Source organism: Ruegeria sp. L11 (assembly GCF_056531755.1).
In genome coordinates this window covers 1-108,732 of record NZ_JBQFMI010000009.1, presented here as the reverse complement: position 1 = coordinate 108,732, position 108,732 = coordinate 1, and the positions used below count along the sequence as shown (strand labels likewise).

120 protein-coding genes, 1 tRNA gene and 1 pseudogene (1 of these 122 only partly in view) are annotated in these 108,732 nt (G+C 60.2%); 69 read left to right on the top strand and 53 right to left on the bottom strand.

The features are described from left to right. From ACR0CE_RS14780 to ACR0CE_RS14760, 5 genes are all read right to left on the bottom strand, one after another. Nucleotides 1–178: the beginning of an OmpA family protein gene (locus ACR0CE_RS14780; RefSeq protein WP_480484368.1), read on the bottom strand. The gene continues 446 nt to the left of window position 1, outside the view; 178 of the gene's 624 nt are visible here — the first part of the coding sequence; its start codon is at nucleotides 176–178; its stop codon lies beyond the left edge, outside the window. Between the two features lie 17 nt (nucleotides 179–195). Continuing rightward, nucleotides 196–1,569 carry a type II and III secretion system protein family protein gene (locus ACR0CE_RS14775; protein ID WP_480484369.1) on the bottom strand — a complete coding sequence of 458 codons (1,374 nt, stop codon included), beginning with the start codon at nucleotides 1,567–1,569 and terminating at the stop codon, nucleotides 196–198. Nucleotides 1,570–1,762: 193 nt separating this feature from the next. Then, nucleotides 1,763–2,641, bottom strand: a complete 879-nt coding sequence (gene cpaB / locus ACR0CE_RS14770) for a Flp pilus assembly protein CpaB (RefSeq protein ID WP_480488502.1) — start codon at nucleotides 2,639–2,641, stop codon at nucleotides 1,763–1,765. Nucleotides 2,642–2,933: 292 nt separating this feature from the next. Further along, a complete protein-coding gene (locus ACR0CE_RS14765; RefSeq protein WP_480484371.1) occupies nucleotides 2,934–3,161 on the bottom strand; it encodes a hypothetical protein in 228 nt (75 codons plus the stop codon). A 301-nt stretch (nucleotides 3,162–3,462) separates the two neighbouring features. Further along, nucleotides 3,463–3,699 carry a Flp family type IVb pilin gene (locus ACR0CE_RS14760; RefSeq protein WP_480484372.1) on the bottom strand — a complete coding sequence of 79 codons (237 nt, stop codon included), beginning with the start codon at nucleotides 3,697–3,699 and terminating at the stop codon, nucleotides 3,463–3,465. Nucleotides 3,700–4,052: 353 nt separating this feature from the next. On the opposite strand from ACR0CE_RS14760, the gene ACR0CE_RS14755 reads away from it, so the two are divergent. Beyond that, nucleotides 4,053–4,919 carry a lytic transglycosylase domain-containing protein gene (locus ACR0CE_RS14755; RefSeq protein ID WP_480488501.1) on the top strand — a complete coding sequence of 289 codons (867 nt, stop codon included), beginning with the start codon at nucleotides 4,053–4,055 and terminating at the stop codon, nucleotides 4,917–4,919. Between the two features lie 38 nt (nucleotides 4,920–4,957). Here the strand turns inward: ACR0CE_RS14755 and ACR0CE_RS14750 are convergent, their stop codons facing one another. The 6 genes from ACR0CE_RS14750 to tldD form a co-directional block, all read right to left on the bottom strand. Further along, nucleotides 4,958–5,584: a CoA transferase subunit B gene (locus ACR0CE_RS14750; RefSeq protein WP_480495174.1), complete on the bottom strand. Its 627-nt coding sequence runs from the start codon at nucleotides 5,582–5,584 to the stop codon at nucleotides 4,958–4,960. Beyond that, a complete protein-coding gene (locus ACR0CE_RS14745; protein WP_209505579.1) occupies nucleotides 5,584–6,288 on the bottom strand; it encodes a CoA transferase subunit A in 705 nt (234 codons plus the stop codon). The genes ACR0CE_RS14750 and ACR0CE_RS14745 overlap by 1 nt, the downstream gene beginning before the upstream one ends. A 112-nt stretch (nucleotides 6,289–6,400) precedes the next feature. After that, nucleotides 6,401–6,928: a superoxide dismutase family protein gene (locus tag ACR0CE_RS14740; protein WP_480833059.1), complete on the bottom strand. Its 528-nt coding sequence runs from the start codon at nucleotides 6,926–6,928 to the stop codon at nucleotides 6,401–6,403. A gap of 123 nt (nucleotides 6,929–7,051) precedes the next feature. Further along, nucleotides 7,052–9,679 (bottom strand): type I DNA topoisomerase, encoded by a 2,628-nt coding sequence (topA, locus tag ACR0CE_RS14735; RefSeq protein WP_480833058.1) that lies wholly within the window; start codon nucleotides 9,677–9,679, stop codon nucleotides 7,052–7,054. Nucleotides 9,680–9,859: 180 nt separating this feature from the next. Beyond that, nucleotides 9,860–10,987, bottom strand: a complete 1,128-nt coding sequence (dprA, locus tag ACR0CE_RS14730; RefSeq protein WP_480833057.1) for a DNA-processing protein DprA — start codon at nucleotides 10,985–10,987, stop codon at nucleotides 9,860–9,862. Between the two features lie 239 nt (nucleotides 10,988–11,226). Beyond that, entirely contained in the window at nucleotides 11,227–12,648 is a 1,422-nt protein-coding gene (gene tldD / locus ACR0CE_RS14725) for a metalloprotease TldD (RefSeq protein WP_267363048.1), read from the bottom strand. Nucleotides 12,649–12,824: 176 nt separating this feature from the next. Here tldD and coxB point away from each other — a divergent pair, with 176 nt between their 5' ends. From coxB to ACR0CE_RS14670, 11 genes are all read left to right on the top strand, one after another. Then, nucleotides 12,825–13,736: a cytochrome c oxidase subunit II gene (gene coxB, locus ACR0CE_RS14720; protein WP_209505589.1), complete on the top strand. Its 912-nt coding sequence runs from the start codon at nucleotides 12,825–12,827 to the stop codon at nucleotides 13,734–13,736. A gap of 88 nt (nucleotides 13,737–13,824) precedes the next feature. Beyond that, the gene (cyoE, locus tag ACR0CE_RS14715; RefSeq protein ID WP_209505591.1) at nucleotides 13,825–14,775 is read left to right on the top strand and encodes a heme o synthase; all 951 of its coding nucleotides are present in this window, start codon (nucleotides 13,825–13,827) and stop codon (nucleotides 14,773–14,775) included. Beyond that, the gene (locus tag ACR0CE_RS14710; RefSeq protein ID WP_267363054.1) at nucleotides 14,772–14,933 is read left to right on the top strand and encodes a hypothetical protein; all 162 of its coding nucleotides are present in this window, start codon (nucleotides 14,772–14,774) and stop codon (nucleotides 14,931–14,933) included. Before cyoE ends, ACR0CE_RS14710 begins: the two co-directional genes overlap by 4 nt. Further along, the gene (locus ACR0CE_RS14705; RefSeq protein ID WP_480773927.1) at nucleotides 14,933–15,508 is read left to right on the top strand and encodes a cytochrome c oxidase assembly protein; all 576 of its coding nucleotides are present in this window, start codon (nucleotides 14,933–14,935) and stop codon (nucleotides 15,506–15,508) included. The genes ACR0CE_RS14710 and ACR0CE_RS14705 overlap by 1 nt, the downstream gene beginning before the upstream one ends. Nucleotides 15,509–15,530: 22 nt before the next feature. Next, complete coding sequence (locus tag ACR0CE_RS14700) at nucleotides 15,531–16,346, top strand: cytochrome c oxidase subunit 3 (RefSeq protein ID WP_209505605.1); 816 nt, start codon at nucleotides 15,531–15,533, stop codon at nucleotides 16,344–16,346. A gap of 156 nt (nucleotides 16,347–16,502) precedes the next feature. Beyond that, on the top strand, nucleotides 16,503–17,180 hold the full coding sequence (locus ACR0CE_RS14695) for an SURF1 family protein (protein ID WP_480833056.1): 678 nt from the start codon (nucleotides 16,503–16,505) through the stop codon (nucleotides 17,178–17,180). Next, nucleotides 17,177–18,565 (top strand): threonine synthase, encoded by a 1,389-nt coding sequence (gene thrC / locus ACR0CE_RS14690; protein ID WP_480833055.1) that lies wholly within the window; start codon nucleotides 17,177–17,179, stop codon nucleotides 18,563–18,565. The genes ACR0CE_RS14695 and thrC overlap by 4 nt, the downstream gene beginning before the upstream one ends. Next, nucleotides 18,562–19,824 carry a M16 family metallopeptidase gene (locus ACR0CE_RS14685; RefSeq protein WP_480833054.1) on the top strand — a complete coding sequence of 421 codons (1,263 nt, stop codon included), beginning with the start codon at nucleotides 18,562–18,564 and terminating at the stop codon, nucleotides 19,822–19,824. Before thrC ends, ACR0CE_RS14685 begins: the two co-directional genes overlap by 4 nt. Continuing rightward, entirely contained in the window at nucleotides 19,824–20,408 is a 585-nt protein-coding gene (locus tag ACR0CE_RS14680; protein WP_209505614.1) for a GNAT family N-acetyltransferase, read from the top strand. Before ACR0CE_RS14685 ends, ACR0CE_RS14680 begins: the two co-directional genes overlap by 1 nt. A gap of 103 nt (nucleotides 20,409–20,511) precedes the next feature. Beyond that, on the top strand, nucleotides 20,512–21,330 hold the full coding sequence (locus ACR0CE_RS14675; protein WP_480560381.1) for an MBL fold metallo-hydrolase: 819 nt from the start codon (nucleotides 20,512–20,514) through the stop codon (nucleotides 21,328–21,330). Between the two features lie 38 nt (nucleotides 21,331–21,368). Beyond that, entirely contained in the window at nucleotides 21,369–22,784 is a 1,416-nt protein-coding gene (locus ACR0CE_RS14670) for an FAD-binding oxidoreductase (RefSeq protein WP_480833053.1), read from the top strand. Between the two features lie 42 nt (nucleotides 22,785–22,826). Here ACR0CE_RS14670 and ACR0CE_RS14665 read toward each other — a convergent pair whose 3' ends face one another. Beyond that, nucleotides 22,827–23,366, bottom strand: a complete 540-nt coding sequence (locus tag ACR0CE_RS14665; protein WP_209505620.1) for an adenine phosphoribosyltransferase — start codon at nucleotides 23,364–23,366, stop codon at nucleotides 22,827–22,829. Between the two features lie 325 nt (nucleotides 23,367–23,691). On the opposite strand from ACR0CE_RS14665, the gene ACR0CE_RS14660 reads away from it, so the two are divergent. Next, nucleotides 23,692–23,865: a hypothetical protein gene (locus ACR0CE_RS14660; protein WP_209505622.1), complete on the top strand. Its 174-nt coding sequence runs from the start codon at nucleotides 23,692–23,694 to the stop codon at nucleotides 23,863–23,865. 8 nt (nucleotides 23,866–23,873) lie between these two features. Here ACR0CE_RS14660 and ACR0CE_RS14655 read toward each other — a convergent pair whose 3' ends face one another. After that, nucleotides 23,874–24,503: a LysE family translocator gene (locus ACR0CE_RS14655; protein ID WP_480488482.1), complete on the bottom strand. Its 630-nt coding sequence runs from the start codon at nucleotides 24,501–24,503 to the stop codon at nucleotides 23,874–23,876. Between the two features lie 163 nt (nucleotides 24,504–24,666). Between ACR0CE_RS14655 and ACR0CE_RS14650 the strand changes: the two genes are divergently transcribed. Beyond that, entirely contained in the window at nucleotides 24,667–24,819 is a 153-nt protein-coding gene (locus ACR0CE_RS14650) for a hypothetical protein (protein WP_480492712.1), read from the top strand. Here the strand turns inward: ACR0CE_RS14650 and ACR0CE_RS14645 are convergent. Then, nucleotides 24,816–25,688 (bottom strand): S-methyl-5'-thioadenosine phosphorylase, encoded by an 873-nt coding sequence (locus ACR0CE_RS14645; protein WP_480484387.1) that lies wholly within the window; start codon nucleotides 25,686–25,688, stop codon nucleotides 24,816–24,818. The two genes, ACR0CE_RS14650 and ACR0CE_RS14645, sit on opposite strands and share 4 nt — an antisense overlap. A gap of 66 nt (nucleotides 25,689–25,754) precedes the next feature. Continuing rightward, nucleotides 25,755–26,315: an invasion associated locus B family protein gene (locus ACR0CE_RS14640; RefSeq protein WP_480833052.1), complete on the bottom strand. Its 561-nt coding sequence runs from the start codon at nucleotides 26,313–26,315 to the stop codon at nucleotides 25,755–25,757. Between the two features lie 165 nt (nucleotides 26,316–26,480). Here ACR0CE_RS14640 and ACR0CE_RS14635 point away from each other — a divergent pair, with 165 nt between their 5' ends. Continuing rightward, nucleotides 26,481–28,115, top strand: a complete 1,635-nt coding sequence (locus tag ACR0CE_RS14635) for a SulP family inorganic anion transporter (RefSeq protein WP_480488476.1) — start codon at nucleotides 26,481–26,483, stop codon at nucleotides 28,113–28,115. A gap of 135 nt (nucleotides 28,116–28,250) precedes the next feature. Here ACR0CE_RS14635 and ACR0CE_RS14630 read toward each other — a convergent pair whose 3' ends face one another. Continuing rightward, nucleotides 28,251–28,856, bottom strand: coding sequence for a flavin reductase family protein (locus tag ACR0CE_RS14630; protein WP_480833051.1), 606 nt, complete (start codon nucleotides 28,854–28,856; stop codon nucleotides 28,251–28,253). Between the two features lie 72 nt (nucleotides 28,857–28,928). Here ACR0CE_RS14630 and ACR0CE_RS14625 point away from each other — a divergent pair, with 72 nt between their 5' ends. The 5 genes from ACR0CE_RS14625 to ACR0CE_RS14605 all read left to right on the top strand — a co-directional run bounded on the left by ACR0CE_RS14625 (nucleotide 28,929) and on the right by ACR0CE_RS14605 (nucleotide 31,991). Continuing rightward, nucleotides 28,929–29,423 (top strand): GNAT family N-acetyltransferase, encoded by a 495-nt coding sequence (locus ACR0CE_RS14625; protein ID WP_480833050.1) that lies wholly within the window; start codon nucleotides 28,929–28,931, stop codon nucleotides 29,421–29,423. A gap of 52 nt (nucleotides 29,424–29,475) precedes the next feature. Continuing rightward, nucleotides 29,476–30,219 (top strand): EcsC family protein, encoded by a 744-nt coding sequence (locus ACR0CE_RS14620; RefSeq protein ID WP_480484390.1) that lies wholly within the window; start codon nucleotides 29,476–29,478, stop codon nucleotides 30,217–30,219. Between the two features lie 140 nt (nucleotides 30,220–30,359). Further along, nucleotides 30,360–30,821: an NUDIX hydrolase gene (locus ACR0CE_RS14615; protein WP_480833049.1), complete on the top strand. Its 462-nt coding sequence runs from the start codon at nucleotides 30,360–30,362 to the stop codon at nucleotides 30,819–30,821. Between the two features lie 72 nt (nucleotides 30,822–30,893). Then, nucleotides 30,894–31,349 (top strand): DUF1178 family protein, encoded by a 456-nt coding sequence (locus tag ACR0CE_RS14610; protein ID WP_480488472.1) that lies wholly within the window; start codon nucleotides 30,894–30,896, stop codon nucleotides 31,347–31,349. A 3-nt stretch (nucleotides 31,350–31,352) separates the two neighbouring features. After that, on the top strand, nucleotides 31,353–31,991 hold the full coding sequence (locus ACR0CE_RS14605; protein ID WP_480833048.1) for an SDR family oxidoreductase: 639 nt from the start codon (nucleotides 31,353–31,355) through the stop codon (nucleotides 31,989–31,991). Here the strand turns inward: ACR0CE_RS14605 and ACR0CE_RS14600 are convergent. Next, on the bottom strand, nucleotides 31,985–32,341 hold the full coding sequence (locus ACR0CE_RS14600) for a hypothetical protein (protein WP_480488468.1): 357 nt from the start codon (nucleotides 32,339–32,341) through the stop codon (nucleotides 31,985–31,987). The genes ACR0CE_RS14605 and ACR0CE_RS14600 overlap by 7 nt on opposite strands. 165 nt (nucleotides 32,342–32,506) lie before the next feature. Between ACR0CE_RS14600 and ACR0CE_RS14595 the strand changes: the two genes are divergently transcribed. The 6 genes from ACR0CE_RS14595 to ACR0CE_RS14570 all read left to right on the top strand — a co-directional run bounded on the left by ACR0CE_RS14595 (nucleotide 32,507) and on the right by ACR0CE_RS14570 (nucleotide 41,317). Continuing rightward, entirely contained in the window at nucleotides 32,507–33,745 is a 1,239-nt protein-coding gene (locus ACR0CE_RS14595; protein ID WP_480488466.1) for an aspartate kinase, read from the top strand. 46 nt (nucleotides 33,746–33,791) lie between these two features. Then, on the top strand, nucleotides 33,792–36,035 hold the full coding sequence (ptsP, locus tag ACR0CE_RS14590; RefSeq protein ID WP_480507789.1) for a phosphoenolpyruvate--protein phosphotransferase: 2,244 nt from the start codon (nucleotides 33,792–33,794) through the stop codon (nucleotides 36,033–36,035). A gap of 149 nt (nucleotides 36,036–36,184) precedes the next feature. After that, a complete protein-coding gene (gene zwf, locus ACR0CE_RS14585; RefSeq protein WP_480507791.1) occupies nucleotides 36,185–37,630 on the top strand; it encodes a glucose-6-phosphate dehydrogenase in 1,446 nt (481 codons plus the stop codon). Between the two features lie 2 nt (nucleotides 37,631–37,632). Next, entirely contained in the window at nucleotides 37,633–39,438 is a 1,806-nt protein-coding gene (gene edd, locus ACR0CE_RS14580) for a phosphogluconate dehydratase (RefSeq protein ID WP_480833047.1), read from the top strand. A gap of 4 nt (nucleotides 39,439–39,442) precedes the next feature. Further along, nucleotides 39,443–40,075, top strand: coding sequence for a bifunctional 4-hydroxy-2-oxoglutarate aldolase/2-dehydro-3-deoxy-phosphogluconate aldolase (locus ACR0CE_RS14575; RefSeq protein WP_209505652.1), 633 nt, complete (start codon nucleotides 39,443–39,445; stop codon nucleotides 40,073–40,075). A 51-nt stretch (nucleotides 40,076–40,126) separates the two neighbouring features. Then, nucleotides 40,127–41,317 (top strand): pyridoxal-phosphate-dependent aminotransferase family protein, encoded by a 1,191-nt coding sequence (locus ACR0CE_RS14570; protein ID WP_480833046.1) that lies wholly within the window; start codon nucleotides 40,127–40,129, stop codon nucleotides 41,315–41,317. A gap of 125 nt (nucleotides 41,318–41,442) precedes the next feature. Here the strand turns inward: ACR0CE_RS14570 and ACR0CE_RS14565 are convergent, their stop codons facing one another. Next, on the bottom strand, nucleotides 41,443–42,558 hold the full coding sequence (locus ACR0CE_RS14565; protein WP_480833045.1) for a pyridoxal phosphate-dependent aminotransferase: 1,116 nt from the start codon (nucleotides 42,556–42,558) through the stop codon (nucleotides 41,443–41,445). Nucleotides 42,559–42,648: 90 nt separating this feature from the next. Here ACR0CE_RS14565 and ACR0CE_RS14560 point away from each other — a divergent pair, with 90 nt between their 5' ends. Continuing rightward, nucleotides 42,649–43,719, top strand: a complete 1,071-nt coding sequence (locus ACR0CE_RS14560; RefSeq protein ID WP_480833044.1) for an SMP-30/gluconolactonase/LRE family protein — start codon at nucleotides 42,649–42,651, stop codon at nucleotides 43,717–43,719. 66 nt (nucleotides 43,720–43,785) lie between these two features. Continuing rightward, nucleotides 43,786–44,568, top strand: coding sequence for a crotonase/enoyl-CoA hydratase family protein (locus tag ACR0CE_RS14555; RefSeq protein ID WP_209505660.1), 783 nt, complete (start codon nucleotides 43,786–43,788; stop codon nucleotides 44,566–44,568). Here ACR0CE_RS14555 and ACR0CE_RS14550 read toward each other — a convergent pair whose 3' ends face one another. From ACR0CE_RS14550 to ACR0CE_RS14535, 4 genes are all read right to left on the bottom strand, one after another. Then, nucleotides 44,569–44,901 carry a DnaJ family domain-containing protein gene (locus ACR0CE_RS14550; protein WP_480507803.1) on the bottom strand — a complete coding sequence of 111 codons (333 nt, stop codon included), beginning with the start codon at nucleotides 44,899–44,901 and terminating at the stop codon, nucleotides 44,569–44,571. A 39-nt stretch (nucleotides 44,902–44,940) separates the two neighbouring features. Then, complete coding sequence (locus tag ACR0CE_RS14545) at nucleotides 44,941–46,104, bottom strand: benzoate/H(+) symporter BenE family transporter (RefSeq protein ID WP_480833043.1); 1,164 nt, start codon at nucleotides 46,102–46,104, stop codon at nucleotides 44,941–44,943. Nucleotides 46,105–46,239: 135 nt separating this feature from the next. Then, nucleotides 46,240–49,332, bottom strand: coding sequence for a valine--tRNA ligase (locus tag ACR0CE_RS14540; RefSeq protein ID WP_480833042.1), 3,093 nt, complete (start codon nucleotides 49,330–49,332; stop codon nucleotides 46,240–46,242). A 94-nt stretch (nucleotides 49,333–49,426) separates the two neighbouring features. Next, the gene (locus tag ACR0CE_RS14535) at nucleotides 49,427–50,326 is read right to left on the bottom strand and encodes a phytanoyl-CoA dioxygenase family protein (RefSeq protein ID WP_480833041.1); all 900 of its coding nucleotides are present in this window, start codon (nucleotides 50,324–50,326) and stop codon (nucleotides 49,427–49,429) included. A gap of 164 nt (nucleotides 50,327–50,490) precedes the next feature. Here ACR0CE_RS14535 and ACR0CE_RS14530 point away from each other — a divergent pair, with 164 nt between their 5' ends. Continuing rightward, nucleotides 50,491–52,782 carry a xanthine dehydrogenase family protein molybdopterin-binding subunit gene (locus ACR0CE_RS14530; RefSeq protein ID WP_480833040.1) on the top strand — a complete coding sequence of 764 codons (2,292 nt, stop codon included), beginning with the start codon at nucleotides 50,491–50,493 and terminating at the stop codon, nucleotides 52,780–52,782. Continuing rightward, nucleotides 52,760–53,836, top strand: a complete 1,077-nt coding sequence (locus ACR0CE_RS14525; RefSeq protein ID WP_480495125.1) for a DUF2235 domain-containing protein — start codon at nucleotides 52,760–52,762, stop codon at nucleotides 53,834–53,836. Before ACR0CE_RS14530 ends, ACR0CE_RS14525 begins: the two co-directional genes overlap by 23 nt. Nucleotides 53,837–53,915: 79 nt before the next feature. Here ACR0CE_RS14525 and ACR0CE_RS14520 read toward each other — a convergent pair whose 3' ends face one another. Together ACR0CE_RS14520 and ACR0CE_RS14515 are read right to left on the bottom strand one after the other, a co-directional pair. Beyond that, nucleotides 53,916–54,431 (bottom strand): GNAT family N-acetyltransferase, encoded by a 516-nt coding sequence (locus ACR0CE_RS14520; RefSeq protein ID WP_480473656.1) that lies wholly within the window; start codon nucleotides 54,429–54,431, stop codon nucleotides 53,916–53,918. Between the two features lie 383 nt (nucleotides 54,432–54,814). Further along, a complete protein-coding gene (locus ACR0CE_RS14515) occupies nucleotides 54,815–55,384 on the bottom strand; it encodes a GcrA family cell cycle regulator (protein ID WP_267363457.1) in 570 nt (189 codons plus the stop codon). A 126-nt stretch (nucleotides 55,385–55,510) separates the two neighbouring features. On the opposite strand from ACR0CE_RS14515, the gene ACR0CE_RS14510 reads away from it, so the two are divergent. Then, a complete protein-coding gene (locus ACR0CE_RS14510; protein WP_480833039.1) occupies nucleotides 55,511–56,314 on the top strand; it encodes an ABC transporter permease in 804 nt (267 codons plus the stop codon). Here the strand turns inward: ACR0CE_RS14510 and ACR0CE_RS14505 are convergent. From ACR0CE_RS14505 to ACR0CE_RS14495, 3 genes are all read right to left on the bottom strand, one after another. Beyond that, complete coding sequence (locus ACR0CE_RS14505; protein ID WP_480833064.1) at nucleotides 56,311–57,546, bottom strand: MFS transporter; 1,236 nt, start codon at nucleotides 57,544–57,546, stop codon at nucleotides 56,311–56,313. The genes ACR0CE_RS14510 and ACR0CE_RS14505 overlap by 4 nt on opposite strands. Before the next feature lie 106 nt (nucleotides 57,547–57,652). Further along, nucleotides 57,653–58,537, bottom strand: coding sequence for a DMT family transporter (locus ACR0CE_RS14500; RefSeq protein ID WP_480560343.1), 885 nt, complete (start codon nucleotides 58,535–58,537; stop codon nucleotides 57,653–57,655). 52 nt (nucleotides 58,538–58,589) lie between these two features. Continuing rightward, on the bottom strand, nucleotides 58,590–58,955 hold the full coding sequence (locus tag ACR0CE_RS14495) for a MerR family transcriptional regulator (protein WP_480586237.1): 366 nt from the start codon (nucleotides 58,953–58,955) through the stop codon (nucleotides 58,590–58,592). Nucleotides 58,956–59,029: 74 nt separating this feature from the next. Between ACR0CE_RS14495 and ACR0CE_RS14490 the strand changes: the two genes are divergently transcribed. The 4 genes from ACR0CE_RS14490 to ACR0CE_RS14475 all read left to right on the top strand — a co-directional run bounded on the left by ACR0CE_RS14490 (nucleotide 59,030) and on the right by ACR0CE_RS14475 (nucleotide 62,125). Continuing rightward, the gene (locus tag ACR0CE_RS14490) at nucleotides 59,030–59,290 is read left to right on the top strand and encodes a zinc ribbon domain-containing protein (RefSeq protein ID WP_480773905.1); all 261 of its coding nucleotides are present in this window, start codon (nucleotides 59,030–59,032) and stop codon (nucleotides 59,288–59,290) included. A 242-nt stretch (nucleotides 59,291–59,532) separates the two neighbouring features. Then, a complete protein-coding gene (locus ACR0CE_RS14485) occupies nucleotides 59,533–60,720 on the top strand; it encodes an acetylornithine transaminase (RefSeq protein WP_480833038.1) in 1,188 nt (395 codons plus the stop codon). Between the two features lie 75 nt (nucleotides 60,721–60,795). Then, nucleotides 60,796–61,722: an ornithine carbamoyltransferase gene (gene argF / locus ACR0CE_RS14480; protein ID WP_480473650.1), complete on the top strand. Its 927-nt coding sequence runs from the start codon at nucleotides 60,796–60,798 to the stop codon at nucleotides 61,720–61,722. A gap of 58 nt (nucleotides 61,723–61,780) precedes the next feature. Next, complete coding sequence (locus ACR0CE_RS14475) at nucleotides 61,781–62,125, top strand: 5-carboxymethyl-2-hydroxymuconate Delta-isomerase (protein ID WP_480488441.1); 345 nt, start codon at nucleotides 61,781–61,783, stop codon at nucleotides 62,123–62,125. A gap of 24 nt (nucleotides 62,126–62,149) precedes the next feature. Here ACR0CE_RS14475 and ACR0CE_RS14470 read toward each other — a convergent pair whose 3' ends face one another. From ACR0CE_RS14470 to ACR0CE_RS14460, 3 genes are read right to left on the bottom strand one after another with little or no spacing between them, the layout of a single operon-like run. Next, nucleotides 62,150–62,464, bottom strand: coding sequence for a monooxygenase (locus ACR0CE_RS14470; protein ID WP_480473648.1), 315 nt, complete (start codon nucleotides 62,462–62,464; stop codon nucleotides 62,150–62,152). A gap of 38 nt (nucleotides 62,465–62,502) precedes the next feature. Then, nucleotides 62,503–62,880, bottom strand: coding sequence for a hypothetical protein (locus ACR0CE_RS14465; protein WP_480488439.1), 378 nt, complete (start codon nucleotides 62,878–62,880; stop codon nucleotides 62,503–62,505). Then, nucleotides 62,877–63,335 carry a MarR family winged helix-turn-helix transcriptional regulator gene (locus tag ACR0CE_RS14460; RefSeq protein ID WP_480473645.1) on the bottom strand — a complete coding sequence of 153 codons (459 nt, stop codon included), beginning with the start codon at nucleotides 63,333–63,335 and terminating at the stop codon, nucleotides 62,877–62,879. Before ACR0CE_RS14460 ends, ACR0CE_RS14465 begins: the two co-directional genes overlap by 4 nt. A gap of 176 nt (nucleotides 63,336–63,511) precedes the next feature. Here ACR0CE_RS14460 and ACR0CE_RS14455 point away from each other — a divergent pair, with 176 nt between their 5' ends. Both ACR0CE_RS14455 and ACR0CE_RS14450 read left to right on the top strand, forming a co-directional pair. Further along, on the top strand, nucleotides 63,512–64,504 hold the full coding sequence (locus tag ACR0CE_RS14455) for a pirin family protein (RefSeq protein WP_480833063.1): 993 nt from the start codon (nucleotides 63,512–63,514) through the stop codon (nucleotides 64,502–64,504). Nucleotides 64,505–64,549: 45 nt separating this feature from the next. After that, complete coding sequence (locus ACR0CE_RS14450) at nucleotides 64,550–65,524, top strand: 2-dehydropantoate 2-reductase (protein ID WP_480833037.1); 975 nt, start codon at nucleotides 64,550–64,552, stop codon at nucleotides 65,522–65,524. 9 nt (nucleotides 65,525–65,533) lie between these two features. On the opposite strand, the gene ACR0CE_RS14445 is transcribed toward ACR0CE_RS14450, so the two are convergent. The 3 genes from ACR0CE_RS14445 to hrpB form a co-directional block, all read right to left on the bottom strand. Then, on the bottom strand, nucleotides 65,534–67,012 hold the full coding sequence (locus ACR0CE_RS14445; RefSeq protein ID WP_480833036.1) for an inorganic phosphate transporter: 1,479 nt from the start codon (nucleotides 67,010–67,012) through the stop codon (nucleotides 65,534–65,536). An 89-nt stretch (nucleotides 67,013–67,101) separates the two neighbouring features. Continuing rightward, on the bottom strand, nucleotides 67,102–67,560 hold the full coding sequence (locus ACR0CE_RS14440; RefSeq protein WP_480833035.1) for an NUDIX hydrolase: 459 nt from the start codon (nucleotides 67,558–67,560) through the stop codon (nucleotides 67,102–67,104). Between the two features lie 192 nt (nucleotides 67,561–67,752). Then, the gene (gene hrpB, locus ACR0CE_RS14435; RefSeq protein WP_480833034.1) at nucleotides 67,753–70,206 is read right to left on the bottom strand and encodes an ATP-dependent helicase HrpB; all 2,454 of its coding nucleotides are present in this window, start codon (nucleotides 70,204–70,206) and stop codon (nucleotides 67,753–67,755) included. 173 nt (nucleotides 70,207–70,379) lie between these two features. Between hrpB and meaB the strand changes: the two genes are divergently transcribed. The 5 genes from meaB to ACR0CE_RS14410 all read left to right on the top strand — a co-directional run bounded on the left by meaB (nucleotide 70,380) and on the right by ACR0CE_RS14410 (nucleotide 73,142). Beyond that, complete coding sequence (gene meaB / locus ACR0CE_RS14430) at nucleotides 70,380–71,351, top strand: methylmalonyl Co-A mutase-associated GTPase MeaB (protein WP_480833033.1); 972 nt, start codon at nucleotides 70,380–70,382, stop codon at nucleotides 71,349–71,351. Nucleotides 71,352–71,583: 232 nt separating this feature from the next. Continuing rightward, entirely contained in the window at nucleotides 71,584–71,871 is a 288-nt protein-coding gene (rpmB, locus tag ACR0CE_RS14425; protein ID WP_008756960.1) for a 50S ribosomal protein L28, read from the top strand. A 189-nt stretch (nucleotides 71,872–72,060) separates the two neighbouring features. Further along, nucleotides 72,061–72,210 carry a hypothetical protein gene (locus ACR0CE_RS14420; protein WP_209505706.1) on the top strand — a complete coding sequence of 50 codons (150 nt, stop codon included), beginning with the start codon at nucleotides 72,061–72,063 and terminating at the stop codon, nucleotides 72,208–72,210. Between the two features lie 30 nt (nucleotides 72,211–72,240). Beyond that, the gene (locus tag ACR0CE_RS14415; RefSeq protein WP_480616874.1) at nucleotides 72,241–72,630 is read left to right on the top strand and encodes a hypothetical protein; all 390 of its coding nucleotides are present in this window, start codon (nucleotides 72,241–72,243) and stop codon (nucleotides 72,628–72,630) included. A gap of 38 nt (nucleotides 72,631–72,668) precedes the next feature. Continuing rightward, the gene (locus ACR0CE_RS14410; protein WP_209505710.1) at nucleotides 72,669–73,142 is read left to right on the top strand and encodes a copper chaperone PCu(A)C; all 474 of its coding nucleotides are present in this window, start codon (nucleotides 72,669–72,671) and stop codon (nucleotides 73,140–73,142) included. A gap of 92 nt (nucleotides 73,143–73,234) precedes the next feature. Here ACR0CE_RS14410 and ACR0CE_RS14405 read toward each other — a convergent pair whose 3' ends face one another. Next, entirely contained in the window at nucleotides 73,235–73,843 is a 609-nt protein-coding gene (locus ACR0CE_RS14405) for an HdeD family acid-resistance protein (protein ID WP_480833032.1), read from the bottom strand. 62 nt (nucleotides 73,844–73,905) lie between these two features. Further along, nucleotides 73,906–74,604 carry an NAD-dependent deacylase gene (locus ACR0CE_RS14400; RefSeq protein WP_480833031.1) on the bottom strand — a complete coding sequence of 233 codons (699 nt, stop codon included), beginning with the start codon at nucleotides 74,602–74,604 and terminating at the stop codon, nucleotides 73,906–73,908. Between the two features lie 27 nt (nucleotides 74,605–74,631). On the opposite strand from ACR0CE_RS14400, the gene ACR0CE_RS14395 reads away from it, so the two are divergent. Then, the gene (locus tag ACR0CE_RS14395) at nucleotides 74,632–75,075 is read left to right on the top strand and encodes a low molecular weight protein-tyrosine-phosphatase (RefSeq protein ID WP_480833030.1); all 444 of its coding nucleotides are present in this window, start codon (nucleotides 74,632–74,634) and stop codon (nucleotides 75,073–75,075) included. Here the strand turns inward: ACR0CE_RS14395 and ACR0CE_RS14390 are convergent. Beyond that, a complete protein-coding gene (locus ACR0CE_RS14390) occupies nucleotides 75,072–76,025 on the bottom strand; it encodes a LysR family transcriptional regulator (RefSeq protein WP_480473633.1) in 954 nt (317 codons plus the stop codon). The two genes, ACR0CE_RS14395 and ACR0CE_RS14390, sit on opposite strands and share 4 nt — an antisense overlap. A gap of 65 nt (nucleotides 76,026–76,090) precedes the next feature. Then, the gene (locus ACR0CE_RS14385) at nucleotides 76,091–76,399 is read right to left on the bottom strand and encodes a hypothetical protein (RefSeq protein WP_480773897.1); all 309 of its coding nucleotides are present in this window, start codon (nucleotides 76,397–76,399) and stop codon (nucleotides 76,091–76,093) included. 193 nt (nucleotides 76,400–76,592) lie between these two features. Here ACR0CE_RS14385 and ACR0CE_RS14380 point away from each other — a divergent pair, with 193 nt between their 5' ends. From ACR0CE_RS14380 to ACR0CE_RS14370, 3 genes are all read left to right on the top strand, one after another. After that, on the top strand, nucleotides 76,593–77,606 hold the full coding sequence (locus ACR0CE_RS14380; protein WP_480484519.1) for a hypothetical protein: 1,014 nt from the start codon (nucleotides 76,593–76,595) through the stop codon (nucleotides 77,604–77,606). Nucleotides 77,607–77,769: 163 nt separating this feature from the next. Continuing rightward, nucleotides 77,770–79,569: a translation elongation factor 4 gene (lepA, locus tag ACR0CE_RS14375; RefSeq protein ID WP_480833029.1), complete on the top strand. Its 1,800-nt coding sequence runs from the start codon at nucleotides 77,770–77,772 to the stop codon at nucleotides 79,567–79,569. Nucleotides 79,570–79,692: 123 nt separating this feature from the next. Continuing rightward, entirely contained in the window at nucleotides 79,693–80,550 is an 858-nt protein-coding gene (locus tag ACR0CE_RS14370) for a DUF2971 domain-containing protein (protein ID WP_480555986.1), read from the top strand. Between the two features lie 371 nt (nucleotides 80,551–80,921). Here ACR0CE_RS14370 and ACR0CE_RS14365 read toward each other — a convergent pair whose 3' ends face one another. The 4 genes from ACR0CE_RS14365 to ACR0CE_RS14350 all read right to left on the bottom strand — a co-directional run bounded on the left by ACR0CE_RS14365 (nucleotide 80,922) and on the right by ACR0CE_RS14350 (nucleotide 83,911). Further along, nucleotides 80,922–81,644: a hypothetical protein gene (locus ACR0CE_RS14365; protein ID WP_480833028.1), complete on the bottom strand. Its 723-nt coding sequence runs from the start codon at nucleotides 81,642–81,644 to the stop codon at nucleotides 80,922–80,924. A 480-nt stretch (nucleotides 81,645–82,124) separates the two neighbouring features. Beyond that, the gene (locus ACR0CE_RS14360; RefSeq protein WP_480518955.1) at nucleotides 82,125–82,541 is read right to left on the bottom strand and encodes a type II toxin-antitoxin system Phd/YefM family antitoxin; all 417 of its coding nucleotides are present in this window, start codon (nucleotides 82,539–82,541) and stop codon (nucleotides 82,125–82,127) included. An 830-nt stretch (nucleotides 82,542–83,371) separates the two neighbouring features. Further along, nucleotides 83,372–83,509 (bottom strand): entericidin A/B family lipoprotein, encoded by a 138-nt coding sequence (locus tag ACR0CE_RS14355; RefSeq protein ID WP_209505735.1) that lies wholly within the window; start codon nucleotides 83,507–83,509, stop codon nucleotides 83,372–83,374. A gap of 60 nt (nucleotides 83,510–83,569) precedes the next feature. Then, nucleotides 83,570–83,911: an ArsR/SmtB family transcription factor gene (locus ACR0CE_RS14350; protein ID WP_480473625.1), complete on the bottom strand. Its 342-nt coding sequence runs from the start codon at nucleotides 83,909–83,911 to the stop codon at nucleotides 83,570–83,572. 359 nt (nucleotides 83,912–84,270) lie between these two features. On the opposite strand from ACR0CE_RS14350, the gene ACR0CE_RS14345 reads away from it, so the two are divergent. From ACR0CE_RS14345 to ACR0CE_RS14320, 6 genes are all read left to right on the top strand, one after another. Next, nucleotides 84,271–84,903 (top strand): ATP-dependent Clp protease proteolytic subunit, encoded by a 633-nt coding sequence (locus ACR0CE_RS14345; protein WP_209505739.1) that lies wholly within the window; start codon nucleotides 84,271–84,273, stop codon nucleotides 84,901–84,903. A gap of 132 nt (nucleotides 84,904–85,035) precedes the next feature. Beyond that, complete coding sequence (clpX, locus tag ACR0CE_RS14340; RefSeq protein WP_209505741.1) at nucleotides 85,036–86,304, top strand: ATP-dependent Clp protease ATP-binding subunit ClpX; 1,269 nt, start codon at nucleotides 85,036–85,038, stop codon at nucleotides 86,302–86,304. A gap of 195 nt (nucleotides 86,305–86,499) precedes the next feature. Beyond that, the gene (locus ACR0CE_RS14335) at nucleotides 86,500–86,862 is read left to right on the top strand and encodes a RidA family protein (RefSeq protein WP_480560320.1); all 363 of its coding nucleotides are present in this window, start codon (nucleotides 86,500–86,502) and stop codon (nucleotides 86,860–86,862) included. An 80-nt stretch (nucleotides 86,863–86,942) separates the two neighbouring features. After that, nucleotides 86,943–87,326: an NADH:ubiquinone oxidoreductase subunit NDUFA12 gene (locus ACR0CE_RS14330; RefSeq protein WP_209505745.1), complete on the top strand. Its 384-nt coding sequence runs from the start codon at nucleotides 86,943–86,945 to the stop codon at nucleotides 87,324–87,326. Nucleotides 87,327–87,337: 11 nt separating this feature from the next. Beyond that, on the top strand, nucleotides 87,338–87,790 hold the full coding sequence (mlaD, locus tag ACR0CE_RS14325) for an outer membrane lipid asymmetry maintenance protein MlaD (protein ID WP_209505747.1): 453 nt from the start codon (nucleotides 87,338–87,340) through the stop codon (nucleotides 87,788–87,790). After that, nucleotides 87,787–88,158 carry a DUF2155 domain-containing protein gene (locus ACR0CE_RS14320; protein WP_480833027.1) on the top strand — a complete coding sequence of 124 codons (372 nt, stop codon included), beginning with the start codon at nucleotides 87,787–87,789 and terminating at the stop codon, nucleotides 88,156–88,158. The genes mlaD and ACR0CE_RS14320 overlap by 4 nt, the downstream gene beginning before the upstream one ends. Here ACR0CE_RS14320 and aat read toward each other — a convergent pair. From aat to ACR0CE_RS14300, 4 genes are all read right to left on the bottom strand, one after another. Continuing rightward, entirely contained in the window at nucleotides 88,104–88,745 is a 642-nt protein-coding gene (aat, locus tag ACR0CE_RS14315; protein WP_480518959.1) for a leucyl/phenylalanyl-tRNA--protein transferase, read from the bottom strand. The genes ACR0CE_RS14320 and aat overlap by 55 nt on opposite strands. 48 nt (nucleotides 88,746–88,793) lie before the next feature. Continuing rightward, nucleotides 88,794–90,143: an acetyl-CoA carboxylase biotin carboxylase subunit gene (accC, locus tag ACR0CE_RS14310; protein ID WP_480488403.1), complete on the bottom strand. Its 1,350-nt coding sequence runs from the start codon at nucleotides 90,141–90,143 to the stop codon at nucleotides 88,794–88,796. 9 nt (nucleotides 90,144–90,152) lie between these two features. After that, the gene (gene accB, locus ACR0CE_RS14305; protein WP_267364694.1) at nucleotides 90,153–90,647 is read right to left on the bottom strand and encodes an acetyl-CoA carboxylase biotin carboxyl carrier protein; all 495 of its coding nucleotides are present in this window, start codon (nucleotides 90,645–90,647) and stop codon (nucleotides 90,153–90,155) included. 151 nt (nucleotides 90,648–90,798) lie between these two features. Beyond that, nucleotides 90,799–91,335 carry a LuxR C-terminal-related transcriptional regulator gene (locus ACR0CE_RS14300; protein WP_209505755.1) on the bottom strand — a complete coding sequence of 179 codons (537 nt, stop codon included), beginning with the start codon at nucleotides 91,333–91,335 and terminating at the stop codon, nucleotides 90,799–90,801. Between the two features lie 209 nt (nucleotides 91,336–91,544). Here ACR0CE_RS14300 and ACR0CE_RS14295 point away from each other — a divergent pair, with 209 nt between their 5' ends. The 5 genes from ACR0CE_RS14295 (at nucleotide 91,545) to ACR0CE_RS14275 (ending at nucleotide 97,454) form a co-directional block, all read left to right on the top strand. Further along, nucleotides 91,545–92,837, top strand: a complete 1,293-nt coding sequence (locus tag ACR0CE_RS14295; RefSeq protein WP_480833026.1) for a helix-turn-helix domain-containing protein — start codon at nucleotides 91,545–91,547, stop codon at nucleotides 92,835–92,837. A 77-nt stretch (nucleotides 92,838–92,914) separates the two neighbouring features. Then, nucleotides 92,915–93,295, top strand: coding sequence for a response regulator transcription factor (locus ACR0CE_RS14290; RefSeq protein WP_480484506.1), 381 nt, complete (start codon nucleotides 92,915–92,917; stop codon nucleotides 93,293–93,295). Then, entirely contained in the window at nucleotides 93,292–93,600 is a 309-nt protein-coding gene (locus ACR0CE_RS14285) for a hypothetical protein (protein ID WP_209505761.1), read from the top strand. The genes ACR0CE_RS14290 and ACR0CE_RS14285 overlap by 4 nt, the downstream gene beginning before the upstream one ends. Beyond that, a complete protein-coding gene (locus ACR0CE_RS14280) occupies nucleotides 93,600–96,278 on the top strand; it encodes an ATP-binding protein (RefSeq protein WP_480833025.1) in 2,679 nt (892 codons plus the stop codon). Before ACR0CE_RS14285 ends, ACR0CE_RS14280 begins: the two co-directional genes overlap by 1 nt. A gap of 78 nt (nucleotides 96,279–96,356) precedes the next feature. Continuing rightward, nucleotides 96,357–97,454 carry a FliM/FliN family flagellar motor C-terminal domain-containing protein gene (locus ACR0CE_RS14275; RefSeq protein ID WP_480833024.1) on the top strand — a complete coding sequence of 366 codons (1,098 nt, stop codon included), beginning with the start codon at nucleotides 96,357–96,359 and terminating at the stop codon, nucleotides 97,452–97,454. A 3-nt stretch (nucleotides 97,455–97,457) separates the two neighbouring features. Here the strand turns inward: ACR0CE_RS14275 and ACR0CE_RS14270 are convergent, their stop codons facing one another. Genes ACR0CE_RS14270 through ACR0CE_RS14255 form a run of 4 tightly spaced genes read right to left on the bottom strand, consistent with a single transcriptional unit; the run spans nucleotide 97,458 to nucleotide 99,659 of the window. Further along, nucleotides 97,458–97,889, bottom strand: a complete 432-nt coding sequence (locus tag ACR0CE_RS14270) for a protein tyrosine phosphatase family protein (protein ID WP_209505768.1) — start codon at nucleotides 97,887–97,889, stop codon at nucleotides 97,458–97,460. A gap of 9 nt (nucleotides 97,890–97,898) precedes the next feature. Then, complete coding sequence (locus tag ACR0CE_RS14265) at nucleotides 97,899–98,333, bottom strand: DUF6691 family protein (RefSeq protein ID WP_480518974.1); 435 nt, start codon at nucleotides 98,331–98,333, stop codon at nucleotides 97,899–97,901. After that, nucleotides 98,333–98,761, bottom strand: coding sequence for a YeeE/YedE family protein (locus tag ACR0CE_RS14260; protein ID WP_480833023.1), 429 nt, complete (start codon nucleotides 98,759–98,761; stop codon nucleotides 98,333–98,335). The genes ACR0CE_RS14265 and ACR0CE_RS14260 overlap by 1 nt, the downstream gene beginning before the upstream one ends. A 34-nt stretch (nucleotides 98,762–98,795) precedes the next feature. Next, a complete protein-coding gene (locus tag ACR0CE_RS14255; RefSeq protein WP_480495066.1) occupies nucleotides 98,796–99,659 on the bottom strand; it encodes an MBL fold metallo-hydrolase in 864 nt (287 codons plus the stop codon). Nucleotides 99,660–99,903: 244 nt separating this feature from the next. Here ACR0CE_RS14255 and ACR0CE_RS14250 point away from each other — a divergent pair, with 244 nt between their 5' ends. Continuing rightward, nucleotides 99,904–100,119 carry a hypothetical protein gene (locus tag ACR0CE_RS14250; RefSeq protein ID WP_209505776.1) on the top strand — a complete coding sequence of 72 codons (216 nt, stop codon included), beginning with the start codon at nucleotides 99,904–99,906 and terminating at the stop codon, nucleotides 100,117–100,119. Between the two features lie 9 nt (nucleotides 100,120–100,128). Here ACR0CE_RS14250 and ACR0CE_RS14245 read toward each other — a convergent pair whose 3' ends face one another. Next, entirely contained in the window at nucleotides 100,129–100,347 is a 219-nt protein-coding gene (locus ACR0CE_RS14245; protein WP_209505778.1) for a hypothetical protein, read from the bottom strand. Next, complete coding sequence (locus ACR0CE_RS14240) at nucleotides 100,340–100,576, bottom strand: hypothetical protein (protein WP_480560306.1); 237 nt, start codon at nucleotides 100,574–100,576, stop codon at nucleotides 100,340–100,342. Before ACR0CE_RS14240 ends, ACR0CE_RS14245 begins: the two co-directional genes overlap by 8 nt. Nucleotides 100,577–100,593: 17 nt before the next feature. Here ACR0CE_RS14240 and ACR0CE_RS14235 point away from each other — a divergent pair, with 17 nt between their 5' ends. Continuing rightward, entirely contained in the window at nucleotides 100,594–100,857 is a 264-nt protein-coding gene (locus ACR0CE_RS14235; protein WP_267366625.1) for a DUF2312 domain-containing protein, read from the top strand. A gap of 270 nt (nucleotides 100,858–101,127) precedes the next feature. Here ACR0CE_RS14235 and ACR0CE_RS14230 read toward each other — a convergent pair. Further along, a tRNA-Thr gene (locus ACR0CE_RS14230) sits at nucleotides 101,128–101,202 on the bottom strand. A gap of 83 nt (nucleotides 101,203–101,285) precedes the next feature. Between ACR0CE_RS14230 and ACR0CE_RS14225 the strand changes: the two genes are divergently transcribed. The 9 genes from ACR0CE_RS14225 to ACR0CE_RS14185 all read left to right on the top strand — a co-directional run bounded on the left by ACR0CE_RS14225 (nucleotide 101,286) and on the right by ACR0CE_RS14185 (nucleotide 107,095). Beyond that, the gene (locus ACR0CE_RS14225; protein WP_209505784.1) at nucleotides 101,286–101,441 is read left to right on the top strand and encodes a hypothetical protein; all 156 of its coding nucleotides are present in this window, start codon (nucleotides 101,286–101,288) and stop codon (nucleotides 101,439–101,441) included. Nucleotides 101,442–101,447: 6 nt separating this feature from the next. After that, a complete protein-coding gene (gene murA / locus ACR0CE_RS14220) occupies nucleotides 101,448–102,716 on the top strand; it encodes a UDP-N-acetylglucosamine 1-carboxyvinyltransferase (protein WP_480773887.1) in 1,269 nt (422 codons plus the stop codon). After that, entirely contained in the window at nucleotides 102,713–103,189 is a 477-nt protein-coding gene (locus tag ACR0CE_RS14215) for a DUF2948 family protein (RefSeq protein ID WP_480560300.1), read from the top strand. The genes murA and ACR0CE_RS14215 overlap by 4 nt, the downstream gene beginning before the upstream one ends. Continuing rightward, on the top strand, nucleotides 103,190–103,711 hold the full coding sequence (locus tag ACR0CE_RS14210) for a GNAT family N-acetyltransferase (RefSeq protein WP_480833022.1): 522 nt from the start codon (nucleotides 103,190–103,192) through the stop codon (nucleotides 103,709–103,711). It abuts the gene before it with no gap. Between the two features lie 61 nt (nucleotides 103,712–103,772). Continuing rightward, nucleotides 103,773–105,074, top strand: coding sequence for a histidinol dehydrogenase (hisD, locus tag ACR0CE_RS14205; protein ID WP_480833021.1), 1,302 nt, complete (start codon nucleotides 103,773–103,775; stop codon nucleotides 105,072–105,074). A gap of 98 nt (nucleotides 105,075–105,172) precedes the next feature. Further along, complete coding sequence (locus ACR0CE_RS14200) at nucleotides 105,173–105,652, top strand: UPF0262 family protein (RefSeq protein ID WP_171722821.1); 480 nt, start codon at nucleotides 105,173–105,175, stop codon at nucleotides 105,650–105,652. A gap of 3 nt (nucleotides 105,653–105,655) precedes the next feature. Next, on the top strand, nucleotides 105,656–106,114 hold the full coding sequence (locus tag ACR0CE_RS14195; protein ID WP_209505795.1) for an arsenate-mycothiol transferase ArsC: 459 nt from the start codon (nucleotides 105,656–105,658) through the stop codon (nucleotides 106,112–106,114). Beyond that, on the top strand, nucleotides 106,111–106,509 hold the full coding sequence (locus tag ACR0CE_RS14190; RefSeq protein WP_480833020.1) for a ketosteroid isomerase-related protein: 399 nt from the start codon (nucleotides 106,111–106,113) through the stop codon (nucleotides 106,507–106,509). Before ACR0CE_RS14195 ends, ACR0CE_RS14190 begins: the two co-directional genes overlap by 4 nt. After that, nucleotides 106,502–107,095, top strand: a complete 594-nt coding sequence (locus tag ACR0CE_RS14185; RefSeq protein ID WP_480833019.1) for a GNAT family N-acetyltransferase — start codon at nucleotides 106,502–106,504, stop codon at nucleotides 107,093–107,095. Before ACR0CE_RS14190 ends, ACR0CE_RS14185 begins: the two co-directional genes overlap by 8 nt. Nucleotides 107,096–107,166: 71 nt before the next feature. On the opposite strand, the gene ACR0CE_RS14180 is transcribed toward ACR0CE_RS14185, so the two are convergent. Then, complete coding sequence (locus ACR0CE_RS14180) at nucleotides 107,167–108,285, bottom strand: class I SAM-dependent methyltransferase (RefSeq protein ID WP_480833018.1); 1,119 nt, start codon at nucleotides 108,283–108,285, stop codon at nucleotides 107,167–107,169. Nucleotides 108,286–108,373: 88 nt separating this feature from the next. Here ACR0CE_RS14180 and ACR0CE_RS14175 point away from each other — a divergent pair. After that, a pseudogene (locus tag ACR0CE_RS14175) lies at nucleotides 108,374–108,667 on the top strand (transposase); the annotation flags it as partial. Between the last annotated feature and the right edge of the window lie 65 nt (nucleotides 108,668–108,732).

The window sequence follows — 108,732 nt, the reverse complement described above, 5'->3', positions numbered from 1 at the left end:
GCACATCCGCGGCAAATCTGCGCCCAAGAATCTGAGCGTAGGTCAACTCGCCGTTTTGAACCTGGATATTGTTCAATGTCGCGTTTCCAAAGGTTCCGGCATCGATCTCATATCCGACCTCGCGCGTACATGCGGCAACGGCGACCGTAAGACCCAGTGTGATGATCCACTTCTGCATTGGTCCTATCCTCCTGATCAATCTAGGACGTAGCCGTACGAGCTGCCAAAATTCTGTTTGGCAACTTCGGATGCTCCGCCGGCTCCGGGACGCTGTGTACGAGCAACCCGACCATTCGCGAACAGGTCAAATTCGCTGGGTGGTTTGACACGATCGGTGGGAAGGGCTAGCGCCTCGCCACGCGTCGGCGTCACCAGATGCGCCGTTATGATGACGACAAGTTCACTTTGTTCGCGCTGATAGTCAGCGCTGCGGAACAAGGCCCCCAGAACCGGCACATCTCCCAGCCACGGCACTTGGTTGACCTGGTCAACAAAGTTGTCCTGAAGCAGCCCTGCGATGGCAAAGCTTTCCCCGTCGCGCAACTCTACAGTGGTCTTGGCTTCCCGCACGATAAAGCTGGGAACGGTGTCTCCATTGATCGTGAAGTTCGTGCTGGTGTCGATGCTCGAAACCGAGGTGCCCATTTCCAGATTGATCAGGTCGCCGTCCACAACCCGCGGGATGAAGTTCATATTCACACCGAAGGCTTTGTACTCGATTGCCACGACACCGTCGTCTTGCGGCACTGGAATCGGAACCTCACCGCCAGCCAGGAACGTTGCTTCCTGTCCGGACAGGGCCGAAAGGTTTGGTTCGGCAAGGTTGCGAACAAGGCCCTTCGACTCGAGGGCTTGCAGCAGCAAGTTGACCTGAGCTGATCCGACCCCGAAGCCAAACAACAACGTACCATTTTCCACGGTGATAGGGGGAACAAGGTTCTGCGGATTGAAGCCACCGAGAAAATCAGTGCCCGCAACTGAAAGTGTTGAAGAAAGCTCTTTTGCGACTGAGCGATTCATCTCGGCAAAGCGTACTTTCAGCATCACTTGCTGCACGCCACCTACAGACATCAGGTTCGATACACGTTCGGGCGCGTAGCGTTCAGCCAATTCAAGTGCGCGGGCCAGTTTGGCGGCGCTTGAAACCGTGCCGGAGAGTACGATGCCATCATTGGCGGTGCGCACTTCAATCTGCTCACTTGGCAGGATCTGACGCAGACGCTCTTTAAATTCGGTTACATCGGGCGAGACCCGGACACGTACGTTGGCAAGCAGATTTCCTGCGCCATCAAACAGTGTTAGCGTGGTCAGGCCAGGGGCCTTGCCCAAAACATAGATTGTGCGATCCGAAAGCGAAGAGATATCTGCAATGCCTGCGTTGGCAATGCTGAGCTCTGCAAACGGTTGTTCGCTTTCCACAACAATCGCGCGATTCATCGGAACTTCCAGCGTTTCCACTGTGCCCTTTTTCACCACGCGAAGGGTTTCAGCCCAGGCGGCATCGCCGACCGGGCTCATAACAAGCGACAACCCCAGCAGGGTTGCGCTGATCCAGGAACGTATTGTCATGTGACCTGCCTCTCCGATCACGCCTCGTTTTTTGGGTCTTATGCCCTATGTGCAAAGAGACTGCGCGAAATCCGAATTTATTGCAATAATCAATGGTTTCTGGAATTTTCCTTATGTGGAGAATTGGCAACAACAACAAGAAAAGAGCCGCATCTGAGATGCGGCTCCGATCTTGTAACACTCTGAATTGGCGTCAATTTGTACAGGGGATAGGCACGTTGACAATCTCTCCACCGCGTCGGATGCGCGTCGTGCAGACCTGTTCAACCTCTTCCTTCGGTTCCGGAGCGGCTGCCGTTATTCCAAGCAGTTTGCGCTGATCCACCTCGATTGCCGACGCAACAGAGTCATCCTGTACCCCAACAAGGGCCAGTGACAGCCGCCCGGTGTTCTGGGCCTGCGCGAGTGCTGCGACCTGTTCCGGCGTGGCTGCGACCGTGACTGTGCGTGCAATCGTTGCGCTTGCGACGTCCGAACCAGCGGTCTGGTCGACGGCGATCAGCTGAACGTTGGTTTCGATCAGTTTGGTGATGCCGCCAGAATTCCCTTCTACCGTCCCGCTTGACCCGGTCCAGTAGATGTCGACATTGTCGCCGGGGCGCAGGAAGCCTGAAACACCAGAGGCCACGTCCACGCTGATCGCAAAGGCGCGCATACCTTTTTCAAGACGAGAGGTCAGCCCGGCCGATTCGCCTGGCCGTGTGATCTTGACCTCCATAATCGCCTCGTCTTTTTCCATGGTCCTCAGAATATAACGCTCATTGGCGCCACTTTCGGGAAACAAGGCAGTGAGATCAGAGAACGTACCTTCGGGAATCGCGTTTTCCGGCCAGTCTACAGCGCGAATGTCTTCTTGCGTCAGGCGTTCACCGTATTTCAGAGGACGATTTGAAACGTAAACAGTTACCGTCGGGATGACATCGACTTTGGCATTGGCCAGCGCTTCTTCTGCCGCTTGTTTCTGCCGTGCCAGTTCGCTTTGATAAGCCGCAATATAGTTGCGCGCCATGTAAACGGCGCCCCCAGCCAGAGCAACGCCGACAATCAGGACAAGTCCGAATACCGCTCGCATACATGCACCTCTTTCTTATTTAGTCGGATACTAAGCGGCCAAAGGGCCACTTTGAAACAGCCCAAGTGTTAAATGTAAATTGTGTCGAAATGTGGGACAAAAATGTCTGCTTGTTAGATTCTGCGTCAGCTTTCGCACAATTCCGCAAAACAACTGCTGTCATCTCCCTGCGGCAGGCCAGACGAAGAACAACGAAACAAACGCCGCGCCCAAAAAGGTCGCCGCGATTATTTGCCCGACACGTTCACCAACAAGCTCAGGAAAGCTGGTGAATGTGAAAACTCGCTGTGGGTCAGTTGGTTCCCGCTGTTACAAGGCCACCGGGAGCGGTGTTCGAGCCGGTACTGACAACAGAGGAACTCATGGCTTGGTTGATGTTACCGCCGATACCATCAACACTTGATCTGATGACAAGGTAGGTCGCGCTTGACAGACCGATGAGCACTGCGGTCAAAACCACCCAGTCAACGGTCACCGCTCCTGCTTCGTCCGATTTGAACCGATTAAGGAACTTTAGCATCTACTTATCTCCAATACGACAATTCAGTGTTTCCTGTAACGTCGCCTAACAGTGGTTCGTTCGGATGGCGGAAATCAGGCCAAAAGTTGATTTCGGTGGAAATATCCAAGATTCCAAACTTTTTAACGGGCTCTTTTGTGCGCAAAGACCTGCAAATTGGGCGTGATCAATTCGGTGACGCTCGCGGCGTGGCGTGCGGGGTAGGACCGTCAAACTCTATTCTTAAAGATATTGAAAGACCTCTGAACGAAAAAAGCCGCGCCTGAATGGCGCGGCTTTAAAATCTTGCTCAAGCAGAAGCTTAGCTGCCGCTGTTGCTGCCTGCAGTTGTGATACCGCCGGTTGCGGTGTTGCTGCCGGTGCTCAGCGATGCGCCGTTCAGGGCCTGGTTCACGTCTGTTGCCAGGCCGGTCGCGCCAGCCGAGATCTGCTGGTATGCAACGGCTGCCAGGCCGATGACTGCTGCGGTCAGAACAACCCAGTCAACTGTTACTGCGCCGTCTTCGTCTTTGCGGAAGTTCTTGATGAACTTGATCATGTTACGTCCCTCCTAAAGGATCAAAAAGAGTTTAACAAACCTCGGCGTTCTTCAGAGCTTTCTCTCTCAGTCCGCTCATGTCCGTCTCGGTATGGATTAATGTTTGCCTGTTGTGCGTGGCAGGAATTGGGCCAAACACAGATTTTTTTTCGCGCGGCTTAACTTTTTAGTCACTAAATGCGTAAACCTTTGCAAATAAAAGGAAAAAAATTTCTTCGATTGGTGCGAAGTGCTCCGCAGCGGTGCAAATATACGCCAAATGAGGCGAAATTGCCCCAATTCGCTTTGTTTTTCTGGCCTTGGGCGAAGATTCGCGGTTCAAATCGCGTAAAAAGAATACATGAGGCAGGCACATGACTCTCCGGAACGCACTTCAATGCGCCGGTGTACTGGCGTTTTTACTATCTGGTGTCGCACCCGGGTCTGCGACCGAGGTTGAGCCGCGCGGAGTTTACAAGCGGATCAAGGCCCCCAAGCCGGGTGAGCGTCCTCGCGTGACCATTCAGATCACGCCCGAGGAACACGCGGCCAAGCCCTCAGCCCCCAGCACAGGGGTGGAGCTGGTGGTTCCAGAAATCATAGCAAGAACCAAAGTGGTTCAGCCCACAGTGCCGGGAATCGGTGCCGCGCCTGACCCGAAAGGGTCGTACAAGGCATTCTGGGACCGCATTTCACCGCATATCGATGAAGGTGGGGCCGGGCGGCTTGATGCTGCGATTAACGCGCTGGCGGCGACGAATGTAAGATCACCCCGGCTGCAATCGCTGCAAAACATAGCAAAAGAACGCGGGATCGAGATTTTGCGGTCAACCGTGGGAACCAATGTGTCGCCAGCGCTGGTGCTGGCCGTCATTTCGGTTGAATCAGCCGGTCGCGCAGATGCCGTCAGTTCGGCCGGCGCGCAGGGGCTTATGCAGTTGATGCCCGCCACAGCTGCCCGCTTTGGTGTTAAGGACAGTCTGCAACCCTCGCAGAACATCGCCGGGGGCGTGAAATACCTCAACTGGCTGATGGAAGAGTTCGGGAATGATCCGATTCTGGTTCTGGCCGGTTACAACGCGGGTGAGGGGGCTGTACGTAAACACAGCGGCGTGCCGCCTTATGCCGAAACCCGGGATTATGTCCCCAAGGTTCTGGCCGCTTTCCAGATCGCGCGGGCTTTGTGCGCGACACCGCCGGATCTGATTTCAGATGGTTGCGTGTTCCAGACCTCAAATTGAAAAAGGCCCGCCTCGATCCGGCGGGCCTTTTCTTTTTTTCAGCCGACGATTGTCGCTTCGGTCGCAGCGCGCATTTCGTCTTCACTGACACCATCTGCCAGTTCGACGATTCTCAATCCGCCCTCGACCACGTCCAGAACGCCCAGATTGGTGATGATGCGATCCACGACACCCTTGCCTGTCAGTGGCAGAGTGCATTCCTTCAGGACCTTGCTTTCACCGTGCTTGTTGGTGTGGTCCATAACCACGATCACGCGCCCAACGCCTGCAACCAGGTCCATGGCGCCGCCCATGCCTTTCACCAGCTTGCCGGGAATCATCCAGTTTGCCAGGTCGCCTTTCTCATCCACTTCCATGGCACCCAGGATCGCAGCAGCGATTTTGCCGCCCCGGATCATCGCAAAGGACGTGGCGCTGTCGAAATAGGCAGTGCGGGACAGCTCGGTGATCGTCTGTTTGCCCGCGTTGATCAGGTCCGGGTCTTCTTCGCCTTCATACGGGAAAGGGCCCATGCCCAGCATACCGTTTTCCGATTGCAGTGTGATGTCCTTGTCGCCGACATAGTTCGCCACCAGCGTCGGAATCCCGATGCCGAGGTTCACATACATGCCGTCGTCCAGTTCCTCTGCCGCGCGTGCGGCCATCTGATTGCGGTCCCAGGGCATTATGCGTCCTCCTTCTTGCGGGTGGTGCGCTGTTCGATGCGCTTTTCGTGATCGCCCTGAATGATGCGATGCACATAGATGCCGGGCAGGTGGATCTTGTCTGGATCCAGTGAGCCGCGCGGAACAATCTCTTCCACTTCGGCCACGCAGATCTTGCCGCAGGTTGCAGCGGGCACATTAAAGTTGCGGGCGGTCTTGCGGAATACCAGATTGCCGGTGTCGTCAGCTTTCCAAGCCTTGACGATGGCCAGATCGGCAAAAATGCCTTCCTCAAGGATATAGGTCTCGCCGTTGAAATCCTTGTGCTCCTTGCCTTCCGCAATCACGGTACCGACGCCCGTCTTGGTGTAGAAACCGGGAATACCGGCACCACCGGCGCGCATTCGTTCGGCCAGTGTTCCTTGAGGGTTGAATTCCAATTCCAGCTCACCGCTCAGATACTGACGCATGAATTCGGCGTTTTCGCCGACATATGAGCTGATCATCTTTTTGACCTGCTTGGTTTGCAACAGGATGCCGATACCGAAATCGTCCACACCGGCATTGTTCGACGCAAAGCTCAGGTCCTTGACGCCCGAATCCCTGATGGCAGCAAGCAACAGTTCGGGAATGCCGCACAGGCCAAACCCGCCTGCGGCAATCAGCATGCCATCCGTCAGCACCCCATCGAGTGCCTCGGCGGCATTGGCATAGACTTTCTTCATGGAAAACTCCCCCAATGACATGGTGATGGGCAGTTTTTGCCGCCACGTCATGGGGAAGTCAATGAAACCAGAAGGTTCAGGTATTTCTACGGTAGTTCAGCTGACAATAGTGTCAGTCTGCGATCAGGATCCCGCAGGCGATGCGCCCACCTGCACCGCCAATGGGCTGGCTAATGTGATCGTCGCCAGCTTCGTGGATGATGAAAGTTGATCCGTCCCCATCCAGCAATACATCTCCATCACCTTCAAGCGAAACAAGGTTTGTAAAGGCCTCCATCTCGCCCACGCCATCCTGTCCCACATATAGATTGGGCAGATCGCCGGGCTCGGGGCCTTCAGGGTTCAGCAGCCCATGTGCGCCTTCAACTTTGCCAACATGGCCTTGGGCCGTCTTGAACCCTTCGCCGGCCTCGCAGACACCATGGCTGTGCAGGTGCAACCCATGTTTTCCCGGCGGCAGGTCTGTGACGCGCACGTGCAGCAGAACACCATTGGGCCCTTGCGTCGCCTTCGCCTGACCAATGACGTCGCCTTGCGCGTTGATGATTTCGGCTGTGGCGGACTTGACGTGATGCGCGGCATGGCCCTGCGTGGCAGCCGCAACGCTTATCGCCGCAACAAGAATGGCGGTTCTGAACATGTCTCAACTCCTTTACTGAACAACGCAATCCTGTATCGCGTCAGTCCATAAACACGCGGGCCGGTTCCTTTATTCAGAAACCGGCCCGCGTGTTTGGTGACATGTCCCGGTCAAAAGTCCGGTTTATTCAGCCGCTTTCTTTGCTGTCTTCTTGGCGGCAGCCTTCTTTTTGGGTGCAGCCTTTTTCTTGGTGCCCTTCTTGGATGCGCGCTCATTGACCAGTTCGATGGCCATTTCCTGCGTCACGTCTTCGGGCTTGATGTCTTTTGGGATTGTCGCGTTGACCTTTTCCCATTTTACATATGGCCCGTACCGTCCGTCCAGAACCTGCATCGCGCCGCCGTCGGGATGCTCGCCCAGGTCTTTCAAGGGTTTTGCAGCCGCGCGCCCGCGTCCGCCGGGATTGGCTCGTTTCTCGGCCAAAAGCTCAACGGCGCGGTTCATACCGATTTCGAACACATCATTAGGGTCTTTGAGATTGGCATAGACCGGCTTGGTTTCATCGGCCAGCTGATGCATCAGATAGGGGCCAAAGCGCCCGAAGTTCGAGGTGATCATGCCGCCTTCGGGGTGCTCACCGATCTGACGGGGCAGGGACAGAAGCGTCAGCGCCTTGTCCAGATCCATGTCATCCTTGCTCCAGCCGCGTGGAAGCGAGGCGCGCGGTGGCTTCTTGTTCTCGGGCGTGGGTTCACCCCGCTGGACATACGGCCCAAAGCGGCCGGATTTCAGCCAGATATCATCCCCGGCGTCTTCGCCCAGCAATTGTTCGTCACCTTCCGCGCCTTCACCGGCGATGGGCCGTGTATAGTTGCACTCCGGATAGTTGCCGCAGCCCACGAAGCCGCCAGTGCGCGAGGTTTTCAGGTGCAATTGCCCCAGACCGCATTTCGGGCAGATGCGCGGGTCGGACCCGTCCTCACGCGGGGGGTAAAGCTGTGGCGCCAATGCCTCGTCCAGCTTGTCCAGCACTTCCGATATGCGCAGTTCGGATGTTTCACCAATCGCTGCTGAGAAATCACGCCAGAACTTGCCCAGCAGATCCTTGTAGTCACGATCACCGGCGCTGACGTCATCCAGTTGCTCTTCCAGATTCGCGGTGAATTCGTATCCAACGTATTGACGGAAGAAGTTCAGCAGAAAGATGGTGACGATCCGACCCTTTTCCTCGGGGATCAGCCGGTTCTTGTCTTTGCGCACATATTCGCGGTCCTGAATCGTGGTCACGATCGAGGCATAGGTCGAAGGACGTCCGATCCCCAACTCCTCCATCCGCTTGACCAAAGTGGCCTCGGTATAGCGCGGGGGCGGTTGCGTGTGATGCTGCAACGCCAGAACGGCTTCGTTATCAGCCATGATAGCGGCTTTGTCCGACTCGCTGGTGGCCTTGGCAAACTGATCGCGCAGCGTGGTCTTGGAAAAGCGCGCGGGGTCGCCCTCCATGATCTGTGGCAGGCGCTTTTCGTCATCATCGGCGACATCATCGCGGCCTTCCTCATAGACGCGCATGAACCCGTCGAACATTACCACCTGACCGGTGGCTCGCAGACCGACCTGACCGTCGTCACTGCCAATCTCGACCGTGGTGCGCTCCAACCGTGCTGCCGCCATCTGGCAGGCAATGGTCCGTTTCCAGATCAGATCATAAAGCTTGCGCTGATCTTCATCCGTGACCTTCAGCGCCTTGGCATCGCGCGTCATATCCGTGGGGCGGATACATTCGTGTGCTTCCTGCGCGTTCTTGGCCTTGTTCTTGTACATACGCGGGCTGTCCGGCACATATTCTGCACCGTACCGATCCGCGATGGTGTCGCGCGTTGCCGTCACGGCCTCGGGCGCCATGTCGATCCCGTCGGTTCGCATATAGGTAATGTAGCCGGCCTCATAGAGGCGCTGCGCAACCTGCATTGCATGGCGCGCGCCCATGCCGAATTTGCGGCTGGCCTCCTGTTGCAGGGTCGAGGTCATGAACGGCGCGCTTGGATTGCGCGCGGCGGGCTTGGCTTCGACCGAAGTCACACGCAGCGCGCGGCTGGTGACGGCCTGAACCGCCAGTTCGGCTTGTGTTGCGTTGGCCAGATCGTGCTTGTCCAGTTTCTTGCCCGCCAACGTGACCAGCCGCGCCTCATAGGTCTGACCACGCGGTGTCTCGAACAGGGCCCGAACCGACCAGTACTCGACCGGCTTGAACGCTTCGATCTCCATCTCGCGCTCGACGATCAGGCGCAGACAGACCGATTGCACCCGACCTGCGGATTTTGCACCGGGCAGTTTGCGCCACAGAACCGGTGACAGGTTGAAGCCAACAAGGTAATCCAAGGCGCGGCGTGCCAGATACGCTTCGACCAGGGGCATATCGACGTCGCGCGGGTTCTTCATCGCCTCGGTCACCGCCTCTTTGGTGATGGCGTTGAAGGTCACCCGGCTGACCGGTGTATCTTTCTTGATCGAGCGGCGCTTGGTCAGGGCTTCCTGCAAATGCCAGCTGATCGCCTCGCCCTCACGATCAGGGTCAGTGGCGAGGATCAGCGCGTTGTCTTCTTTCAGCGCGTCGGCGATGGCCTTTACATGTTTGCGGCTGTCATTGCCCACTTCCCATGTCATGGAAAATCCATGGTCCGGATCGACCGATCCGTCCTTTGGTGGCAGGTCCCGCACATGGCCGTAAGAGGCCAGAACGGTGTAGTCAGGGCCGAGATATTTATTGATTGTTTTTGCTTTGGCCGGAGATTCTACAACAACTACAGGCATTTAAGGGGAAACCTCGCTCGACGAATTTGGCGCCTTTTATGGTGGTGCAAAATGTGTGGGGCAAGCGGGGATTGTCAATGCGTTCCTTTGGCAGGCGGAAAAGCGACGTGATTTCAGCGTGATACCCGCGCCGGATTGCAGGCAGAGCATTCGACTATGCAATCTTGCCTTCCATCCTAATCAGCTTGCCAGAGACAACAACCCGCCCGGCTGGCGCTGGATTCGTCCGTCCAGTTCAAGGTCGACCAGCGCTGGCCCCAGATCCCCGGCCGAGGCCGCAATGTCGCGCAGCAACTGGTCTTCGGCGATGGGGGAAGGTCCCAACCGCTCAAGGATTTGCGCCTGCAAGTCCAGTACGGCAGGCCGTGGCTGCATGGCGGGCGGCAGCTCGGGTTTTGCAAAGATCAGATCGCCTTGCTGCGGCAGGGCTTCGACAACGTCGTCTGCCGAACGGACCAGCGTCGCACCGTCCCGAATCAAAAGGTTGCACCCGGCAGCGCGGGCGTCGAACGGATGGCCAGGTACGGCCAGAACCTCGCGCCCCTGATCCAGGGCGTCACGTGCTGTGATCAGGCTGCCGGATTTGGCGGCGGCCTCGACCACCACAACAGCTTGGGCCAGGCCCGAGATGATCCGGTTGCGGCGTGGAAAATGCCTTGCCTGAGGTGTCACGCCCATTGGCTGTTCCGACAGCCGCAGTCCCTTGGTCGCGATTTTATGCGCCAGTTCCGTGTTCTCGGCCGGGTAAATGACATCGACACCGCCCGCCATGACGGCAACAGTGCCGGTGTCCAGCGACGCCATATGCGCTGCCGTATCAATGCCGCGCGCCAGACCCGAGACAATCACATGTCCCTTTTCACCCAAGGCGCGCGCCAGACCACGCGCCATCCGTGCGCCCAGCGAGGAACAGTTGCGCGCGCCCACCATCGCAATCGCCGGTTTCTGCAACAGCGACACATCCCCGATGGCCCAAAGCAAGGGCGGGGCATCGGATAGGTCGTTCAATGCGTTGGGGAAATCTGCGGACCCAAGGCACAAAAGCCGCGCTTTGGCGGCTTCTGCGGCCCTGAGTTCCGCCTCGATCACGCCGGGGGGACAGGTTTCATACCCATCTATTCCGGCGGCGCGCGCCATTTCAGGCAGCGCGGCCAGCGCGTTCTGCGCCGAGCCATGTTCACGCAGCAGCCGACGAAACGTCGCCGGGCCGACCTTGCGCGAGCGCAACAGGCGAAGCCACGAAAACCGGTCCTCTTCCGTGGTGGGTGGGAGTGGGGGGTGATTGGAAGAAAGCTGCTCTTCGGTCATCCGTTGCTCCGCCTGATTGCAGAACTGGTTTACGGGACAGGGGGTTAACAGCCTCTGAATCGCAGATAATTAGCAGCGATTTATCTGTATTTCTCGAAGAATACACCGATCAAGTGTCTGAAAATAAATAAAAGAATATTTTCCAACCGGCGCTCAAATCAATGGCGTCGGTTGGAGTGCTATCGAATCAAAGTGGCGCATGGTTAACCCTGCGCCTGCCTTTGCGCTTCTCTTCCGCCTCAGGCTGCCGACCCGCCGACAGTCAACCCGTCCATCAGCACCGTCGGTTGACCCACACCCACGGGCACCCATTGACCGTCCTTGCCACAGGTTCCCATACCCGGATCCAGCGCCATATCGTTGCCAAGGCCGCGGATGCGCTTCAAGGCCGATGGCCCGTCACCGATCAGCGTGGCGCCCTTGACCGGCGCGCCGATCTTGCCGTTTTCGACACGATACGCCTCGGTGCACGAGAAAACGAACTTGCCGTTGGTGATGTCGACCTGGCCGCCGCCGAATCCAACCGCCCAGATGCCGTCCTTGATATCAGCCACCAAAGCTGCCGGATCAGCGTCGCCCCCCAACATGATCGTATTGGTCATGCGCGGCATGGGTTTGTGCGCATAGCTCTGCCGACGCCCGTTGCCCGTAGGAGCAACGCCCATCAGCCGGGCGTTTTGCCGATCCTGCATGTAGCCGGTCAGGATGCCATCCTCGATCAATACAGTGCGCGAACTGGGCGTGCCCTCATCATCCACAGTGATCGAGCCGCGACGGTCGGCAATCGTGCCGTCATCCACCACGGTCACGCCCTTAGATGCTATCTGTTGCCCCATCAGTCCGGCAAAGGCCGAGCTTCCCTTGCGGTTGAAATCGCCCTCAAGCCCGTGACCGATGGCTTCGTGCAGCAAAATACCGGGCCAGCCGGGACCAAGTGCAACCTCCATCACGCCGGCAGGGGCGGGAACCGCGTCCAGATTGACCAATGCGATGCGCAGGGCTTCGCGCGCCTTGGCCTGCCAGTCGGCAGGGTCGATCAGCCCGCTCAGGCCAACCCGCCCACCGCCACCGGCCGATCCGCTTTCGCGCCGCCCGTCCTGTTCAACAATGACCGAGACATTCACGCGCGTCATGGGGCGCACGTCACGCACCATCACACCATCGGGTCGCAGAATTTCCACCTCCTGAACGGCGGCTGCGATCATTGCGCTGACCTGAACCACCCGCGGATCCAGATCGCGGGCAAAGGCGTCAATCTCCCGCAGGGTTTCGATTTTCACCGGGAAGGCGGCGGATTCGATTGGGTCTTCGTCCGTGTACAGGCGCGTATTCGTGGGGCGGGGGGCTTCAGCGAGCGTTCCGCCTCCATCGCCAACCGCCAGTCGCGCGGTTTCGGCAGCACGTTTCAGTGCGGCAATCGATACGTCAGTGGAATGCGCGTACCCGGCCACTTCGCCCTGAACGGCACGCAAGCCAAACCCTTCGGATGCGTCATAAGACGCGGTGCGAAGCCGCCCGTCGTCAAACACCAGAGATTCGGATTTCCGACGCTCGACAAACAGCTCTCCATCCTCGGCCCCGTCCGTTGCCGAGCGCAATATGGCCAGTGCTTCATCTTGCGGCAGGGCGCTCTCAAAGGGGCGAAACGGGGCTTCAGGCATGGGTTGCGACCTTTCGGGTTTGATCCAGATCAAAAATAGCGTCTGTTTGACGCAAGCATTTTGCTTTATCTACCCGCCGGAATATGGTTTTTAACGCGGCCAAAGACAACGGGAGAGGTGCGACCGATTCACACCTTTCCGTCAGGGACGCAAAGATCAAACGATCAGGACAGAACATGAAGAATGCTTTGATGCTTTCAGGGTTTATGACAGCCCTCTCCAGCCTACCCGCCATGGCTCAGGAGCTTGAGATTATCGGCAAGCCGGTAGACGGCGGCATGGGCTTTCAGCCCGCGGCCACCAGCCTTGCCACAGGAATCCAGAAGCTGGACGGCATGATTCTCGTGATCATCACCGCAGTCTGTCTGCTGGTTGCAGCTCTGCTGGTCTATTGCATCGTGCGCTACAATCAGCGCGCAAACCCGACCCCGGCGCGTTTCTCGCACTATACCCCTGTTGAAATCGCCTGGACCTTGGGTCCGATCTTGATTCTGGTGTTTATTGGCGCGTTCTCGCTGCCGGTTCTTTTCAAACAGCAGGAAATCCCGGAAGGTGACATCACCATCAAAGTCGTCGGCAACCAGTGGTACTGGACCTACGAGTATGTTGATCACGATTTCGCATTCGACAGCTATCTGCTGGGCCACCCGGCGACCCTGGACGAGGGCGCACGCCCTGCGGACGCGGACGTGACGCCGTTTGTTCTGGATGACGCAATGCGCGCCAAGCTGATCGATGCAGGCTACAGCGATGATGAATGGCTGTTGGCCACCGACACCGCTGTTGTCGTTCCGGTCGGCAAGGTCATCGTGATGCAGGTGACTGCATCCGACGTGATTCACTCGTGGACAATCCCGGCCTTTGGCGTAAAGCAGGACGGTGTGCCCGGACGTCTGGCCGAACTGTGGTTCCAGGCCGACAAAGAAGGCATCTATTTTGGCCAGTGTTCGGAACTGTGTGGCAAGGACCACGCCTATATGCCGATTACCGTCAAGGTCGTAAGCCAGGAAGTCTATGACGAATGGCTGCAAGGTGCGATCGAAGAATATGCGGGCCTGCCGCAAAGCTATCAGGTCGCCTCGAACTGAGTACGATAGGGGCGGGTTCAACCCCGCCTGACACAAATTTCGGGCTGCGCGGGCGATCCGCGCAGTTTTCGCCCCAAAAGGACCGGAAATGACTGACGCAAGCATCAATGCCAGCACTGCGACCGCCCGGGCGGACGAGGCCGGCTTTGGCGATTACTTCGCCCTGCTGAAGCCGCGCGTGATGTCGTTGGTCGTGTTCACGGCATTGGTCGGCCTGTTGGCGGCCCCTGTTCCCGTCCATCCCTTCGTCGGATTCTGCGCCATCCTGTTCATCGCCATCGGAGGCGGAGCATCAGGTGCGCTGAACATGTGGTGGGACGCGGATATCGACCGTGTCATGAAACGCACCAAATCCCGCCCGATCCCTTCGGGCAAGGTCGAGGAAGGCGAGGCGCTGGCAGTTGGTCTGGCTCTGTCGGGCCTGTCGGTGATCATGCTGGGCCTTGCGACCAACTGGTTTGCAGGCGCGTTTCTGGCCTTCACCATTTTCTTCTACGTTGTCGTCTACACGATGTGGCTGAAGCGTTCGACGCCGCAGAACATCGTGATCGGTGGCGCAGCGGGCGCGTTCCCTCCCGTGATCGGCTGGGTGGCCGCCACAGGATCGATGTCGGTCGAGCCCTGGCTGATGTTTGCACTGACCTTCATGTGGACGCCGCCGCATTTCTGGGCGCTGGCCCTGTTCATGCGCTCGGACTATGACGACGCGGGCGTGCCGATGCTGACCGTCACCCATGGTCGCCGCGCGACACGTGTCCATATTCTTGTCTATACAGCTCTGCTGGCCCTGCTGGCCGTCGGAACTGCATTTTCGGGCATTGGCGGCCCGATCTATCTGACCGTTGCATTGGTTCTGAACATCCTGTTCCTGCGGGGCGCGTGGAAAATCTCGCGCCGGACCGAGGACGATTCCGAGGCCGATAACTTCAAGGTTGAACGCGGTTTCTTCAAGCTGTCGCTGCTGTATCTGTTCCTGCATTTCGGTGCCGTTCTGGCCGAAGCCTTGCTAAAACCCTATGGTCTGGGGGGATGGTCATGAGCCTTCGCAAAGACCACGAGCTGCATCAGCGCCGGTTCAGCCGCAATCTGGGTGTGGGCCTGACGCTGGCTGCCTTTATCGTGATTATCTTTGGCCTGACCATCGTCAAGGTCTCGGGCACTGATTTCAACAGGGCGACGCAAGAGGTTCAGAACTGATGGCGTTGTCCGGTCCTCAGAAAACGGTTGTCCAGACCGTCGGCGTGGTTGTCCTGATGGGCAGTCTCGCCTGGGCATCGGTGCCGTTTTACAACTGGTTCTGCCGGGTGACCGGATTTGGCGGCACCACTGGTGTTGCCGAAACCGCCCCCGATACCATTCTGGATCGCACCGTTACCATCCGCTTTGACGCGTCCAAGGCCAAGGACATGCAATGGGAGTTCAAGCCGGTCGTGCGCGAGATGGATGTGCGCATCGGCGAAACAGGTCTCGCGTTTTACGAGGCCTATAACCCGACAGACCGCCCCATTGCCGGGCAGGCGTCTTACAACGTGGCGCCCTATTCTGCGGGTGGGTACTTCCAGAAGATTGCCTGTTTCTGCTTTGAAGAGCAGGTGCTGCAACCCGGCGAGCGCGTTGAGATGCCGGTGACTTTCTTCGTCGACCCGGAAATGGTCGAGGATCTTGAAGCCAAGTATGTTCATACGATCACGCTGTCGTATACATTCTACGAAATTGACCTGCCCGAGGGCTATGCCGCCCTCGATGCGCAGGCAGATACAAACACGAACTAACGCCTGTAGGTGAGGGACGCTGATGGCACACGCTAAAAACCACGATTATCACATTCTGGCCCCGTCGATCTGGCCTCTGATCGGCGCCGTCGGCGGCTTTGTCATGCTGTTCGGAGCTGTTCTCTGGATGCAAGGCATCACGCCCTTCATGTTCTGGGCCGGTCTGGCAGCTGTGCTTTACACGATGTTCGCCTGGTGGTCGGATGTGGTTGCGGAAAGCCGTCAGGGTGATCACACGCCTGTTGTCCGCATCGGTCTGCGCTACGGCTTCATCCTGTTCGTCATGTCTGAGGTGATGTTCTTCTTCGCCTGGTTCTGGTCGTTCTTCAAACATCGCATGTACCCGATGTACGACTATGCCGGCACCGAATACATTCAGCCGGATATTCATGCGGTTGACCCGTTCCACCTGCCGCTGATCAACACGCTTGTTCTGCTGCTGTCGGGCTGTGCGATCACCTGGGCGCACCATGCGCTGGTGCACGACAACGACCGCAAGGCGCTGATCAATGGTCTGGCCATTGGCATCGTGCTGGGTATCGCCTTTACCTTCCTGCAGGGCTATGAATACGCCGAACTTCTCAAGCATGAAGGCTGGGAATTTGGCGGCGACCAGTTCTATTCCAACTTCTTCATGGCGACCGGGTTCCACGGTGCGCACGTGATCATTGGGACGATCTTCCTGACCGTCTGCCTGATCCGCGCGCTTAAGGGTGACTTCACCCCCGAAAAACACGTCGGTTTTGAGGCCGCCGCTTGGTACTGGCACTTCGTCGACGTGGTCTGGCTGTTCTTGTTCTTTGCCGTTTACATCTGGGGCCAGGCTCCGCTGATGTAACGCCGGTCAGGCTGATCAGTTGCAAAAGCCGCCCCAAGGGGCGGCTTTTTCTCTATGTGGGGCGCAAGATTGCGCCCCATACAATTGCGTGGTTGCAATTCAGCCCGCGCGCCCCTTAACAAGACGCCGGTTCCTGCAAAGAAGTTTGGTCCTGACATGCGCCGTATCCTGTTCCTGCTAATCTTCGGCCTCGCCGGTTTGGGCGTGCTGCTGTCGCTGGGCATCTGGCAGGTGCAGCGTCTGGCGTGGAAGCAGGACGTGCTGGCCGAGATCGAAGAGCGGATCTCGGCTGCGCCGGTTTCCCTCCCGCTGCAGGTTTCGGTGGATCAGGACAAATACCTGCCGGTAACGGTGTCGGGCGAGACGGAGCCTGCGGAAGTTCACGTTCTTGTTTCGCTCAAACAGGTCGGTGCGGGGTATCGCATCATTCAGCCGTTCATTACCGGGGGCCGGACCATTCTGATTGACCGGGGGTTCATCCCGACCACGGCCAAACAGACCGAGCGGCGCAACGGCCAGATGGAGATTACCGGCAATCTGCACTGGCCAGATGAAATCGACAGTTACACGCCCGCACCTGATCTCGACGCCAACATCTGGTTCGCCCGCGATGTGCCCGCGCTTGCGGGTGCACTGGGCGCGGAACCGGTTCTGCTGATCGCCCGTTCGCAAACCGATCCGAATGTGACGCCGCTGCCGGTGGACACGGCGGGCATACCAAACGATCACCTGCAATATGCAATAACCTGGTTTGGTCTGGCTCTGGTCTGGGCCACGATGACCGGATACTTCCTGTGGCGCAGCCGTGCCAATTCTGAAAGTGACGCGACATGAAATATATCTCGACCCGCGGGCAGGCGCCCGAACTGACGTTTGAAGAGGCGATGTTGACCGGGCTTGCCCGCGATGGTGGCCTGTATCTGCCCGCCGAAATCCCGGTGATGTCGCAGGACGAGATCGCGGCGCTGGCCGGATTGCCCTACGAAGAAATCGCATTCCGTGTGATGTGGCCCTATGTCAGCGGCTCATTCGCCGCGGATGAGTTCAAGGCGATCATCGCCCGCGCTTACGAAGGTTTCGGCCACGATGCTCGCGCGCCATTGAAGCAGCTGAACGAGAACCACTTCCTGCTGGAACTGTTCCACGGCCCCACGCTGGCCTTCAAGGACTTTGCCATGCAACTGATCGGCCAGTTGTTCCAGGTGGCGCTGAAACGCCGTGGTGACCGTGTGACCATCGTCGGCGCGACCAGCGGGGATACCGGTTCAGCCGCGATCGAGGCGTTCCGCGGGCTGGACGCGGTGGATGTGTTCATCCTGTTCCCGCATGGCCGCGTGTCCGATGTGCAGCGCCGCCAGATGACCACGCCTGCGGACAGCAACGTGCATGCTTTGGCCGTTGATGGTGATTTTGACGATTGTCAGGCTGCGCTGAAAGACATGTTCAACGATTTCGACTTCCGCGACGGCGTGAAATTGGCGGGTGTGAACTCGATCAACTTTGCCCGCGTCTTGGCGCAGATTGTTTATTACTTCTCGGCTGCCGTCAGCCTTGGTGCGCCGCACCGCAAGGTCAGCTTCACGGTGCCAACCGGCAACTTTGGCGACATCTTCGCTGGCTATCTGGCCAAGCGTATGGGGCTGCCGATTGACCGCCTTGTGGTGGCGACCAACCAGAACGACATTCTGCATCGCTGCCTCTCGGGCGAGGGGTATTTCAAGGGCGAGACTATCCCCTCGATCAGTCCGTCGATGGACATTCAGGTCAGCTCGAATTTCGAACGCGCGCTCTATTATGCCTATGGCGAAGATGGCGGGGCCATCGCACAATTGATGGATGAGCTGAAACAGGGTGGCTTCAATATCAGCCAGGGCGCGATGGAAGCGCTGCGTGAGAATTTCGATTCGGGCCGGGTGTCCGAAGAGGAAACGCTGGCCACGATCAAATCCACGCTGGTGCACAGCGCCGAACTGGTCTGCCCGCACACCGCCGTGGGCATCAAGGTCGCAGAAGAGCACCGCGCGGCAGACGTTCCGATGATCACGCTGGCCACCGCGCACCCGGCGAAATTCCCGGCCGCGGTCGAGAAGGCAAGTGGTGAACATCCGCCTCTTCCCTCCCGCATGTCTGATCTGTATGAACGTCCGGAACGGGTGACCCGCATCGCCAATGACCTGGGTGCCCTCGAGGATCATATAAAAAGGCACATCGCTGAGTGACTGTCAGACAAGACCAACTGAAGAACGGGTTTCGTATCGTCAGTGAACATATGCCGGGGCTGCAATCTGCGGCCATCGGCATCTGGGTAACCGCCGGTGGGCGGCATGAGCGGATCGAGCAGAACGGTATCGCGCATTTTCTTGAACATATGGCGTTCAAGGGAACCGAGCGCCGTTCGGCCTTGCAAATCGCCGAGGCGATCGAGGATGTGGGCGGCTATATCAACGCCTATACCTCGCGCGAGGTGACGGCATATTACGCACGCGTCTTGAAGGACGACGTGGCACTGGCGATGGATGTGATCGGTGACATCGTTCTGAACCCGGTATTTGATCCGCGCGAGATCGAGGTCGAGCGGGGCGTGATCCTTCAGGAAATCGGTCAGGCCCATGACACACCCGATGATGTGATCTTTGACTGGCTGCAAGAGCAGAGCTATCACGACCAGCCCCTGGGCCGGACGATCCTGGGCCCGACGGAGCGGGTCAGTGCTTTTTCGCGTGATGACCTGTCGGGCTTTGTGACCGAACATTATGGCCCCGAACAGATGATCCTGTCCGCAGCAGGTGCTGTGGATCACGACATGCTGATGAAACTGGCCGAAGAAATGTTCGGCCATCTGCAATCCCGCAAGGGTCTGATCCCCGAGATCGCACGCTTTACCGGCGGCGAAGCCCGTCAGGTAAAAGAGCTGGAACAGGCACATTTCGCCCTGGCGCTGGAAAGTCCCGGCTATCGCGACGATGCGATCTATACGGCGCAGATCTATTCGACCGCATTGGGCGGTGGCATGTCCTCGCGCCTGTTTCAGGAAGTGCGTGAAGCACGTGGGCTTTGCTACACGATCTTTGCGCAGACCGGTGCCTATGCCGATACCGGAACAACCACGATCTATGCCGGGACCTCGGCCAATCAGGTGGCCGAACTGGCGACGATCACCATCGATGAGATGAAGCGCGCCGCCGAGGACATGAGCCCCGAAGAGGTCGCCCGTGCCCGGGCCCAGATGAAGGCCGGGATGCTGATGGGGCTGGAAAGCCCGTCGAATCGGGCCGAGCGTCTGGCGCGGCTGGTGCAGATCTGGGGACGGGTGCCCTCGCTGGAAGACACGGTTGCCAAGATCGATGCGGTCAGCACCGAGGACGTGCGCGCCTTTGCCGAAACCATGGCCGTTCAGGCCCCGGCGGCGCTGGCGCTTTACGGACCGGTCGCAGACGCACCGACATTGGCGGACTTGCAGGAGAGGCGTGCAGCGTGATGCTGTTGGGCAGACGCAAGCTGAAACTCGAGACCGCGCGGCTTAGCTTGCGTCCGCCTGTACATTCCGATTTCAACGATTGGGCGGCGTTGCGGCGCGCCTCAAAAGGTTACCTGACCCCGTGGGAGCCGATCTGGGCCAAGGATCACCTGAGCCGCAAATCCTTTACCAATCGAGTCTACTGGGCTCAGCGCTCAGTCGCGAGTGGCACAGCAATTCCGCTTTTTCTTTTTCGCCGTGAAGACAATGTGTTGGTCGGGGCGATCACGCTGGACAATATCCGGCGCGGCCCTGCGCAGGCCGGAACCCTGGGTTACTGGACCGGTGAATCCTTTGCCCGTCAGGGATACATGCGCGAAGCGATTGGCGCGATGGTACATCACGCCTTTACCCGTCTGGATCTGAGCCGGATCGAAGCCGCGTGTCTGCCGGAAAACCGGGCGTCGCGCGGTTTGCTGGAAAGCTCGGGCTTCAAATATGAAGGCGTGGCGCAGTCTTATCTACAGATCAACGGGCGATGGCGGACGCATGTTCTCTATGCCAGCCTGCGGTCCGACCGGCGTGGCAAGACGGACGCGGGCTAGGGGGGCTCTGCCCCCGTCGCGGCAAGCCGCGCCTCCCCCGGGATATTTTTGGCCAGATGAACAAGGGGCATGACTTGGTGGCGATCTGCGCTACACTTCGGGTATGCGCTGGTTGGTTGCAGCATTGATGGTGATTTCGGGCGGGGCCGTGGCGCAGGAGCGGCGGCCGAGCCATTGTATCGCCATCGCCGAGGCGGCGCCGGGGATCGAATATCTGCACAAAGCTGCATGGCAGGACCCGGTGCCGGAGTTTTCGGTGCGCATCAGCTATATCGCGCATGCCGCTTTTATGATCCAGACCCGTGGCGGGTTGAATGTGGTGACAGACTTTACCGGGTTCATCGGCAGTGCCGATCTGATTCCCGACGTGGTGACAATGAACCATGCGCACGACACCCATTGGACGGCACATCCCGACCCGTCGATCCCGCATGTCCTACCGGGATGGGGAGAATTCGGGCAGGGGATCGAACATCACCTGGATCTGGGCGAGATGCTGATACGCAATGTCCCGACCGATATCCGCTCGGCCTATGGCGGAGTTGAGGAACGCGGCAATTCTATCTTCGTGTTCGAGGTCGAAGGGCTGTGTATCGGCCATCTGGGACATTTGCATCATGTACCGTCAGACGAACAGTTTGCTGCGCTGGGTCGGTTGGATGTGGTCATGGCCGCCGTCGATGGCGGAACAACCATGCCCTTGCCTGACATGATCTCGGTTCTGAAGCGGCTGAAAAGCTCGGTGATCATTCCGATGCACTGGTTCTCGGAGTTTTCGCTGGATCGCTTCCTCGTGGATATCCGGGATGAGTTCCCGGTCGAACGTGACGGCGTGTCCGAGATCACCGTCTCTCTGCGTGACTTGCCGGACCGTCCAACGGTTGTCGTGCTGGAGCCGCGCTATCTGATTGATCTGGAATAAGGCTTGCCGTGGCGGAATCGGTTGGGCATTGAAAGCGTATGAGTCTGAACCCCGCTGATGACCGCATTGCCACGCTGATCCGCTCGAAACTGGGCGATCAGGTGCTGCGCCCGGTGACCGACCGGTATCTCGAAGAGCCGCGCGGGCGATATGCCGGACAGGCTGGCCTGCTGGCCTTGCCCCGCACAACCGAGGAGGTCTCGGTACTGGTGCAGGTGGCGTCCGAAATGCGTGTTCCCGTGGTGCCCTATGGCGGCGGAACCGGTCTGGTCGGGGGGCAGGTGATGCCGCATGGGCCCGCGCCCCTTGTGATTTCGCTGGAGCGGATGACGGCCATCCGGTCCGTCTATCCCACCGAAAACGTACTGATTGCCGAGGCCGGCGCCATTTTGCAGGACGTCCAAGCCGCGGCCGAGGCGCAAGACCGCCTGTTTCCCTTGACGCTGGCGGCGCAGGGATCCTGTCGGATCGGGGGCAACCTGTCCACCAATGCCGGGGGCGTCAACGTCTTGCGCTATGGCAATGCGCGCGACCTGTGCCTTGGGCTCGAGGCCGTTCTGCCCAATGGTCAAATCTGGCAGGGTCTCAGCCGGTTGCGAAAGGACAACACAGGCTATGACCTGCGCAATCTGCTGATCGGGGCCGAGGGCACGCTGGGGATCATCACCGCAGCCGCGCTCAAGCTGTTTCCCCGGCCTGCCGCGATCGGGACGGCGATGTTTCAGGTGGCGTCACCCGAGGCTGCCATTTCCCTGCTGGCCCAGGCGCGTGATCGCGTGGGCGAGGCTGTCAGCACTTTCGAACTGATCCACCGGCAGGGGCTGAAGTTCTTGTCCGAGGTTCTGCCGGATGTCCGGCAACCGTTTGAAACACCGCCAGAGTGGAGCGTTCTGATCGAATTGGGGCTGGCCACGGGGCAGTCTCCGTCCGACGCGCTGGAGGATATCTTTGTCCACGCGCAAGCGCTTGGGCTGGTGCAGGATGGCGTGATTGCACAAAGCGAGGCGCAGCGTGATGAGTTGTGGGCCGTGCGCGAGCGAATCCCCGAGGCCAACCGCCTGATCGGCTCGGTGTCGAGCCATGATATCTCGATCCCGATCTCAGAAATTCCGGAATTTGTGCGCCAAGGGGAAAAGTTGGTTTCCGGTCTCGGGCAGTTCCGGATCAATTGCTTTGGCCATCTCGGGGATGGCAATCTGCACTACAACGTCTTTCCCCCCAAGGGGCAGCGCCGCGCGGAATTTGAGGGTCAGAGCGCTGTGGTCAAGCGGGCCGTGCATGATTTGGTCCATGCCTTTGATGGTTCGGTCAGCGCGGAACACGGCGTGGGCCGCATGAAAACGGACGATCTGGACCGCTATGGCGATCCGGTAAAGCTGGATGCAATGCGGACCATCAAGGCGGCGCTGGACCCCTTGGGCATCATGAATCCCGGCGCGGTGCTGAAGGCGTGAACCCGGCTCTGACTCTTGTTAAGAAATCCGAAGGTTGCCGCGTTAAAGCCCTTCGAATTCGCACAGGACATGCACGTCCATGCCCATATCTTCCAATACTTTGCGCCCGCCGAGGTCAGGCAGGTCGATAATGAACGCGCATGAGACGATCTCACCGCCCAAACGCTCGATCAGTTTGATGCCCGCCGCCGCAGTGCCGCCTGTGGCCAGAAGGTCGTCAACGACAAGGATTTTTTCGCCTGGCTGGATGGCGTCATCGTGGATCTCGACGATCGCTTCACCATATTCCAGCTTGTAGTCCTGGCTGATCGTTGTGCCGGGCAGCTTGCCTTTCTTGCGGATCGGCACGAAGCCCAGGCTCAGCTGATGCGCAATCGCCCCCCCAAGGATAAAGCCCCGCGCCTCGAGGCCGACAACCTTGTCGATGCGTTCCCCGGCATAGGGGTGCAGCATCTGGTCAATGGCCATCCGAAATCCGCGCGGATCGGCAAACAGCGTCGTCACATCGCGAAACAGAATTCCTTCATGCGGAAAGTCGACAATCGTCCGGATGTAGTCTTTGACAGTCTTGTTCCTTGACATGAACCAACCCTTTTCCGCTTCAAATACCAAAACGTGTTTGGCCCAAGAGGGTTAGCCATGCAAGGAACAATTCATTCGCACGATCACCAGCGGCACGAAACCACAGCCTTGGGCAATCCGTAATACCGGTGAAGCGTGGCAGGTGGCCAAGACAGGTGCGGCTTGTGCATTTGCGTTGATCTCGCAAAAGAAAGGCCCCAGACGGTTTGAAGGTTCATTGCCATTTCCGTTCCGGTGCTGTTAAGTGCTCGATAACGACAATCACTATGCTATGTATACACAATGCATCTCCTGAATTAACAAGCATTTGCTAGGAGCAACGCGCGTGCCAAAGAAAGACGGCAAGGGATCGACGAAGAAAAACAGCCAGCTGGTTCTGCGTCTGGACAAGGATGAGCGCGACGCGTTTGTCGAGTTGTGCAGGGAGCTGGATACATCAGCTGCCCGCGAAATCCGCCGGTTTATCCGCGGGTTCATGAAGGAAAACGCCGAAAACTGAAGAAGGGGTCAGGCCGGGCGGCGCAGAACTGACGTGGCGAAACCCATCCCGATCAGAGTCAGCCCGCCAAACCGCGTCATCCCGGTGATCACGCTGGCGCGGCCAATCAGCCGCCGCAACCGGTCGGCCAGCAACGCATAAGCCAACGCGTTCAGCCAGGCTAGCCCGACAAAAGTGGCAATCAGGATGGCAAATTGCGGCCCCAGTGGTTCAGCCGGGCGCAGGAACTGCGGCACAAAGGCGATGAAAAAGGCGATGGATTTCGGGTTCAGTGCCGTGACTGCGGCCGCGTGTCCAAACACGCTGCCGGGGGTGACATCCCGCCCGGTCGCGACCGTTCCCAGACCGTTCGCCGGGGCGCTGCGCAGCAGTTTAACCCCAAGCCAGACCAGATAGGCCGCACCGACCCATTTGAGGACGGAAAACAAGGTGGCCGAGGCCAGAACAAGCGCGCCTAGCCCCAACAAAGATGCGGTCATCGCCACAAGATCCCCCACAGCGACCCCCGTGGCCGAGGCCACGGCAACGCTGCGCCCCTTGGACAGCGCATAGCTCAGCACCAACAGCACGGTCGGGCCCGGGATCAGCAGCAAGGCGGTGGATGCGGCAACAAAGGCCAGCCAGAGTTCCAGAGACATAAGGGTCAGCTCGCAATACGTTCCTTTGGTATCGCTATAGCCAAACTACCGGTGCTTGACAATTTTCATGGCGACCAGCTTTCGGGCCCGCCAAAGCAGTCCGATCAGGCCCAGACTTGCACGAAAACTGATACCAGTGCGATCCTTCACAACCGTCGCATTCTTGCGGCGAGTATCCGGCAGAAAGAACCCGCATCCCCTGTGCCCGGACAGTTACGGGCGCAGGGTCGATGTCATGCTTGGACGCTTGCATAACGTGATCCGGGAACCCGAACTGCTGGCGGCGATGATGCCTGATGCGTCGCGCGGAACCTAGAGAATCCGCCCCGCCACCGCGTCCAGTTTGGCCAGCAGCACCGGATCGCGCTTTTCGGGCGCGGTGAGGATGGCATATTCTAGCGCCCGGTCACAGCCATGCGGACAGGGCGCGCGGTCGGTCCCCAACAGGATGGGAAGGCCTTTGACCAGTGCACGGCCCTTGTCGGCATTGCCGGTCAGGGTCGCAATGATGGTGGTCACATCCACCTCGCCATGATCCGGGTGCCAGCTGTCAAAATCGGTGACCATCGCGATTGAGGCATAACAAAGCTCGGCTTCGCGGGCGAGCTTGGCTTCGGGCATGTTGGTCATCCCGATCACGTCGCAGCCCCATTGCTCGCGATACATCTTCGATTCCGCCAGAGACGAAAACTGCGGCCCTTCCATCGCCAGATAGGTGCCGCCGCGATGGATCGTGATACCGGCAGCCTTGCCTGCGGTCTCACAGGCGTCCGACAGGCGCGGGCAGGTCGGGTGCGCAACGCTGACATGGGCGACGCAGCCTGTTCCGAAAAAGCTCTTGTCGCGCGCAAATGTCCGGTCGATGAACTGATCGACGATGACAAAATCGCCCGGTGCCATGTGTTCGCGAAACGACCCGCAGGCCGAGACCGAGATCACATCCGTCACACCAAGCCGTTTCAGCGCGTCGATATTGGCGCGATAGGGCACATCGGTGGGCGAATGCACATGCCCGCGCCCATGGCGCGGCAGAAAGGCCATTGCGACACCGTCCAGCGACCCGGTCAGAATCTGATCCGAGGGCGCCCCCCAAGGGGTATCGACACTGACCCATTCCGCATTTTCCAGCCCATCGATGTCATAGATGCCTGATCCGCCGATAACGGCAATCCTGGTTTGGGTCACTGTCCTGCTCCGCCTGAAATACTGATATTGAATTTGTGCGGGTTCGGCCCGAAATTGACAAGAGGTCTATTCCTGTTTCGCCAGCAGGTTACGCTGTTGAGATTGCGTATTGAAATCCGCCCACGCGGATCCAAACTCATCCAGCGGCCACGTCAGGTCCTGCGATTGACCATGCCTGTCACGAAACTCAAAACGATACGCATCCCCGTTCAGCATGGCATCCAGCAGGCTGTCGGCGCGATGATCCTCGAATGTGCAGCTTAACCCTGTCAGGCACCCGGGGCGCCGCGTGCGCCAGATCACATCCTGATCTTTCTCTATGCGGAATCCAGAAGGGCTGAAGAAGGTGCCGGGCTCAATCCCGAACTCGATTTTGAAACCATCTGGTTCAGGTGTGATGAACATGAATTGCGCCGCAAATTTCGGACGCAAGGAAAACACCTCGGCGCGCCTTATGTAGCAGCGCTTCACCAAAGTACCGGCTTCCTCACGCTCGTCACAAATCGAATTCCAGATGCCGAAAATTTCATGGTGCGTGACACGCCAGTTTCCAGCCGTGTCATTCCCTTGCAAGTCCTGTGCAAAGGCGGGCAGGGCCGATAGAAATATAAGGGCAATCCAACGCATGAACTCACATTTGGGTGCTTGATCCGGGTGCCGCAAATCACGTTGCCGAGAGGCGAGTTATGCGCTGTGCGCATGGCTGCATCCCACCTCCTGCGGTGGCTTAACAGCGGCGCGCCCGCTACAACGACCCCTTCGCGCGAACATAAAATCCTTTAGGACTGTCCAATGCCCCGAGCCTTGCTGGCAAGTTTTGCCAACCGTATCGCCATACCCGATCTGCGCTGGGTGCCGGATGAGGGGCTGACCTTCTCTCGCCTGCGGATCGAGCTGCTGTCCGGCCTGACCGTGGCCCTCGCACTGGTGCCCGAGGCCGTGGCCTTTGCCTTTGTGGCAGGCGTGCACCCGCTGGTGGGCCTATATGCCGCTTTCCTTGTGGGGCTCATCACCGCGCTGATCGGCGGACGACCCGGCATGATCTCGGGCGCGACGGGCGCGCTGGCGGTCGTCATGGTGGCTTTGGTGGCCGAACATGGGGTCGAATACCTGTTCGCGACGGTGGTTCTGATGGGGATCCTCCAGGTTATCGCCGGGGCGATGCATTGGGGCCGCTTCATCCGACTGGTGCCGCACCCGGTGATGCTGGGTTTTGTGAATGGCCTGGCCATCGTGATCTTTCTGGCCCAGATGGGCCAGTTCAAGGTGCCGGGTACCATGGAAAACACCGGTCACGGCATGGGTGGTGGAGAATGGCTCTCCGGTGCGCAGCTATACACCATGCTGGGCCTTGTGGCACTGACCATGGCGGTGATCTGGGTGGTGCCGCGCATCACGCGCATCATTCCTGCGCCTCTGGCCGGTATTCTGGTTGTCGCTGCGCTGGTGATCGGTCTGGGTCTGGATGTTCCGCGCGTCGGTGATCTGGCCTCGATCGAAGGTGGTCTGCCTGCCTTCCACATCCCGATGGTTCCGCTGAACTGGGGCACGCTTGAGGTCATCCTGCCCTACGCTGTCATTCTGGCCGCGATTGGCCTGATTGAATCCCTTCTGACCCTGAACCTTGTGGGCGAAATCACCGGCAAGCGCGGCGGGGCGTCTCAGGAATGTATCGCCCAGGGAGCGTCGAATATCGTTACCGGCTTTTTCGGAGGCATGGGTGGCTGCGCGATGATCGGTCAGTCGATGATCAACGTGAAATCCGGTGGCCGGACCCGTATCGCCGGGATCGCTGCGGCGCTGTTTTTGCTGACCTTCATCCTGTTTGCCTCACCGCTGATCGAGCAGATCCCGCTGGCCGCGCTGGTTGGGGTGATGTTCATGGTGGTCATCGGCACCTTTGCGTGGAACTCGTTCAAGATCCTGCGCAAGGTTCCACTGACCGACGCCTTTGTCATCGTTCTGGTCACCGTCGTGACAGTGATGGAAGACCTCGCGGTTGCTGTTGTGGTCGGTGTCATCGTGTCGGCTCTGGCCTACGCTTGGAACAACGCCAAGCGCATCCACGCCGTCACCCGTGAGTCCGCGACCGAAAAAGGGGCGAAGGTCTATGAAATCCAGGGGCCGCTGTTCTTTGGGTCATCGGATGGCTTTATCGAACTCTTCGATGTGCCGAATGACCCGGAAACCGTCATCGTCGATTTCGCTGAAAGCCGTGTGGTGGACCAGTCGGCATTGCAAGCCATCGAAAACATCGCGGCCAAATACGAGGCCGCGGGTAAACGCGTCATGCTGCGCCACCTGAGCCGGGATTGCCACAAGCTGCTGAACAAGGCAGGGCACCTGATGGTCGACAGTGATGATGACCCGGATTATGAACTTGCCGTCGATTATTCGGTCCGTACCGGCATTCTGGGCGGCCACTGATCCTATTGCGAGGCTCTGCCTCGCGCTCCGGGATATTTGAAGCCAGATGAATGAAGGATCCCTGCTTCATCTGGCCAAAAAATATCCCGGGGGAGCCGCCCGGAACGGGCGGTGGGGGCAGAGCCCCCGACAACCTCAATCATCCGGGCGATTGAGCGAGAACAGTTCGGACACGACCGAATAGTCCCGGTATCCAAGCCGCGCCAGAGGTTTGAACGAGGTTACGTCGAACTTGCCCTCCCGGATGTGGTCGTCGAGCAGATGCACGCCTGTCACTTCGCCAAACACGACGCGGTTGGCCGCGCCGGGCAGGGTCACGATCTGTGTGAGCTTGCATTCCAACGCCGCCGGGGCACCTTGTACACGGGCACAGGGGATGGTTTCGCATTCGACCGGGGTTAATCCGGCATGGGCAAACTCGTCCACCTCGTTCGGAAGGCTGGCCGAGCTGGCGTTCATGGCATCCTGATGCGCATGGGCCACGACATTCACGCAGAATACGCCAGTCGCCTCGATATTGGCGATACTGTCTTTGCCGCCGACCTGATCGTGTTTCGTGCCGGTTGTGGCAAACATCACTTGCGGTGGTGTGTAAGCAACCCCGTTGAAAAAGGAATAGGGTGCCAGATTGTTGATCCCATCCGCATCACGGGTCGAGATCCAGCCGATCGGGCGTGGCGTGATAATGGCGTTGAATGGGTTGTGCGGCAGGCCGTGGCCGTCTTCAGGGCGGTAGAACATCATATCTCCAAGAGTTTGCCCAAGGCGTAACGAAGTGCTAGGGCGATTTCCAGCAAGGAAAAGAGGGCAAACGTGCAGCAATTCGGGATCAGGCCGGAAGAGCCGGACGATTGGTGGGAGGTCGAGGCCCTATACGATCTGTGCTTTGCGCCGGGCCGTGAGGCGTTGTCGTCCTACCGGTTGCGCGATGATGTGCCGCCGGTTGCTGGTCTGTCTCTGGTCGCGCGCGACGGTCAGGGCATTCTGGCCGGGGCGATCCGCTTCTGGCCGGTCCATGTCGGTGAACACGACGCATTGCTGCTAGGCCCGGTTGCCGTACACCCAACCCACCAGGGCGAGGGTCTGGGCGGTTATCTGATCCATGCCGGTGTCGAAGCCGGGCGTAAGCGCGGGTGGCAGCGGGTCATGCTGGTCGGTGACGAACCCTATTACAGGCGATTTGGTTTTGCGCGGCTGCAAGGTGTCGAGATGCCGCCGCCCACCAACCCGGACCGGGTTTTGGGGCTGGAACTGATGCCTGGTGTCTGGTCCGGAGTTCAGGGGGCTGTCACCCGCTGGACCCGCTGACCTATTGAATCGGCGTGGCTTAACGCCGATGTTGATAGGCAGGAGGACGCACATGCAGAACGTGGTTCTTGTCGAAAACGTGGATGCCGACGCTGAACTGGATCGTTTGGCGGGTTATTACCGATCTGCCGGAGGGGCTGGTGTCAAACTGCTGAACAAGCTGGGCGGATCAGCCGAGTCACTGCTCGAGCAATTGCCCGATCCGGTTCGGAACGGCCTGACAGGGGCTACCGAGCAGGCGCTGTGGCTTGCGATGCACGCGGCTCAGGGGTCCCGGCGTGCGATCCCTGATCAGCAGCCCTGGGTCAATACCGCGCTTGCCACGGCCATGGGCGCGGCCGGCGGGCTGGGCGGTGTATCAACAGCCCTGATGGAGCTGCCTGCAACAACCGCCATGCTGTTGCGCGCCATTCAGGGGGCCGCCGCGCGCGAAGGTTTCGACCCGTCCGCCGAGAACGTAAAGTTCGACTGTGTGCGGGTTTTGTCCGCATCGGGCCCGCTGTCGCATGATGACGGTGCGGATCTTGGCTTTTTCTCGGTGCGCCTGACACTGACGGGTCCGGCCATGCAGCGTCTGATTGCTGCAGTGGCACCACGCTTTTCAATCGTGCTGGGGCAAAAACTGGCGGCACAGTCCGTCCCGGTGCTCGGCGCGTTGGCCGGTGGTGGAACGAACTATGTCTATTCGCGCTATTACCAGCAAATCGCGCGCGTGCATTTCGGCCTGCGAAGATTGGCGGTTGATGCCGATATCCCGCATGACGAGCTGGTGAAACAGCTGTCAGCCCGTATGTGATCAACAAATGCGCCATCACGCCGGACTTGGCGGACACCACTTCATATGGTAGTTTTTCAAGGGAAGGGCGCTAAATAGGCGTGTCCTGCGGGCCTATAACGCCAACGGGTCCTTTGCCCGAGCAAAAGGTGCGTCGCGCAATGAATGCAAGACCGGTACTGCGTGAATTGGCTGAGACTGCGGAACACCCTGTTTTGCGGCAATCCTCTGCCCTGTGTTACCGGATACGGCGTGGCCATCCAGAGGTGTTGCTGATCACGACACGCCGGGCCCAGCGGTGGATTGTCCCCAAAGGGTGGCTCATCCCCGGCCTGACCCCATCGGAAACCGCAGTGCAGGAAGCCTGGGAAGAAGCGGGCGTGACGGGGCGATGCAGCAAAGCGGGGCTGGGGCAGTTTCTGCACCTCAAGCACCGCCCAAATCAGCCCCCGACCTTGATTCTGGTCGATGTTTTTGCGCTGCATGTACAGGTAATGTCGCAGGACTTCCCCGAAAAGCACCAGCGCAGGCGCAAGTGGTTTGCACCTGAATGCGCGGCCCAAAAGGTCAGATCACCCGAGCTTGCCGAATTGTTACGCGACTTTAAGACCCATACGCATTAAGATAGCGCCAGAGAGGCTTGATATTGTCAGTCTGGTCGGTATCTATTCGCCAATCGTAATTTTGGACTGAACATGATTCAATACGCGTTGAAATGCAGTGAAGGCCACACATTCGACAGCTGGTTTCAATCCGCAGAAGCCTTTGACAAGCTGGCCTCTGCCAAGATGGTGACCTGCGCGATCTGCGGATGTACGCAGGTTGCGAAGGCGATCATGACACCGCGTGTCCGACCGGCCCGGAATGCGCAGGGAAAGCCCGAAAACGCGCCTGCATCCAATGAACAGATCAACGTCGCCACCCCTTCGCCCGAGATCGAGAAAGTTCTGACCGAAATACGCCGCCATGTCGAAAAGAACTCGGACTACGTTGGCAAGGATTTTGCAAGCGAAGCGCGCAAGATGCATCTGGGAGAGGCGCCAGAGCGTTCGATCTATGGTGAAGCCAGACCGGATGAGGCAAAATCGCTGATCGAAGATGGCGTGCCGGTGGCACCGCTGCCGTTTCTGCCCAGCAGAAAGACCAACTGACCCATGCATGTCGTGATCACCGGTGCCAATCGCGGTATCGGCCGCGCCCTTGCCACGCGCTACGACACCCGCGGTGACGCGGTTACCGGAACCGCACGCGATGGCAGTGCACAGGTCCGTCTGGACGTGTCGGACCCGGCCCAACAGGCAGCAATGGCCGAACAACTGAAAAACCAGCCCGTTGATCTTCTGATCTGCAATGCCGGGGTCTATCTGGACAAGGGGCACACGATCGACGACTACCCCGCCGAAATGTGGGCGCAAAGCTTTGCCACCAACGTGACCGGCGTTTTCCTGACCGTTCAGGCCTTGTTGCCCAATCTGCGCGCCGCAGGCGGCAAGGTCGCGATCATCTCGTCGCAGATGGCGTCCCATACGCGGGCACCGGGGGGCAGCTATATCTACCGCGCCTCCAAGGCGGCGGCGTTGAACCTGGGGCGGAATCTGGCGACGGATCTGAAAGCCGACGGGATCGCCGTGGGTATCTATCATCCGGGCTGGGTGCAAACCGACATGGGCGGCGCGGCCGCTGATATTGATGTCGATCAGGCCGTCTCGGGCCTGATGGAACGCTTTGAGGCCCTGTCAATCAGCTCTACCGGCTGTTTTGAAACCTATGACGGGCAGGCGCACGCTTACTGACCGGTCAGCGCCGCTTTGGGAATTTCATAGACCTCACCGGGTTCAATATAGACCACAAGCACGTCACCCAGCGTTTCATAAGTCATCTTCGAGGTCGAGCTGCTGGACTCCGGCGCACCATCCTTGAAATAGATGTTGCGCACCTTGCCACCCCCCAAAGCCACGGCCAGCGTCGTTGTGCCGTCATCATGGCGGCGCAGCTCTGCATTGCAGCTTTGCATCGGGTCACCGGCATTTGCGGCGCAGGGCACCTTGCCCAGTGCATTCTTTCCGTCCGTGCCGGCCACACTGGCAACCTGCGCCAATGCAGGCGATGACAACAAAGTAACGGCAAGGGCTAGGCGAAACATGGGGAACCTCTTGATTTGGTTGTTACTCGCAGGCTGACACCGCACCTGCGCAATGTAAAGCGGCCCTGTGCCACAGGCGGGTCCTGTTTGCGCTCTTGCTCTTGGGGTGCCCCTCGCTTATGAGGCTCGGGACCTCTAATCCAAGGCGCGGAGACATTTGCCCCCATGCCCGTACTCGTTATGAAATTCGGCGGCACTTCGGTCGCCAACCTGGACCGCATCCGCCGTGCTGCCAAGCGCATCGGTGTCGAAGTTGCCAAGGGCTATGACGTGATCGTCATCGTCTCGGCCATGTCGGGCAAAACCAACGAGCTGGTGGGTTGGGTGAACGAGACCTCGCCGCTGTTTGATGCACGCGAATACGATGCCGTTGTATCTTCGGGCGAAAACGTCACCGCTGGGCTGATGGCGCTGACATTGCAGGAAATGGATGTTCCTGCGCGCAGCTGGCAGGGCTGGCAAGTGCCGCTGCTGACAACCAGCGCGCACAGCCAGGCCCGGATCGAAGATATCCCGACCACGAACATCAACCAGAAATTCGGCGAAGGCATGAAAGTGGCCGTTGTAGCCGGGTTTCAGGGGCTCAGCCCCGAAGGCCGCATCACCACGCTGGGCCGGGGTGGCTCTGACACCACTGCCGTGGCTTTTGCCGCCGCGTTTGGTGCGGAACGCTGCGACATCTATACCGACGTGGACGGCGTCTATACCACCGATCCGCGCATCTGCGAAAAGGCGCGCAAGCTGGACAGGATCTCGTTCGAGGAAATGCTCGAACTGGCGTCGCTGGGCGCCAAGGTGCTGCAGACCCGCTCGGTCGAGCTGGCAATGCGCTACAAAGTAAAACTGCGCGTTCTTTCAAGTTTCGAAGAACAATCCGACGAGGCCGGTACGCTGGTCGTTGACGAGGAGGATATCATGGAATCCAATGTTGTGGCCGGTGTGGCCTATTCCCGTGACGAGGCCAAGATGACCGTCGTTTCGGTGGCGGACCGTCCCGGTATCGCCTCGACCATCTTCACCGCGCTCAGCGATGAGGGCGTCAATGTCGACATGATCGTGCAGAACATCTCGGACGAGGGGCGCACGGACATGACCTTCTCGTGCCCCACCGATCAGGTGGTCCGTGCCGAAAAAGCGCTGCTGGCGATCAAGGATAAGGGCGAGCTCAACTATGCCGAACTGGTCGCCGATACCGGTGTCTGCAAGGTCTCGGTGGTGGGAATCGGTATGCGCTCGCAATCGGGTGTCGCGGCCAAAATGTTCAAGATACTCTCGGATGAGGGGATCAACATCAAGGTCATCACAACCTCCGAGATCAAAATTTCCGTTCTTATCGACAGGAAATACATGGAACTTGCCGTTCAGGCACTGCATGATGCCTTTGAACTGGACAAGGCGGCCTGAGCTGATCGGCCAAGGGTTTCGCCTGACACACTGAATTGGTTGGGCCATGGCGGACGGCACGGAAACAGAATCCCGCAAGCTGCTGGGGCGGTTGCGCGAGGCGATGGCCAGCGAAGCCGCTGGACAGGAGCGTCTTGATCAGATCACTCATCTGATCGCCGACAGCATGCGCAGCGAAGTGTGCTCAATCTATCTGTTCCGCGATGATGAGACCCTGGAACTCTGCGCGACCCAGGGACTTGCGCCTGAATCGGTACACCAGACCCGGATGCGCATGGGCGAGGGGCTGGTGGGCAGGGTCGCCAAGACCGGCAAGGTGGTCAACACCCCGGATGCGCCGTCTGAAAAAGGGTTCCGGTATATGCCGGAAACCGGGGAAGAGCGGTTTTCGTCCTTTCTCGGCGTGCCGGTGCAGCGCCTTGGGGAAAAGCTGGGTGTTCTGGTTGTCCAGTCCCGCAAAGCGCGCGAATTTTCCGCCGATGAAATCTATGCGCTGGAAGTGGTGGCCATGGTGCTGGCCGAAATGACCGAACTGGGCGCCTTTGTCGGCGAAGGCGCGGCACTGTCGCCACGGCACCAGCAATCGGTCCTGCTGCGCGGCGGCCCGGCGCAGGAAGGCTCCGCCGAAGGCCATGTCTGGCTGCATGAACCCCGTGTGGTTGTCACCAATCCGATCGCCGAAGACCCGCACCGGGAACGCGAACGTCTGAATGAGGCGGTGGAAGAGCTGCGCGTCGGCGTCGACAAGATGCTCGAGATTTCCCGGGATGGTGATACCGAACAGCTCAAGGTGCTGGAAGCCTACCGCATGTTTGCCAATTCCAAAGGCTGGATGCGCCGGATGGAAGAGGACATTGCTCTGGGGCTCAGTGCCGAGGCCGCGGTCGAGAAAGAACAATCTCAGGCGCGCGCCCGGATGGGGCAGGTGTCCGATCCCTATCTGCGCGAACGGCTGGCGGATCTTGACGACCTCAGCAACCGTTTGCTGCGCATTCTGACCGGGCAGGGAAAAACCGACAGCGCCGATCTGCCGCCCGATCCGATTCTGGTCGCGCGCAATATCGGCCCCGGTGACCTGCTGGAATACGGGCGGGCGTTGAAGGGGATCATCCTCGAAGAGGGTTCAGTCGGCAGTCACGCCACCATTGTGGCCCGTGCGCTGGCAATCCCTTTGGTGGTCCATGTGGGCCGGATCACGACCGAAGCGCTGAACGGCGACCATGTGCTGGTGGACGGCGATCAGGGCGTTGTTCACCTGCGCCCCGAAGACAGCGTGGTCAGCGCCTTCCGCGACAAGATCGCGATGCAGGCCAAGGCACAGGAACGCTATGCCTCGATCCGCGAAACCCCCTGTGTCACACGCGACGGAACGCGCATCAATCTGGTGATGAACGCGGGCCTTATGGCCGATCTCCCGTCGCTGGGAACGTCGGGTGCCGAAGGTGTTGGTCTGTTCCGAACCGAGCTGCAATTCCTGATCCGCAATCAGATGCCCAAACGGTCCGAGCTTGTCACCCAGTATCAGCGGGTACTGGATGCGGCGGGCGACAAAAGGGTGGTGTTCCGCACACTCGATATCGGGTCGGACAAGGTGCTGCCCTATATGAAACACGTGGCCGAACCCAACCCGGCCCTGGGTTGGCGCGCCATTCGAGTCGGTCTGGACAAACGCGGCGTGATGCGGATGCAGTTGCAGGCCCTTCTGCGCGCCGCCAATGGGCGCCCGCTGACCATCATGTTCCCCTTTGTCGCGCAGGCCGAGGAATATCGCGAAGCCCGCTGGGAGGTGAACAAAACCATCGAACGCGAAAAGCGACTGGGCCACGTTCTGCCCGAAACGCTTGAAGTTGGCGCGATGCTGGAAACTCCATCGCTGGCCTTTGCGCCGCAAAAGTTCTTTGACGAGGTCGATTTCATCTCGATCGGCGGGAATGACCTCAAGCAGTTCTTTTTTGCGGCTGACCGCGAAAACGAACTCGTCCGCCGCCGCTATGACACATTGAATGTCAGTTTCCTGAGCCTGATGGAACGCATTGTCGAACGCTGCGGTCTTTCGGACACCCCGCTCAGTTTCTGTGGCGAGGATGCGGGCCGCCCGGTCGAGGCGCTGTGCCTTGCGGCCATGGGTATTCGCACCCTGTCGATGCGCCCGGCGTCGATTGGTCCGGTCAAAAGCCTGTTGCTGCGGTGTGACCTGATGGAGGTGCGCAAAATCATCGCGGACGCACGCCATCGTGGCGAACAATCCGTGCGCCCGGCCGTGATGGAGTGGCTGCGCAGTCAGGTATAGCCCGCAAAACCTCGCTTTTTGGGGAAACTATGCTTGATTTTTTCGCGCGGGCTTTTTATCACGCAGGCAATGTTAGCGGTAACAGTATGCCGCAGAGCCGTTTCATGCCGTGCTGAACTGATATCGGCAAACTCGAGAAGGAGCCTGTGATGGTTTCACGCGTAATTCCGGTAGAGCCGTTCGATCTTGTGTTGTTCGGCGCGACCGGGGATCTGGCGCAACGTAAGATCCTGCCGGGCCTGTACCATCGGTTCGAGGTCGGCCAGATGCCTGATGGGGCGCGGATCATCGGCACGGCGCGCTCGGATATCGACAGCGATGGGTTTCGCGATCAGGTCCGTGCATCGATGCAGGAATTCGCGCCGAAGTTCAAAAAGGACACATTGGACCGGTTCCTGTCCCATGTTGAATACGTGCCGGTGGATGCACTGGGCGATGCCGGATGGTCCGATCTGTCCAAGATGCTGCGCCCCGACGTGGTGCGGGCCTTTTACCTGTCAGTAGGTCCCAGCCTGTTTTCGGGCATTGCGCAGCGCCTGCATGACGCAGGTCTGGCCACGCCGGACAGCCGCATCGTTGTCGAAAAGCCTTTCGGCCATGACCTGGCCTCGGCCAAAGCGCTGAACGAAGGCTTGCGGGCGTGTTTCAAAGAACATCAGATTTACCGGATCGACCATTATCTGGGCAAGGAAACCGTGCAGAACCTGATGGCGCTGCGCTTTGCGAATTCCCTGTTCGAGCCGCTTTGGAACTCGACCCATGTCGACCATGTGCAGATCACCGTGGCGGAAACCGTCGGGGTCGAAGGGCGCGGGGCCTATTACGATCAATCCGGCGCGATGCGGGACATGATCCAGAACCATCTGGTGCAATTGCTGTGCCTGACCGCGATGGAACCTCCGTCAAAGTTCTCTCCCAACGCAGTGCGTGACGAGAAGGTCAAGGTGATCGAGGCCCTGGAACCAGTCGAACCCAGGGACATCGCCCGTGGTCAGTATCGCACGGGCAAGGGCGGTGACGGATACCTTGATCACGTTGGCAACCCGGCCAGCCGCACCGAAAGCTTCATTGCGCTCAAGGTCCATATCGGCAACTGGCGCTGGGCCGGGGTGCCGTTCTACCTGCGCACAGGCAAACGCCTGCGCGCCCGTGCCTCTGAAATCGCGGTGTTCTTCCGCGACCCGCCACACACGATCTTTCCCAATGTCGGCCCGTTGCATGGCAACGTGCTGGTGATCCGCCTGCAACCTGACGAAGGCATCACCCTGCGCACGACGATAAAGGAACCGGGGCAGGGCGGCTTCCGCCTGTCCGATGTAGCTCTGGACATGAGCTTTGCCGACGCGCTGGGTGATGACTCGCAATCCCCGGACGCATATGAACGCCTGATCATGGATGTCATCCGGGGCGATCAGACCCTGTTCATGCGTGGGGACGAGGCCGAGGCCGCCTGGGCCTGGGTCGATCCCATCATTCACGGCTGGGAACAGCGCGGGGACAAACCCGCCAAGTACGATCAGGGCAGTTCAGGCCCCGAAGAAGCACTGATGCTGATGCATCGCGATGGGCGTCGCTGGCGTCAGATCGGAGGGTAATCATGGTTCACTCTGTCATTTCCGACGTCACCAAACGGATCATCGACCGCAGCGCCGATCTGCGTGGTCCCCATATCGACCGGATGGAACAGGCCAGATCCAAAGGTCCCGCCCGTGCGCACCTGTCCTGCAGTGGTCAGGCCCATGCCTATGCGGGTGCGGGTGAAGACCAGCAATCCATGGCCACTGGCACGGCGGGCAATCTGGGCATCGTTACCGCCTATAACGACATGCTGTCCGCCCATCAGCCCTTTGAACGGTACCCCGCCCTGATCCGCGACGCGATCCGCGCCGCCGGAGGCACTGCTCAGGTCGCGGGTGGCGTGCCAGCCATGTGCGACGGTGTCACCCAGGGCGAAGCAGGGATGGAATTGTCGCTGTTTTCACGCGACGTGATCGCTCTGGCAACTGGCGTAGCACTCAGCCACAACACCTATGACGCGGCAGTCTTCCTCGGCGTCTGCGACAAGATTGTCCCCGGTCTTATCATCGGCGCGCAGGCGTTCGGCCATCTGCCTGCCGTGTTCCTGCCCGCAGGGCCAATGACCAGCGGCCTGCCCAATGACGAAAAGGCCAAGGTCCGCCAGAAATTCGCTGCCGGAGAGGTCGGGCGCGACGAACTGATGGCCGCCGAAATGGCGGCCTATCACGGTCCCGGCACCTGCACTTTCTACGGTACCGCCAACACCAACCAGATGCTGATGGAATTCATGGGCCTGCACTTGCCGGGCTCCAGCTTCGTCAATCCCAACACGCCCTTGCGCGACGCGCTGACACAAGAGGGCGCGCGCCGCGCCCTGTCGCTCAGTGCGCTGGGAAACAGCTATTCCCCTGTTTATCAGGTGCTCGACGAACGGGCCTTTGTGAACGGCATCGTCGGCCTTATGGCGACCGGAGGTTCGACCAATCTGCTGATCCACCTGATTGCCATGGCGCGCGCTGGTGGTATCGTTCTGGACTGGCAGGATTTTTCCGATATCTCCGCCGTGGTCCCGCTGGTCGCGCGGGTCTATCCCAACGGTCTGGCCGACGTGAATCACTTCCACGCCGCAGGCGGACTTGGGTTCACCATTGGCACGTTGCTCGAAGAAGGTTTGCTGCACCCCGATACGTTGACCGTTGCCGGGCAGGGCCTGCACAATTACACGCGCGAGCCCAAGCTGATCGATGGTGAGCTGACCTGGCAAGACGGCGCGGGCCACAGCCTGAATGACAAGATTGTCCGCCCCGCCCGCGACCCGTTCCAGCCCACCGGCGGCCTGTCGCGCCTGACCGGAAATCTGGGCACCGGGGTCATGAAAGTATCAGCCGTCGCGCCAGAACATCAGGTCGTCGAAGCGCCCGTGCGGGTGTTCCACGATCAGGATGAGGTGAAAGCCGCGTTCAAAGCCGGAGAATTCACCGGTGACGTCATCGTCGTGGTCCGGTTTCAAGGCCCCAAGGCCAACGGGATGCCGGAACTGCACTCGCTGACGCCCATGCTGTCGATCCTCCAGGGCCGGGGCCAGAAAGTGGCGCTGGTCACCGATGGCCGCATGTCTGGCGCATCCGGTAAAGTGCCCGCCGCCATCCATGTTGTCCCCGAGGCGCTCGACCGCGGCCCCATTGCATACCTTCAGGACGGTGACATCCTGCGCGTTGACGCGGTCAGGGGTGATCTGGAAATCCTCACCGCAGGCGTTCTGGACCGCGCGCCCGTCACCACCGACCTGTCCGCCAATCAACACGGCGCAGGGCGCGATCTTTTTGGTGCGTTCCGCCAGAATGTCGGCTCGGCCGACACTGGTGCCAGCATTTTCGGAGTTTAACCTCATGTCCAAGTCCCAACGCACCCGTGAAATCTGCGCACTTGCCCCGATCGTTCCGGTTCTGGTTGTCGATGACGTCGCGCAGGCCCGCCCGCTGGCCGAGGCATTGGTCGCCGGCGGTCTGCCAGCGCTCGAGGTCACCTTGCGCACGCCCGCCGCGCTCGACGCGATCCGCGCGATGGCCAAGGTGCCCGGCGGCGTGGTCGGCGCAGGTACGCTGGTCACACCCGAAGACGTCCGCGCCGCCAAAGAGGCGGGCGCGCAGTTCGGCGTCTCTCCGGGCGCAACCGACGCGCTCATCGCGGCGTGCGAGGCCGAGGGCCTGCCCCTGCTGCCCGGCGCGGCCACGGCCAGCGAAGCGATGGCTTTGCTGGAAAAAGGCTATGACATGCTGAAATTCTTCCCGGCCGAGGCCTCGGGCGGCGCGCCCGCACTCAAGGCAATCGGTGCGCCCCTGCCGCAGATCAGCTTTTGCCCGACAGGCGGGGTGTCGCCGTCCAACGCCCGTGACTATCTGTCCCTGTCCAACGTGGTCTGCGCCGGTGGCAGTTGGGTCGCGCCCAAGCAGATGGTCGAAAGCGGTGACTGGGCCGGGATCGAAACACTTGCGCGCGAGGCATCAAAGCTGGCGGATTGACGCCGCGAAGCCCCTCGGTAATGTGGGCGTCACCTCAGACAGGCTGACCCCATGACACAGACATCTGCCCTCTCCCAGGGGCGAACTTATTTGGCAATCCCGGGCCCCTCGGTGATGCCGGACGCGGTCCTGCAGGCGATGCATCGCCCGTCGCCCAATATCTACGATGGCGCGCTCATCGACATGATGCCCGACCTGACCCGCGATCTGCGCCGGGTTGCTCGCACAGGCCATGACGTTGCCATCTACATTGCCAATGGTCACGGCACGTGGGAGGCCGCTCTGTCCAACGTGATCGCCCCCGGCGAAACCGTTCTGGCTCCTGCCTCGGGCCGGTTCACCCATGGCTGGGCCGAGATGGCCGAAGGCATCGGGGCAAAGGTGCAGCTGATCGATTTCGGCACCTCATCCGCCTGGGATCTCGACCGAATTGCCGACGCATTGCGCGCGGATAAAAGCCGTCAGATCAAGGCCGTTCTCGCGGTTCATGTGGACACATCAAGCTCGATCCGCAACGATATCCCGGCACTGCGCAAACTGCTCGACGATCTGGACCATCCGGCGCTGTTGATGGCCGATTGCATTGCCTCGCTGGGATGCGACCGGTTCGAGATGGATGAATGGGGCGTCGATGTCACGGTCACCGCCTGCCAGAAAGGCCTGATGACCCCCGCAGGCACAGGCTTTGTCTTTTTCAACGACAAAGCACAGGCCAAGCGGGCCGCCATGCCGCGTGTGTCGCGATACTGGGACTGGCAGCCGCGCGCCAATCCCGACCTGTTCTACCAGTATTTCGACGGTACCGCGCCGACGCATCACCTCTATGGTCTGCGCGCCGCGCTCGACCTGATCCATGCGGAAGGGATCGAACAGGTCTGGGCCCGCCATGAGCGTCTGGCTACTGCCATCTGGGCGGCCTGCGAAACATGGGCCGAAGGCGGCGCGCTGCATCTGAACGTTGCCGACCGCGACCACCGCAGCCATGCCGTTACCGCCCTGCGCCTGAACGGGGGGCGCGGCACGGCCCTGCGCGCGTTCACTGAACATCAGCTGGGCCTGACGCTGGGCATTGGCCTTGGGATGGAGGATTACGACAGCTGTTTCCGCCTCGGACATATGGGCCATGTCAACGGGCAGATGGTGATGGCGATGCTGGGCGGTATGGAAACGGCCATGACCGCGCTTGAAATCCCCCGTGGCAAAGGCGCGCTCGAGGCCGCCGCTGCCGTCCTGGCCGCCTGACACGCCTCAGACGAACAGCACCGATCCACCCCTTCATCTGGCCAAAAATATCCTCGGGGGGATCGCGCTTTGCGCGATGGGGGGCAGACAGCCCCCCTTTGACCCGATGGCAAGACAGACCAGCGCTAGCCCGTCTTTGCCCGCACTTCCGTTAGCGCCTTGGGCAAGGCGACCGCAAAAGCATCCAGATCTGCTGTGTCACCACAGCTTACCCGGATGCACCTGTTCTGGGGCGCTGCAAACGGCATCCGGACAAACAGACCCCGCGCAACCAAAGCCTCCAGTACCGCTTTGGCGAAATCGCCATCCCGCCCGCAATCAATCGCCACGAAATTGGTGGCCGAGGGCAGGGGCTCCAATCCGTTCTCGCGGGCAATCATTCCAATCCGCGCACGCGCCTCTGCGATCTGTGTCTGAATGTGCTCCAGCCAGGTGCCATCCTGCAACGCGGCCAGCGCCCCGGCCTGCGCCGCGCGGTTCATGCCGAAATGGTTGCGCACCTTGTTGAAGGCTGCGATCAGGTCGGGCGCTCCCATGGCATAGCCAACCCGCGCGCCCGCCATGCCATAGACCTTGGAAAATGTCCGCATTCGGATCACGCGAGGGTCGTCTGCGCTGACAGGTGCCGCAGTCCCTTCCGGCGCGCATTCCACATAAGCCTCGTCCAGAATCAGTAGGCAACCGTCGGGCAGGGCGTCCATTGCCGCCACGATATCCGCGCCGGAATGCCAGCTGCCCATCGGATTGTCCGGATTGGCCAGATAGACCAGTTTTGCCCCCACCTCGGCCGCCTTCGCAAACAGGGCCGCCGGGTCTTCGTGATCCCCGGCATAAGGGACCTTGTGCAGAACGCCACCGAACCCGGCCACATGATAATTGAACGTCGGATACGCCCCGTCCGAGGTCACAACCGCATCCCCGGGCCCTACAATCAGACGCACAAGATAACCCAGAAGCCCGTCAATCCCTTCGCCTACGACGATATTTTCGGGGGTTACCCCATGATGCTCGGCCAAAGCTTGGCGCAGATCGTGGTTCTCGGGATCGCCATACATCCAGATATCAGACGCGGCCTGCTCCATAGCCCGGATCGCGCGGGGCGAGGGGCCAAACACGCTCTCATTGGCCCCAAGACGGGCAATGAACGCCGCGCCGCGCTGACGCTCTTGCGTTTCGGGGCCCACAAAGGGCACGGTGGCGGGCAGGGATTGGGCAAGCGGGGTGTATCGAGGTCCTGTCATGCCTGCAGATAACCCCAAGCCCGGGCTTCGGGCAAGCGCGCACCTCATTCCGCGCGTCAGAGCGTATTGAAACATAAGTAAGGAGCGCAGATGCGCATACTGTCTGCCATTGTTCTTCTGGGCCTTGCCTATCTTCTGTTCTGGCCCGTTCCCATTATCCCCGTCGCCGTTGAGATGCCGGAAGATGCCGGTTTCACAGGGGATTTCGCAGAGAACACAGCGCTGGATGCCGCGCAGCTGATCCGCCTGCCGGATGGGGAAACCGGCCCCGAAGACATCGCCATCCTGCCCGGCGGCGCGGTCTATACGACCAGCCGGTCCGGCACGCTCTATCGCATAGACGGGGCTGACCCTGTTGTGGTCGACCAGCTTGGCGGGCGTCCTCTGGGCCTCAGGGCCGGGCCGGATGGCGCGCTCTATATAGCCGACAGCTTTCGCGGGGTGATGCGCTGGACCGGGCCGGGCACGCTTGAATCCGTGGTGGCCGGCATCGACGGTGCGCCCGTGGTCTATGCAAACCAACTGGACGTGGCACAGGACGGCACGATCTATTTTTCGAACTCCTCTGACCGGTTCGATCCCGAAACCATGGGCGGGACCAAGCCGACTTCGGTCCTGACCATCTGGGAACAATCCGATACAGGCTATGTCGCCCGTCACAACCCCGATGGCCGCACCGAAAAGATTGCCACTGGATTCGTCTATACCAATGGCATTGCCCTCTCACCTGACGCAGATTTCCTGCTGATCGCCGAGACCGGTCGCGCACGGGTGCACAAGTTGTGGCTCAGCGGGCCGAAAGCCGGTCAGCAAGAGGTCTTGCTGGACAACCTGCCCGGCTATCCCGACAATCTCGAAGCACAGGGTGATGGCACCTACTGGATGGCCTTCGCCAGCCCGCGTGTCCCGTCCGAGGAACTGATGCCGTACCCCTTCCTGCGCAAGGTGGTCTGGCGGCTGGGTCCGGCTGTACGCCCGGCGCCGATCCATCGGGGTATGCTGGTGCAGTTCGATGGTGAAGGCACGATCCTGCGCACCCTACAGGATCCGCAGGGCCGTATTGGCATCACAACAGGGGGCCGGATCGTGGGCGATCAGTTTTATGTCATGACGCTTGATTCCCCCTGGTTCGGGCGGATGCCTGTCAGCGATATGCCCTGACGTCGCAGTGGAAATTGGCGTCCCGTCCGGGCATGGTCGCCGCAACTGAATTTCGGGAGGTCCCCCATGTCACGCGTATCCGTCACCTATCAAGACCATGTTGCCCATGTCACCCTGACCCGGGGCGACAAGATGAACGCGCTGGATGACGCGATGGTCAAGGCATTGCTCTCTGCCGGGCAAGAGGTCGCCGCCTCGGACGCCCGCGCCGTGGTTTTGTCGGGCGAGGGGAAAAGCTTCTGCGCCGGGCTCGACATGGCAAGCTTTGCCAAGATGGCCCATATGGACCCCACCGAATGGCTGATGACCCGCAGCCACGAAGATGCCAACGAAATGCAGGAGCTGGCGCTGATCTGGCGTCGCGTACCGGTGCCGGTGATCTGCGCCATTCAGGGCGTCGCCTATGGCGGTGGCCTGCAAATCGCTCTGGGCGCGGATATACGTATCGCGCACCCCGAGGCGAAACTGGCGGTGATGGAGATGAAGTGGGGTATCATCCCCGATATGGGCGGCATGGTTCTGCTGCCCCGGCTTGTGCGTTCGGACGTGCTGCGCCTGCTGACCTACACGGCCCGGCCCATCGGCGCGCAGCAGGCGATGGATTGGGGACTGGTCACGCAGCTTTCAGATGACCCGCTGACCGAAGCTCTGGCCATTGCCGAGAATATCGCCGGTCAAAGCCCCTCGGCTATCCGTGCCGCCAAGCGGCTGATCGAAGTGGCCGAAACCCAGCCCCGTGCGGACGTTCTCAAGGCGGAATCCGCCGAGCAGGTGGAGCTAATCGGCAAGCCTCATCAGATGGAGGTCGTGATGGCGCAGATGCAGGGCCGCAAGCCCGAGTTCAAGTGATCAGCGCATGAAAGCCCGCCGTGCATCGCGGGCCATGTTGTAACGCATTTCCAGATCAGCGATCTCCGACATCGCGGCCCGGCGTTCCGCGGGGTCGGTCAGGGCCGGATACGCTTTGCGGGCCGCATCCAGTTTCTTTTTGATGTCGAACTCTTCGGGCAGAACCCCGGCTTGCGCCATGATCCGGTGCCCGGCGGCGATGGCCGGATCGCCCTGCGCCTCGCCGGACCGGTCGGGCAGGGGGTGACCTTCGCCGACAAGGCCCTGCAACTGCCCCTCGGCCTGTGCCTTTTTGATCTGGCGCTCCACCAGTTTTCCAAGTGAACCGAACATGGCGCAACTATACCCGGTAAGGGCGGGATACGAAAGCGGCTACCGAATTCTGTTGCTCACCAGATAGGCCAGCCCGCCGACCAGAAGGCCCCAGACCGCCGCGCCCAGCCCAAAGACCGAGATACCCGATGCGGTGATCGCAAAGGTCAGCATCGCGGCCTCACGCTCGGCCGGAACCTCAAGTGCTGCGAAAATCGAATTGGCCAGAACGCCGATCAGGGCGACACCGGTCAGTGTCCCCATCAACAGAGGATCGGCATGGGAGGCAAAGCCGGTAATCGCTACAGCAAAGATGCCGAATACGCCATAGAAAACGCCACCCATAATGGCTGACCAGTACCGTTGCGCAGGGTCTGGGTGGCTGTCTTCATTGGAACACATCGCAGCCGTGATCGCCGCAAGGCAGGTGGCAGGTGCACCAAATGGTGCCGATAACAGGCTCGCCCCACCCACGGATGAAAACAGCCTGCCCGGAGCCGGGGTATAGCCAAAGCTGCGCATCACCGCGATGCCGGGAATATTCTGGGTCGCCATCGTGACGATGAACAGCGGGATGGCGATCCCGATGGTCGAGGCCAGCGAAAAACTGGGCGTGGTCCAGACCGGTGCCGCCAGCCATCGCGCCGGGGTCACCGATGCGTCGCCTGCGTTCAGCACGACAACCAGCGCGGCGGCGAAAACGGCCGCCGGAACAGCGAACAGCCGGTTGATCCGGCCCGCGATGAACCATGTCAGGATCACCGGCAGGGCTTGCGCGGGCAATTCGACTGCGGCCTGAAAGGGCAGAATGCAAAGCGGCAGCAGAACGCCCCCCAGCATGGCCTGTGCCAGTGTCGTCGGAATGGCGGCCGCCAGCCGCCCCAGTGGCCGCCAAAGCCCGGCCAGCACCGTCAGCGCCCCTGCACACAGGAAGGCGCCCGTCGCCTCGGCAAACCCCAGCGCCGGTGTCGCGGACACCGCCAGCAGCGCCGCCCCCGGCGTCGACCAGGCGACGCTGATCGGTTGCCGGTACCACAGGCTCAGCACAATGGCGGTCAGTCCCATTGCGATGGCCGCCATCATCAGACCCGAGGCCACCTGCGCCGGAGACGCCCCCATCGCGGCCAGCCCCTGCAACACGATAGGAAAGGAACTGAAGAATCCGACAATGGCGACAACAAGCCCGGTCGAGACTGTCTGGAGCGGTGGGGCAAACTGGGTCATGACAGCCTCGGGCGGTTGGGGTTGGTGATTGCTAACAAGCGGCGGCGGGGACGGGCAAGGTCTGAACGCGCAAAAGAAAACCCCGCCGGATCAGCGGCGGGGTTCGGGGTATGAGTATTTTTGAAAAGATGAAGATCAGGCGATCTCGGCCAGACGGGCCAGCGCCTCGTTCAGCTTGGCTTCTTCTTCCTCGCGTGCGGCGAGGTTGGCTTTGGCTTCCTCGACCACCTCATCCGGGGCCGAGGCCACGAATTTGGGGTTGTTCAGACGCCCGCGCAAGCCACCCAGTTCCTTGGCCAGCTTGCCCTTGGCTTTCTCCAGCCGCTCCTTTTCCGCGCCGATGTCGATGATATCCGCCAACGGCAGGCCGAAGGAGGCTCCGGGGGCGGCAATCGAGATGGTGCCCTTGGGCAGCGTGTCTGCGCTGGTCAGGCTGTCGATGCGTGCCAGACGTTTGATCAGCGCCTCGTTGCGGTCCCACGCGGCTTGGCCGTTGGCGTCGATCTCGGTCACCAGCATCGGCACATAGAGACCCGCAGGCACCCGCATCTGCGCACGGGCCGAGCGGGTGTTTTCGATCACCGAGATCACCCAGTTCATTTCACGATCCGCATCGGCGTCGACCAGTTCCGTGCCGTAGGTCGGCCAGTCGGCGTGGACAACCATTTTCGCGCGATTGCCGGTCAGGCCCCACAGCTCTTCGGTGATGAAGGGCATGATCGGGTGCAGCAGGACCATGCACTGATCCAGAACCCAACGCATGGTGGCGCGGGTCTCAGACCGTGCTTCGGCGTCATCACCCTGCAGCAGCGGTTTCGACAGTTCCACGTACCAGTCGCAGACCTTGCCCCAGACAAAGGCATAAAGCCCGTTGGCGGCATCGTTGAAACGATAGCTTTCCAGCGCCGCGTCGACCTCTTCCCGCACACGGGCGGTTTCGCCGATGATCCAGCGGTTGACGGCGGCCTTGGGCTTCAGGTCTGCCACATCCAGTTGCGGCACAGCGTCGGTAAAGACCTCATTCATCTCGGCAAAGCGGACGGCATTCCAAAGCTTGGTACCAAAGTTGCGATAGCCGGTGATGCGTTCACGCGACAGTTTCAGAACACCGCCAATCGCCGCCATCGAGGCGTTGGTAAAGCGCAGCGCGTCGGCACCGAATTCGTCCACGATTTCAAGTGGATCGATGACGTTGCCGGTGGTCTTGGACATCTTCTTGCCCTTCTCGTCGCGGACGAGCGAGTGCAGGTAGACGGTGTGGAACGGAACCTCGTTCACCACGGCCAGCTGCATCATCATCATCCGGGCGACCCAGAAGAACAGGATATCCGCGCCGGTGATCAATACGCTGGTCGGGAAATAGCGGCGCATCTCCTCGGTCTGCTCGGGCCAGCCCAGCGTGCCGATGGGCCAGAGGCCGGACGAGAACCATGTGTCGAGGACGTCGGGGTCGCGGTAGAGGCCGATTTTGCCCTCTCGAATGAACGAGATAGCCTCTTCCTTAGTAGAGACCTCGGCGATTTCCATGCCTTCGTAGTAGCCCTCAATGTCCGTCCGAATTGCATCAAAAGACGGGCCGCAGAATACCGCAAACTCCCCTTTGTTGTGGCTTTCCATACGGGCGATGCGATCAGGGTTCGGTGCCAGCCCCGAGCACTTCTGCTGAGGCCCATACCAAACCGGAATCTGATGCCCCCACCACAGCTGGCGCGAGATGCACCAGGGCTCGATGTTCTCCAGCCAGTGGTAATAGGTCTTCTCGCCCGACTCGGGGATGATCTTGACCGCGCCGTCCCTGACCGCATCCAGCGCCGGGCCGACGACCTTTTCGGCATCCACAAACCACTGGTCGGTGAACATCGGCTCGATGACGACTTTCGAGCGGTCGCCAAACGGCTGCATGATCGGTTTGCTCTCGACCAGTGGGACAAGTGCCGGGCTGAAGCCCGGCCCACCGTCATCGTCCTCTGTAGGCCGGGCTTCAGTCCGGCTCGATCCCAGACGCGGATCGTCCGCTGGACACATGACAGCCAGACCTTCGCGGGTGATCTCTTCGACCACCTTGGCGCGCGCCTCGAACCGGTCCAATCCGCGCAGGTGATCGGGGATCAGGTTGATCGCGTCGATCTCATTCTCGGTGAACGCTTTGCCGCGCGCGTATTCCTGCGCCTTGCCCGCCTCTTCGGCGTAAGGCGCGCCATCAGCCCGCATCGCGCCCTTGGTGTCCATCAGGCGGTACATCGGAATGCCGCAGCGCCTGGCGACCATATTGTCGTTGAAGTCATGCGCGCCGGTGATCTTCACCGCGCCCGAGCCGAAGTCGGGATCGGGATACTCATCGGTGATGATCGGAATCTGGCGGCGATGCTCTTTCGGTCCAACCGGGATTTCGCACAGTTTGCCGACGATCGGCGCGTAGCGCTCATCCGACGGATGCACGGCCACAGCACCGTCGCCCAGCATGGTTTCGGGCCGCGTGGTTGCAATGGAAATATAATCCCGCTCTTCGCGAAGGATTACATTCCCATCTTCATCTTTTTCCAAATACTCATATGTCTCGCCGCCCGCCAAAGGGTACTTGAAGTGCCACATGTGGCCCGGCGTTTCAATATTCTCGACCTCAAGGTCCGAAATCGCCGTTTCGAAATGTGGGTCCCAGTTGACCAGTCGCTTGCCGCGATAGATCAGGCCCTTTTCGTACATGTCGACGAAGACCTTGATAACGGCATCATGGAAGTTGGGTGAGTTTTCGTGCCCGGTGCGTGGGTCACCTGGTGCGCCCGCCATGGTAAAGGCATTGCGCGACCAGTCGCAGGAATTCCCCAACCGCGTCATCTGTTCGATAATCTTGCGGCCGTATTGCCCCTTCCAATCCCAGACCTTGGCCAGAAACTCCTCGCGCGCGTAGTCGGTGCGCTTCTTGCCCTCTTCGGCCATCAGTTTCTTTTCAACCTGCATCTGCGTGGCGATGCCGGCGTGGTCCTGACCAGGTTGCCATAGAGTGTCGAACCCGCGCATCCGGTGCCAGCGGATCAGAATATCCATCAGCGTATGGTTAAAGGCATGTCCCACATGCAGCGCGCCGGTCACGTTGGGCGGTGGCAGCATGATGCAAAAGCTCTCATCACGCGAACGGTTCGCGCCTGCCTTGAAGGCTCCGGCCTGTTCCCAGGCCTCATAGATACGGGCCTCGGCCTCGGCCGCGTTGAATGTCTTTTCCATCGCCATGGGATGCGTCCTGCGTCAACAAATTCGGGTCAGCGCCTGCAATAGCGAATGGAGACAGGAAGGGGAAGGCCCTGTGCGGCGACGATTGCTGAAGTCACCCCGTGCCGGTCGCCTCGTTTCCGTACAGGTGCGTGCTTTGCGCCGCGCCTTGTGTCATCGCCTTGGCCTGATCCTCCCGGATGCGGGCGTGAAGCGCCAAGGCTGGTGCCGAAAACAACTCGGTCGGCGGTTCGATGAGGATGAAATTGCCCACACGGTCTTCGCCCCGCGCCAAGACCGCGTAATCGCGGTCCGCCACTTTTTGCTGTGCGTTCGGGTTCAGATACCGGATCGCCAGCCCGATCCGCCGATCGTCCGACGTATTGGGCCCCGAGCCATGGATTGTTAGGCCATGGTGCAGCGACATCTGACCCGGCTGCAGTTCAATATGTGTCTTTTCCTCGTCTGCCACATCGACAGCCACCTCCTGCCCGCGCGACAGCAGGTTGTTGTCTGAAAACGTATCGTTATGGGGCAGGATCGGGTTCTTGTGGCTGCCCCTGACAAAGTCCATGCAGCCGCTTGCAATCGTGGCAGGCGACAATGCGATCCATGCGGTCATCTGATCCGGTGTTTCGCCCATCCCCCAATAGGTCAGGTCCTGATGCATTCCCACCACCTGAGTCGTGCGTGGCTCTTTGATGAACAGTTCCGCAGACCACAGCAGCAAGTCCGGCCCCAGTATTCCTTCGACGACGTCCAGAACTCTGGGGTCCAGTGCGATACGGGCGACCAGCGGCATCACCACATGGGCGTTCAGGCGTTTGTACATGTTCAGCGGCAGCGGAAGGTCAGCCACGCGCCAGGTCTTCTCGATCTGCTCCAGCTCGGCCCGGAACTGTTCGGTCTCATCCGGTGAAAAGACTGTAATGGGAAAGGCAAACCCGTCTTGCCAATACGCGTCGACCGATGGGGCGTCCAGGCGGCCCTGTGACAGGGAAATGGGTTCGGGCATGGGGAACCTCCGGCAGGCTGTATCTTCAAACAGCCTACGAATCCCTCTGCGGCCCCCGCAATCCTGTTTACGACATCGGTGTCGCCACGCGCTTTCAAGCAAGGCGCTGGACATAAGCGGGCGCAGGGCTAGTGTCGCCATCAAGGCAGTGACAGGAGCATCCCATGGAAAAATTCGGCAAAAGCCAGCCCGTCAAACGGACCGAGGATCAGCGGTTCCTGACCGGGCAGGGGCGCTATATGGACGATGCCGTGCCCGACAATGCGCTGTTTGCCGCTTTCTTCCGCAGCCCTGCGGCCCATGGCGATATCACCGCGCTGGATCTTGAGGCCGCGCGGGATGCCGACGGGGTGCGGCTGGTCATGACACTGGATGACCTTGCCGCCTCGGGCATCGACACGGTGATGAATGCAGCAACCTTGACCAACCGCGACGGGACCGGCTCTGCCGCGCCGGATCGGCATATGCTGGCCAAGGACAGTGTGCGCTTTGTGGGCGAACCCGTGGCCGTTGTCATCGCGGATACGCTGGCGCAGGCACGGGACGCGGTCGAGCTGATCTGGATAGATATCCGGGAACGCGCTGCCAAGCTGGACGTGAACGCGGGGGGTGAGGCCCTGCACCCGCAAGCGCCGGACAATCGCGCGTTTGACTGGGGCTTGGGTGATGAAGCCGCGACCAAAGCCGCCTTTCAGGCCGCCGCCCATACCGTCTCGCTGAACGTGCACGACAACCGCGTCATCATCAGCTCGCTCGAGCCGCGGGGCTGTCAGGCCGACTGGTCTGGCGGGCGTCTGCACTTTTCCTATGGCGGGCAGGGTGTCTGGGCGATGAAGGCACAACTGGCGCAAAAGCTGAAACTCGATGCGGATGCGATCCGTGTCACCACCCCGGATGTGGGGGGCGGGTTTGGCATGAAGGTGATGCCATATCCCGAATATTTCTGCGTGGCCGTGGCCGCGATGAAACTGGGCCAGCCCGTGCACTGGATGTCCGACCGGTCCGAGGCAATGCTGTCCGATCACCACGGCCGCGATCTGACCTCGCTGGCCGAGCTGGCCTTTGATGCCGACCACCGGATCACCGCCTACCGCGTTCACAGCAAAGTCAACCTTGGTGCCTATAACAGCCATTTCGCGCAGGCGATCCAGACAAGCCTGTTCAGCAAGGTGCTGATGGGGGTCTATGACGTTCAGACCACCTATCTCCGGGTCGAGGGGTTCTATACCACGACAACACAGGTTGACGCCTATCGCGGTGCCGGACGCCCCGAGGCGATCTATGTGCTGGAACGCGTGATGGACCGCGCCGCACGCGAACTGGGCGTTGACCCGTGGGAGTTGCGGCGCAAAAACTTCATCAGACCCGGCGATTTCCCCTACACCTCTGCTACGGGTGAAACCTATGATGTCGGAGATTTCGACATGGTCCTGCGCCGTGCGGCCAGCCAGACCAGCGGGTTCGAGGCCCGCAAGGCCGCCGATGCCGAACGCGGTCTGATCCGGGGGCAGGGTCTTTGTTACTATATCGAAAGTATTTTGGGCGACCCTTCCGAGAACTCGAAGGTCGAGTTTTGCGAGGATGGCACTGTGAACCTTTATGTCGGCACACAATCGAACGGGCAGGGCCACGAGACGGTTTATGCCCAGTTCCTGTCCGATCAGACCGGCGTTCCGATGGACAGGATCACCGTCATTCAGGGTGATACCGACAGGCTTGGCCATGGCGGCGGAACTGGTGGCTCACGCTCAGTGACGGTGCAAAGTACCGCGACCCTTGCCACCATTGACAAAATGATCGCCGCATTCACGCCTTATCTGGCCGATAAGATGGGGGTTGAGGACAGTGATGTGCGATTTGACCATGAAACATTCCGCGCGCCGGGCTCGAACCTGACGCCGACCCTGACCGAAGCCGCGGCCATGGCCCGCGCTGACGGGCGCTTGGACTTGCTAAAGCATGAGTCCCGCGCACAACTGGATGCCCGCAGCTATCCCAACGGCGCGCATGTTGCCGAGGTCGTGATCGATTCCTTCACCGGCGAAACCCGTGTGGACCGCTACACCGTGGTTGATGATTTCGGAAATCTTATCAACCCGATGCTGGCCGAAGGGCAGGTGCATGGCGGGGTGGTTCAGGGCATCGGGCAGGCGCTGTCGGAACATGTGGTGCATGATGATCACGGACAGCTGCTCACGGCATCGTTTATGGATTACGCCTTGCCCCGCGCGGTGGACGTACCCATGATAAAGTTTACCTCGGCGCCGGTGCCGTCAACTTCCAACCCGATGGGGATGAAAGGATGCGGCGAGGCCGGCACGGTGGGCGCTCTGGCCGCTGTGGCGAACGCGGTTCAGGACGCGCTCTGGGATCACGGGGTGCGGCAGGCGGATATGCCTTTCACACCTCACAAAGTTTGGGAATTGCTGACGCATGGAACTGTCGCGGCTCAGTAGGAAGGTTCTGGGATGGCTCGGGCGGCCCTTGCGGTCCGAGCACTCCGCCGAAACGCGGCACCGCGAGCCGATCAGCCACGTCATTATCCTTGATGGCACCATGTCCACCCTCGAACCGGGGTTCGAAACCCATGCCGGTCAGACCTATCGCCTGTGTTGCGAAATGGGCAGCAAGGTGTCGGTGTTCTACGAGGCGGGTGTGCAGTGGGAAAGCTGGAAATCCACCATGGACGTGATGATGGGCCGGGGTATCAACCGCCAGATCCGCCGCGCCTATGGCTATCTGGCGTCACGCTACAAGCCCGGTGACCGGATTTATTTCATCGGTTATTCCCGTGGGGCCTACGGCGTGCGCAGCCTGGCCGGGGTGATCGACATGATCGGCCTGCTCAAGGCCGAACACGCGACCGAGCGGAACATTCTGCAAGCCTACCGCCATTATGAATGCAATGTCAGCGGCACCGCCGCCCGCGATTTTCGCCGCAAGTTCTGCCATGACAATGTCAAGATCGAGATGGTCGGAGTCTGGGATACGGTCAAGGCGCTGGGCCTGCGCCTGCCGCTGCTGTGGCGCTGGGCCGAGGATCGCCATGCCTTTCACAACCACCAGCTGGGCCCGGCCACTCTGCATGGCTATCACGCGCTGGCCCTCGACGAAACGCGCGAGGTGTTCGAGCCGGTTCTGTGGCGATGCAAGCCCGATTTCAAAGGTCATGTGGAACAGGTCTGGTTCCGTGGCACCCACGGCGATATCGGCGGCCAGCTGAACGGCTATGAAGAGGCCCGGCCGCTCAGCAATATCTCGTTGATCTGGATGCTGGACAAGGCCGAGATGCACGGGCTGCCGATGCCCGAAGGCTGGCGCACCCGTTTCCCGACGGATGCCCATGCGCAATCGGTTGGAACCTGGCGCGGCTGGGGCAAGATCTTTCTGCTGCGCAAACACCGCAAGGTCGGGCGGGATCAGTCAGAACGCCTGCATGTCTCGGTCGTGCCGGATGAATTGCCGGGCTGGGTGGCGATGCCGAACCTGCCGACACATCCCGCGCAGTGAAAGGCTACCATGTGCCACTGACACCAAGATCACCGGCACTTCAATGTCAGGTTCGAGCCCGAAGCGGGCAGAGCAGAACTTAATAAAAGTCGAATTGCATATAATCAAAGTAGTCAGTTAGCTCGATGGGATCGGAACACTCCGGGTATCTTTCGATGAATCTAAAGCCGATGCGCTCATAGATGCGGAGCATATCTTGATTGCCTTTTACAGTATTCACCAAAAGGGTGCGCCAACCCATCTCCCGAGCGGCCTCCATCCGTGCATCGACCAAAGCTCGGCCAAGGCGGTTTCCACTTGCTTCCGGTCGAACAAAAAGACGCTTTAGCTCTCCGGCATCTGGTCGGGCCTGTTGCAGCGTACCACACCCCACAAGGCGGTTTTGTTCACCATATGCCAGAACGAGGCGGCCGGTTGGCGGCAAGAACGTCTGAATATTTGCCAGAACGGATGATGCCATATCTTTTGGTTCTTTTCTCGCAGACCCGCCTGCCAAGGCCAGTTTATGAAAGACGACGGCGTAATACTCGGTCAGAAGTTCTTCGAATGCGGGTTTGTCGTCTACTTCGGTAACCGAAGCTATCCGATATTCCATACCGACCTCTTTTCATGCCCAATAAAGATCGGCAGCTTACTCCGCTTTTCCGCGCCGACATAGTAAAATCATCGAGGGCATCAGCCAACGGCACAGCCTGGAAAGGAATGATGCGTCTAGTGTCGGCGATGCCAGCTTCGTCCGCAAAGCTGACAACCACCGAGACGATTGGCGCCGCCACGCAGCGAACGGCAGCATCGTCCGCAAAGTTGACGCTCCGAACTAAAACACCCTCGCAGCATTCAGCGAGGGTGTTTTCTTTGTAAGAGCCCGTTACGCCTTGCGTCGTTCTTGACTATACAACGCCTCCGGTAAAGGGCGTGGCGAAACGCCTGCGCCCTTTTCACGTTCCATAGACAAGATTTAGGTTCTTGTGTTCGCTATTACCGCCGCCGGTCGCGGCGCGAACTCATCGGCTGGAAAGCCACGCCCACATGCGCCTCGCAATAGGGTTTGCCTGCCTCAACCGGCAGGCCGCAGAACCAGAAATCCTCGGTCGCGGGGTCGCCCACAGGCCATTTGCAGGTTTTCTCGGTCAGTTCCATCAGCGTCAGCTTCTTGGCTTTCTTCTCGATCTCGTTGACCTTGGCCAGCGCCTCGGGGCTGATCTCGTTGGCCGAGGGCTGTGGCGGCAATGGCTGGCCGGCCGGGATGATCTGGCGGCGGGCCGGAACGGCGGGTTTCGCCTCGGCAGCAGCAGCCGGGCGCGCCGGTTCTGTCTTTGGCATGGGTCTGGGCTTGGCTTCGGCCTTGGGCGCGGGCGCCGGTTTCTCTTTCGGTTCGGACTTGGCCGGGGCTGCGCCTGCTGTCCGGTTGGACAGGCCCAGGCGGTGGACCTTGCCAATCACCGCGTTACGGGTCACGCCGCCCAGTTCCTTGGCGATCTGGCTGGCCGACTGGCCTTCGCCCCACATCTTCTTCAGCAGTTCTACGCGCTCGTCTGTCCAGGACATCGTCAGCCTTTCAAAAGCGGAAAGCGGCCCCGGATTCGGGCCGCCTTGGGAAATCGTCTCAGCCCCCTATTCTAAACACTGCGGCCCGAGTTACAAGCTGTCTTCGAATCAGGTTGAGGGCAAAGCATGCAGAATTCCGCAGAACAGACCGCACGCAGCTTTGGGGCGGTCAACTGGATGGGGCTTTACACGCTGGCGCAGCGCGAAATCCGCCGCTTTCTTTCGGTCTGGACCCAGACCGTTCTGGCGCCTCTGGTCACGGCTGGCCTGTTCCTGCTGATCTTCACCATCGCCATCGGGCCCAGCCGCCCTGACGTCATGGGCGTGCCGTTTGTGGTCTTTCTGGCACCGGGAATCCTGATGATGACGGTGATCCAGAACGCCTTTGCCAATACCTCCTCTTCGATGGTGATTGCCAAGGTGCAGGGCAATATCGTCGACACGCTGATGCCGCCGCTGTCCCCGCTCGAGATTCTGCTGGGGTATCTCGCCGGTGGCATCGCCCGTGGCCTGATGATCGCGCTGGTGATTTCGGTTGCGTTGCTGGTCCTGTTGTCCATCGCGCCCCAGCATCCGTTGATTGCACTGATCTTTGTTGTTCTGGGGGGTGCCTTCATGGGCGCACTGGGCCTCTTTGCCGGGATCTTTGCAAACAAATTCGATCAGATGGCCGCGATCACCAACTTCATCGTCACACCTCTGGCTTTCCTGTCGGGCACTTTCTATTCGGTCGAGGCGCTGCCTCCTGTCCTGAACCGCCTGACCCATCTGAACCCGGTCTTCTACCTGATCGATGGGCTGCGTTACGGCATGATCGGCGTGTCCGACAGCTCGCCGTGGTTGGGCATGGCGGTTTGTGGCTTTGCCACGCTGGCCATCGGGTTGATCACCTGGCAAATGCTGCGTACCGGTTATCGGCTTAAGGCTTAACCGGTCTCTGCCAGCCTATCTGGCGGCAGGGAAGGCTTGGATTCGCCCAGCCGCGGATGCAAGCGGGCCGACACAGCCCAAGCGCCAAACAGGGCAATCCCGCCTGCCGCGAACACACCGGCCACCGGCGCCACCAGCAGGACCAGAGCTGCAACACCGGGCGTCAGAATGCCCGAGACATCGCGGTAACTGGAATAAATCGCCGACATCTCGGTTCGCTCAGACGGCTTTACAGCCATTAGGAAGGGCAATCCGGCGCAAATATCCAGAACGATCAGCCAGACAGACCCCAGAACCAGCGCAGCGACCGAGGCAACCGGCCATCCCGCGACCAATCCGGCTGCGAAAAAGCAGCCCCCCGCGGCTGCAAACCCGATGCGAACAGCCGACCTGAGCGACCGCGTTTGGACCCAGCGCAGGATCAACGGGGCGGCCAGCAGCATGGCGTTAGTGCATGACAGAAGGATGCCGCCCAGTTGTTCTCCCAGCCCGTTTTGGATGGCGAAAATAGGCAGGTAGACCACATATATCCACCAGCCGCAGGACCGGATCATTGCAAACAGATATCCGGCAACCAATCTGGGTTGAACAAAGAACCGGGGAAGAAAGGCCAATGGGTTGTTGGCCGGACCACGGGCCTTGGTGATCAGCTTGCCATTGCCCAGACGCATGCGCCAGAACTGCGCCAGCATGACCAGCGCCGCTCCGGCACTGATGACAAACGGGGCAGGGCGCCACAACTCCATCAGCAGAACACCGGCCATTGGGCCGCCCGTCCATCCCAAAGCGCTGTAGAACATGCGGCTGGTCTCGCACCGGCCAAGTTCGATCTTGCTGATGTAATCCAGCACATAGGTGTTGAAGCAGATAAAAGTGACAACCGCGGCCATGGTATTCAGGGCCAATGCGCCGACCACGGCCTCTGGGCTGCCCACGATCGCCAGCGATGCACCACAGATGAACATGACGCACCCGGTGGAATAGGCCCATCTGCGCGGTACAAAACGGATCAGGAACGGCACCATCAACCCGACCAGCAAGGACAGGATGCCAATCAGGAAATACAGGAATGACACGGATGAGGCATCGCCCAGCGCCCGGTACATCGCCAGCGGAAAGACCGAAATCAGAATACCGCGCACCACGGCTTCAATCCCGGCCAGAATCCCGAAATCACGCACCGATGGGGCAGGCGCGTGGCGTACCCATTCAGGTATTCGGCGTTCATGCATAACAAACTCGCAAATCAACCCAGCCCAGAATGCGCCGGCCGAGCTGCCGTTCATGGGGATTTGCGACACAAAGGTCGCCCCTGAACCGCAAGGGCGGTTTTTTCTGTCAGGTCCGGCGGTTTACCGCCTCGCGCCAGACCAGGATCAGCCCTCCGGTCAGAATCGTGACTGCACCAATCAGGCTGATCCGGTCGGGGATCACATCAAACACCGCAAAATCGTACAGCGCGGCAAAAATCAGTGTGGCATAGCTGATCGGGGCCACGAATGAGGCGTCCGCCCGTGCCATGCCGTTGATGAAACAAACCTGCGCGCAGGCCATCAGCAGGCCGATCCCCACCAGCGCAACCCATTGCTGTGGCGTAGGCATGTGAAAAACAAAGCTGACCGCGACCGTGGCGATCACCAGCCCCATCGTGTTGTTGATCAGCAGAATCTGGATCGGGGCCTCGCGCCCCGACAGTTTCTTGATAAAGATCAGCTCCATCCCGATAAACGCAGCCGCAGCCAGCGCCAGAAGGGCGGCGGGTTGAAAACTTGCAGGTGTCGGGCGCAGCAGGATCACCGCACCCACAAGGGCCACGGCCGCCGCCAGCCAGCGCCACGGGCCGACGCGTTCCCCCAATAGCGGAATGGCCAGGACCATGCCAAAGACCGGGTTCAGAAAGGAGATCGCCGTCGCATCCGCCATCGGAATGAACGCAACAGACGCGAACATCAACGTCACCCCGGCCCAGCCAAAGCTGGTTCGCCCGATATGCAGCCCCCAATGGGGCCGCCCCAGCCGGGGACGAAGCACCGCGACCGCCGACAGGATGGCAAGCAGGGCAAACAGAAACCGCCCGTGACTGATCTGCATCGCGTGCAAGGGTGGCCCGAGTGTATCCGTCCCCAAGGCCTTGGCCAGCAGCGTCGTCGCCGCGATAAAGGCGGTCGCGACAAAGATCAGCCCTGCGGCCAGAGCAGGATTTTGCGCCTTCGGGGTGAACATGGGCGAAAGCGGTGCGCCAAAACGGGGGCCATGGCAAGACGCAATTCTGCGCTCAGCGCAAAACCGGAGCGGCCGCCAGCGCCGCCTTGGCTTGTTTGAGGCTGTCCAGAAACCGCTCCGCACGCACAATCCGTGCTTCGACCTCGTCAATCCGGTCCTGCAAAAACGCCTCGCCGTCAAAGCTGTCGGGATCGGCGGCTTCCAACTGCCCCAGCAACATGACCAGTTCTGCAATGCTGATGCCTGCCGCCTGTGCATCGGCAACTTGCTCCAGCGTGATCAGCGCGTCTTCGGGATAGTCGCGATAGCTGTTGGTGTTGTCCGGACCCGGGCCTGACCGGATCAGCCCTTGGCGTTCATAAAACCTCAGCGTGTCACGGCTCAGCCCGCTGCGCCGCGCAAGTTCCCCGATCCGCATGTTTCAAAACCGTTGACTCAACTCCATGGTTTTGATCCTATGTCAGACAGTCATTCTCTGCAAGGACATGCACCATGGGTCCCAAATGCCAAAGTTGCGGCATGCCGCTGTCAAAAGATCCCCAGGGCGGCGGGTCCGAAGCTGACGGCGGGCGCAGCACGCGTTACTGCTCGCTGTGTTACGAAAACGGTGCATTCCGCCATCCCGACGCTTCGCTGGAAGAGTTCCAGTCTCATTGCGTCGATGCCCTCGTCGCCAAAGGCATGCCCCGCATCCTTGCCTGGGCTTTCACCCGCGGTATGGGCAAGCTCGACCGCTGGCGCCCGGCGAAATGATCCGGCGGTAATTTTGACGCGGCGGCAATAATAGGGTTTTCAGGCTGTCTTTTCACGTCTATAGAGCGGCCATGATCAAACGCGCACATATCCAGCTGCTCCGACGCCGACGCCTCTTTGCGTAATCGGCCTGTTTGATCCCATGTGCCTGCCAAATTGGCACAAATCTCACCAAATCTGTTGACGAACCGGGCCTTCGTGTATCACTCACGAGGCTCAAACGACCCGAAAAGGATGATCCCATGATCCCGTCCGTTCTGCCGACCTATAACCGCGCGCCCCTGTCATTTGTAAAGGGCGAAGGCGCCTGGCTGACCGAGGCGGATGGCCGACGTTTTCTGGACCTTGGCGCAGGGATCGCGGTGAACGCACTGGGCCACGCCCATCCGGCACTGGTGGCCGCCCTTACGGAACAGGCCCACGCGCTGTGGCATGTCTCGAACCTCTACAACATCCCGCAACAGCAGGCACTGGCAGACAAGCTGGTCGAACACACCTTTGCGGATACGGTATTCTTCACGAATTCCGGCACCGAAGCCTGTGAACTGGCCGTGAAGATGGCCCGCAAGTATTTCTATGACAAAGGCCAGCCCGAACGGGTTGAACTCATCACCTTCGACGGCTCGTTCCATGGACGGTCGTCGGCGGGCATCGCAGCGGCCGGGTCCGAGAAGATGACCAAAGGCTTTGGCCCGCTTTTGCCGGGCTTTGTCCACGTCACCTTTGGCGATCTCGACGGTGTCACCAACGCCATCACCGAAAATACCGCAGCCATCCTAATCGAACCGATTCAGGGCGAGGGGGGCATCCGCCCCGTGCCCGATGCCGAACTCAAGGCCCTGCGTGCCATTTGCGACGAACACGGTCTGCTGCTGATCCTGGACGAGGTGCAATGCGGCGTCGGTCGGACCGGCAGGCTCTTCGCCCATGAATGGGCGGGGATCACCCCGGATATCATGATGGTCGCCAAAGGCATCGGCGGTGGTTTCCCCCTCGGCGCCGTGCTGGCAACCGAAGACGCGGCATCCGGCATGACCTCAGGCACGCATGGCTCCACCTATGGCGGCAACCCGCTGGGCTGTGCCGTGGGCTGTGCGGTGATCGATCAGGTCGCCACACCCGCCTTTCTCGAAGGTGTCAACCGCAAGGCTGGTCTGTTGCGCCAGAAACTCGAAGGTCTGGTCGCCGATCACCCCGAGGTTTTCGAAGAGGTGCGCGGATCGGGCCTGATGCTCGGCCTGAAATGCAAGGCGCCAAATATCGACGTGGTCAATGCGGGCTATGACAATCTGGTCATCACCGTCCCCGCCGCCGACAACGTCATCCGCCTGCTGCCCCCCCTGACCCTGACCGAGGATGACATCGCCCAGGCCATGATCCGCCTCGAAAAGGCCGCCAATCAGATCGAAACCCAGCTCGCAACTGCCTGAGCTTCATCTTTTCCCAAATACTCCGGGGGTGTGGGGGCTGGCCCCCACTGCCCGACCAGCCAAAAGCGAAGCGATATGAACCATTTTCTCGACATCCACAAAACCGATGCCACCGCGCTGCGGTCCATGATCGATCAGGCGGGCGCGATGAAACAGGCGCGTCTGGGCCGTCCCAAGGCCGCCCCTGACGACGAACAGCCGCTGAAAGACCGCATGGTCGCGCTGATCTTCGAAAAGCCCTCGACCAGGACGCGCGTGTCCTTTGACGTCGGTGTACGCCAGATGGGCGGCCAGACCATGGTGCTGTCGGGCAAGGACATGCAGCTGGGTCACGGCGAAACTATTGCCGATACCGCCCGTGTGCTGTCGCGTTATGTCGACATGATCATGATCCGTACCTTCGATGAGACCATCCTGACCGAAATGGCCGAATATTCCGACGTGCCCGTCATCAACGGCCTGACCGATCGTACCCATCCCTGCCAGATCATGGCCGACGTGCTGACGTTCGAGGAACACCGGGGCCCCATCGCAGGAAAGAAAGTGGTCTGGACTGGCGATGGCAACAATGTCTGCGCCTCGTTCCTGCACGCCGCCGGTCAGTTCGGCTTCGATCTGACCTTCTCCGGCCCGGCCCAGCTTGACCCCGAAGAAGAATTCATGGGGTTTGCCCGCCAGAAGGGGTCCAGAGTCGTCATCGAACGGGACCCGCACAAAGCGGTCGAGGGCGCTGATCTGGTGGTGGCCGACACCTGGGTTTCGATGCATGATAGCCAATCCGCCAAGGAACGCCGCCACAACATGCTGCGCCCCTATCAGGTCAACGCGGAACTCATGTCACATGCCAAACCCGACGCGCTGTTCATGCACTGCCTGCCCGCGCATCGTGAGGAAGAAGCAACCTCCGAGGTCATGGACGGCCCGAACTCGGTCATCTTCGATGAGGCCGAAAACCGCCTGCACGCACAAAAGGCCGTAATGCGCTGGTGTCTGGGCGTTTAGGATCACCTTGCAGTTTCGAGAGGGCCATCAGGCTCTCTCATGACCCCCGGAGCATTCAATGCCTCACGTTACCCTGGAATTCTCCAAATCTCTGGACGACACCCATGATTTCCAGATGATTTGCGAGCAGTTGCATACCGTTCTCGCAAAACATGATGAAATCGACGCCTCAGCGCTCAAGATCCGCGCCGCGCCGATTGCCTATTCCTACATCGGAACGCAACCGCAGACCTTCGTGCATGCCACGCTGCTGTTGATGCGCGGACGGGATGAGGCCACGCGGGCCGAGCTTAACGCGATCATTCTGGACGTTCTGGCCCAGACCATGCCCGAGGTCGGCAGCATCACCGTGCAGGATGTCGAGATGACCCGCGCCACCTATGCAAAGCGTTTGGCTGGTTGATGGCGCGGGTACTCTCCGGGTCCGTCAGCCGTGTATTGGCGCGTTGTTGATCGCGCTGAGGTCTTCCATGATGTCAAAGACATGATCCGAGGTCACTGCGACCCCGATGGCCTCAAGGCGTTTCAGGTGCATCGCCTTGTAGGTCTCCAGACTGGCGCGATCGCGAAACAGATAGGTCGATCCGAAATGGTTCGTGCCTTCTTCGACAGTCCAGATCTTCCAGACGACACCGGGTTCCTGGGCGATGCTTTCAGCCAGTTCCTTTGTTCCGGCCAGAAATTCTGCGGTTACGGGTCCGTCATAGGCCAGATGCAGATCCCAGATTTTCATCGTACTCATGGTCAAATGCTCCACGTTCAGGGGGGTAGGGGGTGTGGTCAGCGGTTCCTGCCAAGCTGCACAAAGCTCAGAATGGCAAGCAGCGCAAAGAAGATGGGGTCGGACCAGCCAAAGCCGGTGAACACCCCGGTCAGACAGGCATAAAGCGTGATGACAACGCCCAATATGTTGGTCCCCATCAGACCTTTCAGGATGTTCTGTGCTGTCTCGGTACCGGTTTCAGTGTTTCGAAATAGGAAGCTGATTAGGCCGATGCCACCCAGAAAGATCGCATTATGCTGCGACAGAAACACGGCATACCGATCGTTCAGTTGCAGTCCATAGTTGGGCCAAAGGATGGTTGGCGCAAAAAACAGCGCCAATGCGAAAAACATATAGATCACACCATGCGCGGTCAGGAAGGTTTTGTTGGTCATGTCTCGCCTTTCTGTGGTTGGGGCAGCTTTTTGCGAAGCTGGTTGAGCGTTCTGATCGTCTCGCGTCTGGTTTCGGTGCTCAGGCGTCCGAATATCTGTTCCAGCGCCTGATTGTGGACGGGCATGAACGCGGCCACTTTCTGTTTTCCGGCTTCTGTCAGGCGTAAAACGCGGGCGCGCTTGTCGGTTTCATCAACGGTCTTCTCCACCAGACCGGCCTGAATCAGGTTTTTGACGACAACATCCAGATTGCCGGATGTGGACAGCGTCAGGCGCAACAGGTCATTGATCGACAGCGCACCTTTGGTGTTCAGAGTCTCCAGCGCATCCCACTGAGGTGCCGTCAGACCCCCGGCGCGAAACACCGGTCCCATGGCACGCATGAACAACTGCTGGCTGCGCAACAGGGCCAATACCAGGGCCTGGTTTTCTCGGTTTTGAGTCTCGTGTGTCATGGCAGTCATTTATCTCTAGTTAGGGGTAGTATCAAGATGCACCACCACGCGCGAATGCCGCAAATATGCACGTCTCCCGTGCAGGGCTGCACTGACGCCGGGCCCGGGCCCGCATATATTTTGACCTAGCGAATGCGGACCTGCTTTGGATGAACAAAAAAGCCGAGGATACGAATGTGAGCTGGAACCCGTCCCACACCACCGACGCAGCTGAAAACGGCGCGCTGGAAACACTCATCATTCCCCGCGCCCGCGATCTGGGCGGGTTCGAGGTGCGCCGCGCGCTGCCCTCGGTCAAACGCCAACTGGTTGGCCCATTCATCTTCTTCGATCAGGTCGGCCCGGCAGAATTCGTCACCGAAGGCGGCATTGACGTGCGACCGCACCCGCATATCGGGCTGGGAACCGTCACTTACCTCTATCAGGGCGAATTCGAACATCGCGACAGCCTCGGCACTCACCAGATGATTTACCCCGGCGAGGTCAACTGGATGGTTGCAGGCCGTGGCGTGACCCATTCCGAGCGCACCAGCGAAGAAACGCGCGGCAAAGGCCACAAGCTGTTCGGCATTCAGACCTGGCTTGCCCTGCCCGAAGCGCAGGAGGATATGGCCCCCGAGTTCGAACACCACAAGCAAGGCGCGCTGCCCCATATCCAAGACAAGGGCGTCAGCGCACGGCTGATCCTCGGCAACGCTTATGGCGAAACCAGCCCCGTGACGATGCTGTCCGAGACCTTCTATCTGGATGTTCAGCTTGCCCCCGGCGCGTCCTTCCCGCTGCCCGACGACCACGAGGATCGCGGTGTCTATGTCACGCAAGGATCGATCGAGATTGCAGGCGACATGTTCGACGAAGGCCGCATGATGGTGTTCCGCCCCGGTGACAGGCTATCGGCCCGGGCAGGCCCGCAGGGCGCGCGACTGATGCTGCTGGGCGGCGCGACCCTGAATAATGATCGCTATATCTGGTGGAACTTCGTCTCATCCTCGAAAGAAAAGATCGAGACGGCGACTCATGAGTGGAAAAGCGCCGATTGGGTCAATGGCGCCTTCCACCTTCCGGCAGGGGATGACCGCGAATTTATCGCCATTTCAGAACAGCTTGAGCGCACAAAGCCCCGGTTGGCCCGCCCGCGAGCGGCGTCAGGGGCGGGTGGGCTTGTGTAACCGTCCGTTTGCGGTGATCCTTTCTGGTATACCAGAGGGGGTATCATGAAACTTGTCATCGCAGGCGCGGGCAGCATCGGCTGCTACTGCGGCGGTTTACTGGCCCGCTCGGGGCATGCGGTGACCTTGCTGGGCCGTGCCCGTGTACTGGACCCCATCCGCGAACATGGGCTGACGGTCACGAATTACGATGGCCTCAATTACCATGTTGCGGCGGAAGCCCTGACACTCAGCACGGATCCCGCCTGCCTGGATCAGGCCGAGCTGGTCATTGTCACCGTCAAATCCGGGGCAACGGCGGATATGGCCGGTCATATCGCGGACGCCGCTTGTTGGGACGCGCCCGTCCTGTCCTGGCAAAACGGGATCGAGAATGCGGCGACCCTGCGCAAGGCACTTCCCGGTCGCGATGTGCGCGCGGGAATGGTCCCCTTCAACGTGGTCCCGAGCGGCCCCGCCACCTATCACCGGGCCACGTCGGGCGAAATTGTGATCCAGAACGGCCCCGGCGACCTGGCCACTGCCCTCAGCAGCCCGGACCTGCCCGTTATCGCAAGTGACCGGATCGAGGCGGTGCAATGGGGCAAGCTGGTAATCAACCTGAACAACGCGCTGAACGCGCTGTCGGGCCTGCCGCTTGTGGATCAGCTGCTCAGCCGTGACTGGCGCAACCTCATGGCCGACCAGATGGCCGAGGCGCTGTTGGTTCTCAAGGCGGCCGGGCATCCGGTGGCCTCGACAACGCCGCTTCCGGCGTGGATGACGCCGCATATCCTGCGCCTGCCGACACCCTTGTTCAGCCGGATCGCAGCGCGGATGCTCACCATCGATCCTGCCGCCCGGACCTCGATGGCCTATGACCTGATGGCCGAGCGGCAAACGGAAATCGACAGCCTTCAGGGCCATATCATTCGGCTGGGGCATGAAACCGGGGTGCCCACCCCCCTTTGCACGAAAGTGTCAGACCTGATCAAACACGCGCCCGATCATCCGCTGTCCCCGGAACAGATCAGGCTTTGATCGCAGTCGTCAGACGAATCTGGTCAATATCCAGAAAATCACGGCCGACATGGCGGCTGCGGCAGGCACGGTCACGACCCAGGCCGCAATGATCGTCATGAAATGCGACCGCCGCACCAGCTTGCGCCGCCGGTATTCTTCCGGGGCCAGCTTCTGCGCTGTCGCGTTTCGCCCATTGTTCTGTTTCCGCCTGCGATCCGACTGCCACTCACGATAGAACCCGACGCCGAAAATTGCGCCAACGGCGATATGCGTGGAACTGACCGGCAAGCCCAGCCAGCTGGCGACAATGACCGTGATCGCCGCTGACAACGCCACGCAAAACGCCCGCATCGGGTTCAGCTTGGTGATCTGGCTACCGACCATCCGGATCAGCTTGGGCCCGAACAGGAACAGGCCGAACGATATCCCGAACGCGCCGATGATCATCACCCATAGCGGGATAGAAACCTTTTGGGCGAAATCCCCGAACTCCGCCGCATGGACAATCGCCGCCAGGGGGCCGACCGCGTTGGCCACGTCATTGGCACCGTGGGCAAAGCTCAGAAACGCGGCCGATATCACCAATGGCAGGCCAAACAGGGTTTTCAGCGACCGGGTCCGGTTCTCCAGTCCCTCGGACTTGCGACGCACCCAGGGAACCGTCAGCGCCCAGACCAGCACACCGCTGCCCAGACCGATCAGCAGCGCCATCTGCAGATCAATCTTGACGATCCGCTTCAGACCCTTGACCGACAGGTAGGTGGCAAACGCCGCCGCCATCACCGCCACAAGGATCGGCACCCAACGCCGCGCGGCGGCGATCTTGTCGTCCTGATACTGGATCTTGGTCTTGATCAGCGCCAGGAATGCCGCCGCAATCACGCCGCCTAGAACCGGGGATATCACCCAGCTGGCCGCAATCGCGCCCATCGTGCCCCAGCTCACCGCGCTCAGACCGGCAGCGGCAATCCCCGCGCCCATGACCCCGCCCACAACCGAATGTGTTGTCGACACCGGCGCACCGATCCAGGTCGCCAGATTGACCCACATGGCGGACGAGATCAGCGCCGCCATCATGGCCCAGATGAACACGTTGCTGTTCTGCACCGAGGCCGGGTCGATGATCCCCTTCGAGATGGTCGAGACCACATCGCCCCCCGCAAGCAACGCGCCCGCGCTTTCGGCAACGGCGGCAATCACGATGGCACCGCCCATGGTCAGCGCGTTCGCACCCACCGCGGGACCCATGTTGTTGGCCACGTCATTGGCGCCGATATTGATTGCCATATAGGCCCCGAACGCGGCCGCAGCCACGACGATATAGGTGCCGTCGGCCCGTCCGAACAGCACCGCCGCCATCAATCCGGCAAGCACCATGAACGCCAGTGCGATTCCCGGCGCCAGCAGCGGGCGGGCGACATGAAGATTGGCAATTTCGACGCGCGAGATACGTTGCAGGTCGGTGTCAAGCGCCTGCCAGCGCGGTTTTGAGTTTGTGTCAGACATGGGCTTGGTCAAAGATTGGCAGATCGCCCGCAGCTAACGGTTTCCCGGTTCAGGGGCAAGCGCGCAGCCATCAAATTGTTGCGAAACGGCTACATCTGTCGCAGCAGCGCCTGCAACTCGGGCTCCTGAACCCGTTTGGCGGCTTCTGCCGGTGAAAACCACTGACGTTTGCGCTTGTCCACTTCGGGAAAATCATCCGCCAGCTCGTGCACGGAAACCCGGTAGACACGGGTCAGGACCGACTGTGCCGACCCGCCCTTGAAGATCTTGTCATAGGTGAATTGGCCGACGGGCTCCTTGTCAACCGCATCTGCACGCACGCCAGCCTCTTCCCACGCCTCCAGCAGCGCCGTCTCCAACCCGTCCAGACCATTGACTGGCCAGCCTTTCGGGATGATCCAGCGCCCGGTTTCGCGGCTGGTGATCAGCAGAACCTCGTCCTGACCCTCATGCCTGCGGGTACACAGGGCCGCAAACTGCACCCTTTGGGGGCGCAGGAACAAGGGGCGTCCGACCTCTTCCCAGATATTTCGCAGCCAAGCACTCATGAGATGTTCTTCAAATCCTGTTTCTGTCTTCGAAACCTGTGTGACGTAACAACAATAATGCCAGACTTCAATGAAATGTCCGCTTATTTCTGATTATGACCGGTTCTTCGGTCAGTTTACCGTGATTTGTGAGATTTCGTGCAACAGCCCCGAAAGCCCAAGCCGCTTGCCGGAAGCGACGCGGCAATAGGCCTATCCCTGCCTGCGCTTGGCCCTCAGCGTCGGGTCGGCCTGTGTCGGGTCTTCGGGCCAGGGGTGCTTGGGGTATTGCGCCCGCATATCCTTGCGCACATCCGCATAAGACCCGGCCCAGAACCCCGGCAGATCGCGGGTAATCTGGATCGGGCGCTGCGCCGGTGACAGCAGCGTGATCTTCAGGGGCTGTCCGCCAACCACCGGATGCCGGGTCACGCCGAACAGCTCCTGCAACCGAACCGAGATTTCGGGGACCGCCGCGCCATAATCGATCGGCACCCTGCGCCCCAGCGGTGTTTCAAACGATCCCGGGGCGCGCCGGTCCAGTTCCTGGGTCTGGGCCCAGTCCAGCCGCGCGCGCAAGGCGGGCAGCAGGTCGAACCGTTTCCAGTCCTCTGCGCTTTTGACACCGGACAGCATCGGCAACAGCCAGTCGTCCAGCTCGGCCATAAGACCCTCGACCGAAAAGTCGGGCAGATCCACCCCGTCGGCACGCACCAGTTCCACCCGCGCGGCCAGCCGTGCGGCGGCCCCGTCCAGCCGCAACCCCAGATCGCGCACCCCGTCCAGCATCGCACGCGCCACGGCGTCGTCCGGGACGTCCTTCCAGATGCGGTCGTCCAGCGTGATCGCCCCGAACCGCTCCTGCTGCCGGGACACGACCCGCCGTTCGCGTTTCGACCAGGCGCAAACCTCGACCCAATCGATCTGGTCGGTGAACAGTTCGCGGATCTCGCGTTCCGAAATCTGGGTGGCCATCCGCACCTTCGCCTCGCGCGGGTTGCCATCGGTGTCGGTGACAACCAGAAAAGGCGCGGTCGCCAGTGAATCGCCGCTGTCCAGCACGACACCCTTGCCCCCCGACAGCACATAACGCGGCGCATCGCCCTTGCGCCGCTGCCCGATGCGGTCGGGATAGGCGAGGGCGGCCATGGCGGCAGCGCTCAGATCATCCGTCTTGCTTCCGGCCTGTTTCCTCAACCGCTTGGCCTCGGCATTGATCCGATCCACGGCGCCCATGTTCACCTGCCAGACCCGGTTGCGCTGAAAGGTGCGCACATCCCGCAGTGCCTCTTGCCGCAAGGCGATATCCACCGGCGCGCCGCGCAGGGGGTCGCGCTCGGCCATCAAGGCGGCCAAAGGCGCGGCACTCGGTCCGGCCCGCACCAGCATATGCCCCAGCCGGGGATGCAACGGCAGCGCCGCCAGCGCCCGCCCGTGTTCGGTGATCCGCCCCTTGCCGTCCAGCGCGCCCAGCATCGCCAGAAGCGCGCGCGCCTCGGCCATCGCGCCTTCGGGTGGCGGGGTCAGAAAGGCCAGATCGGCGGCATCCGCGCCCCACAGCGCCAGCTCCAGCGCCAGCCCGGTCAAATCGGCGGCTTCGATCTCGGCAGGCGGGTACGCGGCCAGCGCGCCATCCTCCCCCTTTGACCACAGCCGGTAACACAGCCCCTCGGCCACACGGCCCGCACGACCTGCGCGTTGCGTGGCCTCGGCCCGTGTTACCCGCTCGGTCACCAGCCGGGACATGCCCGAGCCCGGATCGAACCGCGCCCGCCGTGCTTGCCCCATATCCACCACCACCCGGATATCGGGGATCGTCAGCGAGGTTTCGGCAATCGACGTCGCCAGCACCACCTTGCGCCCGGTCTCAACCGGGGCAATCGCCGCGCGCTGGGCCGCAAAGGGCATGGCCCCGAACAGCGGGCGCACCGTGCAATTGGCGGGCAGGCGTCCGGTCAAGGCTGCCTCAGCCCGCCGGATTTCACCCTCACCGGGCAGAAACACCAAGATCCCGCCACCGGTGGAGCGGGTCTCGCGCTCGGCCTCAACGACCAGATCGACCAATGCATCCAGCCGCCGCGCCTGTGGCCCCAACGGCCGATCCAGCCAGCGCATCTCGACAGGAAAACTCCGCCCTTCCGACGTAACCAGCGGCGCGGCCATCAGGCGCCCCACCGGGTCCGCGTCCAATGTGGCCGACATGGCCAGCAGAATCAGATCGTCCCGCAACGCGCCCGTGACCTCAAGGCACAGCGCCAACCCCAGATCCGCGTTGAGTGAGCGTTCGTGGAATTCATCAAAGATCACCGCGCCGATGCCCGGCAGGTCAGGGTCCGATTGCAGCATCCGGGTCAGAATGCCCTCGGTCACCACCTCGATCCTTGTGTCTTTTGACACTTTCGCGTCGCCCCGCACGCGATAGCCAACACTCTGGCCTGCGCGCTCTCCCAGTGTCTCTGCCATCCGCTCTGCCGCGGCCCGTGCAGCCAGTCGCCGGGGCTCCAGCATCACGATCCTGCCGCCGCACAGACCCGCCTCCAGCATCGCCAGCGGAACCCGCGTGGTCTTGCCCGCACCGGGCGGTGCTTGCAGCACGGCCCGCCCCTGCGCGCGCAGGGTGTCCAGCAGGCCGGGTATGGCATCGTCTATGGGCAGGCGTAGGGTCATCCGGCCCTTATCCGCGATCCCGCAGGTGGCGTCCAGTTTCCACGCTCACATCAGCAAATCGCCCCGCACGAAATGACACAGGCTGCGCGATCTTCGCATTTCCTGCCGCCTCCGGTCTGGACAAACACCCTCCAAGCACGGCAACTGTTCCTGCCTCTAGGATCGGGACAAGAATGCAGACAGACAGCCTGAGCGACAGAATTCTGAAGGGCGAGCGTCGGGCGCTGGCGCGTGCGATCACCCTTGTTGAAAGCAACCGCGCCGATCACCGGGCACAGGCCAGCGACCTTCTGGCACAGCTTGCCGGTTCGGGGCGTCAGGCGATGCGTATCGGTCTGTCCGGCACGCCCGGTGTGGGCAAGTCCACCTTCATCGAAAGCTTTGGCATGATGCTGACCGGGCAGGGGCTGCGCGTTGCGGTTCTGGCGGTCGACCCCAGCTCGGCCCGCTCGGGCGGCTCGATCCTGGGCGACAAGACCCGGATGGAACGCCTGAGCCGCGAACAGAACGCCTTCATCCGACCCTCTCCCAGCCAGAGCAACCTTGGCGGGGTCGCCCGCCGCACCCGCGAGGCCATCGCCCTGTGCGAGGCCGCAGGCTATGACGTGGTGCTGATCGAAACCGTGGGCGTGGGGCAGTCGGAAACGGTGGTGTCCGAACTGTCTGACCTGTTTCTGCTGCTGCTGGCCCCGGCGGGCGGGGACGAGTTGCAGGGCGTCAAGCGCGGCATCATGGAAATGGCTGATATCATTCTGGTCAACAAGGCCGATGGCGACCTGAAAGCCACCGCCACCCGCACCTGCGCGGATTATGCCGGCGCACTGCGGCTGCTGCGCAAACGCCCGCAGGACCCCGAAGGCTTCCCCAAGGCGATGACCGTTTCCGCTGTCGAAGAACACGGGCTGGAACAGGCCTGGGACGAAATGCAAACCCTGACCCAATGGCGCCGCGACACCGGTATCTGGGAGGCAAACCGCGCCGCCCAGGCCCGCTACTGGTTCGATCAGGAGGTCCGCCACGCCCTTCTCGCCCGCCTCGACACACCGCAGGCCCGCGCCGAGATGGAGCGCCTGAATGACGAAGTCTCGCAAGGGCGACTCAGCCCGGCGGTCGCTGCCGGTCAGCTTCTGGACACGCTCGGCTGAAGGGCCGTCATGGCCGTTTCACCTATTGCCAAATACTCTTGCCAACGGCATGGCCCGTCCGGGCCATTCCTGCATGGCAGGCAAATTGAAAGATTTCGCGCAGCCCGTCTTGACCCCCCGCGCGATTCCCACTACACGCATCCAACCAGTTTTCGGGCGCGACTTCGGGTTGCGCCCCTTGTGATTTGGCCGCGGGTATCCAGCCCGGCCTCCAGAAACAAAGGAAGAAACCATGTCGCGCCGTTGCGAACTGACCGGAAAAGGCCCGATGACTGGCAACAATGTCAGCCACGCCAAAAACAGAACTCGTCGTCGTTTTCTGCCGAACCTGAATGACGTTACCCTGCAGTCCGAAACTCTGGGCCGTGGCGTCAAGCTGCGCATCTCGGCGGCTGCGCTGCGTTCGGTTGACCACCGCGGTGGTCTGGACGCGTTCCTAGCCAAAGCCAAGGATGATGAGCTGTCGGCAAACGCTCTGAAAGTGAAGAAAGAAATCGCCAAGGCGCAAGCTTCGGCCTAAGGTCTTTCAACCAACAGAATTTCAGGCCCTGCACCCTCTCGGTGCGGGGCCTTTTCTGTTGGGCCAGCCCCTTTCGGCCCCCATTGTTCTCAATCTGGAACTAATTTTTCGCCATTGGTGAACTTCTTCACATACAGGTTTCCGAATCTGACCTAACGTCACTTTCATTCATCAGGCGGGGGCCACATTATGACGTTAAAAAGTTTTTATCTTTTCCTGTTTCTGGCCGCGGTATTCCGCAAGGCGATTGCAACCTGCACGCGGATGCAGCGCTGGGTGAACCGGTCCCATACCAGCTTCACGGCAGACACGGTAAAAAGACCCGGACTGGATTACTGAAAAACAGCTTCAAGCGCGACCCTTTGGCGCTTGAAGCTTTTCCCGCTGCTGACCTATAGCTGGGTCAGGATGAGACCTGTTGTTACCAGATTTCTGCCTTATGCGCTGTCCCTGCTGCTGGTTCTGACCGGGCAGGGGCTGGCCATGTCGCGCGGCATGGACAAGGCCGTGGGTCAGATGGTGCTGTGTACGGGCACCGGTCCGGTCGTCGTCTATATTGACGAAAACGGGCAACCCACTGCACCGCCGCATTTTTGCCCGGACTATGCAATATCCCTGCTGGGGGCCGTGGCTGTCGCGCAACCAGCACTGCCAGCCGCGCCGGAACGGGCGCAGCCAGCTCCGCTGCGGCATCTGGGCAACCAGATCGCCCTGCCGGTTCCCGCAACCCCGGCCCGCGCGCCTCCTGTCAGCGTTTGAAACCCACCCTTTTCAAACCTTTATACAGGAGAGGCACGATGTCCCTCAAAACCACTCTGCTTGCAACTCTGGCCGCCGTGTCGCTGGCCATCCCCGCCTTTGCCGAAGGCCCCATCAAGGTTGACGACGCCTATGCCCGCTCCTCGGGCAAGACCGCCATCGCCGGAGCCGCGTTCATGATGATCCACAATCAGGGCGACGCCGATGACCGGCTGATCGGTGCAACCTCGGACGCGGCAGCGCGTGTGGAATTGCACACCCACAAGGTCGATGAAAACGGCGTAGCCAAGATGGTGCATGTCGAAGAAGGCTTTGCCATTCCGGCCGGTGAAACCCACATGCTGAAACGCGGCGGCGACCATGTGATGTTCATGGGTCTGACGGCCCCGTTCGAACAGGACGCCATGGTGCCGGTCACGCTGATCTTTGAAAAGGCAGGCGAGGTCGAGATCGAGATCCCCGTCGATCTGGAGCGTCAGGACAAAGGCGGCCACGGATCACATTCGAACTAGGGCAACGCCTGTCTTCGGGCTGCGCTGCAGCCCTCATCCAAGCGTCAGGCCGGGCTTTGCCCGGCCTGTTTTCCATGCGGCTGCGGATAGTGCTACTTGTTGATGGTTTTCATACCGACGCGGTCGCCCGCCTGCCGGAACCGCGAGGCCAGCCAGAACATCACAGCGGCCATCGCCAGCGCCGAGAATGCGATACCCCATCCCAGCGCAACCAGCGCCACCGCTGGCCAGATCATCAGGACAAGCCCGACCACAAGCGCGACAAATCCCGAGACCCGCATGGAACCGCGTTGCGGGTCATTTGGATGCATCTGCCCGGCAGCCGCCAGGGATCCGATCCCGATGATCAGCGCCCATGCGCCCATGAGGAAAAACGCCAGTTTCACCGTGCCTTCCGGCCAGATCAGCAGAACAAGCCCGATCAGAAGCGCGCTGATCGCAGCTCCTCCCAGCACCCCGCGACGACCAACACCCAAAAGCGTCAGCCCACCGTCGAGGATCAGCAAAACACCGACCAGCCGCAGCAGCAGCGCGATGCTGCCAGACGGCCAGAACAGCGCTGCAATACCGACAAGCCCGGCCAATACTCCGCGCAGCAGAAAGGTCCACCACAGGCTGGACAGCTGTTCCCCCAGCATGTCACGCCCGGCCATGCTGCCGTCATCCAGGATTTCACCGGTGCGGGGGTCTTGATCAGTCATGGCGCATCCTCCAGTCGCTATCGCAGATAGTGTACACAAATTAAGCCAGCGTTGTCTGTAGCTTAAGAATATCCCGCAAGAAGCTGACTGACCCATCGCGGAACCGTTTCGGATGCCCTGCCGACAATGCGCTCGTCAAAGCCCGACGGCCCGGGCGTCGGCTCCAGATTGATCTCGACCGTCCGCGCGCCCACCGCCTGCGCCTCGTGGACAAAGGCCGCCGCCGGATAGACCTGACCCGAGGTGCCGATGGCGGCAAAGATCGATGCGCTGGCAAGGTGGTCGTAGATGTCGTCCATGTAATAAGGCATCTCGCCGAACCAGACCACATCGGGCCGGGCGGTGGGCTGGCCGCAGGCGGGGCAGGGCTCGGCGACGGCCATTTCGGGCGGGGCGGGCCAGCGATGATCACATCCGGAACACAGGGCTCCCGCCAATGTGCCATGCATGTGGATGACACCCGTCGCACCGCCCGCTTCATGCAGGCTGTCGACGTTCTGGGTCACGATCACGACCTCTGCGGGCCAGCCCTGCTGCAACCGCGCCAGCGCCATGTGGGCCGCATTGGGCTGCACAGCGGCGGCCTGAACGCGGCGTGCATTGTAAAACCCCTGCACCAAGGCGGGAGCGCGCGCAAAACCTTCGGGCGTGGCCACATCCTCGATCCGGTGCTGCGCCCACAGCCCGCCTTCGTCGCGGAAGGTGCTCAGCCCGCTTTCAGCCGAAATCCCTGCCCCGGTCAGAATGACGATCTTTTCCATATCCCCTCCGCGCGTTACACCTTGGCCATGACACACCGTATCCTCTTTGTCTGCCTGGGCAATATCTGCCGCTCTCCCGCGGCCGAGGGCGTCTTTCGCGCCCGCGCACCGCATCATGCAACCGACAGTGCCGGAACCATGGGCTGGCACACGGGCAATCCGCCCTATGGCCCGATGCAGAAGGCCGCAATCCGCAGAGGCATCGACCTCGGCGACCTGCGCGCGCGCCAGTTCACCGTCGCGGATTTCGACCGGTTCGACCTGATCATCGGCATGGATGACCAAAACATCGCCGATATCGAAGACCTGCGCCCACCGGGCAACGGCACACCGGTTCGCCTGCTAACGGATTTCGCCCCTCAGACCGGTGCCGATCACGTACCCGATCCGTATTACACGCGGGATTTCGACGGTGCTCTGGACCTGATCGAAGCAGCGGTTGACGGGCTTGCCGCCCATCTGGACACCTAGCCGCCGGTCACCCGCAACTGGCCACTCAGCCAGGGCAGCTTGGCAACCGCCGGGTCCACGATCTGGTTCTGCATCAGACGCCGGGTCATGCCCGCAACCTCCTGCGGGACCTGATCGGACCACTCGGTGCGCGCCAGCAGCGATATGTTGCGCGAGAACTCCCCGAACGGGGCAGGGTGCGCCTCCAGCCCCTCATGGAACCGCGCCGCGCGCATGAAGCCCAGCGGCGTGGTGATCGCCCAGCCCAGACCCCGCGCCACCATGGCCATCAGCGCCATGTGCGAGCCGATCTCGAACCGTTCCTCGAACACCTGCGAGCGGCGCGCCAGATGCGCCTCGATCTGGCGGCTGATCAGCTGTTCGCGGGCATAGCGCAGAAACGGCAGCCGCTCCTGCACGGCCTCGACCCCGCCCGATCCCTGCGGCGCCACCAGAATGAACGGATCATGGACCAGCGGGTATTCGACCACCCCCTCCAGCACTTCGCCGCTATGGGCGGTGACCGCCATGTGCAGGCGCTGCTCGGCCAGCGCCTCGAACAGATCAAGGCTCGACAGGGTGATCAGCTTGAATTTCGACCGGGTCAGGCTGTCGGCCAGCAGGGTGGCCAGCCGGGGCGTCAGATCATTGTCGAAATCGTCGATCAGCCCGATCGACAGCGTGGTCAGATGCCCCAGATCCATGACCGACAGCTCGCTCTGGGCCATGTGCAGCTCGGCCAGAACCGCCTCGGCCCGCGCAAGGAAACTGCGCCCCGCCTGCGTCAGCCGCATCGGCCGCCGCCCGTGATCGACCAATTCGGTCCCCAGCGCGTTTTCCAGATTGCGCAATTGCTGCGAAACGGATGGCTGGCTGAGCCCCGTGATCTCGGCAGCCTGCGCCACCGATCCCGTCCGCGCCAATGCCTCGAACACTTCAAGGCCCCGCAGGGTCAGCCCTTTCATTACCATGCAATACACCTTTCGCTGCGCCTTTCTGGGGCGCAGCGTGGATCAGGTCAAGCATTCTGAACGGGTTAGCTGCAGATCGCCTGCGCCATCTGGCCAAAGTTCTGGTACCGATCCCACAGCGCATCATCGCGCGCGGTTTTCGACATCTTCAGCACCTGCGCCTGATGGGGGTCCTTGAACCATTTCGCCACGGTCTTCTGGTCACTGCGTGTCAACGCCTGATCCGCCACGCGCTGAATGCAGCTGCACCGGTCCCGCGTCGCGGCCGAGCGGTCCGACGCCATGCACGCCTGCCTGATCTGCGCCGCATCCGCGACCTGAGCCACCGCCGTCAGCGATGCCGCACAAATTGCGATAATGAGGAACTGTTTCATACTCGAGCCTCGTTTTTGCCTGCCCGGACGGGTCTTGCGCCCCTCTCGGTCTGCGGCGGAGTATGAATCAAACGGGCCCGCGGATCAATTGTTTTGACAGGCAAATCAAACGGTGTTGATTTGACGAGGACAAAAGCCGCGCATCGGGAAATGCCGGAAGCGAATTTGAGCGGCGAATACAAGGGGTAGGGCAGTGATTTCGATAAAAAAGCTGATTCTGTCAGCCGCAGTTTGGTTTTATCCAATGGTGGCTTTGTCGGAAGTGCCCTCTTTGCAAGGTCAAGACGCGCCGGAATTCAGAGAAGCGGTTCTAGCTTGGTTGGGTGGCGAAGATCTGGCTGCATTGCAAAGCCTTTCTGCTCAGGCCCAAAATGGAAATGCTGCAGCTCAAATATTGCTGGCGAACATCGCAAGTCGAAGTAGTTTTCATGCGCATGTGACGTCCGAAATGGATCGCAAGGATCGCATAGCTCTACTGCGAAAACCTGGTGGTCTGTCGGGCAAATCATGGCTAACGGAAGTGCAAAACTCCGAGCCTCTGGCCCTTGCCCTGCTACAAGTTGCCAAATTCGAGAATAAAGCTCCTGCGATTGCAGTGTTGGTCGAACTTGGTGAACCAATTACCGCGATGCTTGCAGCGCAATCTATGCTCTACGATGGTGAAGGGGCTGATTTGGTTGAGGTTTTGCAAGGCCTCGACCACAAACTACCCCAAGACGCCAGTGTCTTTTTGTTCTGGGCATTGTACCTGCAGAAACATAATTCGGAGGGTTCCAATCTGGGAGGTTCGGCATCGCTCGCTTGGCTGAATACTGGAGATGATCGCTTCTTATCTTCCGAACTAGCTTGGGGCCTATTTACTCCAAGAGAATTGATTAGTGACGCCGGCATCAGGGAAAAAGCAACGAAACTTAGCTCAGAGATAGTGGCCTGGACCCCCATTCGTAACTTTTGTAGCATTTACTGTGCGGATGAGGTCGCCGATTGTACGGTAACTGCTGCTGCGTTGCTCGCCTCACCTTATTCTCCAAGAAGCCCGCTACAGAGCTTGATCGCCAATGAAGACTATTGGTCGAGTGATCGCATTGAAGGCGACGTTGCGCGTTCAATTCTTGACATCCGGGATGTGGAGTTTGCTTCAGAGTATACGTACAATCAGTGCTTTACATCCAACATGCAGGCCCTTCAGCGAGCGCATTGGCCTTGAAACGGTGTTTCGCCGCAATGCAAGTTTATCTCCTGCATCAAGTTTGGTGCTAAGTACATTCCTTGAAGCGATTTGTATGCGATTGGCAATGAAGTTGTATTGGTCGCGGCAGATCATCTTGAACCATTGACCACAGCCCATTTCCGACGCATATCCCCACTCCATGACAGACCTCGCTCATATCCGCAATTTCTCCATCGTCGCGCATATCGACCATGGCAAATCCACCCTTGCTGACCGGCTCATCCAAGAGACCGGGACAGTGCAGGATCGTGACATGAAGGAACAGCTGCTCGACAGCATGGATATCGAGCGCGAGCGTGGCATTACCATCAAGGCCAACACCGTTCGCATCGACTATACCGCCGAGAATGGCGAGACATATGTGCTGAACCTGATCGACACCCCCGGCCACGTGGATTTCGCCTATGAGGTCAGCCGGTCGATGCGCGCCGTCGAAGGCTCGCTGCTGGTCGTGGACAGCACCCAGGGGGTCGAGGCGCAGACGCTGGCGAACGTGTATCAGGCCATCGACGCCGATCATGAGATCGTGCCGGTCCTCAACAAGATCGACTTGCCCGCGTCCGATTGTGACCGCGTGGCCGAACAGATCGAGGACGTGATTGGCATCGACGCCAGCGACGCCATCCGGGTCAGCGCCAAGACTGGGCAGGGCATCCACGAAACGCTGGAAGCGATCGTGCACAAACTGCCCGCGCCGCAGGGCACTCTGGACGCGCCGCTCAAGGCGATGCTGGTGGATTCGTGGTACGACGCCTATCTGGGCGTCATCGTTCTGGTCCGCATCATGGACGGCACGCTGAAAAAGGGGATGCGGGTCAAGTTCATGTCGAACGGCACCTTGCACCATGTCGACCGCGTCGGTGTCTTCCGCCCGCAAATGCAGATGATCGACAGCCTCGGCCCGGGTGAGATCGGGTTTCTTACCGCCTCGATCAAGCAGGTCCGCGACACCCGCGTCGGCGACACCATCACCAATGACCGCAACGGCACCGAAGTCGCACTGCCGGGCTTCAAACCCGCGCAGCCGGTGGTGTTCTGCGGCCTCTTCCCGGTGGACTCGGCCGAATTCGAAGACCTGCGCGACGCGATCGAGAAGCTGGCCCTGAACGACGCCTCATTCTCGTATGAGATGGAAACCTCGGCCGCGCTTGGCTTTGGCTTCCGCTGCGGCTTCCTGGGCCTGCTGCACCTCGAGGTCATCCGCGACCGGATCGAGCGTGAATACGATATCGACCTCATCACCACCGCGCCCAGCGTGATCTATCACGTCTACATGAAAGACGGTGAGATGATCGAGCTGCACAACCCCGCCGACATGCCCGACCTGTCCAAGGTCGACCATCTTGAGGAACCGCGCATCAAGGCGACCATTCTGGTGCCCGACGAGTATCTCGGCGACGTGCTGAAACTCTGCCAGGACCGCCGCGGCATCCAGATGGACCTGACCTATGCGGGCCAGCGCGCCATGGTCGTCTATGACCTGCCCCTGAACGAGGTCGTCTTTGACTTCTACGACCGCCTGAAATCGGTGACCAAGGGCTATGCCAGCTTCGATTACCAGATGACCGGCTACCGTCAGGACGCGCTGGTCAAGATGTCGATCCTTGTGAATGACGAATCGGTCGATGCGCTGTCGACCATGGTTCACCGCGACCGGGCCGAGATGCGGGGCCGCGCGATGTGCGAAAAGCTCAAGGACCTGATCCCGCGCCATATGTTCAAAATCCCGATCCAGGCCGCCATCGGAGGCAAAGTCATCGCGCGCGAGACCCTGTCCGCCCTGCGCAAGGACGTGACCGCCAAATGCTACGGCGGCGACGCCACCCGGAAACGCAAACTGCTGGACAAGCAGAAGGCGGGTAAAAAGAAGATGCGCCAGTTCGGGAAGGTCGATATCCCGCAGGAGGCGTTTATTTCAGCACTAAAAATGGACAGCTAAGGCTGTCCATTTTTAGTGACGGTGGGCGAAAGCGGTTGGCGCAGCCAACCGGCGTGCCCACACGGTGGGATTGAGAAATTTCAAAAAGCGATCGAAAAATGATGGAAGCAAGCTTGTTGTAATATGACAGAGTATTCGATACCGGCGCGACTTTATCGCTACCGATCTTGTTCAACAGCCTATTTTGAAGACGAATTGCGTGCAGTTATAGAGCGCCAAGAGCAGTTTTTTTCTTCGATTGAAACCCAAAATGATCCATTTGATTGCAACCCCAATTTTGTAGCTTCATCAGATGGAGAACTGTTTCAGCTCTACAGAAAAATCGGCAAAAAGTTTTTAGTTTCGCTCGATACACTTCGCGAGCATTTTCCGAACCTTAAGCGAGCCGAACTTCGGCGAAAGCAAAAGCAAGAATTCAGCGTCACACTTGAGAATATTTCTAAGTCAAATGCCACGCTTCTTAGATTTGTTGACACAGTGCGGGCACACTCTCGGATTATTTGTCTCTCCGAAAACTGGAATAATCCCTTGATGTGGGCCCACTACGGCGCGGGTCACAACGGAGTAGTGCTCGGCTTTGAGCCAACGTGGCAAGTTGCGATGGATAATGGTGACGATATTCCGTTGAAAGTAAGCTATGTGGAGCGTCGACCCAAGCTAAGAACTAGCAACTTGATATGTTGGATGGAGCAGTCCAAGATTTCGGATGCTTCTCTAATTCGTCAGGGCGATCAGGCCTTCGAGGCCCTAGTTCTAACAAAGCCAAAAGTCTGGGAATACGAAGAAGAGTGGAGGATACAAAAAAGGTTCGAGGGTCCAAGTTCTTACCAAAAAGTTCCTTCACTCTTGTTAAATGAAGTTTTGGTTGGAATGCGAGTGTCTGCTAATCTGCTTTCCAAGATCGAAAGAATATGTGGGGACAAAGTGCCCGTATCTAGGATTGAATTGGATTCAGAAACCTTTGAACTAAAGAGATCCTGACTGTCGGCAACCGTAAGATGGGTGTTTACAACCGTCACGTCACCCAACACCACTCTCAAAACAACCCACCCGCCCGGCGGCACCCCCGGGCCCCGTCAAACCAAAGGTTCACCTTTGGCGAAACGGGCGGCGTGTTTGCGCCCCTCTTCGGTTCCATTGAACACCCGTAGGGCGGGCTTCAGCCCGCCAATCCACCACTCCCCCATTTCCCCGACCCCATACCAATGCGCATGGATTGGCTGTATCCGGTGGCGGGCTGAAGCCCGCCCTACGGGGTAGGGTTGGTTTGGCGGTTGTATCTGCGCTTGCGCCGTGTGGGCTCTGGCCGTTCGCGGCCCTCGGGTCTGCGGGTCAACCGTCTGACCCGCACCTCACCCGCGCGGCACCAAATGCAACCATTGCATCGGAAAACCGCGCCCTTCGGACAGGATCGGCCATTTGAAATCATCCCCCAACCGGATAATCTCATCCATCTCGGACGTGTCGCGCACGCTTCCGTCCACATAGGCGATATCAAAATACCCGGCGCAGAACGCTTCGATCGCTTTCAGTTTCGCATCGCCATCCTCGACCATCTGGGGGTGCAGTTCGATCAGGAATTCCGATCTGCGGTAATGCGTCAGAAAATCTTCGGTCAACAGGCTGAATTCGACGCCCTCGATATCGATCAGAAAGAAGATGTCCGCCGGGTCGGGGGCCACGCTTGCGATGTTTTCAACCGTGTCCGTCAGCGCATCCCCAAACACCGTCACGCGGTCGCCCACGCCGTTATGTTCCGCCGTTTCGCGGATGACATCCCGGCCTTTTGCCGAAACCTCAAAGCACACGCTTTTTTCAAACTGCCCGGCGGCCACCAGCCCGACGCCCCAAAAGCCGTCCGCCGCGCCGATATCCACCAGCACCGGCTTGTCCGAGTTGCTCAGCACCTTCAGGTTCTGCTGCTCATACAGGCCAAAGATTTTCGTGGCCGTATCCGAGTGCCCACCCCAGAATGCGTTTTCGACAAAGCGAAACCCCTTCATCGGCCCGCACAGCACCTGTCCGCGGCTTTGTTCCAGCACGAACAGCGAAAACTCGTTGCGGAACCTGCGCACAATGCTCTTGAACTCTCGATGTTGTCGTTTTGGAAATCGCATGTTCTGTCTGGGGCTTTTCATGTTGGGTGGGACGCCCCCGGATGAGGGCAGTTGCCTGAAATCCCTGTTTAAGTTGAGGCGCGCGGTGTTGGAAGGAAAAACACAGTGCGCAATACCGGGCAGGGTGGGGTTTTCTTCTTGTCCACCTTTCCCGCGCATGAACCCTTGATGAAGTTTCCTTCAGACAGGTTGCAACCGCCGCGCACGTATCCAATCTCAGTCACAGGCCAGCACGGCCCGCATCCCAAAGGAGGGTGCCGATCATCAGATCAGAGATTTCCGTAGCCTGCGCACCGGGACTGTTTTCGACCCCGTTCCGGCCCGTCAGGTGAACCGAAGCGTTTCCGGCCCGGTCGGGTTGTTAAGGGGTATGAGCCGCCATTGCTCACGGATTGCGGCGGAGGGGGTGTTGGTAACACCGCCGGGCCGGAACGCTTCTCAGAAACGGAACCAGCGTCTCCATCGTGCGGAGGCAGGCCGGGCGGCCAGTTCACCGCCTGCGACAGGATCCAGACCGCCCCGCGCCAGAATGCGGCGTTCCTCGGCGCGGGTCATCTGGATCTCGCGGACCTTCAGCGCGGCCTCGCGCGCGGTGACATAGCGGCCGTCCGGTCCCGGTTCCATACCGGGGATGTTGCGCCCCTTCGACCACATCCCGCGCAGCCCCGACAGCGGGTGTTTCCATCCGATCTCCTCGTCATCCTGCAACTGCCAGATCCGGTTGGCCTCGGTCATCGAGACCAGCGCGGCCAGCGGCTTGCCGTGCCGGGTCAGGATGATCACCTCACGCGGGTCCTGGGCGCGGGTGATCAGCGGCCCCAGATGGGCGCGGGCGTAGGAAATGGTGCAGCGCATCGGCGAATCTCCGTCTGTACGATTCGTAAGATTGGGGGTCCGAGCGTTGTACAAATCGCACAATTTCGGCCTAACGGGCCGCGCGGAGCGTTTTGCACCCGCAGCATCGCAGGAATTTCGGGTGCCGGGGTCACGTCCGGTTTTTTCCGCCCTCAACCCTTCGCGGGATCGGGGATTCTCGGGTTATCCACAAAACTCTCCCGCCGGATATCAACATCTTATCCCCGTCTAATTTTCATGCTGCAGTGCTATTTTCTTGTCGGATGCAGGGCGTGGTGCAACAGTCATCTCACCGCACAGGGTCTTCGGAACCGGGGCGGGACGCAAAGGCCAAGGGGGTTTGAGCAGAGAAGGGCGGGTCTTAGGATTTGCGTTTAGCTGCAAGGGCTTACCGGTAGGTGATCAGCCGGAAATGGGTCGTAGACCCAGGTCGGGTGGCCATCTTATCAGACGGCCAATGCATGTCGCGATGGACCTTAGGGGACAAAGCGGCGGCTGCAGTCTCTCAGGGGGCTGGGGCGACTGGATCGGAGTGCTCCTCGGGGTACGTCGACCCGGTAAGGCGTCAGGGCGTATCCGAAAGGATACATGCAAAGACCGCGTCTGCGCACCTGACGCCTTTTCCTTTGCCGAAATTCGGTTTCATACAGGCTACCACTCACCCCTGCCGAATGGGAACGGGGCTCTTCTGCGTGCGCGAAAGAGCCCCGATTTAGTGTCAGATATGCAATGCCGCGTCTATGCACCTGTAGGGCTAGACTACTGCGTGTGGGCGCAATCTTCAACCATATATTGCGTTAATGTCCGGCTCGCCCGCAAGATAAGCGCGCTTACAGGCTTTCCTGCACGTCCGAAGCTGCGTTCTGGATTGCATCCCCGGCCTTTTCGATATCTTTGCCCGCGCCTTTGGCGGTTTCGCAGGCGGTCAGTGCAAACAGGCTCAGGCCAATCAGAATTACGCGGATCATGTGTGTCTCCTCAGTGCTCGATACGGATTCGGTAGCACCTTTCTCGACACCAAGCCAGAGCTAGCCTTTGTCCTCACCGCAGAACAGCTCGTACACCACTTCAAGCATCCGGCGCGGGCGGTCATCGGCCAACCGGTAGAAGATGGTTTTGCCCTCTCTGCGCGGTATCACAAGCCCCTCCAGACGCAGGCGGGAAAGCTGTTGCGAAACAGCGGCTTGTCTGGCGGACAACAGCTCTTCCAACTCGGTAACAGATTTCTCACCGGACACCAGGTGACACAGGATCATCAGTCGGCCTTCGTGACTGATTGCCTTGAGGAAGTTGGACGCGCGTGTCGCATTATCGACCATACGATCCAGGTCGTGTTGCGACATGTCCTGAGACAGCTGTGGAAGTGCCATCGAATGTGTTCCTTGTGAACCCGTTGACCGGGCGTAGTTTCCGTAACGTAAAGCTCGTCGCCTGCGAGCCACTTCAGTACATGTTTCGATCAATTATTGCTATATGTATGAATCAAAAAACCGTGATGAAAAAAGGGGAACCCGCAGCCGTTTTCCCCGCAGCCCCTTTGGCAGGGCGTAATCACGGATAGGGTGCTGCTGCGGAACAGCGGCAGGTGTGACAATCTTATTGACGGCGGTCCACATTCATTCCGCGTTCTCACCGACACCCCCTTGCAGCCCCCCGGAGCCAACACTAAGACTCAGGTAACACTTGTTGGGATAATGTCCCGATCCACAGCAAAACAGGCAGGTTACGAATGTTCGATCCCGTAGATACCTACATGAATACGCTTGTTCCCATGGTCGTTGAACAGACCAGCCGGGGCGAGCGCGCGTATGATATTTTTTCCCGCCTGCTGAAAGAGCGGATCATCTTCATCAACGGCCCGATTCACGATGGCATGAGCCATCTGGTCGTGGCGCAGCTGCTGCACCTTGAAGCGGAAAACCCCAACAAGGAAATCTCGATCTACATCAACTCGCCCGGTGGCGTGGTGACCAGCGGTTTGTCGATTTACGATACAATGCAGTATATCAAGCCGAAATGTTCCACGTTGGTGATCGGTCAGGCGGCCTCGATGGGATCGGTTCTGCTGGCCGGCGGCGAGAAAGGGATGCGCTTTTCGCTGCCCAACAGCCGGATCATGGTGCACCAGCCCAGCGGCGGATATCAGGGTCAGGCCAGCGATATCATGATCCACGCAGCCGAGACGCAAAAGCTCAAGGATCGCCTTTATGATATCTATGTGCGTCATACCGGGCAGACAAAAAAGGCGGTTGAAAAAGCGCTGGACCGTGACAATTTCATGAGCCCGGAAGAGGCCAAGGAATGGGGTCACATCGACGAGATCGTGGAAAACCGCGCAAAAATGGACGCGGATGAGGTCTGAGTTTCGGAGCCTGCACCACCGGTGCAGGAACCATTTTGAGATTGTAGCGGCCAAAGCGCTGGCCTAAGCTGCACGAACAGGCGAAAACGCATCCCCGCCGGGGGTGCTGGGATGAGGCCCGAAAGGTAGATCATGGCGACGAATTCAGGCGGTGACGGGAAAAACACGCTCTACTGCAGCTTCTGCGGCAAAAGCCAGCATGAGGTGCGCAAGCTGATCGCAGGCCCGACCGTTTTCATCTGTGATGAATGTGTCGAACTCTGCATGGATATCATCCGCGAAGAGACCAAGGCCAGCGGGCTGAAGTCTTCGGACGGCGTTCCGACGCCCAAGGATATCTGCGAGGTGCTGGACGATTATGTGATCGGTCAAGCCACCGCAAAACGCGTCCTGTCGGTTGCGGTCCACAACCACTACAAACGTCTGAACCACGCCCAGAAGGCGGGCAATGATATCGAACTGGCGAAATCCAATATCCTGCTGATCGGCCCCACCGGCTGTGGCAAGACATTGCTTGCGCAAACGCTGGCCCGGATACTGGATGTTCCCTTTACCATGGCCGATGCCACAACGCTGACCGAAGCCGGTTACGTGGGCGAGGATGTTGAAAACATCATTCTCAAGCTGTTGCAGGCCAGCGAATACAATGTCGAACGCGCGCAGCGCGGCATCGTCTATATCGACGAGGTCGACAAGATCACCCGCAAATCCGAGAACCCGTCGATCACGCGCGACGTGTCCGGTGAAGGTGTACAGCAAGCGCTGCTGAAACTGATGGAAGGCACCGTGGCCAGCGTTCCGCCGCAGGGCGGCCGCAAACACCCGCAGCAGGAATTCCTGCAGGTGGACACCACGAACATCCTGTTCATCTGTGGCGGCGCTTTTGCGGGTCTGGACAGGATCATTGCGCAACGCGGCAAGGGCTCGGCCATGGGTTTTGGCGCCGATGTGCGCGACAATGACGAGCGCGGCGTGGGCGAGATATTCAAAGATCTGGAACCTGAAGATCTGCTGAAATTTGGCCTGATCCCTGAATTCGTCGGTCGTCTGCCGGTTCTGGCAACGCTGGAGGATCTGGACGAGGAAGCACTGGTCACCATCCTGACCAAGCCAAAGAACGCCCTGGTCAAGCAATACCAGCGCCTGTTCGAGCTGGAAGATGTTGAGCTGGGCTTCACCGATGACGCGCTGAAGGCAATTGCCAAGAAAGCCATCGAGCGCAAAACCGGTGCACGTGGTTTGCGGTCTATTCTCGAGGATATCCTGCTGGATACCATGTTCGAACTGCCGGGCATGAAAAACGTCAGCGAGGTTGTGGTGAACGAAGAGGCGGTAATGTCCGACGCGCAGCCGCTGTTCATCTATGCCGATGCGGCCAAGGAATCGGCCTCGGCGGGTTGAGGCCGGGCTTTTTACCGCGACGGTGGAACTTCAGTTGAACCGGTTCAGGGGGCTCTGCCCCCGCTGCCCTTCGGGCATCTCCCCCGGGATATTTATAGCCAGATGAAGCTGGGGATCCGTTACTCGCACATGAGGGTCGGTGCGGTCAGGCGGTGGGAGCTTAAGCAAGTTTTCGAACGACAAAGGTGACGGATTATGACGGTGAAGCGCATTTCTTCGGGCGGTGAGTTTGAGGCGAAAGTCGGCTATTGCCGTGCGGTGGTTGCGGGCGGCTGGGTTCATGTCGCCGGGACCGTCGGGCAGGGCGACGACGTGGTGGCGCAATGCCGGTCAGCGCTGGACATCATCGGCAAGGCACTGGCTGAGGCGGGCGCGGGTTTTGAAGATGTGGTTCGGGTCACCTACATGTTGCCGGACCGCAATGAGTTCGCGCCGTGCTGGCCGGTTCTGGCCGAGACGTTTGGCGCCAATCCACCGGCTGCGACGATGATCGAATGCGGTTTGATTGATCCGAAGTACCGGATCGAGATCGAAGTGACCGCCTTCCTGCCGCAGTGACACTGGAAGCCCAAGGGGCACTGGACCTTGGCGAGCCTTTGGTCCATACCTTCTCTCGACCGAAATGCCGGAGGCAGCCGATGGGAATCCTGAACAGTCTTTTACGAGCCGTGACCTGGTGGAACGGGTCAACACTGAACACGCAGCTTTATACGGCGCGCAAGGGTGTGAAAGTGGGCGAAGACAATGAAGGCAATGTGTTTTATCGCACCGCCGACGACAGCAGGCGCTGGGTGATTTTCAATGGCGAGGCCGAAGCCAGCCGGGTTGACCCGGAATGGCACGGCTGGTTGCACCGCACCTGGGACGAACCCCCGACCGACAAACCGCTGCCGCACAAAGCCTGGGAAAAACCGCATCAGGAGAACCTGACAGGTACGGCACTGGCCTATGCGCCTGCCGGGTCGCTTCGGCGGGCCCAGCCGGTTGAGCGCAGGGATTACGAGGCCTGGAGCCCGGAATAAACGAGGCGAAGATGTCGACCCATAACTGGACCGAAGTTGTTGTCGGAGGCGTCGTATTGGCCGGTGCCCTTGCTTTTGGTGTTTATGCCAGCCAATCGACCGGCCTGTCGCAAGGTGCTGCGGGCTATGAGTTGGGCGCCTCGTTCCGGTCGCTGGAAGGGGTTGGCGTCGGCACGGATGTCCGTCTTGCCGGTGTGAAAATCGGCACCGTTACCGGGGTCAAGCTGAACCCGGATACCTATCGTGCCGACACGACTTTCTCTGTTGCCGAAGGCGTGCTTGTGCCCGATGACAGCGCCATCGTGATCTCTTCCGAAGGGCTGTTGGGTGGAAACTTTGTCGAAGTCATGCCTGGCGGTTCACCCTTCTTTTTTGAACCCGGAGATGAGATTCAGGATACCCAGGGTGCGGTCAGCCTGATCTCGCTGCTGGTCAAGTTCGTAGCCGGAGATGGCAGCGAATGATGCGCGCCGCCCTGTTTGCCCTGTTGCTGGCTGGTGGAACCGGTGCCGCGGCGCAGCAGAAAGTCAACTCTGGCCCCAGTGCCATGCTGCGGGGGCTCGACAAAGTCAGTGGCCAGACGGTTGATATCGAATTGCAGACAGGTCAGACCGAAGCTGTTTTCGGGCTGGATGTGGCGCTGGGGGATTGCCGGTATCCGGTGGATAACCCGACTGGCGATGCCTTCGCCTATCTGACCATTTGGGAAACGGGCAAAGCGGATCAGCTGTTTGACGGCTGGATGATTGCGACCTCTCCGGCGCTGAATGCGCTGGATCACGCGCGGTATGACGTTTGGGTCATCCGCTGTATCACGCCTTCTGCGGACTGAGTGATCGGCGCGGCAAAGTCAGCGCTCTGGTTCAGGGCTTCTTCCAGTTCTTTCTTGTAAGCCCCACGCGGGATTTCGATCGCCCCAAGGGATGCCAGATGCGCGGTCAGGAACTGCGTGTCAAACAGGTGAAAGCCGGTTTGCCGCAGCCGGTCCACAAGATAGGCGAGCGCGATTTTCGAGGCATCCGTGCGGCGCGAAAACATGCTTTCGCCAAAGAACGCGGCCCCCAGCGTCACACCATAAACGCCGCCCACCAGTGCCGCTCCGTCCCAGACTTCCAGAGAATGCGCATGACCGGACTGGTGCAGCTGGCGATAAAGGGCGTGCAGTTCCGCGTTGATCCAGGTATCGGATCGGTCGGCGCACCCATCAACAACGCCGGAAAAATCCCGGTTGATTGAAATCCCGAACCCGCAGTTCCGGATGCGGCGGGCCAGACTGCGCGAGATGTGGAACCCGTCCAGCGGAAATATCCCGCGAAACTTGGGATCAACCCAGAACAGTTCAGGATCGTCGCGGTGTTCGGCCATCGGGAAGATACCGATGGAATACCCGTGCAGCAGCAGTTCGGGGGTCAGGCTCATGCCGGTGATAGGGCGACCAGAGGGCGCGGGCCCTCTGGCACATGGCCCTTATTTTTCCATGTTCTCCGCAAGCCAGCGCTCCAGCCAGTGGATGTTGTACTCGCCGCTGTGCAGATCGGGCTCCTGCAACAGGGCGTGGAAAAGGGGTACGGTGGTGTCGATACCGTCGACGATCAACTCTCCCAGCGCGCGTTGCAGACGCGCCAGCGCCTCGGCCCGGTCGCGGCCCTGCACGATCAGCTTGCCAATCAGCGAGTCGTAATAGGGCGGGATCGAATAGCCGTCATAAAGCGCCGAATCCATCCGTACGCCCAAACCGCCCGGCGCGTGATAGGCCGTGATCTTGCCGGGGCAGGGCGAAAAGTTCGGCAGCTTCTCCGCGTTGATCCGGACCTCGATGGCATGGCCGTTGATCTTCAGATCGTCCTGACCGAATGACATCGGTTCACCCGCTGCGACAAGGATTTGCTCGCGCACCAGATCGACGCCGAAAATTCCTTCGGTGACAGGGTGTTCCACCTGCAGGCGGGTGTTCATCTCGATGAAATAGAACTCGCCCTTTTCATACAGGAACTCGATGGTGCCAGCGCCGATATAGTTGATCTTGGCGACCGCGTCGGCGCAGATCTTGCCGATCCGGGCGCGCTCTTCGGCGGTGATGCAGGGGCCGGGGGCCTCTTCAAAGACCTTCTGGTGACGGCGCTGCAACGAACAATCGCGCTCGCCCAGATGCACCGCATTGCCCTTGCCGTCGCCAAAGACCTGAATCTCGATATGGCGCGGCGTGGTCAGATATTTCTCGATATAGACCTCGTCATTGCCAAAGGCGGCCTTGCCTTCGGCGCGTGCGGTCATGAAGGCGCTTTCCATCTCGTTCGCGTTCATCGCGACTTTCATGCCGCGCCCACCGCCGCCAGCCGTGGCCTTGATGATGACGGGATAGCCGAATTCCTCACCGATGCGCTTGGCGTCGGCCAGCGTGGGAACGCCACCGTCCGAACCGGGAACGCAAGGCACACCCAGCGCCTTCATCGTGTCCTTGGCGGTGATCTTGTCGCCCATGACGCGGATATGTTCCGCGGTGGGGCCGATGAACGTGATGCCATGATCTTCGACGATCTGCACGAACTCGGCGTTTTCGGACAAAAAGCCATAGCCGGGATGGATCGCCTGCGCGCCGGTGATCTCACAGGCCGAAATGATCGCGGGCACCGACAGATAGCTTTGCGGGCTGGGCGGGGGGCCGATGCAGACCGATTCGTCCGCCATGCGCACATGCATCGCGTCGCTGTCGGCGGTGGAGTGGACGGCAACCGTCTTTATCCCCATCTCGCGCGCGGCGCGGATGACGCGCAGGGCGATCTCGCCTCGGTTGGCAATCAGGATCTTGTCGAACATGGGCCCGCCTTACTCGATGATGACCAGAGGAGTGCCGAACTCAACAGCGTCGCCATCGCCCACCAGCACGCGCTTGACGGTGCCCGATTTGGGGGCGTGGATGTGGTTCATGGTCTTCATCGCTTCGACGATCAGCAGCGTGTCGCCTTCAGACACTGTCGCGCCGACGGAAATGAACGCGGGCGCGCCGGGTTCCGGCTGCATATAGACCGTGCCCACCATGGGCGAGGTGACAGCGCCCGGATGGCTGGCCGGATCTTCGGCAGCAGCAGGGGCCGCCGCGGGGGCCGCAGCCGGTGCCGCAGCAGGGGCGGGCGCTGCCGCAGGAACAGCCATCTGAACCGGAGCGGCCACGGTCTGTGTCATACGGCTGACGCGCACGTTCAGGCTGTCTTCTTCGCCATATTCGCGTTTGACCTGCAACTCGGTCAGATCGTTTTCGCGCAGCAACTCGGCCAGAGCCTTGATGAATGCCACATCCGCTTCGTGTTTGGTGTCTGTCATGAGTATCCTCGACGGTTCCCCTTTGGCCCGTCTGTTTCTTGCGGGCTCTGATCAAATTACGCAGGGTTATAGGCTAAGCGGCGGTGCATGAAAAGCGCCGACTCGCACCATCTGGCATGCGTTTCACGCGTAATTTAAGGGGTCGAACGCGTCACAGGGGCATCCCCGATAATTTGGCGACCAGTTCAGACAGCTTTCGTGCGCCGAATTTTTCAAGCAAACGGGCGCGGTAAGCCTCGATTGTGCGGTAACTCAGGCCCAGCTCTGCTCCGATTTCCTTGGCCGACAGGCCGCGGCAGGACAGGATGGCCACTTCGCGTTCACGGATGGTCAGCTCAACCAGCGGTCGTTCCTCGGATATGTCGGAAAAGCTCCAGATACCGTGGCGGAACGGGTCGTCGGGCGTCAGCGACCGGCCCCGGGCGCGGCACCAGAACAGATCCCCGCTACGGCGGCGCATGACGCGCTCATCCGTGTAATATCCGGTGCCGCGCATCACTTGCAGGCTGCGTTCGCCGATCCTCTCCCAATCGGCGACCGAAGGGTAAAGGTGCAACAGCGGCATGTTGCGATAGTCGTTTTCTTCTCCGCCAAAGGTGCGGGCAAATTGCAGGTTACAGCGCCGGATGATCCTGTTTTCCAGCTCAACAAGCCCGATCGGCGCATATTCAAAGGCGGGGTCGCTCATGCGTGTATGGTGCCGGGAAAGCGCGCGGAAATGAAGGGGGGATGCGATGTCTTGCGCCAGATTGACGCCCGAAACCGATGCTGTGGTCTGCGCCAGTTTGTGAAAGTTGTAAATGTCAGTTGAAAAGAAATGATTAACCTATGGAAACAGATGCTATAATCTGAAAACGAGCGTGAAATTCGACGGGTCTGAATTCAGGGAAAGTAAGCATGCGCGACACGTTGACAGGCAGTCGCATTCGCGAAAGACGGCAGATTGCCGGGCTGCGGCAGGCCGAACTGGCGCGGCAGGCCGGAGTATCGGCGTCTTATCTGAACCTGATCGAACACAATCGCCGCAGGATCGGAGGCAAATTGCTGGTCGATATCGCGGCGGCGCTGGGCGTTGAACCTTCGGTCCTGACACAGGGGATCGAGGCAACTCTGGTTTCCGCCCTGCGCGAGGCGGCCGAGGATGCGGTCGGGCAGAAGGCCGAGGTTGACGGGCTCGAGGAGTTCGCCGGGCGCTTTCCCGGCTGGGCCGGTGTTCTGGCGCAAATGCATCGCCGTGTCGTGTCTTTGGAGCGGAACGTCGAAACCCTCTCCGACCGCCTTACGCACGACCCGCAACTGGCCGCGTCGATGCACGAGGTTCTGTCAACCGCCGCCGCGATACGCTCGACCGCCGCGATCCTTGCGGATACCCAAGATATCGAGGCCGAATGGCGCGAGCGTTTTCACAAGAACCTGCATCAGGATGCCGAACGGCTGGCAGGCAGTTCCAAGGCGCTGGTGACCTTCCTCGACGAAAGCGACTCGGCGGTTGATCCACGTGCCGTTCCCCTGGAAGCGGTCGAAGCTTTCTTTGAAGCCCGCGCCTACACGATTTCCGAACTGGAAGACGGGGGTGATGTGGACGCGGTTGACCTGAGCGGGCTCAATACCTCGGCGGCGCGCACCGTCGCGCGCGAAGTTCTCAGGATCTATCGCGCAGACGCGCAGGCGCTGCCGCTGGAGGCCGTCAAAGCGGTTGTTCAGCAGGGTGATCCGAACCCCATCGAACTGGCGCAGCGGTTCTCGGTTGATTTTGCCACCGTCCTCAGGCGCCTGGCCTTTCTGCCGGATGGTATCCTGTCGCAACCGGTCGGCATGGTGCTGTGCGACGCGTCTGGAAGTATCCTGTTTCTCAAGCCGATTCAGGGGTTTACCTTGCCCCGACACGGCGATGTCTGCCCGCTTTGGCCGCTGTTTACGGCCCTCAGCCGTCCGCTGGTGCCGGTGCGCAAGCAGGTCGTCCTGACCGGCAGGTCCTCGGCCGTGTTCGAATGCGTCGCTTATGCCTGGCCGCATGCGGTGTCGGGATACGATCAGGACCCGGCCTATCGCTCGGTCATGGTGGTGCGCCCGGTCAGGGACCCGTCAGACGAGGTGCCGGTCACTCAGGTCGGGCCAAATTGCCGTGTCTGCCCAAACCGCGATTGCAAAGCCCGGCGCGAGCCGTCGATTTTGAGCGAAGGTTTTTGACACGTTCATGACAGACCGCTTAATCTGGCGGGAACCGGTCTCGGGATGGAAGACCGGTTATGGGAGGAACTGAACATATGAGCCGAAAGGTTCTGCTGATTGAGGACGAACCGAACATCGCCGAGGCTATCCGGTTCCTGCTGTCGCGCGAGGGATGGCAGGTCGAAACGCATGGCGACGGAACGGATGCGGTTCAGGTGATCCAGGGGGCGCAGCCCGATCTGGTCATTCTGGATGTCATGCTGCCGGGCAAGAACGGTATGGATATCCTTCGGGAACTCAGAAAAATGGAGGAACTGGCAGGCTTGCCGGTTCTGATGCTGACCGCACGGGGTCAGTCGCGCGACCGGGAAATGGCCGAAAACGCAGGCGTCAGCCGCTTCATGACCAAACCGTTTTCCAATGCCGAAGTTCTGACAGCCGTGCGTGACCTTCACGCGCAGGCGACGCGCTTATGATGTCCGGCGAGGGCAACAAGACCAAACCACCGGGCACACGCCCCTCGCTTTTTCTGGAACGACAAAGCTATCGTCGTCACAGGCTGACGGATGCCGCCCGGATTTTGCCCTTTCTGGGTGCGGCGCTGCTGGCCCTTCCGTTGCTGTGGCCAGACCCGTCCGGCGGGGATGCGGCGGTGCCCCTGTCTTCGGCGATGTATTACATATTCCTCTGCTGGGGCGCGCTGATCCTGGCCGGGTTTGTCTTTGGGCTGGCCGCCCGCCGCATGGCCGCGCGCGAGGGATCGGACACGGGCGCTGAGTGATGGCCACCATAAACGTTCTGATTCTGGTTTGCCTTGCCTATGTCGTGTTCCTGTTCGCAGTGGCCTTCGCCGCGGATCGCATGGCTGCGGCCGGGCGCGGCAAATGGTTGCGTTCACCCGTGATCTACACGCTGTCCCTGTCGATCTATTGCACCGCCTGGACATTTTATGGCGCGGTGGGCAACGCCGCGCGGTCGGGGCTGGAATTTGTCACCATCTACCTCGGTCCGACGCTGGTGATGGTCGGCTGGTGGTGGGGGCTGCGCAAGCTGGTGCGCGTCGGGCGCAGCCAGCGGGTCACCTCGATCGCCGACCTGCTGTCGTCCCGGTATGGAAAGTCGAATACGCTGGCGGTCTGCGTGACCATTCTGGCGGTGCTGGGCGGCACGCCCTATATCGCGCTGCAACTGCAATCCATTACCCTGTCATTCTCGATCTTTGCCGAGGCTGACCCGTCAGGCCTCTATCGCGAAGGGTCCAGCGTGTTCTGGGTCGCGGCTGGACTGGCCGTGTTTGCCATCCTGTTCGGCACCCGCAATCTGGACGTGAACGAACGTCACCATGGCGTGGTCACGGCCATCGCGGTCGAGGCCGTTGTCAAACTGTTTGCGCTGATCGCCGTGGGCGTTTTCGTGGTGTGGGGGATCGCGGGTGGAATTGGCCCGATGATGGACCGGATCGACGCCTCGGAAATCGGCCAGTGGAACGTCGATGCCGGGCGCTGGACGACGTTCATCTTTCTGTCGGCCGCCGCCTTTATCTGCCTTCCCCGGATGTTTCAGGTGATGGTGGTGGAAAACGATGACGAAGGCCATCTCAGAACCGCTGCCTGGGCTTTCCCGCTCTACCTGCTGTTCATGAGCCTGTTTGTCGTGCCCATCGCCGTGGTCGGACTGGACCTGCTGCCCCAGGGCGCCAACCCCGACCTGTTCGTTCTGACCGTGCCGCTGTCCCAGGGCAATGACTGGCTGGCAATGCTGTCCTTCATCGGCGGGTTTTCCTCGGCAACCTCGATGGTCATCGTCAGTGCGATGGCCCTGTCGACAATGGTGTCGAACCATGTGGTCATGCCCATCTGGCTGAACACGCAGGAAGGCACCGGCTCGGTATCGGGCGATGTGCGCAACATTGTCCTGATGGCACGCCGAGTTTCCATTGCCGCCATAATCGCGCTGGGCTTTTTCTACTACCGGCTGTCCGGGGGCGGTGCCGCGCTGGCCTCGATCGGGTTGATCGCCTTTGCCGGTATCTCGCAGATCCTGCCGGCGCTGGTTGGGGGGCTGTTCTGGCGCAGGGCGACCCGGACCGGGGCGCTGGTCGGGCTGACCGTTGGCTTTGTGCTGTGGATATACACCCTGCTGCTGCCGGGAATGGGCGGCGCGTGGATGCCCGAAACCGTGCTGCAAAACGGCTTGTTCGGCCTTGGCTGGCTGCGCCCTCATGCCCTGTTCGGGATCGAGGGGATCGATCCGATGGTGCATACGGTGATGTGGTCTTTGTCCCTGAACACGCTTGCCTTCTGCGTCGCGTCCCTGCTCAGCTTTCCCAGCCCCTTGGAACGGTTGCAGGGGGCACAGTTCGTCAACGTCTTTGATCACTCGGTCGCGCCGCGCGGGTGGTCCGGGTCGGTGGCGCAAAGCGAAGACCTGATGATCATGACGCAGCGCATTCTGGGCACCGGCCCCACGCAGGAATTCTTTCAGGCCGAGGCGCGAAAACAGGGTGGCCGTTCGCACTTGCCGGAACCGACGCCGGGCTTTCTCAACCGTCTGGAACGCGAGCTCAGCGGCTCGGTCGGTGCGGCCATGGCCCACGCGATGATCGGCCAGATCGTGGGCGGATCGTCGGTCTCGGTCGAGGATCTGCTGGCCGTGGCAGACGAATCCGCGCAGCTGCTGGAATATTCCGGCCAGCTCGAGGAAAAGTCCTCCGAACTCAGCCGAACCGCACGCCAGCTGCGCGAAGCCAACGCGAAGCTCACCCAGATTTCCGAACAGAAGGACAGCTTCCTGAGCCAGGTCAGTCATGAATTGCGCACGCCGATGACCTCGATCCGGGCGTTTTCGGAAATCATGCGTGACACCGATGGCCTCAGCCGCCAGGAGCAGACCCGCTATGCCGCGATCATTCATGACGAAGCCCTGCGCCTGACCCGGCTGCTCGATGATCTGCTGGATCTGAGCGTGCTTGAAAACGGGCAGGTCAGCCTCAATCTCAGCGATGACAGCCTGCGCTCGGTTCTGGACCGCGCCGTGCCCAGTGCTCTGGCCGGGGCGGACCGAAAGATCACCGTCCGCCGGACCCGCGCGGCCGAGCGCATCTTTCTGCATACGGATCTGGATCGGTTGGGACAGGTGTTCATCAACCTGATCTCGAACGCGCAGAAATACTGCGATGCGGACGATCCGGTGCTGGTCATTTCCGCCCATGATGTTGGCGGGCGGGTCATCGTCGACTTCATCGACAATGGCAGCGGCATCCCACCGGGTGCGCGTTCGATGGTGTTTGAAAAGTTTGCCCGCGTGGGCGGCGACAAGGCTGGCGGAGCGGGGCTTGGTCTGGCCATCTGCCGCGAAATCATGCAGCGGCTGGGGGGTGAGATTACCTATCTGCCGGGGCAGGGCGGCGCGGCCTTCCGGATCAGCCTGCCACAGGCCTATCAGCAGGCGGCGCAGTGACGCGGCCATAAAGGACTTGGTAACGCCCGAGGGTGTAAACCGGTTGCCAGGTGCTGGAACAATTGGTGATCGGGCGTCATGTCACAAGATGTCAATGCCGCGTTGGCGCGCAAACTGTCCGTTGGGCAAAAGGATCTGGGGGAGCGCCCACGCTCGGTTCTGCGGGCGCTGCGCCTTGGGTTCGCCCGGGCGGCGGGCGAGCGGCTGAACCTGCCGCTGGCGGTTATCGGGGCAAAGCAATCCAACCAGTCGCAGCAGGTGCCGGGGGACGCGGCGGGGCAGGATTGGCTGCTGCTGGTGTTTGACGGCCCCGAAGGCCGCGCCGCGGCCTGTCTCAACCCGAATGTGGTCTCGGCCATTGTTCAGGCCCAGACCATTGGTCAGGTCCTGCCCGGTGATCCCGGCGCACGCACGTTCACGGATACCGACGCCGCCATCGCGGCCCCCTTGATCGAAGCCGCGTTGACCGGTTCCGCCGCTTTGTTCGACGCTTCAAGCGATCAGATTTGCCTTGCAGGGCTGGAATTTACCTCGCGCGCCAAGGATTTGCGCACCCTGTCACTGGCGATGACGGAAGAGGCGTACCGCATTTTCGAACTGACCGTCGATCTCGCGAACGGAGAGCAGCAGGGCCGCATATCTGTGTTTCTGCCTGAACATCCCGCCGCCTCGGATGAAGCAGAAGATAACGGGGAAAAGGCTGATCTGCGCATGGATCAGTGTTCAAGCGTAATGCGGGCGGAACTGACCGCCGCGCTGTGCCGCATGTCGTTGCCGCTGTCCGACCTCTCGGGACTGCGGATCGGGGACATTCTGCCGTTGCGCGGGGCCCGTCTGGACCGGACCGAGGTTCTGACGATTGACCGGACACGCGCGGGTATCGGTCGCCTAGGGCAATGCGGTGGTCTCCGCGCCGTGCGGCTGAATGAAACCGCTGCATTGCCAGCCCTGACCGGCGCTGACGCGCAGGACTTCATCGCCAGCAAAAGTGGAACACCACCGCAGGATCATCCGGTCGAACCAACTGTGCATGATGCGCACGCCCAGACCGTCCCGACCGGGGTGTCAGATCTGACAGACAGCGATCTGATCGTGAACGATTCCGAACGGATGGTCGCGGAAATCACGCAGCTTGCGGGGCTGGGGCCGACGGACCTTGGCAGCAATACTGAGTGACGCTCAGCCGCTAGTGCCGCGGATCTGGTCCAGCATGGGGCGCAGATTGTCCAGCTGATACCCGGCTTTGCCGGTCGCACTCAGGATGTCGTCTGTGCTCATGTGGTCGCACTGGCCCAGCGCCCAAACCACCGAACACCGCGTGCCCGAGGCGCAATAGGCCAGTACAGGACCACTGCCGTTTTCCGCCATGTCGCGCTGCCGCTTCACGTTCTCAGGCGTCATCGTCTGGTGGGTCAGCTCCAGCACCTCGTATTCCATACCGGCAGCCCGCACCGCTTCGCCGATCGCGTCGGATTGCATGGCCGGGGGAACTTCGGCATTGGGCCGGTTGCAGATCACCTTGGCAAAGCCAGCCTCGGCAATGGCCGGAATATCCTCGACCGTGATCTGCGGCGAGACAGCATAGCGGGGGGTAATCTGACGAATCTCCATGCCAATTCCTTAGGCCGCGTTTGCCGCCCTGTCCAGCTGCGCGCCCAGCGGTGGTGCCACGAACATCCCAGCCGCCATTGCAACCAGAAAGACCAGCCCGCCCAGCCCGCCATAGCTCAGCGAGGCCATTGCCGGTCCGGGGCACAGCCCGGCCAATCCCCAGCCCATCCCGAACAGAACCGAACCCACGATCAGCCTGCGATCAACCTCGGGCTTGGCAGGGGGTGGAAAGGCTCCGCCGGTCAGGGCGTTTTGGCGACCTGTAGTCATCCGCCATGCCACAAGCATCGGCAGAATGGCACCGGCCATCACAAAGGCCAGCGTCGGATCCCAGTTGCCAAACACATCCAGCCAGCCCTGAACTTTTGTGGTGTCCGTCATGCCCGAAATCAGCAACCCGGCACCGAACAGTGATCCGGCGATCAACGCAATGATAAGACGCATCAGATCACTCCCATCACATGACGCAGCAGCACAAGGGTCACGCCCCCGGCAAGGATATAGAAAACGGTGGCCACGATGCCGCGCAGCGAGAACCGAGAGATACCGCACACCCCGTGCCCCGAGGTGCAGCCATTGGCGATCCGTGTACCGATACCGACCAGCAGCCCGGCCAGAATGACAACACCCAGATTGCCGGTAAGATGCGTCTGGGCCTCGGGCGCGATCAACGGGCGCAGAAGAAGGGGCATTCCGACAAGCCCCGCAATAAAGGCCAGCTTTTCGGCCATGCTCCCCTTGGCGCTGCCATCGACAAGGCCGCCCAGAATGCCGCTTGCGCCCATGATCCGGCCATTGCCCAGCAGGTAAACCGCCCCGGCCAGACCGATCACCAGACCGCCGCACAGTCCCCAGATCCACTCTATATTCATGTGGGATTTCCCTTTGTGATTTGTTGTGCCCGCGTCACAGCTTGTTGACCGGCAGTTTCAGGAAAACATCGCCCTGTTCATCCGCCGGAGGCATCTGACCGGCCCGCATGTTGACCTGCAAAGACGGCAGGATCAGGCGCGGCATGGCCAGCGTGGCGTCCCGCGCGTCGCGCATCTCCACGAAGTCTTCGATGCTGCGCCCCTGTCCGATATGGACGTTCAGCGCCTTTTGTTCACCTACCGTTGTCTCCCACGCGTATTCGTCGCGGCCCGGAGCCTTGTAATCATGCCCGACATAGATGCGGGTGTTGTCCGGCAGCGACAGTATCTTCTGGATCGACTGGAACAGCGTAGCCGACGATCCTCCGGGGAAATCACAACGTGCGGTACCAAAATCGGGCATGAACAGTGTGTCACCGACAAATGCGGCGTCGCCAATCACATAGGTCATGCAAGCCGGTGTGTGACCCGGCGTATGCAGCACGTCGCCCCGCATCTGGCCGATGTGAAAACTGTCGCCTTCCTTGAACAGCGCATCAAACTGGCTGCCATCGCGCTGAAACTCGGTTCCTTCGTTGAAAACCTTGCCGAACGTGTCCTGCACGGTGACGATCTGATCGCCAATCCCGATCTTGCCGCCCAGCTCCTGTTGCAGATAGGGGGCCGCCGACAGGTGGTCGGCATGGACATGGCTTTCCAGAATCCACTCGACCTTAAGGTCCTGCGCGCGCACAAAATCGATGATCCTGTCCGCCGAGGTTGTCGACGTCCGCCCCGAGGCATGGTCGAAATCCAGCACGCTGTCGATGATGGCACAGGCCCGCCCCTGAGGTTCATGAACCACGTAGGAAACCGTAAAGGTCTGCTCGTCAAAAAACGCTTTCACTTTCGGTGTCATGATCTTCTCCGTTTCGGTCACGCATATCATATATGTGAATTGGAATGTGATGCAATATCGAACCTGCATTTGATGCCGGTCAAAGCAACCGCTGAAATCCTGGCTTAATCTTTAACCTATCCGCGTCAGATTGCCGAAACTTCGACCATGGCAGGCAATTTCCCGCACAAGGCTACGATATTATCTGCGGGTCGTAATCCCGTTACGTATATTGGGGATACTGGCGCCATTTGGGAGGATGGTTATGACACCGACTGGTCTTTATTCCGAAGCCGAGCAGCTTGAACGTAAGCTTGTGAACGCGGGTCTGGAAACGCGTTTGGCGCTTCAGCCGAGTGTGAGTAAGATTGTTGACCGGATGCGGCAGCAGGGGATGGAGGTGCCTTCGCGCCTGCGTCGTCTGGATGCGGCCTTGTGCGAAGATGCGATTGAAGCGCAGTTTGATAACTTGCCGGTGTGAACCGGATGGTCATCCAAGGGAAATCCCGAGGATGACCAGCATCAATCCAAGCACCGACAGAAACAGCGAGGCCAGGTTCCAGGGCAGAACCCCCTGAACCACCGCGCGCAGCTCGTCATCCGACAGACCGGCCTTGCGCGCCCGCATCACGCGAAGAATGCACCAGACCAGACCGGCAAGCCCGGCCACAGACAGGGCCGCACCGCCCCAGGTGATGAATTCAAACATGGTTCCCCGCATATCCTCGTGACCTGATCACGCGCTTAACGGATCGGTTGGGGTCATACAAGTGCGCCGGCCCAATGGGTGCTTGCGACCCGGGCGGCAGCACTGTATCCGGCATTCCACACCAGGGTTTCAGCCTCTGGGACAGGCGTGTTTCGAAGGTGCCCCCGATGATCGGGCCACCGCCGTTCACCGCCAGCCGTAGGCTGACCTCTTCTGGTTGCAGGTCCATAACCGGGAACAAAAAAGATGAGCATGTCTGAAGAAGCAGAAGCAAATTACAAGGTCACCGCGGGCGAGCTGCGCCAGTTTGTGGAACGTATCGAGCGCCTGGAGATGGAAAAGAAAGACATCGCCGACCAGATCAAAGAGGTCTACGCCGAAAGCAAGTCGCGCGGCTATGACGTAAAGGCCCTGCGCAGCATCATTTCCCTCAGAAAAAGGGACAAGGATGACATCGCCGAGCAAGAGGCCGTCATCGAAATGTACAAAGAAGCGCTGGGCATGAACTAAGCCCGACCGCCGCGAAACGATCTATGGCTCTGGAATGGGTTCAATGCCCTGAAAGAGCCACTGGCCGGGGGGATGCAACGGGCGCGCAGCGGCTCCCCTTGCCAAGCGCATGGTACTACCACGCACAGCGCTCGACGCCTCCGGGCTGTATCGAACCGCCCATAATCCAAACGCGCACCACAAAAGTCTCTGAAACGCCAATGGTCAAAGACGCCGGAACACCCAAACCCTTCCGGATGAAAGCGTGCTTTTTCACAGGAAAATGAAGGATGGTGCTGCTGGAGAGAATTGAACTCTCGACCTCTCCCTTACCAAGGGAGTGCTCTACCTCTGAGCTACAGCAGCGCTGTGGGCGGGTGATTAGACTCAAACGAAACGCGGCGCAAGGGTGTCTGGACGGTTTTTTTCGCCTCCTGTAGAGAAAGATCATGACGGATAAAAATTCACCCAAAAAACAAGGTAAACCCGGCGATGCGCGCGAGGCGCGGCTGAAGGCGGCGCTCAAGGCCAACATGGCGCGTCGCAAGGCGCAGGCCAAGGCGCGCGCGGCCGCGGGGGACAAGCCTGACAAGGACGAGGGATAAGAGCAGATGGATTCGATTCTGGTAACGGGCAACGGCCCGCTGAACGGTCAGATACCGATTGCGGGGGCCAAGAATGCGTGCCTGACGCTGATGCCCGCAACATTGTTAAGCGAAGAACCGCTGACGCTGACCAATGCGCCGCGGCTAAGCGACATCAAGACCATGACCGCGCTGCTGCAATCGCTGGGGGCCGAGGTGTCGTCGTTGCAAGACGGTCAGGTGATTGCAATGTCCAGCCACAGCCTGACCAGCCAGACCGCCGATTATGACATCGTACGCAAGATGCGCGCCTCGAACCTTGTGCTGGGTCCCTTGCTGGCGCGGTTCGGGCAGGCGGTTGTGTCACTGCCGGGCGGTTGTGCGATCGGCGCCCGTCCGATGGACCTGCATGTCGAAGGGCTCGAGGCGCTGGGCGCCGAGATCGAGCTGAAGGACGGCTATCTGCACGCCAAAGCTCCGGGTGGTCTGAAAGGGGCCGTGCATCAGATGCGCTTTGCCTCGGTCGGGGCCACCGAAAATATCGTCATGGCCGCCACGCTGGCCAAGGGCACCACGGTGCTCAAGAACGCCGCGCGCGAGCCCGAGATCGTCGATCTGGTTGAATGCCTGCGCAAGATGGGTGCCCAGATTTCCGGCGAAGGTACCCCGACCATCGAAATTCAGGGCGTCGACCGGCTGCACGGGGCCACACATCAGGTTGTCACCGACCGGATCGAGCTGGGTACCTATATGCTGGCCCCGGCGATTTGTGGGGGTGAGGTCGAACTGCTGGGCGGTCGCATGTCACTGGTCGAATCCTTTGCGGCCAAACTGGATGCGGCAGGCGTCAGCGTTTCAGAAACCGAAGGCGGTCTGAAAGTGGCGCGCAAAAACGGGCGCGTGCGCGCGGTGGATGTGGTGACCGAACCTTTCCCCGGCTTCCCGACCGACTTGCAGGCGCAGATGATGGCGCTGATGTGCACGGCTGAGGGCACCTCGGTTCTCGAAGAACGCATTTTCGAAAACCGCTTCATGCACGCCCCCGAACTGGTGCGCATGGGCGCGCATATCGAGGTGCATGGCGGCACCGCCACGGTGACCGGCGTCGAGCGACTGAAAGGCGCACCGGTGATGGCGACTGACCTGCGGGCTTCGGTCTCGCTGATTCTGGCAGGGCTTGCGGCAGAAGGGGAAACAACGGTCAGCCGGGTCTATCATCTGGACCGCGGATATGAACATGTGGTGCGCAAGCTGGAAGGCGTGGGTGCAAAGATTGAACGGATCAAGGGCCAATGACAGACGCAAGCTTTGAAGACGGGCGCGAGGCGCCGCTTAATCTGGGGGCCGAGGATGCAGATGACCTTCAGGTGATCTCGACCCTCGCGCAGGATGCCGTGTTTCCGGTGACCGAGATGAAGTGGCAACCGGCGCAGCGCCGCTTTGGCCTGCTGCTGAACCGCTTTCGCTGGGAAGACAAGGATGCCGCCGCCCGCCGCGACCGCCCGTTTGAACGGGTGCAGTCGGTGCTGGTCTTCGGTTCGGTTCTCTCGGTGTCCAGTCAGGGCATTGATCGCGGTGACACCGACATGATCATGTCGCTGATGTCGGTCGTTTTCGAACCCGGCGAGGATGGCGCGGGCCATGTCCTGCTGACGCTGGCCGGTGATGGCGCGATCCGCCTGACGGTCGAGGCGCTGGATGCCACCCTCAAGGACGTCACGCGCCCTTATCAGGCCCCCTCCGGTCAGGCCCCGTATCATCCCGAATAGATGCAGAACAAGCGCGGCATATCTCAGGCGTTTTCGAAGGTGCCCGAAGGTGTCACTCTGCGTCGCGCCACCGTTTTCGACGTTTTCGACATCAGTCGGGTTCTGATCCGTTCGATCACGCAGCTCTGCGGGGCCGATCATCAGGGTGACACGCAGGCCATCGCGCAATGGACCGATAACAAGGACCCGGCCTCGATCCGGGGCTGGATCAAACCTGGATCGCAGATCTGGCTGGCTGAACGGGCCGGGCAGGTGGCCGCCGTAGGCGGTTTGTTGGAAACCGGAGAGATCACTCTGCTTTACATCGACCCGGATCATAAGGGCTGTGGTCTGGGGGCGGCGGTTTTGAATCGGCTGGAACGGGAACTGCTCGCGGCGGGATGTTCCTCAGCCTCGCTTGAGGCAACAAAAACCGCGCAGGATTTCTATCTGCGCCACGGCTGGCAGGCTACCGGCCGGTGCTGCGGCCACGGGGATCTGTCCTGCTTTACCATGCACAAATCGCTGCACCCCGTGGGCTGAGGGTTGAGGCCGCGCGCTCCGGGCGATATGTCCCAATGCGCAACGCCCGGAGTGCCAGATCATGCCCGTTTTCCTTGATACCACATCGCCCGATTTCGAACCCGCCTTCCGGACCCTGCTCTCGGCCAAGCGCGAGGACAGCCCGGATGTGGATGCGGTTGTGGCGCAGATCATCGACGACGTACGCAACCGGGGTGACGCGGCGGTGATCGAACTGACGGCCAAATTCGACCGGCTGACGCTGACGCCCGAAACGCTGGCCTTCAGCGCGCAGGAGATCGCAGAAGCGGTGGCGCTGGTCGGGGCCGAAGATCGCACGGCGCTGGAACTGGCTGCTTCCCGTATCCGGGCCTATCACGAAAGGCAATTGCCCGAGGATCAGGAATGGACGGATGCGACGGGCGCAACACTCGGCTGGCGCTGGTCTGCCGTCTCGGCCGCGGGGCTTTACGTGCCGGGTGGGCTGGCATCGTACCCGTCATCGGTGCTGATGAACGCCATCCCGGCCAAAGTGGCCGGTGTGGAACGGCTGGCCATCGTGGTGCCCACGCCCGAAGGGCAGGTGAACCCGCTGGTGCTGCTGGCGGCACAGCTGTCGGGTGTGGACGAGGTCTATCGCATCGGCGGCGCGCAGGCCGTGGCGGCGCTGGCCTATGGCACCGACACCATCGCGCCGGTCGACAAGATCACCGGACCGGGCAACGCCTTTGTCGCCGCCGCCAAGCGGCGCGTCTTTGGCAAGGTCGGCATCGACATGATTGCCGGCCCCTCGGAAATTCTGGTCATCGCCGACAAGGACAATGAGCCTGACTGGATTGCGCTGGACCTGCTCAGCCAGGCCGAACATGACGAAAGCGCGCAGTCGATCCTGATCACTGACGACGCGGCATTCGGCCAGTCCGTCGCGCAGGCGGTCGAAAAACGGCTGGAAACCCTGCAACGCCGTGCCATCGCCGGGGCCAGCTGGCGCGACTACGGCGCGGTGATCACTGTGCGCAACCTGGACGAGGCCGCAGCCTTGTCCAACCGCATTGCCCCGGAACATCTGGAACTATGCGTGGCCGACCCGCGCGCGTTGAGCAAAAAAACCATCCACGCCGGAGCCATCTTTCTGGGTCAGTACACCCCCGAAGCCATCGGCGATTATGTGGGCGGCCCCAACCACGTGTTGCCCACCGCGCGTTCGGCGCGGTTTTCGTCGGGCCTCAGCGTGATGGATTTCCTCAAACGCACCACGCTCAGCCAGATGACCCCCGAAGCCCTGCGTGCCATCGGCCCTGCTGCCGAACAGCTGGCGCAATCGGAAAGCCTCGAGGCGCATGGCCTCTCGGTCACCGCGCGCCTGAACCGCCTGAATGGCTGAAATGACGCAAAGACCGGGCGCATATGGCGTTTCTGTGCGTTGCCCGTTGAATATCATTGCTATAGGTCTGTGCTGACGCAAGGAATGTGACTGTAAAGATGACCCGCATCTCGCATATCGAACTGGATGATAGAAATCTGCCGCCGCCCACGCCCGAGATCGAGCAGGAGCGCAAGGTCGCCATCTATGATCTGCTGGAAGAAAACAGCTTCTCGCTGCCCAAACGCGACGACCGCGTTGTGCCCGAAGGCCCCTATCGCCTTCAGCTTTCGATCCGCGACAAACGGCTTGTCTTCGACATTGAAACCGAGGCCAACGAAAAAGCGGCCGAGTTTCACCTGTCGCTCGGTCCCTTCCGGCAGGTGGTCAAGGATTACTTCCAGATCTGTGAAAGCTATTTCGATGCGGTGAAATCGCTGCCGCCCAGCCAGATCGAAACCATCGACATGGCCCGCCGGGGTATCCACAACGAAGGCAGTCGCGTGTTGCAGGAACGGCTGGAAGGCAAGGCAGATGTCGACACCGACACCGCCCGCCGCCTGTTCACGCTGATCTGCGTTCTGCATTTTGGGGGCTGACGCGTGAAGCCTCTGCCGCAGTCGGTCCTGTTCTGTTGCGACCACAACGCGGTTCGGTCCCCGATGGCCGAGGGGCTGATGAAGAAATTCTATGGCACCGGCACCTATGTTCAGTCCGCCGGTGTGCATAACGATCTGGAAATCGACGGCTTCAGTATCGCTGTCTGCCACGAGGTCGGCGTGGAACTGTCCCGCCACCGCTCGCGCTCCTTTGACGAGATGCAGGAATGGGGCGATGACCTCAGCTCGTTCGATCTGGTCGTGGCGCTGTCGCCCGCCAGCCAGCGTCAGGCGCTGGAACTGACCCGTGTTTTTCACCTCGATGTCGATTATTGGCCAATAATGGACCCTACCGGGATGGGCGAGACCCGCGAACAAAAGCTACATCACTACCGACAGACCCGCGACCAGATCATTCAGCATCTGAAAGACCGCTGGGGCGAACCAACGGAGGGGACATGAACGAGACCGTCAAAACCTATTTCGATGCCTTCAACGCCGGTGACGTCGATGGCATGCTGGCCTGCCTGTCCGATGACGTGGCCCATCACGTGAACGAAGGTCAGATTCGCGTCGGCAAGGACAAGTTCGCCGCCTTTTGCGCCCATATGAACCGCTGCTACCGCGAAAACCTGACCGACATCGTTGTGTTCGAGGCTCAGGGCGGCACCCGCGCCGCGGCCGAGTTCATCGTCAACGGCACCTATCTGGAAACCGACGAGGGCCTGCCCGACGCGCACGGCCAGACCTATCGCCTGCCTGCCGGGTCGTTCTTTGACCTCAGGGACGGCAAGATCACCCGCGTCACCACTTTCTATAACCTTGCAGACTGGACCAAACAGGTCTCGAATGGCTGACGTCAGTGACGTCCGCCCCCTGATCGGAGCGGCACTCGGGGCCGCTTTGGATGATGTCGCCCGCCTGCGGATCCGGGTATTTCACGCCTGGCCCTACCTCTATGACGGCGATCTGGAATACGAACGCAAATACCTGCAATCCTACCGCGACAGCGACAAGGCCATCGTGGTCGGCGCCTTCGATGGCGACCGCCTGATCGGCGCCTCGACGGGCGCGCCGCTGACCGACCACGCCGACGATTTCGCCGCGGCCTTCGCAGACACCGGGCTGGACCTGTCGCAGATCTTCTATTGCGCTGAATCCGTCTTGCTGCCCGACTATCGCGGGCAGGGCGTCGGCCACAAATTCTTCGACACGCGCGAGGGGCACGCCCGCGCTCTGGGCTTTGCCAGATGCGCCTTTTGCAGCGTGCAACGCCCCACCGACCACCCCCTGCGCCCCGACCACTACCGCCCGCTGGATACCTTCTGGCGCGCCCGCGGATACAAGCCCTTACCCGGCGCAATCGCCCAATTCTCGTGGAAAGATATCGGGGAGGAGGGAGAAACGCTGAAGCCGTTGCAGTTCTGGATCAGGGATTTGTAGGGTTCGGGTTGGGGGGCGGTGGAACAGGGATTTTCTGTGTGTTGCCGGAAGTGAGCGGGCAACTGGTTTTTCTATTTTCTGCGCATCAGAAGTGCGTCCTTAAGATGCTTCCAGGGATGACGCTTGGTATGTGCCAACGGCTCAGGTGGAATCGCGAGTGGCCGCATTCCTTTCGCTCCATTTCGATCCGCAACGCAGATATCGCCACCATCAATGCCCAGCCGAGGTATCCACGTAGGTTCGAAGCCTGCTAGTCGGAAACACTTGCAAATAAAGTCTTGCGACCACCCGCTTTCGAACCAGCCAAACTTACGCATCACATAAACAGACTCCGCATCCAGGCGCATTCCCCAATGCGGCCACCAAATTGTATTTACAGGTTCGCCAGCAAGTACGATGCGCCCAGTTGGCCCGAGAAATCCGCTAACTCTCCTAAGAATCTCCAGTGGCCGGACCGCGTGGTGAAGACACTCAAAAAATAGTACCAAGTCGAAATCTTCCCCCGGTTCGACCGTTTCAAAGTTTCCTTGTAGCGCTACTATGGGTAAGTCAAGTCGCGCGCTGCGCTCATTAATCAACTCAACAAAGTCAGGATTTATGTCAACAGCGGTAACTTTTGCCCCGGCAAAGGCCATCATTTCTGAGCTAAGTCCCCAACCAGCACCCATATCAAGAATACGAGCATTTGGAGATGGGTTCGCAATCATCAAAGCCGTCAAGACCGTGCGGCTATGTTTTGAGATAAAGGCGATGTCATTCACGCCATACGGATTTTGTGCAGATACACGACTCGCGACGTCAACGTGAAACATTTCGCCCGACTCTTGATCTAGCTCTCGGCCAGATATCTCAGTGTAAACGGCAAGCTGCTGCTGGAAATACTCTTCGCTGAACGGATCCAGACTAACATTAACTTTTGTTTTGAGCTTAAACTTAAAGTTCTTTGTGGTCTCGCGACCTTGCGGTGACCAAATGCCACCTTCGGCATCACATATTTCTACAAATTGATCGAGAGAATTTGCGTCCCAGGTACTCTGCATAGCTTTCAATTTCTTTTTAATTTTGAGTTTCATATTTCTCGAACGCGCAAAACTAAATTCACAACTGCGCGCAAGAATGCTTACTATAGTAATATCAAAGATCGCATCATATTGAAGTCCCATAGGGGTTTGCCCCGTTGAAAAACTCATGCTTGTTCGTAGGGTAAGTCCTTGGTTCAATTCTTTTTACACGGAGAGAGTGACGATGATGGGACCGAGGCAGGAAGCGTAAACGGCGCTGTTCAACCAGTTCTCCCTTGAGGATCGTGCGGCGCAAGATCACCTGCTGCGGCCGATTGATCGGTTCGTTGATCTGGCGAGCATTTGTTCGAGTTTAGCAATTTTCTATAACCACAGCGGTCGCCCAACGGTTGATCCCGAACTGTTGATCCGCATGTTGCTGTTTGGGTATTGCTTTGAACTCCGGTCGGAGCAACGGCTTTGCAAAGAGGTGCATCTAAACCTTGCCTATCGCGGGTTCCGCCACCTTGATCTGACTGACCGCGTGAGCAACTCCCCAATGTTTGGACAGATTTCGGTGTAATTTAAGCTACTTTTTGCTCCTGCTGATCGGTTTGGATTTCTTCTTTTCTCAGC

Bases quoted from the DNA above. Each gene is read 5' to 3' on its own strand.
- ACR0CE_RS14775 (WP_480484369.1), bottom strand. From the start codon at position 1,569: ATGACAATACGTTCCTGGATCAGCGCAACCCTGCTGGGGTTGTCGCTT.
- cpaB (WP_480488502.1), bottom strand. From the start codon at position 2,641: ATGCGAGCGGTATTCGGACTTGTCCTGATTGTCGGCGTTGCTCTGGCT.
- ACR0CE_RS14765 (WP_480484371.1), bottom strand. From the start codon at position 3,161: ATGCTAAAGTTCCTTAATCGGTTCAAATCGGACGAAGCAGGAGCGGTG.
- ACR0CE_RS14760 (WP_480484372.1), bottom strand. From the start codon at position 3,699: ATGATCAAGTTCATCAAGAACTTCCGCAAAGACGAAGACGGCGCAGTA.
- ACR0CE_RS14755 (WP_480488501.1), top strand. From the start codon at position 4,053: ATGACTCTCCGGAACGCACTTCAATGCGCCGGTGTACTGGCGTTTTTA.
- ACR0CE_RS14750 (WP_480495174.1), bottom strand. From the start codon at position 5,584: ATGCCCTGGGACCGCAATCAGATGGCCGCACGCGCGGCAGAGGAACTG.
- ACR0CE_RS14745 (WP_209505579.1), bottom strand. From the start codon at position 6,288: ATGAAGAAAGTCTATGCCAATGCCGCCGAGGCACTCGATGGGGTGCTG.
- ACR0CE_RS14740 (WP_480833059.1), bottom strand. From the start codon at position 6,928: ATGTTCAGAACCGCCATTCTTGTTGCGGCGATAAGCGTTGCGGCTGCC.
- topA (WP_480833058.1), bottom strand. From the start codon at position 9,679: ATGCCTGTAGTTGTTGTAGAATCTCCGGCCAAAGCAAAAACAATCAAT.
- dprA (WP_480833057.1), bottom strand. From the start codon at position 10,987: ATGACCGAAGAGCAGCTTTCTTCCAATCACCCCCCACTCCCACCCACC.
- tldD (WP_267363048.1), bottom strand. From the start codon at position 12,648: ATGCCTGAAGCCCCGTTTCGCCCCTTTGAGAGCGCCCTGCCGCAAGAT.
- coxB (WP_209505589.1), top strand. From the start codon at position 12,825: ATGAAGAATGCTTTGATGCTTTCAGGGTTTATGACAGCCCTCTCCAGC.
- cyoE (WP_209505591.1), top strand. From the start codon at position 13,825: ATGACTGACGCAAGCATCAATGCCAGCACTGCGACCGCCCGGGCGGAC.
- ACR0CE_RS14710 (WP_267363054.1), top strand. From the start codon at position 14,772: ATGAGCCTTCGCAAAGACCACGAGCTGCATCAGCGCCGGTTCAGCCGC.
- ACR0CE_RS14705 (WP_480773927.1), top strand. From the start codon at position 14,933: ATGGCGTTGTCCGGTCCTCAGAAAACGGTTGTCCAGACCGTCGGCGTG.
- ACR0CE_RS14700 (WP_209505605.1), top strand. From the start codon at position 15,531: ATGGCACACGCTAAAAACCACGATTATCACATTCTGGCCCCGTCGATC.
- ACR0CE_RS14695 (WP_480833056.1), top strand. From the start codon at position 16,503: ATGCGCCGTATCCTGTTCCTGCTAATCTTCGGCCTCGCCGGTTTGGGC.
- thrC (WP_480833055.1), top strand. From the start codon at position 17,177: ATGAAATATATCTCGACCCGCGGGCAGGCGCCCGAACTGACGTTTGAA.
- ACR0CE_RS14680 (WP_209505614.1), top strand. From the start codon at position 19,824: ATGCTGTTGGGCAGACGCAAGCTGAAACTCGAGACCGCGCGGCTTAGC.
- ACR0CE_RS14675 (WP_480560381.1), top strand. From the start codon at position 20,512: ATGCGCTGGTTGGTTGCAGCATTGATGGTGATTTCGGGCGGGGCCGTG.
- ACR0CE_RS14670 (WP_480833053.1), top strand. From the start codon at position 21,369: ATGAGTCTGAACCCCGCTGATGACCGCATTGCCACGCTGATCCGCTCG.
- ACR0CE_RS14665 (WP_209505620.1), bottom strand. From the start codon at position 23,366: ATGTCAAGGAACAAGACTGTCAAAGACTACATCCGGACGATTGTCGAC.
- ACR0CE_RS14655 (WP_480488482.1), bottom strand. From the start codon at position 24,503: ATGTCTCTGGAACTCTGGCTGGCCTTTGTTGCCGCATCCACCGCCTTG.
- ACR0CE_RS14640 (WP_480833052.1), bottom strand. From the start codon at position 26,315: ATGCGTTGGATTGCCCTTATATTTCTATCGGCCCTGCCCGCCTTTGCA.
- ACR0CE_RS14635 (WP_480488476.1), top strand. From the start codon at position 26,481: ATGCCCCGAGCCTTGCTGGCAAGTTTTGCCAACCGTATCGCCATACCC.
- ACR0CE_RS14630 (WP_480833051.1), bottom strand. From the start codon at position 28,856: ATGTTCTACCGCCCTGAAGACGGCCACGGCCTGCCGCACAACCCATTC.
- ACR0CE_RS14620 (WP_480484390.1), top strand. From the start codon at position 29,476: ATGCAGAACGTGGTTCTTGTCGAAAACGTGGATGCCGACGCTGAACTG.
- ACR0CE_RS14615 (WP_480833049.1), top strand. From the start codon at position 30,360: ATGAATGCAAGACCGGTACTGCGTGAATTGGCTGAGACTGCGGAACAC.
- ACR0CE_RS14610 (WP_480488472.1), top strand. From the start codon at position 30,894: ATGATTCAATACGCGTTGAAATGCAGTGAAGGCCACACATTCGACAGC.
- ACR0CE_RS14605 (WP_480833048.1), top strand. From the start codon at position 31,353: ATGCATGTCGTGATCACCGGTGCCAATCGCGGTATCGGCCGCGCCCTT.
- ACR0CE_RS14600 (WP_480488468.1), bottom strand. From the start codon at position 32,341: ATGTTTCGCCTAGCCCTTGCCGTTACTTTGTTGTCATCGCCTGCATTG.
- ACR0CE_RS14595 (WP_480488466.1), top strand. From the start codon at position 32,507: ATGCCCGTACTCGTTATGAAATTCGGCGGCACTTCGGTCGCCAACCTG.
- ptsP (WP_480507789.1), top strand. From the start codon at position 33,792: ATGGCGGACGGCACGGAAACAGAATCCCGCAAGCTGCTGGGGCGGTTG.
- zwf (WP_480507791.1), top strand. From the start codon at position 36,185: ATGGTTTCACGCGTAATTCCGGTAGAGCCGTTCGATCTTGTGTTGTTC.
- edd (WP_480833047.1), top strand. From the start codon at position 37,633: ATGGTTCACTCTGTCATTTCCGACGTCACCAAACGGATCATCGACCGC.
- ACR0CE_RS14575 (WP_209505652.1), top strand. From the start codon at position 39,443: ATGTCCAAGTCCCAACGCACCCGTGAAATCTGCGCACTTGCCCCGATC.
- ACR0CE_RS14570 (WP_480833046.1), top strand. From the start codon at position 40,127: ATGACACAGACATCTGCCCTCTCCCAGGGGCGAACTTATTTGGCAATC.
- ACR0CE_RS14565 (WP_480833045.1), bottom strand. From the start codon at position 42,558: ATGACAGGACCTCGATACACCCCGCTTGCCCAATCCCTGCCCGCCACC.
- ACR0CE_RS14560 (WP_480833044.1), top strand. From the start codon at position 42,649: ATGCGCATACTGTCTGCCATTGTTCTTCTGGGCCTTGCCTATCTTCTG.
- ACR0CE_RS14555 (WP_209505660.1), top strand. From the start codon at position 43,786: ATGTCACGCGTATCCGTCACCTATCAAGACCATGTTGCCCATGTCACC.
- ACR0CE_RS14550 (WP_480507803.1), bottom strand. From the start codon at position 44,901: ATGTTCGGTTCACTTGGAAAACTGGTGGAGCGCCAGATCAAAAAGGCA.
- ACR0CE_RS14545 (WP_480833043.1), bottom strand. From the start codon at position 46,104: ATGACCCAGTTTGCCCCACCGCTCCAGACAGTCTCGACCGGGCTTGTT.
- ACR0CE_RS14540 (WP_480833042.1), bottom strand. From the start codon at position 49,332: ATGGCGATGGAAAAGACATTCAACGCGGCCGAGGCCGAGGCCCGTATC.
- ACR0CE_RS14535 (WP_480833041.1), bottom strand. From the start codon at position 50,326: ATGCCCGAACCCATTTCCCTGTCACAGGGCCGCCTGGACGCCCCATCG.
- ACR0CE_RS14530 (WP_480833040.1), top strand. From the start codon at position 50,491: ATGGAAAAATTCGGCAAAAGCCAGCCCGTCAAACGGACCGAGGATCAG.
- ACR0CE_RS14525 (WP_480495125.1), top strand. From the start codon at position 52,760: ATGGAACTGTCGCGGCTCAGTAGGAAGGTTCTGGGATGGCTCGGGCGG.
- ACR0CE_RS14520 (WP_480473656.1), bottom strand. From the start codon at position 54,431: ATGGAATATCGGATAGCTTCGGTTACCGAAGTAGACGACAAACCCGCA.
- ACR0CE_RS14515 (WP_267363457.1), bottom strand. From the start codon at position 55,384: ATGTCCTGGACAGACGAGCGCGTAGAACTGCTGAAGAAGATGTGGGGC.
- ACR0CE_RS14510 (WP_480833039.1), top strand. From the start codon at position 55,511: ATGCAGAATTCCGCAGAACAGACCGCACGCAGCTTTGGGGCGGTCAAC.
- ACR0CE_RS14505 (WP_480833064.1), bottom strand. From the start codon at position 57,546: ATGCATGAACGCCGAATACCTGAATGGGTACGCCACGCGCCTGCCCCA.
- ACR0CE_RS14500 (WP_480560343.1), bottom strand. From the start codon at position 58,537: ATGTTCACCCCGAAGGCGCAAAATCCTGCTCTGGCCGCAGGGCTGATC.
- ACR0CE_RS14495 (WP_480586237.1), bottom strand. From the start codon at position 58,955: ATGCGGATCGGGGAACTTGCGCGGCGCAGCGGGCTGAGCCGTGACACG.
- ACR0CE_RS14490 (WP_480773905.1), top strand. From the start codon at position 59,030: ATGGGTCCCAAATGCCAAAGTTGCGGCATGCCGCTGTCAAAAGATCCC.
- ACR0CE_RS14485 (WP_480833038.1), top strand. From the start codon at position 59,533: ATGATCCCGTCCGTTCTGCCGACCTATAACCGCGCGCCCCTGTCATTT.
- argF (WP_480473650.1), top strand. From the start codon at position 60,796: ATGAACCATTTTCTCGACATCCACAAAACCGATGCCACCGCGCTGCGG.
- ACR0CE_RS14475 (WP_480488441.1), top strand. From the start codon at position 61,781: ATGCCTCACGTTACCCTGGAATTCTCCAAATCTCTGGACGACACCCAT.
- ACR0CE_RS14470 (WP_480473648.1), bottom strand. From the start codon at position 62,464: ATGAGTACGATGAAAATCTGGGATCTGCATCTGGCCTATGACGGACCC.
- ACR0CE_RS14465 (WP_480488439.1), bottom strand. From the start codon at position 62,880: ATGACCAACAAAACCTTCCTGACCGCGCATGGTGTGATCTATATGTTT.
- ACR0CE_RS14460 (WP_480473645.1), bottom strand. From the start codon at position 63,335: ATGACACACGAGACTCAAAACCGAGAAAACCAGGCCCTGGTATTGGCC.
- ACR0CE_RS14450 (WP_480833037.1), top strand. From the start codon at position 64,550: ATGAAACTTGTCATCGCAGGCGCGGGCAGCATCGGCTGCTACTGCGGC.
- ACR0CE_RS14445 (WP_480833036.1), bottom strand. From the start codon at position 67,012: ATGTCTGACACAAACTCAAAACCGCGCTGGCAGGCGCTTGACACCGAC.
- ACR0CE_RS14440 (WP_480833035.1), bottom strand. From the start codon at position 67,560: ATGAGTGCTTGGCTGCGAAATATCTGGGAAGAGGTCGGACGCCCCTTG.
- hrpB (WP_480833034.1), bottom strand. From the start codon at position 70,206: ATGACCCTACGCCTGCCCATAGACGATGCCATACCCGGCCTGCTGGAC.
- meaB (WP_480833033.1), top strand. From the start codon at position 70,380: ATGCAGACAGACAGCCTGAGCGACAGAATTCTGAAGGGCGAGCGTCGG.
- rpmB (WP_008756960.1), top strand. From the start codon at position 71,584: ATGTCGCGCCGTTGCGAACTGACCGGAAAAGGCCCGATGACTGGCAAC.
- ACR0CE_RS14420 (WP_209505706.1), top strand. From the start codon at position 72,061: ATGACGTTAAAAAGTTTTTATCTTTTCCTGTTTCTGGCCGCGGTATTC.
- ACR0CE_RS14410 (WP_209505710.1), top strand. From the start codon at position 72,669: ATGTCCCTCAAAACCACTCTGCTTGCAACTCTGGCCGCCGTGTCGCTG.
- ACR0CE_RS14405 (WP_480833032.1), bottom strand. From the start codon at position 73,843: ATGACTGATCAAGACCCCCGCACCGGTGAAATCCTGGATGACGGCAGC.
- ACR0CE_RS14400 (WP_480833031.1), bottom strand. From the start codon at position 74,604: ATGGAAAAGATCGTCATTCTGACCGGGGCAGGGATTTCGGCTGAAAGC.
- ACR0CE_RS14395 (WP_480833030.1), top strand. From the start codon at position 74,632: ATGACACACCGTATCCTCTTTGTCTGCCTGGGCAATATCTGCCGCTCT.
- ACR0CE_RS14390 (WP_480473633.1), bottom strand. From the start codon at position 76,025: ATGGTAATGAAAGGGCTGACCCTGCGGGGCCTTGAAGTGTTCGAGGCA.
- ACR0CE_RS14385 (WP_480773897.1), bottom strand. From the start codon at position 76,399: ATGAAACAGTTCCTCATTATCGCAATTTGTGCGGCATCGCTGACGGCG.
- lepA (WP_480833029.1), top strand. From the start codon at position 77,770: ATGACAGACCTCGCTCATATCCGCAATTTCTCCATCGTCGCGCATATC.
- ACR0CE_RS14370 (WP_480555986.1), top strand. From the start codon at position 79,693: ATGACAGAGTATTCGATACCGGCGCGACTTTATCGCTACCGATCTTGT.
- ACR0CE_RS14360 (WP_480518955.1), bottom strand. From the start codon at position 82,541: ATGCGCTGCACCATTTCCTACGCCCGCGCCCATCTGGGGCCGCTGATC.
- ACR0CE_RS14355 (WP_209505735.1), bottom strand. From the start codon at position 83,509: ATGATCCGCGTAATTCTGATTGGCCTGAGCCTGTTTGCACTGACCGCC.
- ACR0CE_RS14350 (WP_480473625.1), bottom strand. From the start codon at position 83,911: ATGGCACTTCCACAGCTGTCTCAGGACATGTCGCAACACGACCTGGAT.
- ACR0CE_RS14345 (WP_209505739.1), top strand. From the start codon at position 84,271: ATGTTCGATCCCGTAGATACCTACATGAATACGCTTGTTCCCATGGTC.
- clpX (WP_209505741.1), top strand. From the start codon at position 85,036: ATGGCGACGAATTCAGGCGGTGACGGGAAAAACACGCTCTACTGCAGC.
- ACR0CE_RS14335 (WP_480560320.1), top strand. From the start codon at position 86,500: ATGACGGTGAAGCGCATTTCTTCGGGCGGTGAGTTTGAGGCGAAAGTC.
- ACR0CE_RS14330 (WP_209505745.1), top strand. From the start codon at position 86,943: ATGGGAATCCTGAACAGTCTTTTACGAGCCGTGACCTGGTGGAACGGG.
- mlaD (WP_209505747.1), top strand. From the start codon at position 87,338: ATGTCGACCCATAACTGGACCGAAGTTGTTGTCGGAGGCGTCGTATTG.
- ACR0CE_RS14320 (WP_480833027.1), top strand. From the start codon at position 87,787: ATGATGCGCGCCGCCCTGTTTGCCCTGTTGCTGGCTGGTGGAACCGGT.
- aat (WP_480518959.1), bottom strand. From the start codon at position 88,745: ATGAGCCTGACCCCCGAACTGCTGCTGCACGGGTATTCCATCGGTATC.
- accC (WP_480488403.1), bottom strand. From the start codon at position 90,143: ATGTTCGACAAGATCCTGATTGCCAACCGAGGCGAGATCGCCCTGCGC.
- accB (WP_267364694.1), bottom strand. From the start codon at position 90,647: ATGACAGACACCAAACACGAAGCGGATGTGGCATTCATCAAGGCTCTG.
- ACR0CE_RS14300 (WP_209505755.1), bottom strand. From the start codon at position 91,335: ATGAGCGACCCCGCCTTTGAATATGCGCCGATCGGGCTTGTTGAGCTG.
- ACR0CE_RS14295 (WP_480833026.1), top strand. From the start codon at position 91,545: ATGCGCGACACGTTGACAGGCAGTCGCATTCGCGAAAGACGGCAGATT.
- ACR0CE_RS14290 (WP_480484506.1), top strand. From the start codon at position 92,915: ATGAGCCGAAAGGTTCTGCTGATTGAGGACGAACCGAACATCGCCGAG.
- ACR0CE_RS14285 (WP_209505761.1), top strand. From the start codon at position 93,292: ATGATGTCCGGCGAGGGCAACAAGACCAAACCACCGGGCACACGCCCC.
- ACR0CE_RS14280 (WP_480833025.1), top strand. From the start codon at position 93,600: ATGGCCACCATAAACGTTCTGATTCTGGTTTGCCTTGCCTATGTCGTG.
- ACR0CE_RS14275 (WP_480833024.1), top strand. From the start codon at position 96,357: ATGTCACAAGATGTCAATGCCGCGTTGGCGCGCAAACTGTCCGTTGGG.
- ACR0CE_RS14270 (WP_209505768.1), bottom strand. From the start codon at position 97,889: ATGGAGATTCGTCAGATTACCCCCCGCTATGCTGTCTCGCCGCAGATC.
- ACR0CE_RS14265 (WP_480518974.1), bottom strand. From the start codon at position 98,333: ATGCGTCTTATCATTGCGTTGATCGCCGGATCACTGTTCGGTGCCGGG.
- ACR0CE_RS14260 (WP_480833023.1), bottom strand. From the start codon at position 98,761: ATGAATATAGAGTGGATCTGGGGACTGTGCGGCGGTCTGGTGATCGGT.
- ACR0CE_RS14255 (WP_480495066.1), bottom strand. From the start codon at position 99,659: ATGACACCGAAAGTGAAAGCGTTTTTTGACGAGCAGACCTTTACGGTT.
- ACR0CE_RS14250 (WP_209505776.1), top strand. From the start codon at position 99,904: ATGACACCGACTGGTCTTTATTCCGAAGCCGAGCAGCTTGAACGTAAG.
- ACR0CE_RS14245 (WP_209505778.1), bottom strand. From the start codon at position 100,347: ATGTTTGAATTCATCACCTGGGGCGGTGCGGCCCTGTCTGTGGCCGGG.
- ACR0CE_RS14240 (WP_480560306.1), bottom strand. From the start codon at position 100,576: ATGGACCTGCAACCAGAAGAGGTCAGCCTACGGCTGGCGGTGAACGGC.
- ACR0CE_RS14235 (WP_267366625.1), top strand. From the start codon at position 100,594: ATGAGCATGTCTGAAGAAGCAGAAGCAAATTACAAGGTCACCGCGGGC.
- ACR0CE_RS14225 (WP_209505784.1), top strand. From the start codon at position 101,286: ATGACGGATAAAAATTCACCCAAAAAACAAGGTAAACCCGGCGATGCG.
- murA (WP_480773887.1), top strand. From the start codon at position 101,448: ATGGATTCGATTCTGGTAACGGGCAACGGCCCGCTGAACGGTCAGATA.
- ACR0CE_RS14215 (WP_480560300.1), top strand. From the start codon at position 102,713: ATGACAGACGCAAGCTTTGAAGACGGGCGCGAGGCGCCGCTTAATCTG.
- ACR0CE_RS14210 (WP_480833022.1), top strand. From the start codon at position 103,190: ATGCAGAACAAGCGCGGCATATCTCAGGCGTTTTCGAAGGTGCCCGAA.
- hisD (WP_480833021.1), top strand. From the start codon at position 103,773: ATGCCCGTTTTCCTTGATACCACATCGCCCGATTTCGAACCCGCCTTC.
- ACR0CE_RS14200 (WP_171722821.1), top strand. From the start codon at position 105,173: ATGACCCGCATCTCGCATATCGAACTGGATGATAGAAATCTGCCGCCG.
- ACR0CE_RS14190 (WP_480833020.1), top strand. From the start codon at position 106,111: ATGAACGAGACCGTCAAAACCTATTTCGATGCCTTCAACGCCGGTGAC.
- ACR0CE_RS14185 (WP_480833019.1), top strand. From the start codon at position 106,502: ATGGCTGACGTCAGTGACGTCCGCCCCCTGATCGGAGCGGCACTCGGG.
- ACR0CE_RS14180 (WP_480833018.1), bottom strand. From the start codon at position 108,285: ATGAGTTTTTCAACGGGGCAAACCCCTATGGGACTTCAATATGATGCG.